This window comes from Chromobacterium sp. ATCC 53434 (assembly GCF_002848345.1).
Taxonomy (GTDB): Bacteria; Pseudomonadota; Gammaproteobacteria; order Burkholderiales; family Chromobacteriaceae; genus Chromobacterium.
The window spans coordinates 2,980,993-3,094,640 of record NZ_CP025429.1; the positions used below are offsets into that span (position 1 = coordinate 2,980,993).

At 65.1% G+C, this 113,648-nt stretch carries 102 protein-coding genes and 2 pseudogenes (2 of these 104 only partly in view); 54 read left to right on the top strand and 50 right to left on the bottom strand.

Annotation, left to right across the window (positions count from 1 at the left end; genetic code table 11):
* Positions 1–215, top strand: partial view of a hypothetical protein gene (locus CXB49_RS13405; RefSeq protein WP_101708871.1) — the 3' portion only. It extends 253 nt beyond the left edge of the window; the window shows 215 of its 468 coding nt (coding positions 254–468); its start codon lies off the left edge, out of view; the stop codon is at positions 213–215.
* Positions 216–278: 63 nt separating this feature from the next.
* Here CXB49_RS13405 and CXB49_RS13410 read toward each other — a convergent pair whose 3' ends face one another.
* The 6 genes from CXB49_RS13410 to CXB49_RS13435 all read right to left on the bottom strand — a co-directional run bounded on the left by CXB49_RS13410 (position 279) and on the right by CXB49_RS13435 (position 6,879).
* A complete protein-coding gene (locus CXB49_RS13410) occupies positions 279–1,820 on the bottom strand; it encodes a SpoVR family protein (RefSeq protein WP_101708872.1) in 1,542 nt (513 codons plus the stop codon).
* Positions 1,817–3,097: a YeaH/YhbH family protein gene (locus CXB49_RS13415; RefSeq protein ID WP_101708873.1), complete on the bottom strand. Its 1,281-nt coding sequence runs from the start codon at positions 3,095–3,097 to the stop codon at positions 1,817–1,819. The genes CXB49_RS13410 and CXB49_RS13415 overlap by 4 nt, the downstream gene beginning before the upstream one ends.
* 141 nt (positions 3,098–3,238) lie before the next feature.
* A complete protein-coding gene (locus CXB49_RS13420; RefSeq protein ID WP_101708874.1) occupies positions 3,239–5,167 on the bottom strand; it encodes a PrkA family serine protein kinase in 1,929 nt (642 codons plus the stop codon).
* A gap of 306 nt (positions 5,168–5,473) precedes the next feature.
* A complete protein-coding gene (locus tag CXB49_RS13425; protein WP_101708875.1) occupies positions 5,474–5,791 on the bottom strand; it encodes a PilZ domain-containing protein in 318 nt (105 codons plus the stop codon).
* A complete protein-coding gene (locus tag CXB49_RS13430) occupies positions 5,778–6,335 on the bottom strand; it encodes an NUDIX domain-containing protein (protein ID WP_101708876.1) in 558 nt (185 codons plus the stop codon). The genes CXB49_RS13425 and CXB49_RS13430 overlap by 14 nt, the downstream gene beginning before the upstream one ends.
* On the bottom strand, positions 6,322–6,879 hold the full coding sequence (locus CXB49_RS13435; RefSeq protein WP_158300848.1) for a DUF2062 domain-containing protein: 558 nt from the start codon (positions 6,877–6,879) through the stop codon (positions 6,322–6,324). Before CXB49_RS13435 ends, CXB49_RS13430 begins: the two co-directional genes overlap by 14 nt.
* 191 nt (positions 6,880–7,070) lie before the next feature.
* Here CXB49_RS13435 and CXB49_RS13440 point away from each other — a divergent pair, with 191 nt between their 5' ends.
* The 3 genes from CXB49_RS13440 (at position 7,071) to CXB49_RS13450 (ending at position 10,257) form a co-directional block, all read left to right on the top strand.
* Entirely contained in the window at positions 7,071–8,855 is a 1,785-nt protein-coding gene (locus tag CXB49_RS13440; RefSeq protein ID WP_101708878.1) for an acyl-CoA dehydrogenase C-terminal domain-containing protein, read from the top strand.
* A 201-nt stretch (positions 8,856–9,056) separates the two neighbouring features.
* Positions 9,057–9,716, top strand: coding sequence for a DUF5610 domain-containing protein (locus tag CXB49_RS13445; RefSeq protein ID WP_101708879.1), 660 nt, complete (start codon positions 9,057–9,059; stop codon positions 9,714–9,716).
* Positions 9,717–9,741: 25 nt separating this feature from the next.
* Entirely contained in the window at positions 9,742–10,257 is a 516-nt protein-coding gene (locus tag CXB49_RS13450; protein ID WP_101708880.1) for a DUF5610 domain-containing protein, read from the top strand.
* Between the two features lie 36 nt (positions 10,258–10,293).
* Here the strand turns inward: CXB49_RS13450 and CXB49_RS13455 are convergent, their stop codons facing one another.
* The 3 genes from CXB49_RS13455 to CXB49_RS13465 form a co-directional block, all read right to left on the bottom strand.
* Positions 10,294–11,451 (bottom strand): iron-containing alcohol dehydrogenase, encoded by a 1,158-nt coding sequence (locus CXB49_RS13455; RefSeq protein WP_101708881.1) that lies wholly within the window; start codon positions 11,449–11,451, stop codon positions 10,294–10,296.
* A gap of 379 nt (positions 11,452–11,830) precedes the next feature.
* Positions 11,831–12,514, bottom strand: a complete 684-nt coding sequence (locus CXB49_RS13460) for a UPF0149 family protein (protein WP_101708882.1) — start codon at positions 12,512–12,514, stop codon at positions 11,831–11,833.
* 91 nt (positions 12,515–12,605) lie between these two features.
* Entirely contained in the window at positions 12,606–14,294 is a 1,689-nt protein-coding gene (locus CXB49_RS13465) for an AMP-binding protein (protein WP_101708883.1), read from the bottom strand.
* 290 nt (positions 14,295–14,584) lie between these two features.
* On the opposite strand from CXB49_RS13465, the gene CXB49_RS13470 reads away from it, so the two are divergent.
* Positions 14,585–14,965: a MerR family DNA-binding transcriptional regulator gene (locus CXB49_RS13470; protein ID WP_101708884.1), complete on the top strand. Its 381-nt coding sequence runs from the start codon at positions 14,585–14,587 to the stop codon at positions 14,963–14,965.
* Between the two features lie 67 nt (positions 14,966–15,032).
* Positions 15,033–15,545, top strand: coding sequence for a GNAT family N-acetyltransferase (locus tag CXB49_RS13475; protein ID WP_101708885.1), 513 nt, complete (start codon positions 15,033–15,035; stop codon positions 15,543–15,545).
* Positions 15,546–15,549: 4 nt separating this feature from the next.
* On the opposite strand, the gene CXB49_RS13480 is transcribed toward CXB49_RS13475, so the two are convergent.
* Positions 15,550–16,437, bottom strand: coding sequence for an EamA family transporter (locus CXB49_RS13480; protein WP_101708886.1), 888 nt, complete (start codon positions 16,435–16,437; stop codon positions 15,550–15,552).
* Positions 16,438–16,549: 112 nt separating this feature from the next.
* On the opposite strand from CXB49_RS13480, the gene CXB49_RS13485 reads away from it, so the two are divergent.
* From CXB49_RS13485 to CXB49_RS13510, 6 genes are all read left to right on the top strand, one after another.
* Positions 16,550–17,065, top strand: a complete 516-nt coding sequence (locus tag CXB49_RS13485; RefSeq protein WP_101708887.1) for a MarR family winged helix-turn-helix transcriptional regulator — start codon at positions 16,550–16,552, stop codon at positions 17,063–17,065.
* Between the two features lie 81 nt (positions 17,066–17,146).
* Positions 17,147–17,761 carry a glutathione S-transferase family protein gene (locus CXB49_RS13490; RefSeq protein WP_101708888.1) on the top strand — a complete coding sequence of 205 codons (615 nt, stop codon included), beginning with the start codon at positions 17,147–17,149 and terminating at the stop codon, positions 17,759–17,761.
* A 2-nt stretch (positions 17,762–17,763) separates the two neighbouring features.
* A complete protein-coding gene (locus CXB49_RS13495) occupies positions 17,764–19,758 on the top strand; it encodes a pyridoxamine 5'-phosphate oxidase family protein (protein WP_101708889.1) in 1,995 nt (664 codons plus the stop codon).
* A 136-nt stretch (positions 19,759–19,894) separates the two neighbouring features.
* On the top strand, positions 19,895–21,547 hold the full coding sequence (locus CXB49_RS13500) for a sensor histidine kinase (RefSeq protein ID WP_233492805.1): 1,653 nt from the start codon (positions 19,895–19,897) through the stop codon (positions 21,545–21,547).
* Positions 21,541–22,272, top strand: coding sequence for a LytTR family DNA-binding domain-containing protein (locus CXB49_RS13505; protein WP_101708890.1), 732 nt, complete (start codon positions 21,541–21,543; stop codon positions 22,270–22,272). The genes CXB49_RS13500 and CXB49_RS13505 overlap by 7 nt, the downstream gene beginning before the upstream one ends.
* A 107-nt stretch (positions 22,273–22,379) precedes the next feature.
* Entirely contained in the window at positions 22,380–23,603 is a 1,224-nt protein-coding gene (locus CXB49_RS13510) for an MFS transporter (protein WP_101708891.1), read from the top strand.
* A gap of 100 nt (positions 23,604–23,703) precedes the next feature.
* Here CXB49_RS13510 and CXB49_RS13515 read toward each other — a convergent pair whose 3' ends face one another.
* Entirely contained in the window at positions 23,704–24,150 is a 447-nt protein-coding gene (locus CXB49_RS13515) for a YaiI/YqxD family protein (protein ID WP_101708892.1), read from the bottom strand.
* 201 nt (positions 24,151–24,351) lie between these two features.
* On the opposite strand from CXB49_RS13515, the gene CXB49_RS13520 reads away from it, so the two are divergent.
* From CXB49_RS13520 to CXB49_RS24455, 15 genes and pseudogenes are all read left to right on the top strand, one after another.
* Positions 24,352–25,524 (top strand): isovaleryl-CoA dehydrogenase, encoded by a 1,173-nt coding sequence (locus tag CXB49_RS13520; RefSeq protein ID WP_199406880.1) that lies wholly within the window; start codon positions 24,352–24,354, stop codon positions 25,522–25,524.
* A 139-nt stretch (positions 25,525–25,663) separates the two neighbouring features.
* Positions 25,664–26,008, top strand: a complete 345-nt coding sequence (locus CXB49_RS13525; RefSeq protein ID WP_101708894.1) for a nuclear transport factor 2 family protein — start codon at positions 25,664–25,666, stop codon at positions 26,006–26,008.
* A 14-nt stretch (positions 26,009–26,022) separates the two neighbouring features.
* Positions 26,023–27,621, top strand: coding sequence for a carboxyl transferase domain-containing protein (locus CXB49_RS13530; protein ID WP_101708895.1), 1,599 nt, complete (start codon positions 26,023–26,025; stop codon positions 27,619–27,621).
* Between the two features lie 10 nt (positions 27,622–27,631).
* Positions 27,632–28,420: an enoyl-CoA hydratase/isomerase family protein gene (locus tag CXB49_RS13535; RefSeq protein ID WP_101710711.1), complete on the top strand. Its 789-nt coding sequence runs from the start codon at positions 27,632–27,634 to the stop codon at positions 28,418–28,420.
* A 369-nt stretch (positions 28,421–28,789) separates the two neighbouring features.
* The gene (locus tag CXB49_RS24290) at positions 28,790–28,921 is read left to right on the top strand and encodes a hypothetical protein (protein WP_255409563.1); all 132 of its coding nucleotides are present in this window, start codon (positions 28,790–28,792) and stop codon (positions 28,919–28,921) included.
* 110 nt (positions 28,922–29,031) lie between these two features.
* Complete coding sequence (locus CXB49_RS13540; protein ID WP_101708896.1) at positions 29,032–30,987, top strand: acetyl/propionyl/methylcrotonyl-CoA carboxylase subunit alpha; 1,956 nt, start codon at positions 29,032–29,034, stop codon at positions 30,985–30,987.
* 34 nt (positions 30,988–31,021) lie between these two features.
* The gene (locus CXB49_RS13545; protein WP_101708897.1) at positions 31,022–31,504 is read left to right on the top strand and encodes a tetratricopeptide repeat protein; all 483 of its coding nucleotides are present in this window, start codon (positions 31,022–31,024) and stop codon (positions 31,502–31,504) included.
* A 10-nt stretch (positions 31,505–31,514) separates the two neighbouring features.
* Positions 31,515–32,024, top strand: a complete 510-nt coding sequence (locus CXB49_RS13550) for a GyrI-like domain-containing protein (protein WP_101708898.1) — start codon at positions 31,515–31,517, stop codon at positions 32,022–32,024.
* Positions 32,025–32,033: 9 nt separating this feature from the next.
* The gene (locus CXB49_RS13555; RefSeq protein ID WP_101708899.1) at positions 32,034–32,927 is read left to right on the top strand and encodes a hydroxymethylglutaryl-CoA lyase; all 894 of its coding nucleotides are present in this window, start codon (positions 32,034–32,036) and stop codon (positions 32,925–32,927) included.
* A gap of 60 nt (positions 32,928–32,987) precedes the next feature.
* The gene (locus CXB49_RS13560) at positions 32,988–34,952 is read left to right on the top strand and encodes an acetoacetate--CoA ligase (RefSeq protein ID WP_101708900.1); all 1,965 of its coding nucleotides are present in this window, start codon (positions 32,988–32,990) and stop codon (positions 34,950–34,952) included.
* 232 nt (positions 34,953–35,184) lie between these two features.
* Entirely contained in the window at positions 35,185–36,039 is an 855-nt protein-coding gene (locus CXB49_RS13565) for an HDOD domain-containing protein (RefSeq protein ID WP_101708901.1), read from the top strand.
* Between the two features lie 64 nt (positions 36,040–36,103).
* Positions 36,104–36,752, top strand: a pseudogene (locus tag CXB49_RS13570) (IS5 family transposase); the annotation flags it as partial.
* A gap of 308 nt (positions 36,753–37,060) precedes the next feature.
* The gene (locus CXB49_RS23575) at positions 37,061–37,936 is read left to right on the top strand and encodes a hypothetical protein (RefSeq protein WP_158300849.1); all 876 of its coding nucleotides are present in this window, start codon (positions 37,061–37,063) and stop codon (positions 37,934–37,936) included.
* Positions 37,937–37,957: 21 nt separating this feature from the next.
* A complete protein-coding gene (locus CXB49_RS13580; RefSeq protein ID WP_158300850.1) occupies positions 37,958–38,305 on the top strand; it encodes a hypothetical protein in 348 nt (115 codons plus the stop codon).
* A 67-nt stretch (positions 38,306–38,372) separates the two neighbouring features.
* Positions 38,373–38,525 (top strand): hypothetical protein, encoded by a 153-nt coding sequence (locus CXB49_RS24455; protein ID WP_369826580.1) that lies wholly within the window; start codon positions 38,373–38,375, stop codon positions 38,523–38,525.
* Here CXB49_RS24455 and CXB49_RS13585 read toward each other — a convergent pair.
* From CXB49_RS13585 to CXB49_RS13610, 7 genes are all read right to left on the bottom strand, one after another.
* The gene (locus tag CXB49_RS13585) at positions 38,522–39,658 is read right to left on the bottom strand and encodes an OmpA family protein (protein ID WP_101708904.1); all 1,137 of its coding nucleotides are present in this window, start codon (positions 39,656–39,658) and stop codon (positions 38,522–38,524) included. The two genes, CXB49_RS24455 and CXB49_RS13585, sit on opposite strands and share 4 nt — an antisense overlap.
* Positions 39,633–40,679, bottom strand: coding sequence for an IS630 family transposase (locus CXB49_RS13590; RefSeq protein WP_101706528.1), 1,047 nt, complete (start codon positions 40,677–40,679; stop codon positions 39,633–39,635). The genes CXB49_RS13585 and CXB49_RS13590 overlap by 26 nt, the downstream gene beginning before the upstream one ends.
* A gap of 28 nt (positions 40,680–40,707) precedes the next feature.
* Entirely contained in the window at positions 40,708–41,559 is an 852-nt protein-coding gene (locus tag CXB49_RS23585) for a hypothetical protein (RefSeq protein ID WP_158300852.1), read from the bottom strand.
* A 433-nt stretch (positions 41,560–41,992) separates the two neighbouring features.
* Entirely contained in the window at positions 41,993–43,036 is a 1,044-nt protein-coding gene (locus tag CXB49_RS13595; protein ID WP_101708905.1) for a sensor domain-containing diguanylate cyclase, read from the bottom strand.
* 154 nt (positions 43,037–43,190) lie between these two features.
* Complete coding sequence (locus tag CXB49_RS13600) at positions 43,191–43,697, bottom strand: acetone carboxylase subunit gamma (protein ID WP_101708906.1); 507 nt, start codon at positions 43,695–43,697, stop codon at positions 43,191–43,193.
* A gap of 31 nt (positions 43,698–43,728) precedes the next feature.
* Positions 43,729–46,053: a hydantoinase B/oxoprolinase family protein gene (locus CXB49_RS13605; protein WP_101708907.1), complete on the bottom strand. Its 2,325-nt coding sequence runs from the start codon at positions 46,051–46,053 to the stop codon at positions 43,729–43,731.
* Positions 46,050–48,209 (bottom strand): hydantoinase/oxoprolinase family protein, encoded by a 2,160-nt coding sequence (locus tag CXB49_RS13610; RefSeq protein ID WP_101708908.1) that lies wholly within the window; start codon positions 48,207–48,209, stop codon positions 46,050–46,052. Before CXB49_RS13610 ends, CXB49_RS13605 begins: the two co-directional genes overlap by 4 nt.
* Before the next feature lie 388 nt (positions 48,210–48,597).
* On the opposite strand from CXB49_RS13610, the gene CXB49_RS13615 reads away from it, so the two are divergent.
* Positions 48,598–50,580 carry a sigma-54-dependent Fis family transcriptional regulator gene (locus tag CXB49_RS13615; RefSeq protein ID WP_199406688.1) on the top strand — a complete coding sequence of 661 codons (1,983 nt, stop codon included), beginning with the start codon at positions 48,598–48,600 and terminating at the stop codon, positions 50,578–50,580.
* A gap of 79 nt (positions 50,581–50,659) precedes the next feature.
* On the opposite strand, the gene CXB49_RS13620 is transcribed toward CXB49_RS13615, so the two are convergent.
* A complete protein-coding gene (locus CXB49_RS13620; protein WP_101708910.1) occupies positions 50,660–51,136 on the bottom strand; it encodes a peptidylprolyl isomerase in 477 nt (158 codons plus the stop codon).
* A gap of 379 nt (positions 51,137–51,515) precedes the next feature.
* Here CXB49_RS13620 and CXB49_RS13625 point away from each other — a divergent pair, with 379 nt between their 5' ends.
* The 3 genes from CXB49_RS13625 (at position 51,516) to CXB49_RS13635 (ending at position 55,383) form a co-directional block, all read left to right on the top strand.
* On the top strand, positions 51,516–52,685 hold the full coding sequence (locus CXB49_RS13625; RefSeq protein ID WP_199406689.1) for an RHS repeat-associated core domain-containing protein: 1,170 nt from the start codon (positions 51,516–51,518) through the stop codon (positions 52,683–52,685).
* 272 nt (positions 52,686–52,957) lie between these two features.
* On the top strand, positions 52,958–54,139 hold the full coding sequence (locus CXB49_RS13630; RefSeq protein WP_101708912.1) for an RHS repeat-associated core domain-containing protein: 1,182 nt from the start codon (positions 52,958–52,960) through the stop codon (positions 54,137–54,139).
* Positions 54,140–54,321: 182 nt separating this feature from the next.
* Entirely contained in the window at positions 54,322–55,383 is a 1,062-nt protein-coding gene (locus CXB49_RS13635; protein WP_199406690.1) for an RHS repeat-associated core domain-containing protein, read from the top strand.
* A gap of 120 nt (positions 55,384–55,503) precedes the next feature.
* Here the strand turns inward: CXB49_RS13635 and CXB49_RS13640 are convergent, their stop codons facing one another.
* Positions 55,504–56,163, bottom strand: coding sequence for a hypothetical protein (locus CXB49_RS13640; protein ID WP_101708914.1), 660 nt, complete (start codon positions 56,161–56,163; stop codon positions 55,504–55,506).
* Between the two features lie 136 nt (positions 56,164–56,299).
* Between CXB49_RS13640 and CXB49_RS13645 the strand changes: the two genes are divergently transcribed.
* Both CXB49_RS13645 and CXB49_RS13650 read left to right on the top strand, forming a co-directional pair.
* The gene (locus tag CXB49_RS13645) at positions 56,300–56,593 is read left to right on the top strand and encodes a transposase (RefSeq protein ID WP_046158739.1); all 294 of its coding nucleotides are present in this window, start codon (positions 56,300–56,302) and stop codon (positions 56,591–56,593) included.
* Entirely contained in the window at positions 56,590–57,459 is an 870-nt protein-coding gene (locus CXB49_RS13650; protein ID WP_101706526.1) for an IS3 family transposase, read from the top strand. Before CXB49_RS13645 ends, CXB49_RS13650 begins: the two co-directional genes overlap by 4 nt.
* A 710-nt stretch (positions 57,460–58,169) precedes the next feature.
* On the opposite strand, the gene CXB49_RS13655 is transcribed toward CXB49_RS13650, so the two are convergent.
* A complete protein-coding gene (locus CXB49_RS13655) occupies positions 58,170–59,366 on the bottom strand; it encodes a hypothetical protein (protein WP_101708915.1) in 1,197 nt (398 codons plus the stop codon).
* Positions 59,367–59,549: 183 nt separating this feature from the next.
* Between CXB49_RS13655 and CXB49_RS13660 the strand changes: the two genes are divergently transcribed.
* Together CXB49_RS13660 and CXB49_RS13670 are read left to right on the top strand one after the other, a co-directional pair.
* A complete protein-coding gene (locus CXB49_RS13660) occupies positions 59,550–60,167 on the top strand; it encodes a tyrosine-type recombinase/integrase (RefSeq protein WP_101708916.1) in 618 nt (205 codons plus the stop codon).
* Between the two features lie 352 nt (positions 60,168–60,519).
* Positions 60,520–62,223, top strand: coding sequence for a hypothetical protein (locus tag CXB49_RS13670; RefSeq protein WP_101708918.1), 1,704 nt, complete (start codon positions 60,520–60,522; stop codon positions 62,221–62,223).
* A gap of 315 nt (positions 62,224–62,538) precedes the next feature.
* Here the strand turns inward: CXB49_RS13670 and CXB49_RS13675 are convergent, their stop codons facing one another.
* The 4 genes from CXB49_RS13675 to CXB49_RS13690 all read right to left on the bottom strand — a co-directional run bounded on the left by CXB49_RS13675 (position 62,539) and on the right by CXB49_RS13690 (position 67,423).
* Entirely contained in the window at positions 62,539–64,197 is a 1,659-nt protein-coding gene (locus tag CXB49_RS13675; protein WP_101708919.1) for a glycosyltransferase family 39 protein, read from the bottom strand.
* A 170-nt stretch (positions 64,198–64,367) separates the two neighbouring features.
* Positions 64,368–64,583: a 50S ribosomal protein L31 gene (gene rpmE, locus CXB49_RS13680; protein WP_101708920.1), complete on the bottom strand. Its 216-nt coding sequence runs from the start codon at positions 64,581–64,583 to the stop codon at positions 64,368–64,370.
* A gap of 105 nt (positions 64,584–64,688) precedes the next feature.
* A complete protein-coding gene (gene cysS / locus CXB49_RS13685) occupies positions 64,689–66,062 on the bottom strand; it encodes a cysteine--tRNA ligase (RefSeq protein ID WP_101710712.1) in 1,374 nt (457 codons plus the stop codon).
* A 143-nt stretch (positions 66,063–66,205) separates the two neighbouring features.
* Entirely contained in the window at positions 66,206–67,423 is a 1,218-nt protein-coding gene (locus CXB49_RS13690) for a 6-phosphofructokinase (protein WP_101708921.1), read from the bottom strand.
* A gap of 256 nt (positions 67,424–67,679) precedes the next feature.
* On the opposite strand from CXB49_RS13690, the gene CXB49_RS13695 reads away from it, so the two are divergent.
* On the top strand, positions 67,680–68,504 hold the full coding sequence (locus CXB49_RS13695; protein WP_101708922.1) for a hypothetical protein: 825 nt from the start codon (positions 67,680–67,682) through the stop codon (positions 68,502–68,504).
* Between the two features lie 74 nt (positions 68,505–68,578).
* Here the strand turns inward: CXB49_RS13695 and ushA are convergent, their stop codons facing one another.
* The 5 genes from ushA to CXB49_RS23590 all read right to left on the bottom strand — a co-directional run bounded on the left by ushA (position 68,579) and on the right by CXB49_RS23590 (position 73,910).
* On the bottom strand, positions 68,579–70,225 hold the full coding sequence (gene ushA, locus CXB49_RS13700) for a bifunctional UDP-sugar hydrolase/5'-nucleotidase UshA (RefSeq protein ID WP_101710713.1): 1,647 nt from the start codon (positions 70,223–70,225) through the stop codon (positions 68,579–68,581).
* 111 nt (positions 70,226–70,336) lie between these two features.
* The gene (locus tag CXB49_RS13705; RefSeq protein ID WP_101708923.1) at positions 70,337–72,019 is read right to left on the bottom strand and encodes a glutamine--tRNA ligase/YqeY domain fusion protein; all 1,683 of its coding nucleotides are present in this window, start codon (positions 72,017–72,019) and stop codon (positions 70,337–70,339) included.
* A 69-nt stretch (positions 72,020–72,088) separates the two neighbouring features.
* Entirely contained in the window at positions 72,089–72,775 is a 687-nt protein-coding gene (locus CXB49_RS13710; protein WP_158300853.1) for a GNAT family N-acetyltransferase, read from the bottom strand.
* Positions 72,776–72,801: 26 nt separating this feature from the next.
* Positions 72,802–73,653: a Kdo hydroxylase family protein gene (locus tag CXB49_RS13715; protein WP_101708925.1), complete on the bottom strand. Its 852-nt coding sequence runs from the start codon at positions 73,651–73,653 to the stop codon at positions 72,802–72,804.
* Between the two features lie 5 nt (positions 73,654–73,658).
* Positions 73,659–73,910 (bottom strand): hypothetical protein, encoded by a 252-nt coding sequence (locus CXB49_RS23590; RefSeq protein ID WP_158300854.1) that lies wholly within the window; start codon positions 73,908–73,910, stop codon positions 73,659–73,661.
* A 32-nt stretch (positions 73,911–73,942) separates the two neighbouring features.
* On the opposite strand from CXB49_RS23590, the gene CXB49_RS13720 reads away from it, so the two are divergent.
* From CXB49_RS13720 to CXB49_RS13735, 4 genes are all read left to right on the top strand, one after another.
* Positions 73,943–76,207 carry a YgiQ family radical SAM protein gene (locus tag CXB49_RS13720; protein ID WP_101708926.1) on the top strand — a complete coding sequence of 755 codons (2,265 nt, stop codon included), beginning with the start codon at positions 73,943–73,945 and terminating at the stop codon, positions 76,205–76,207.
* A gap of 138 nt (positions 76,208–76,345) precedes the next feature.
* A complete protein-coding gene (locus tag CXB49_RS13725; RefSeq protein WP_101708927.1) occupies positions 76,346–77,818 on the top strand; it encodes a YdiU family protein in 1,473 nt (490 codons plus the stop codon).
* A 26-nt stretch (positions 77,819–77,844) separates the two neighbouring features.
* Positions 77,845–78,231, top strand: a complete 387-nt coding sequence (locus tag CXB49_RS13730; protein WP_101708928.1) for a hypothetical protein — start codon at positions 77,845–77,847, stop codon at positions 78,229–78,231.
* A gap of 69 nt (positions 78,232–78,300) precedes the next feature.
* Positions 78,301–78,747, top strand: coding sequence for a GNAT family N-acetyltransferase (locus tag CXB49_RS13735; RefSeq protein ID WP_101708929.1), 447 nt, complete (start codon positions 78,301–78,303; stop codon positions 78,745–78,747).
* 12 nt (positions 78,748–78,759) lie between these two features.
* Here the strand turns inward: CXB49_RS13735 and CXB49_RS13740 are convergent, their stop codons facing one another.
* Entirely contained in the window at positions 78,760–79,275 is a 516-nt protein-coding gene (locus CXB49_RS13740; RefSeq protein ID WP_101708930.1) for a GNAT family N-acetyltransferase, read from the bottom strand.
* A 170-nt stretch (positions 79,276–79,445) separates the two neighbouring features.
* Here CXB49_RS13740 and CXB49_RS13745 point away from each other — a divergent pair, with 170 nt between their 5' ends.
* Complete coding sequence (locus CXB49_RS13745; RefSeq protein WP_101708931.1) at positions 79,446–80,792, top strand: HD-GYP domain-containing protein; 1,347 nt, start codon at positions 79,446–79,448, stop codon at positions 80,790–80,792.
* Positions 80,793–80,805: 13 nt separating this feature from the next.
* Here the strand turns inward: CXB49_RS13745 and CXB49_RS13750 are convergent, their stop codons facing one another.
* The gene (locus tag CXB49_RS13750; RefSeq protein WP_101708932.1) at positions 80,806–82,404 is read right to left on the bottom strand and encodes a hypothetical protein; all 1,599 of its coding nucleotides are present in this window, start codon (positions 82,402–82,404) and stop codon (positions 80,806–80,808) included.
* Between the two features lie 164 nt (positions 82,405–82,568).
* Between CXB49_RS13750 and CXB49_RS13755 the strand changes: the two genes are divergently transcribed.
* Positions 82,569–83,339: an HAD family hydrolase gene (locus CXB49_RS13755; protein ID WP_101708933.1), complete on the top strand. Its 771-nt coding sequence runs from the start codon at positions 82,569–82,571 to the stop codon at positions 83,337–83,339.
* Here CXB49_RS13755 and CXB49_RS13760 read toward each other — a convergent pair.
* Both CXB49_RS13760 and CXB49_RS13765 read right to left on the bottom strand, forming a co-directional pair.
* On the bottom strand, positions 83,336–84,199 hold the full coding sequence (locus CXB49_RS13760) for an EamA family transporter (protein ID WP_158300855.1): 864 nt from the start codon (positions 84,197–84,199) through the stop codon (positions 83,336–83,338). The genes CXB49_RS13755 and CXB49_RS13760 overlap by 4 nt on opposite strands.
* Positions 84,180–85,403, bottom strand: a complete 1,224-nt coding sequence (locus CXB49_RS13765) for a hypothetical protein (protein ID WP_158300856.1) — start codon at positions 85,401–85,403, stop codon at positions 84,180–84,182. Before CXB49_RS13765 ends, CXB49_RS13760 begins: the two co-directional genes overlap by 20 nt.
* Positions 85,404–85,672: 269 nt before the next feature.
* Between CXB49_RS13765 and CXB49_RS13770 the strand changes: the two genes are divergently transcribed.
* From CXB49_RS13770 to CXB49_RS13785, 5 genes are all read left to right on the top strand, one after another.
* Entirely contained in the window at positions 85,673–86,599 is a 927-nt protein-coding gene (locus CXB49_RS13770; protein WP_101708936.1) for a glyoxylate/hydroxypyruvate reductase A, read from the top strand.
* Positions 86,600–86,687: 88 nt separating this feature from the next.
* Positions 86,688–87,203 (top strand): cupin domain-containing protein, encoded by a 516-nt coding sequence (locus CXB49_RS13775; RefSeq protein ID WP_158300857.1) that lies wholly within the window; start codon positions 86,688–86,690, stop codon positions 87,201–87,203.
* Between the two features lie 161 nt (positions 87,204–87,364).
* Positions 87,365–87,901: a molybdopterin-dependent oxidoreductase gene (locus tag CXB49_RS23595; RefSeq protein WP_158300858.1), complete on the top strand. Its 537-nt coding sequence runs from the start codon at positions 87,365–87,367 to the stop codon at positions 87,899–87,901.
* Positions 87,898–89,658 (top strand): HAMP domain-containing sensor histidine kinase, encoded by a 1,761-nt coding sequence (locus CXB49_RS13780; protein ID WP_158300859.1) that lies wholly within the window; start codon positions 87,898–87,900, stop codon positions 89,656–89,658. Before CXB49_RS23595 ends, CXB49_RS13780 begins: the two co-directional genes overlap by 4 nt.
* Before the next feature lie 157 nt (positions 89,659–89,815).
* Positions 89,816–91,897 (top strand): methyl-accepting chemotaxis protein, encoded by a 2,082-nt coding sequence (locus CXB49_RS13785; RefSeq protein WP_101708939.1) that lies wholly within the window; start codon positions 89,816–89,818, stop codon positions 91,895–91,897.
* A 64-nt stretch (positions 91,898–91,961) separates the two neighbouring features.
* On the opposite strand, the gene CXB49_RS13790 is transcribed toward CXB49_RS13785, so the two are convergent.
* Positions 91,962–92,570 carry a LysE family translocator gene (locus CXB49_RS13790; RefSeq protein ID WP_101710714.1) on the bottom strand — a complete coding sequence of 203 codons (609 nt, stop codon included), beginning with the start codon at positions 92,568–92,570 and terminating at the stop codon, positions 91,962–91,964.
* A 125-nt stretch (positions 92,571–92,695) separates the two neighbouring features.
* On the opposite strand from CXB49_RS13790, the gene CXB49_RS13795 reads away from it, so the two are divergent.
* On the top strand, positions 92,696–93,139 hold the full coding sequence (locus CXB49_RS13795) for an Lrp/AsnC family transcriptional regulator (RefSeq protein ID WP_101708940.1): 444 nt from the start codon (positions 92,696–92,698) through the stop codon (positions 93,137–93,139).
* A gap of 6 nt (positions 93,140–93,145) precedes the next feature.
* Here the strand turns inward: CXB49_RS13795 and asnB are convergent, their stop codons facing one another.
* The 14 genes from asnB to flgB form a co-directional block, all read right to left on the bottom strand.
* The gene (gene asnB / locus CXB49_RS13800; RefSeq protein WP_101708941.1) at positions 93,146–94,996 is read right to left on the bottom strand and encodes an asparagine synthase (glutamine-hydrolyzing); all 1,851 of its coding nucleotides are present in this window, start codon (positions 94,994–94,996) and stop codon (positions 93,146–93,148) included.
* 186 nt (positions 94,997–95,182) lie between these two features.
* The gene (locus CXB49_RS13805) at positions 95,183–96,397 is read right to left on the bottom strand and encodes a phospholipase D-like domain-containing protein (protein ID WP_101708942.1); all 1,215 of its coding nucleotides are present in this window, start codon (positions 96,395–96,397) and stop codon (positions 95,183–95,185) included.
* 455 nt (positions 96,398–96,852) lie between these two features.
* Positions 96,853–97,881, bottom strand: coding sequence for a hypothetical protein (locus CXB49_RS13810; protein ID WP_101708943.1), 1,029 nt, complete (start codon positions 97,879–97,881; stop codon positions 96,853–96,855).
* 7 nt (positions 97,882–97,888) lie between these two features.
* Entirely contained in the window at positions 97,889–98,797 is a 909-nt protein-coding gene (gene flgL / locus CXB49_RS13815) for a flagellar hook-associated protein FlgL (protein WP_101708944.1), read from the bottom strand.
* Between the two features lie 12 nt (positions 98,798–98,809).
* Positions 98,810–100,177, bottom strand: a complete 1,368-nt coding sequence (flgK, locus tag CXB49_RS13820; protein ID WP_101708945.1) for a flagellar hook-associated protein FlgK — start codon at positions 100,175–100,177, stop codon at positions 98,810–98,812.
* A 7-nt stretch (positions 100,178–100,184) separates the two neighbouring features.
* Entirely contained in the window at positions 100,185–100,610 is a 426-nt protein-coding gene (locus tag CXB49_RS13825) for a flagellar biosynthesis protein FlgJ (RefSeq protein WP_101708946.1), read from the bottom strand.
* Complete coding sequence (locus tag CXB49_RS13830; RefSeq protein ID WP_101708947.1) at positions 100,610–101,713, bottom strand: flagellar basal body P-ring protein FlgI; 1,104 nt, start codon at positions 101,711–101,713, stop codon at positions 100,610–100,612. The genes CXB49_RS13825 and CXB49_RS13830 overlap by 1 nt, the downstream gene beginning before the upstream one ends.
* Before the next feature lie 7 nt (positions 101,714–101,720).
* The gene (gene flgH, locus CXB49_RS13835; protein ID WP_101708948.1) at positions 101,721–102,371 is read right to left on the bottom strand and encodes a flagellar basal body L-ring protein FlgH; all 651 of its coding nucleotides are present in this window, start codon (positions 102,369–102,371) and stop codon (positions 101,721–101,723) included.
* Positions 102,368–103,156 (bottom strand): flagellar basal-body rod protein FlgG, encoded by a 789-nt coding sequence (gene flgG, locus CXB49_RS13840; protein WP_101708949.1) that lies wholly within the window; start codon positions 103,154–103,156, stop codon positions 102,368–102,370. The genes flgH and flgG overlap by 4 nt, the downstream gene beginning before the upstream one ends.
* A 19-nt stretch (positions 103,157–103,175) precedes the next feature.
* Positions 103,176–103,907, bottom strand: a complete 732-nt coding sequence (locus CXB49_RS13845; protein ID WP_101708950.1) for a flagellar basal body rod protein FlgF — start codon at positions 103,905–103,907, stop codon at positions 103,176–103,178.
* Positions 103,908–103,911: 4 nt separating this feature from the next.
* Positions 103,912–105,093 carry a flagellar hook protein FlgE gene (locus CXB49_RS13850; protein WP_101708951.1) on the bottom strand — a complete coding sequence of 394 codons (1,182 nt, stop codon included), beginning with the start codon at positions 105,091–105,093 and terminating at the stop codon, positions 103,912–103,914.
* Positions 105,094–105,114: 21 nt separating this feature from the next.
* Positions 105,115–105,795 (bottom strand): flagellar hook capping FlgD N-terminal domain-containing protein, encoded by a 681-nt coding sequence (locus CXB49_RS13855; protein WP_101708952.1) that lies wholly within the window; start codon positions 105,793–105,795, stop codon positions 105,115–105,117.
* Positions 105,792–106,196, bottom strand: a complete 405-nt coding sequence (flgC, locus tag CXB49_RS13860) for a flagellar basal body rod protein FlgC (RefSeq protein WP_101708953.1) — start codon at positions 106,194–106,196, stop codon at positions 105,792–105,794. The genes CXB49_RS13855 and flgC overlap by 4 nt, the downstream gene beginning before the upstream one ends.
* 3 nt (positions 106,197–106,199) lie before the next feature.
* Positions 106,200–106,553 (bottom strand): flagellar basal body rod protein FlgB, encoded by a 354-nt coding sequence (gene flgB, locus CXB49_RS13865; RefSeq protein WP_304441825.1) that lies wholly within the window; start codon positions 106,551–106,553, stop codon positions 106,200–106,202.
* Positions 106,554–106,683: 130 nt separating this feature from the next.
* Here flgB and flgA point away from each other — a divergent pair, with 130 nt between their 5' ends.
* From flgA to CXB49_RS13890, 6 genes and pseudogenes are all read left to right on the top strand, one after another.
* Positions 106,684–107,391 carry a flagellar basal body P-ring formation chaperone FlgA gene (flgA, locus tag CXB49_RS13870; protein ID WP_101708955.1) on the top strand — a complete coding sequence of 236 codons (708 nt, stop codon included), beginning with the start codon at positions 106,684–106,686 and terminating at the stop codon, positions 107,389–107,391.
* A 103-nt stretch (positions 107,392–107,494) separates the two neighbouring features.
* Positions 107,495–107,752, top strand: a complete 258-nt coding sequence (locus CXB49_RS13875; RefSeq protein ID WP_158300860.1) for a hypothetical protein — start codon at positions 107,495–107,497, stop codon at positions 107,750–107,752.
* 304 nt (positions 107,753–108,056) lie between these two features.
* On the top strand, positions 108,057–110,645 hold the full coding sequence (locus CXB49_RS13880) for a TonB-dependent siderophore receptor (protein ID WP_233492806.1): 2,589 nt from the start codon (positions 108,057–108,059) through the stop codon (positions 110,643–110,645).
* 192 nt (positions 110,646–110,837) lie between these two features.
* Positions 110,838–111,602 (top strand): annotated as a pseudogene (locus CXB49_RS24460) (PAS domain-containing protein); the annotation flags it as partial.
* 12 nt (positions 111,603–111,614) lie between these two features.
* Positions 111,615–112,163 carry a methyl-accepting chemotaxis protein gene (locus tag CXB49_RS24465; RefSeq protein ID WP_369826581.1) on the top strand — a complete coding sequence of 183 codons (549 nt, stop codon included), beginning with the start codon at positions 111,615–111,617 and terminating at the stop codon, positions 112,161–112,163.
* Positions 112,164–112,494: 331 nt separating this feature from the next.
* Entirely contained in the window at positions 112,495–113,358 is an 864-nt protein-coding gene (locus CXB49_RS13890) for an ABC transporter substrate-binding protein (RefSeq protein WP_158300861.1), read from the top strand.
* A gap of 90 nt (positions 113,359–113,448) precedes the next feature.
* On the opposite strand, the gene CXB49_RS13895 is transcribed toward CXB49_RS13890, so the two are convergent.
* Positions 113,449–113,648 carry the end of a tryptophan--tRNA ligase gene (locus CXB49_RS13895; RefSeq protein ID WP_101708959.1) on the bottom strand. 997 nt of this gene lie beyond the right edge of the window, so 200 of the gene's 1,197 nt are visible here — the last part of the coding sequence; the start codon falls outside the window, past its right edge; its stop codon occupies positions 113,449–113,451.

Sequence of the window (113,648 nt, forward strand, 5' to 3'; positions counted from 1 at the left end):
ATCCGGCGGTGCGCCAGGCCGAGGGCGGCCATGGCGTGCTGGAAGTCGTGTTCGCCAGCGCCCCTCGCAGCCTGAGCGAGCAGTTCCGCCAGGAAATCACGATACGGCTGGAAGCCAACGGCCAGCTGCTGTACTCGCAGGGCTGGGGCATGCCCGACAGCGCCTTCGAGGAACGCTCCCGCTGCACGCTGGCGCCGGTGGCCGGCACCGCCTGAACCGGCGGCGCCGGGGCATAAAAAAACAGGCGTTTCCGCCTGTTTTTCTTCGCCCGTACCGCGCTAGGCCGTTTCCGCGTCGCGCGCCGCCTGCGTCTCGTACAGCTGCTTGACCTCGCCGTCGCCGTCGACGCTCTCCAGCCGGACATCGAAGCCCCACAGCCGGCACACATGCTTCAGCACCTCCTGCGCGCTCTGATCCTCCAGCGGCCGGCGGTTGTGCATCGTGTGGCGCAGCGTCAGGCTGCGATCGCCGCGCATATTGACCGACCAGACCTGGATGTTCGGCTCCTTCGAGCCGAGATTGTATTGTTCGGCCAACTTGGCGCGGATGTCGCGGTAGCCTTCCTCGTCATGGATGCTGGACACTTCCAGCTTGTCGTCGTGGTCGTCGTCGCGAATGGAGAAAAAGCGGAAATCGCGGATCAGCTTCGGCGACAGATATTGGGAAATGAAGCTCTCGTCCTTGAAGTTGCGCATCGCGAACTCCAACGACTCGCGCCAGTCGCCGCCGGCCAGATCCGGGAACCAGGCGCGATCCTCGTCGGTCGGCTCCTGGCAGATGCGCTTGATGTCCTGATACATCGCGAAACCCAGCGCGTACGGATTGATGCCGCTGTACCAGCGCGCCGTCACCGGCGGCTGCGACACCACGTTGGTGTGGCTCTGCAGGAACTCCAGCATGTAGCCGTCGGTGATCAGGCCCTTGTCGTACAGGCGGTTCATGATGGTGTAGTGCCAGAACGTCGCCCAGCCCTCGTTCATCACCTGGGTCTGCCGCTGCGGATAGAAATACTGCGCCACCTTGCGCACGATGCGGACGATCTCGCGCTGCCACGGCTCCAGCAGCGGCGCCGACTTCTCGATGAAGTACAGCAGGTTTTCCTGCGGTTCGGCCGGAAAACGCGGCGCGGCCTTGCCGGAATCGTCCTTGTCCCGCTTCGGAATCGTCCGCCACAGGTCGTTGACCTGCATCTGCAGGTATTGTTCGCGCTCCTCCTGCCGGGCCTGCTCCTTGGCCAGCGACAGCTTCTGCGGCCGCTTGTAACGGTCGACGCCGTAATTCATCAGCGCGTGGCAGGAGTCCAGCAGTTCCTCGACCTCGTCTATGCCGTAGCGCTCCTCGCACTTCATGATGTAGCTCTTGGCGAACACCAGGTAGTCGATGATGGCCGAGGCGTCGGTCCACGAGCGGAACAGGTAATTGCCTTTGAAGAAGCTGTTGTGGCCGTAGGCGGCGTGGGCGATCACCAACGCCTGCATCATCATCGAGTTCTCTTCCATCAGATAGGCGATGCAGGGATTGGAATTGATGACGATCTCGTAGGCCAGCCCCATCTGGCCGCGCTTGTAGCTCTTCTCGGTGGAGACGAAGTGCTTGCCGTAGCTCCAGTGGTGATAGTTGACCGGCATGCCCACCGAGGCGTAGGCGTCCATCATCTGCTCGGCGGTGATGATCTCCAGCTGATTGGGGTAGACGTCGAGCTTGAACTCGTCGACCGCGATGGCGCGGATCGCCCTGTCGTATTCGCCGACCAGATCGAAGGTCCATTCGGACCCGGTGGAAATCGGCGCCGCGGCCTCCTCCTTGCGTGTCCGTTTCATGCCGTCACCCTCCCATTCGCCGGCTGGCGCTTGAACAGTTCGCGGAATACCGGGTAGATGTCGGAAGCCGAGCGTATCTTCTGCATCGCGAACTGCGAACACTGGGCCTTGACCTTCAGGTACTCGTACCACAGGTTCTGCGGCTCGCCCTCGGTGATCTCGATGTAGGCGAAATACTGGCAGTACGGCAGCAGATTGTCCTCGAGGATGCGGCCGCAGTTGGCCGAGTCGCTGTCCCAGTTGTCGCCGTCGGACGCCTGGGCGGCGTAGATGTTCCATTCGCTGCTGGCGTAGCGCTTCTTGATGACGTCGCTCATCAGGTTCAGCGCCGACGACACCACGGTGCCGCCGCTTTCGCGGGAATGGAAGAAGTCCTGCTCGTTGACCTCCACCGCGCTGGTATGGTGGCGGATGAACACCACCTCGATCTTCTCGTAATTGCGCTGCAGGAACATGTACAGCAGGATGAAGAAGCGCTTGGCCATGTCCTTCTTCTGCTCGTCCATCGAGCCGGACACGTCCATGATGCAGAACATCACCGCCTGGCTGGTCGGCTTCGGCTGCTTGACGCGATTGTTGTAGCGCAGGTCGAACGGGTCTATCCACGGAATGCTGGCGATGCGCTCGCGCAGCCCGTGTATGCGCTGCCGCTTCTCGCGGATTTCCAGCGCATTGTCCTCGTCCTCCTCCATCAGCGAGTCGAGTTCCTCCTCGGCGTCGTCCAGCGTCGCCATCGTCGGCGCCGCCATCGCCACCCGGCGCGCCAGCGCGCCGCGCAGCGAGCGCACGATATTGATGTTGGCCGGCGTGCCGTCGTTGGTGTAGCCGGCCCGGACCGTCTTCAATTCCTCGATGCCCATCAGCTGGGTCTTGATCAGATTGGGCAGCGCCAGGTCGTCGAAGAACACATTCATGAATTCCTCGCGCGACAGCTGGAACACGAAATCGTCCTCGCCCTCGCCGTCCTGGCTGGCCTTGCTGCCGCCGCCTCCGCCGCCGCCCTGCGGCCGCGGCATCCGGTCACCTTTGACGAACTCCTCGTTGCCCGGATGGATGTTCTCCCACACCCCGCCCTTGCCGTGATGGAAGGCGGGCTCGGAAATGTCCTTGACCGGTATCGATACCTTTTCCCCGCTTTCGATATCGGTAATGCTCCGTCCCTTGATCGCCTTGGAGACGGCTTCCTTGATTTGCGCCTTGAAACGGCGAAGAAAGCGCTCGCGATTGACCGCCGACTTGTTCTTGCCGTTGAGGCGTCTGTCTATGATGTGGGACATAGCCACCTCTCTGACGCGCCGTCCCGCCCGCCCCGCGAGGGCGACGCCGGATCCTGCGCGCGGTTGTGTCTCCTGTCGCCCGGCCGCGGCGGCCCGGCGCCTCCTGCCGGTCCGGCGACGCCGGACCGGCGCGGCCGGTTATTATGAGGACTTGCGCACCCGCAGATACCATTCGCACAGCAGGCGGACCTGCTTGGCGGTATAGCCCTTCTCCACCATGCGGTTGACGAAGTCCTCGTGCTTCTTGGCATCCTCGGCGCTGGCCTTGGCGTTGAAGGAAATCACCGGCAGCAGCTCCTCGGTGTTGGAGAACATCTTCTTCTCTATCACCGTGCGCAACTTCTCGTAGCTGGTCCAGGTAGGATTCTTGCCGCCGTTGTTGGCGCGGGCCCGCAGCACGAAATTGACGATCTCGTTGCGGAAATCCTTGGGATTGGAAATCCCGGCCGGTTTCTCTATCTTTTCCAATTCGGCGTTAAGCGAGGTGCGGTCGAAGATTTCGCCGGTATCCTGATCGCGGTATTCCTGATCCTGTATCCAGTAATCGGCGAAAGTGACATAACGGTCGAAAATGTTCTGACCATATTCGGAATAACTTTCCAGATAAGCGGTCTGAATTTCCTTGCCGATGAATTCAACGTATTTCGGCGCCAGATATTCCTTCAGGAAAGTCAGGTATTTCTGTTCCGTTTCGGCCGGGAATTGTTCGCGTTCGACCTGCTGCTCGATCACGTACAACAAATGAACCGGATTCGCCGCCACCTCGCTGTGGTCGAAGTTGAACACCTTGGACAGGATCTTGTAGGCGAAGCGCGTCGACAGCCCGCTCATGCCCTCGTCGACGCCGGCGTAGTCGCGGTACTCCTGCAGCGACTTGGCCTTCGGGTCGGTGTCCTTCAGGTTCTCGCCGTCATAGACCTGCATCTTGCTGTACAGGCTGGAATTTTCCGGCTCCTTCAGTCGCGACAGCACCGCGAACTGCCCCATCATCTTCAGCGTGCCCGGCGCGCACGGCGCCTTGCCCAGCGAGGAGTTGCGGATCAACTTGTCGTAGATCTTGATTTCCTCGTTGACGCGCAGGCAATACGGCACCTTGACGATGTAGATCCGGTCGAGGAAGGCCTCGTTGTTCTTGTTGTTGCGGAACTGCTTCCACTCGCTCTCGTTGGAGTGGGCCAGGATGATGCCTTCGAACGGGATCGCGCCGAAGCCCTCGGTGCCCTTGAAGTTGCCTTCCTGGGTGGCCGTCAGCAGCGGGTGCAGCACCTTGATCGGCGCCTTGAACATTTCGACGAATTCGAGCAGGCCCTGGTTGGCCAGGCACAGGCCGCCGGAGTAGCTGTAGGCGTCCGGATCGTCCTGCGCGTACTTCTCCAGTTTGCGGATGTCGACCTTGCCGACCAGCGAGCTGATGTCCTGGTTGTTCTCGTCGCCCGGCTCGGTCTTGGCCACCGCCACCTGGCGCAGCACCGACGGATGGCGCTTGACGACGCGGAACTGGCCGATGTCGCCGTTGAACTCATGCAGCCGCTTCACCGCCCACGGGCTGGGGATGCCTTTCAGGTAGCGGCGCGGTATCCCGTACTGCTCTTCCAGTATCGCGCCGTCTTCGTCGTAGTTGAACAGAGACAGCGGGGACTCGTTGACCGGGCTGCCCTTCAGGCAGTAGAACGGCACCAGTTCCATCAGCTCCTTCAGCTTCTCGGCGATCGACGACTTGCCGCCGCCGACCGGCCCCAGCAGATAGAGGATCTGCTTCTTCTCCTCCAGGCCCTGGGCGGCGTGGCGGAAATAGGCGACCACCTGCTCGATCACCTCCTCGGTGCCGTAGAAGTCGCGGAAAGCCGGATAGACCTTGATGACCTTGTTGGAGAAGATGCGCGACAGGCGCGAGTCATGGCGGGTATCCACCAGTTCCGGCTCGCCGATGGCCGCCAGCATCCGTTCGGCCGCGGTGGCGTAGGCGCCGGCATCCTTCTTGCACAGCTCCAGATACTCCTGGATCGTGTACTCTTCCTCGCGGGTCTTGTCGTATCGCACTGCGTAGTGACTGAAGATATCCGGGTGCATGACTCTCTCCTGGCTGGTAGCAGGGGCTTCGACGCAACGCACGGCGCATTTGCCGCGCCCCTCGCTGAATTAGAGTACTGACTTTGTCTCCGGTTCTTTTTCTGGGTATAGCATAGCAGCGTGAAATGGCCGGATAAAACCCGGCCCAACCGGAATCTGCCAGCACGACAAGCGATGAATCGGAAAAGTTGTTGAATCAACAGGGATTTTTAAATACAGATTTTTGTAACAATTGATGAAGCTTAGTAAATTCTTGTAATTCCGACAAAAATGATTGGAAATGAATTCTGTAAATACAAAGCCTTATCAGCTTTTCCGCAGCACAATGCGAACGCCGATTTCATAAATGAGTCCACGCTGCACTTCGTTGCAGCGCTTGACCTCCACTTCGGCCTCGAACGGCTTGCCCTGGGCGTTGCCGACGCCGGGCACCAGCACGATGACATTGAGCTTTTCGCCGTACTGCGGCACGAAGGCCGAACGCAGCGCCATGCCGTCTACCGACAGGTCGACGCATTCGCCATAGAAGGTCTGTCCACTCAACAGGGACTTGATCCGGGCCTTGCACCCCATGCTGACGCGCCGGCCACGCCGGCGGTCGTAATACGCGTCAAATCGGGACACCTCGCATCCTCCCGCCCAGGTGAGCCGCCAGCCAATGCAGGCCGACTATCGATTTACTGTCGCAGATCTCCCCGGTCAGCGCCATTGTCATCGCCCGCTCCAGCGGCACGGTCAGCACTTCCAGGAATTCCCCGTCGTCCAGCTTTCTCTCATTCAGGATAAGATCCTGTGCCAGATAGTAGCTGATTTTTTCGTTGGAGTAGCCGATGCAGGGATGGGCGGTGCCGAGATAGGTCCAGTTGTCGGAACGGTAGCCGGTTTCCTCGAACAACTCGCGCCGCGCCGTCGCTTCCGGCGCCTCGCCCGAATCGATCTTGCCGGCGGGGATTTCGACGAATTCGCGCCCGGCCGGATAACGGTACTGGCGCTCCAGCACCAGGCCGCCGTCCGCGGTCAGCGCCAGGATCGCGACCGCGCCGGGATGCAGGATGTACTCGCGCTGGGCCTCGCCGCCGTCCGGCAGCGCCACCCTGTCCTTGCGCACTTGCAGAAAACCGCCCTGGTAGACCAGGTCCGACGACAGCTGTTTTTCAAGCAGATCCACACTTTGCCTTTCTGTTGTTCCAGGCGCTGACCACGGCCCAGCGCCACAATAGCCGCGTGGCCAGATAGCCGGCCAGGCCCAGCGTCGCGCCCAGCGCCGGCATGCCGACCAGCAAGGGCCAGCCCAGTCCGATCAACCACTGCAGCGTCTGCGCCAGCCAGGCCGACAGCCCCATGCCGAACAGGCTGGGCGGCGCCGCCATCGCGACCGAGGCGCCGCCGCCGAGCAGCCACTGCCCGTAACGATAAGCCAGGTAGTACAGCGGCAGCACCGTCAGCGGATTGCTGTACAGCGACACCACCATCGCCGCCGGCAGATTGACGCGCAGCAGCAGGGCCAGCACCAGCGCGGTGGCCTTCTGGGTGAAGCCGGGCATCACGCCCGAATACAGGCCGACGGCGACGCCCATCGCCACTTTGCGGCGGTTGAACGACCAGCAGGCCGGCCTGTCCAGCCACGGCGCCAGCCAGCGCATGCCCGGCTGGGCGAACCAGTGCTGTCGCTGCTCGGCGAAACGCCGCATTTTCCTCTTGAACCAGCTCATTCGATGTTTATATGCCATCGCGTTGCCGTTAAGCCACACCGGAACCATCCCGGCGACGCGATTTTAGTTGTCAAAACTTCGGGAATAATTTAAACAAGCGTTTGAATTAACGCCCCACCCGAACAGGGGTCATCATAAAACGTATCGACCTGGCACGCACCAGGCGGCACCAAACCGAACGGAGAAACCGAATGCCTGCCTATCAAGCCCCGCTGCGCGACTTTGATTTCGTTCTCAACGAATTGATCAAGATACAGGACATCATCCCGATGTTGCCGGGTTATGAAGAAGCCACCCCGGACATTTTCCGCGCCTACCTGGAACAGGCGGCGCAATTCTGCGAATCGGAACTGGCGCCGCTGAACCGCCAGGGCGACGAGGAAGGCTGTCAGTACGACAGCGCCACCAAGGCGGTGACCACCCCGACCGGCTTCAAGGAAGCGTACCGGCAATACTGCGAGCTGGGCTTTCCGGCGCTGGACTGCGACCCGGCCTACGGCGGCCAGGGCCTGCCGAAGAGCCTGGCCTTCCCCATCATGGAAATGCAGTGCGCCGCCAATGTCGCCTGGTCGATGTACCCGGGATTGTCGCACGGCGCCTACGCCGCCATCCACGCCCACGGCACCGACGAGCAGAAGGCCGCCTACCTGCCCCGGCTGGTCGACGGCAGCTGGACCGGCACCATGTGCCTGACCGAGCCGCACTGCGGCACCGATCTCGGCCTGCTGAAAGCCCGCGCCGAGCCGAACACCGACGGCAGCTACCGCATCACCGGCACCAAGATCTTCATCTCGGCCGGCGAGCACGATCTGTCGGCCAATATCGTCCATCTGGTGCTGGCCCGCCTGCCGGGCGCGCCGAAGGACGTCAAGGGCATCTCGCTGTTCATCGTGCCCAAGTTCCTCGACGGCGGCGCGCGCAACACCGTGTCCTGCGGCAGCCTGGAACACAAGATGGGCATCAAGGCCAACGCCACCGCCGTCATCAATCTGGACAGCGCCCAGGGCTGGCTGATAGGCGAGCCGAACAAGGGCCTGGCCTGCATGTTCACGATGATGAACGCCGCCCGGCTGGGCTGCGGCATGCAGGGCCTGGGCCTGGGCGAGGCCTCGTTCCAGGGCGCGCTGGGCTATGCCCGCGAGCGGCTGCAGATGCGCTCGCTGAACGGCGCCAAACATCCGGAACAGCCGGCCGACCCCATCATCGTCCATCCGGACGTGCGCCGCATGCTGCTGACGCAGAAGGCCTATACCGAAGCCGGCCGCGCGCTGGCGGCGCTGCTGGCGCTGCAGCTGGACATCGAGGACAAGCACGAGGACGCCGCCGTCCGCGCCGACGCCGCCGATCTGGTGGCGCTGCTGACCCCGGTCGCCAAGGCCTTCCTGACTGACAACGGCTATACCGCCGCCAATCTGGGCATGCAGGTCTTCGGCGGCCACGGCTATATCCGCGAATGGGGCATGGAGCAGCTGGTGCGCGACGCCCGCATCTCGCAGATCTACGAAGGCACCAACGGCATCCAGGCGATAGACTTGCTGGGCCGCAAGGTGCTGCTGGACCAGGGCGCCAAGCTGCGCAAGTTCACCAAGCTGATCCACGCCTTCTGCCAGCAGCACGAGGGCCATGCCCTGCTGGGCGAATTCGTCGCCCCGCTGTCCAAGCTGCTGAAGGAAGTCGGCGAAATCACCATGGGCGTCGGCATGGCCAGCCTGCAGGACAAGGACGAAGCCGGCGCCGCCGCCAGCGACTACCTACGCCTGCTGGGCCACCTGACCTACGCCTGGCTGTGGGCGCGGATGGCGGCGGTGGCCCATGACAGCCTGGGCCGGGGCGAGGACGCGTTCTATCAGGCCAAGATCGCCACCGCGCGCTTCTACTACGCCAAGCTGCTGCCGGAGGCCGAGGCGCTGAAGGCCAGCATCAAGGCCGGCGCCAAGCCGCTGATGGCGCTGGACGACGAGCATTTCGCCTTCTGATCCTGCTAAAGTACGGTTGAACTCGGGCCGCATTCCTGCATGGAATGCGGCCTGTTGCGTTTTACCCAGCAAAACTACCTAGCGTTTGCGATCCGGCCGCAAGTTTTCCGTTCCGCTGCCGAAATCAAGTCATACTGACAGTAGTTCCCTCAACCCGATACAGTGCGCCAGATGGCAGCGACGCACCGACAGGAGTCCGTGATGTCGATTTCCTCCCTGAACAGCAACCAAGCCGGCCAGACGGGACAGACCGGCGCTTCGTCCCAGACTCAAACCGGCGCCTACAACGCCCAGACCGCCCGCAACCAGCTGAACGCCACGCTGGTGGAATCGCTGAGCGTGTCGATCAGCAGCGGCAAGCAGTCGCAATCGCTGCTGTTCCAGGCCTCGATCACCCACATCAATCAGATCCTGAACGCCGACTTCTCGAACCAGGACGGCTCGCAACAGGGCCAGAGCGGCACCTCCGTCCAGATCAGCAGCACCCAGCTGAGCATCACGGTGCAACAGCAGGACAGCCAGAGCGGCAGCGACGACGACACCTCGCCGCAGGCGACCTCGCAACGCATCCTGCAAGGCGCGCTGGGCATGTTCGGCCTGTATCAGCAACAGCATCCCGAGCAAAGCACCTCCGACCAGGCGCAGAACTTCATCAAGCTGATCCGCCAGGGCTTCGAGCAGGGTTATCAGGAAGCGACCGACGTGCTGAAGAAGCTGAACGTGTTCAACGGCGACGTCTCCGACGGCGTGCAGCAGACGCACGACCTGGTCGAGAAAGGCCTGGACGCCTTCCTGCAGCAATACCAGGGCAGCAGCACCCAGCAAGCCGCTTCCGGCGCCGCCCAGGACAGCGGCAGCTAGCAACTGAAACGGCGGAGCACTCGACATGGCCGCCATAGACGACATCATCATCCACGCCATCGGCGCGACGCAGCCTCGTCAGGGGGGCGACGGCGGCCTGCGCGACCTCGGCCATGCCGCCGACCGCGCGGGCCAGCTGCCGTTGCCGGACGACAACGCCGACATCCAGCTGAGCCACGGCCACCAGGCCGCCGAGCTGCTTTACAGCGCGACGATGGACCAGGTGGCCCGGCTGGCCGGCCTGGAACTGGACGCGGCGCTGCTGCAGGAAGGCGCGCTGCCGATGATCAGCCACAGCCAGCACCTGCTGCTGGGCGTCTCCGCGCTGTTCGAACGCTATTGCTCAGCCCATCCGCAAGAGGCGCAGTCCGACGCGCAGCGGGCCTTCGCGCCGCTGGCGCAGGCTGGCCTGGAGCACGGCTATCGCGAAACCTGCCAGGTGCTGCGCCAGCTGAAGGCTTACTCGCCGACCACCGCCGCCCAATTGCTGGGCCTGTTCATGCTGAGCGCACGGCTGCTGCGCGAACGGCTGTCGACTTAGAGCCTCCGACAAATTCACAATGGCGCCGCCTGGCCATCAGTCGTCGCAACAGGCCCGCACGATACGCTCCACCGCCGCGTCGTCCAGCATGCCGCCCTCTCCCAGCCGCAGCGGGCCGTCGCGGCGCAGCTGCGACATCAGCCTGTCCGACGCGCCGGCGCCGACCACGCCCTCGTCGGCCAACCGGACCGGCATGCCCAGGCCGCGGTACAGCGCGGTGATTCGTTCCACCACCTGTCCGGGCGCCAGGCCGGGCGCATCGAACACCCGCTCCCCCATCTGCCCTAGCTTGGCGGCCTTGCGCTCCGCCGTCTCGCGCAGCAGCGCCGGCTGGACGATGGACAGCGTGCGGCCGTGGTCTATGTTGTACAGCGCGGTCAGCCCCCGGCCGATGCGGTGGGTCGCCCAGTCGTGCGGCACGCCCAGCCCCAGCGTGCCGGACAGGGCCTGGTTGGCCGCCCACATCATGTTCTGCCGCCAGTCCAGGCTGCGCCGCTCGTCGAAACGCAAGGCCAGCCGATACAGCGCGCGCAGCACAGCCTCGGCGCTGCCGTCCTGCACCAGGGCGCCCACCGGATAGGTCAGATATTGTTCGCAGGCGTGGACGAAGGCGTCCACCACGCCGTTGGCCAGTTGCCGGTCCGGCAGCGTCGACAGGGTGTCGGGATCGAGGACGGCAAAGCGCGGCTGCAGCAGCGGCGAACGGAAGCTCAGCTTGTCCTCGCTGGACAAGCGGGAGATCACCGAGGTGCCGTTGCCCTCAGAGCCGGTGGCGGCCAGCGTCAGCACGGCGCCGACAGGCAGGGCGGCCACGACCGGCTGCCGGCCGCAGACCAACTCCCAGCCGTCGCCGCCGTGCAAGGCCGCCGCCGCCAGGTATTTGGCGCCGTCTATCACCGAGCCGCCGCCGACCGCCAGGATGAAGTCGCGCCCGGTGCCGCGCAATTGCGCCAGCGCCCGGGACAGCACTTCGACCGACGGATTGGGCTCCACGCCGCCGAACTCGTTCCAGTCGTGTCCGGCCAGCGCGCCGACCAGTTGCTCGTACACGCCGTTGCGCTTGATCGAACCGCCGCCGTACAGCAGCAGGATGCGGGCGCCGGCGGGCAGCAGATCGGCCAGACCACCAAGCGCGCCGGCGCCGAAGCGGATGCGGGTGGCCGGCTGGTAATCGAAACTCAGGACGGGAAACATAGTTTTTCCTGTAAATGGCGGAACGCCCGCCATGCCAAAAACATTCTAAGAGCCTGTTTACGATCTTTTTGCGGCATCGGCGGTTTTCTGCCGGATGCAGGGCGCGGAAAACGGCCCGCCGCAGTGTCGTTCACTGCCAGGGACGTTTGACAAAGCCATGCGCCGGCAGAACACCGCCCCGAAGGGCAGCCCAGCCCGCAGGCCATCTGCCGCGTTGTCAGGCTAGGCCTTGGAATCACCAAGGCCTACGCCCTCCGCCTTGCATCTGGCCTGCGGGCTGGGCTGCGCTGCTCGGAGAAAGATCGTAAACAGGCTCTAACGCCGGGACAAGAAAAAAGCGGACCGGAGTCCGCTTTCGCATCGAGAGGGAGGCCGTCGCTCAGTTGGCGCCGCAGCAGGCCTTGTACTTCTTGCCGCTGCCGCACGGGCACTGGTCGTTGCGGCCCACCTTGTCGCCGTCGCGGCGCACCGTCACCGGCGCCTGCCCCTTGGCGCGCCAGTAGCCGTACACCGCGGCCAGCGCGTCGCCGAGCTCTTCCTTGTAGCCGTCGACCTCTTCGTCGGTGAAGGTCAGCAGGTCTTCGCCGCCTTCCTCGTCCTCGAAGGCGCCGCCCAGCACCAGCATCGGCATCATCAGGCTTTCGAAGCCCTCGTCCTCCTCGGCGACCTCGAACCAGTCGGTATCGACCAGGTCGAGCGCGTACAGGTAGGCGTTGGCCCACGGCCAGTAGTCCGGCGCGCCCTCTTCCTCTTCGCTGTCTTCCTCGGCGTACAGGATCAGGTCCAGCTCGTCGCCGGCGGCCAGCGCGGCGCGGATGCTGTCGAACAGCTTCTGCAGCAGCGCCGCCAGCTCGGCCTCGTCCTCGGCATTCTCGAAGGCCGGCGCGTCGCCCAGCACTTCCGGCAGCCAGAAATCGGCATCCACCTGGTCCGGGCCGCTGGACAGCGCGGCGAAGAAGCCCTGCACTTCGTCCGGACGCATGGTGCTGCCGCTGGCCGACAACGGCGTCAGCAGCGTTTCGAGACGGGTCAGGTCTGCATCGTTGAAAGCGGTCACGGTCATGGTGTCATTCCTCTGGATCAATCAGTCTGGCGGCATTGTAAGCCAAAAGCGCCGCACCGAGCGGGCATTTCACGCGCGGATTTGTCCGCGCTCAGACGGTCTCTTCGCCGGCCAGCCCCAGTTTTTGCAGCATCTTCTGCCGCATCATGTACTTCTGGATCTTGCCGGTGACCGTCATCGGAAAACCGTCGACGAACTCGATGTAACGCGGAATCTTGTAATGCGCGATATTGCCCCGGCAGAAGTCGCGGATCTCGTCGCCGCTGGCGGCCTCGCCGTCGCGCAGCCGGATCCAGGCGCACAACTCCTCGCCGTAGCGCGCGTCCGGCACGCCTATCACCTGCACCTCCAGTATCTTCGGATGGCGGTAGAGGAATTCCTCGATCTCGCGCGGGTAGATGTTTTCGCCGCCGCGGATCACCATGTCCTTGACCCGGCCGACGATGTTGACGGCGCCGTTGTCGCGCATCGTCGCCAGGTCGCCGCTGTGCATCCAGCCGGCCTCGTCGATGGCGGCGGCGCTCATCTCCCGATCGCCCCAGTAGCCCAGCATCACCGAATAGCCGCGCACGCACAGCTCGCCGCTTTGGCCCCGCGGCGCGATGCGGCCGTCGGCGTCGATTATCTTCACCTCCACGTGCGGATGGACGAAGCCGACGCTGCCGACCCTGAGCTCCAGTGGCGTGTCGACGGCGCTTTGCAGGCTGACCGGGCTGGTCTCGGTCATGCCGTAGCAGATGGTCAGCTCGGCCATGTGCATCCGCGCCACCACCTTGCGCATCACCTCCATCGGGCACGGGCTGCCGGCCATGATGCCGGTGCGCAGGCTGGACAGGTCGAAGCCGGCGAAGTCCGGGTGGTCCAGCATGGCGATGAACATCGTCGGCACGCCGTGCAAGGCGGTGCAGCGCTCCTCCGCCACCGCCTCCAGCACCGCCAGCGCGTCGAAGCCCTCGGCCGGGAACACCATCGCCGCGCCGTGGCACAGGCAGCACAGCGAGCCCATCACCATGCCGAAGCAATGGTACAGCGGCACCGGGATGCACAGCCTGTCGTCGGGGCCCAGCCGCATCGCGTCGCCGACGAAGAAAGCATTGTTCAGGATGTTGTGGTGCGACAGCGTCGCGCCCTTCGGATGGCCGGTGGTGCCGGAGGTGAACTGGATATTGACCGGCAGATCGAACTGCAGCGTCTCGCCCAGCGCCTGCAGCGCGGCCAGTTCGCCCGGCTCCACGTCCGCCTCCAGCGCCGAGAACGGCAGCATGCCCGGCGCCGCCGCCTCGCCCATCGCCACCACCCAACGCAGGCCGGGCAGCCTCTCCGCCATCAGCTCGCCCGGGCGGCAGGCGTCCAGCTCCGGCGCCAGCTCGCGGATCATGCCGACGTAGTCGCTGCTCTTGAAGCCCGGCGCCAGCACCAGCGCGCGGCAATCGACCTTGTTCAGCGCGTATTCCAGTTCGGCGCGGCGGTAGGCCGGATTGATGTTGACCAGCACCAGGCCGGCCTTGGCCGCGGCGAACTGCATCAACACCCATTCGACGCGGTTCTGCGACCAGATGCCGACCCGATCGCCGGGATTCAAGCCCAGGCGCAGCAGGCCGCAGGCGACGCGGTCCACCCGGCGCCTCAGTTCGGCATAGCTCCAGCTGACGTCCTGGTGGCGCACCCGCAGCGCCTGCCGCGCGGCGTGGCGCTCACAGGCCTGATCGAAAAAACGTCCTATGGTCAGACCGATCAGCGGCTGGCTGCCGGCGCCGCTGGCATAGCTGGGTTCGGACATCGGACGGCTCCCTAATTATTTGCGACGATATCCAGGTTGACGATTACGTAAACGTAAATCAAGCTTTCATCAGTTGGCGTGGGAAAAACGCTACAATCGCCGCCTGCAAGAGCCTGTTCAAAGTCTTTTTGCGGCAGCGGCCGTTTTCTGCCGGATGCAGGGCGTCCAAAGCGGCCCGCCGCAGCGTCACTCACGGCAAGGGTGGTTTGCCAAAGCCCTGCGCCGACAGAAAACGGCCCCGGAAGCAGCTGTTCACAAAAAGACTTTGAACAGACTCTAAGGAAAACATCATGAATGCTGCCGAATTTTTCACCATCTCCGACCTGGCGCGCGAATTCGACGTCACCTTGCGCACAATACGCTTCTACGAGGAACAGGGCCTGATCGAGCCTGCCCGCGACGGCCGCCAGCGCCTGTTCACGCGGCGCGACCGCGCGCGGCTGAGGCTGATCCTGCGCGGCAAGCGCATCGGCCTGTCGCTGGCCGAAATCCGCGAAATCATCGATCTGTACCAGCGGGCCCACGACGAGGCCAGCCAGTCGCAGATGCTGCTGGACCTGCTGCAGGCCCGTCGCCGCCAGTTGGAGGCGCAGCGCCAGGACATCGACGCCGTGCTGGACGAAATCGGCACGCTGGAGGCGCATTGCCGCAGCGTGATCGCCGCCGCCTGACGGCGACATTATTGCATTGTCATTGCCGGCTTGGCAAAATGGCCCTCCGACCCGCGGAGCCGCCACCATGCCCAGCCCCTACACCACTCCGTTCACCCTGCAGCCGCTGACGGCCGAGCGCGGCGAAGACTTCTGGCGCGTCAGCGACAGCGTCGCGCGCGAGCGCCGCTATCTGTGCTGGCACGAGATTCCGGCCGAGCTGTCGGCCGCCTACGTCCGCAGCCAGCTTGAACAGGAGGCGCCGCACCTGCTGCTGCTGGACGGCGGACAGGTGGTCGGCTGGTGCGACGTCGCGCCGCACCCGCGTCCGGCGCATAGCCACCGCGGCACGCTGGGCATGGGCCTGCTGCCCAGCCATCGCGGCATGGGCCTGGGCGGCTGGCTGCTGGAGAACACGCTGGCGCAGGCCGAACGCCGCGGCTACCACCGCGTCGAGCTGACGGTGCGGGCCGACAACGAGCACGCGATACGGCTGTACCAGCGCCACGGCTTCCAGACCGAGGGCCGCCAGCGCGACGCCGTCCGGATGGACGGCTTCCACGATCTGCTGCTGATGGCCAGGCTGCGCGCCCCCAGCTGAGCGCTCAGGCGCGCCCGCCTCGCGCCGGCGCCGCGCCGCTCCACTGCACGGCCAGCACGCTGGCCAGCACCACCGCCATCCCAAGCAGCGATTGCGCCGACAAGGTCTGGCCCAGCAGCGCCCAGCCCAGGATCACCGCCGTCAGCGGGCTGAGCAGGCCCAGCGACGACACCGCCACCGGCGACAGGCGCGCGATGCCGCGAAACCACAGCAGATAGGCCAGCAGCGCGCCGAACAGCGCCAGATAGCCGTAGCCGGCCAGCTGCGTCCAGCCCAGCCGCGGCAGCGGCGGGTCGATCACCAGCGCCAGCGGCAGCAACATCAGTCCCCCCAGCGCCAGCTGCCAGCCGGTCAGCGCCGTCAGCGGGGCGGACAAGCGCCAGCGCCGGATCAGATACGTGCCGCAGGCCATCGAAACCGCGCCGCCGAAAGCCGCCAGCATGCCCAGGCCGTCCCAGCGCGAGCCCGGCGACAGCAGCAGCGCCCCCATGCCGGCCACGCCGAGCAGGCTGGCCCACAAGGCCATCGCCGCCGGACGGCGGCTGTCCAGCCGCCAGGCCAGCGCCATCACCAACAGCGGCTGGCAGGCGCCCACCACCGCGGCCAGGCCGCCCGGCAGCCGGTAGGCGGCGACGAACAACAGCGCCTGGAAGGCGCCGATATTCAGCGCCGACAGAATCAGCAGCCGGCTCCACTCGGACGCGCGCGGGCGCCATCGACCCATCCACACCAATAGCAGGCCCGCCGGCAGCACCCGCAGCAAGGCGGCGGTGAACGGTCTGTCCGGCGGCAGCAACTGAGTGGTGACGATATAGGTGGAACCCCAGATCACCGGCGTCAGCGCGGTCAGCAACACATCGCGCCAGCGGGCGGTTTCGATTTTTTCAGACATGGGCAATCCTTCCGCTTCAGCTTATAATCAGACTCAACTAGCTTGAATTCAAGATAATATTTATCTCGAATTCAAGGCAAAAAAAATCTTGAAATCAAGATAAGGAGACGGCATGAGCGATGCGATGCCCGGCGACGCGGTGGACCGCATACTCGAGCAATGGGCGCGCGAGCGCCCGGACCTGGACGTCAGTCCGATGGGCGTGATCGGCCGGCTCAGCCGCTGCGCCGCGCTGTTATCGCAGCGGCTGGACGGCGTGTTCGCCGAATACGGCCTCAGCGGCTGGGAATTCGACGTGCTGGCCACGCTGCGCCGCGCCGGCAAGCCCTACCAGCTGGCGCCGACCGACTTGTTCTCGTCGCTGATGGTCACCTCGGGTACGATGACCCACAGGCTGAAGGTGCTGGAGGGCAAGGGCTGGATCGTCCGCGAGGCCTGCAGCCAGGATGCCCGCAGCACGCTGGTGCGGCTCAGCGCCGACGGCCTGGCTCTGGTGGAGCGCGCGCTGGAAGGCCACGTCGCCAACGAACACGCTATCCTGTCGGCGCTGCCGGCCCGCAGCGTGGACGCGCTGGAGAGGCGGCTGGCGGAATTGCTGGCCGCGCTGGAAGCCCCGCCAGCGCGCTGATCGCGTCTCGCGCGGCGCTATTTATGTTTTTGGCATTTCCAGGCAAAGTATCGACGCCGCCATGACTCCAAGGAGAAACGCATGAACCGTCCCGTCCTCAAGCTGTACGACTTCGTTCTGTCCGGCCACAGCCACCGCGCGCGCCTGATGCTGGCGCTGCTGGGCCTGGAATACGAGGCCATCCCGGTCAACCTGGCCGCCGGCGAGCACAAGCAGCCGGACTTCCTCGCGCTCAACCGCTTCGGCCAGATTCCGGTGCTGGTCGACGGCGACGAGGTGATCGCCGACTCCAACGCCATCCTGGTCTACCTGGCGCGCCGCTACGGCCACGGCGACTGGCTGCCGTCCGACCCGGTCCGCGAGGCCAGGGTCCAACGCTGGCTGTCCGTCGCCGCCGGCCCGCTGGCTTTCGGCCCCGCCCAGGCCCGGTTGCACAAATGGCGCGGCGTGCCGCTGGACTACGAATTGGCCGTCGGCCGCGCCAAGGCGCTGTTCCAGGTGATGGAGCAGGAACTGGCCGAGCGCCCCTTCCTGGCCGGCGACGCCGCCACCATCGCCGACGTCGCGCTGTACACCTACACCGCCCACGCGCCGGAAGGCGAGATCCCGCTGGAGCCGTATCCGCATGTCCGCGCCTGGCTGGCCCGCGTCGAGGCGCTGCCCGGCTTCCTGGCGATGCCGGCCGCCAAGCCCTGACAATGTCCGACACCCGCCCCGCCGCCTCGCCCTGGCATCCCGGCGAAATGGAGATGCAGCGCCGCGCCGGCAGCCAGGAAAAGATGGCTGTCGCCGGTCCGCGCGCCATCCGCGACCACATGCCGGAACAACACCGCGACTTCTTCCGCCAGCTGCCCTTCATCGTGATGGCGGCGGTGGACGAGGCCGGCAGGCCGTGGGCGGGCATCGTCGAAGGCCGGCCCGGCTTTGTCGACTCCCCCGATCCGCGCGGCCTTCGCGTCGCCGCCCTGCCCAGCCCGGCCGACCCGCTGCGCGACTGCCTGCGGCCCGGCGCGGCGGTGGGCCTGCTCGGCATCGAGCTGCACAGCCGCCGCCGCAACCGGATGAACGGCGAGCTGACCATGCTCGACGACGGCGGCTTCTCCGTCGCCGTCGCCCAGTCCTTCGGCAACTGTCCCAAATACATCCAGCTGCGCGAGGCCGAGTTCTCCCGCGAACCGGGGCCGCGCATCCTCGGTTCGGTCGAATGGATGAGCGAACTGGACGACGACGCCCGCGCCGCCATCGCCGCCGCCGACACCTGCTTCGTCGCCAGCGCCTGGCCCGGCGACGCCGAGCGGCCCGGCTGGCAGGTCGACGCCTCGCACCGCGGCGGCAAGCCCGGCTTCGTCAAAGTGGACGGCGACACGCTGACCTTCCCGGACTTCGCCGGCAACGGCTATTTCAACACGCTGGGCAATCTGCTGGCCCACCCGCTCGCCGGCCTGCTCTTCGTCGACTTCGCCAGCGGCGACACGCTGCAGCTGGCCGGCCGCGCCCGGCTGTCGGACAGCGACGCGGCCCCGGCCTTCGCCGGCGCCGAACGCTTGTGGACCTTCAGGGTGACCCGCGCGGTGCGCCGCCGCAACGCGCTGGCGCTGCGCTGGACGCTGCGCGAATACTCGCCATCCTCGCTGGCCACCGGCGCCTGGCCCGGACAGGCGCCGGCGCGGCAATGGCTGCCGCTGCGCGTTGGCCGCGTCGAGGACGAAAGCGCTTCGGTCAGGTCCATCTACCTGGCGCCGGCCGACGGCTCGGCGCCGCCGCCGTTCGCGGCCGGCCAGCACCTGAGCCTGAAGGTGGTCGGCGTCGACGGCGCGCGCTTGCGCAACTACACGCTGTCGCAGACCGGCGGCTATCGCATCAGCGTCAAGCGCCAGGGCAAGGCGTCCGACCGGCTGCACCAGCTGGCGCCCGGCGACGTCGTCGAGGCGCTGCCGCCGCGCGGCGACTTCACGCTGGCCCGCGCCGACCGCCCGCTGACGCTGTTGGCCGGCGGCATAGGCATCACGCCGCTGCTGGCGATGCTGCACCAATTAAGCGAGAACCCGGCGGCGATGCCGGCCACGCTGCTGGTCTACGCCACCGCCACCGTCGCCGAACGCGCCTTCGACGCGGAGCTGGAGACGCTGCGGGCCGGCTCCGGCGGCCGCCTGCGCATCGTGACCGCCGCCAGCCGGCCGGAAACCGGCCGCCGCCCCGGCGTCGACTACCAGCACGCGGGTCGCGTCGACATCGAACTATTGCGCCGATCCGGCGCCGACCTCGCCGGCGACTTCTACCTGTGCGGTCCGGCCGGCTTCATGCAGGCGCTGTACGAGCAGCTGACCGCCGCCGGCGTCGACGACGAAAACATCCACGCCGAAGCCTTCGGCCCGGCCGGCCTGAGACGCGCCGGCCATGACGGGCAAACGCTGCCGCCGCCGGCCGAACACGCGGTGCCGGTCCGCTTCTCGACCTCGGCCGTCGACGCCGAATGGCAGCCCGGCCAGAGCCTGCTGGAGTTGGCCGAGTCCTGCGGCCTGAACCCGGACTTCAGCTGCCGGGCCGGCACTTGCGGCAGCTGCCGCGCCGTCCTGCTGTCCGGCCGGACCACCTATCTGCAGCCGCCCGAGTACCCGGTCCGGGACGGCGAGATCCTGCTGTGCTGCGCCTATCCGGCCGAGGGAAGCCCGCCGCTGCAGATACAGGACTAGCGCGGCCATGCCGCCGGTCTTTTCTGCCGCCGCGGGCTGGCCCCACCGCCGCCATGGCTTAAAATAGCGTCAACATTGACGCTTGCTGGCCGCCCCCCGACGGCGCGCCCGCCTTCCTATGACCGAAAACCCCAATATGCTGCTGCTCGCGGTGTTCGAGCGCGCCGCGCTGATGCTGATGGCGCTGTTCTTCCTGACCCGGCTGCGGCCGTTCCAGTCGCTGCTGCGCCAGCAGGCCCACCGCCCGGCCGAGCTGGCCGCCGTGTCGCTGCTGTTCTGCCTGTTTGCCGTGTTCAGCACCTATACCGGCATTCCGGTGGACGGCTCGCTGGTCAACGTCCGCACCATCGCCATCCTGGCCGGCGGCATCCTGTTCGGCCCCTGGGTCGGCATTCCGGCCGGCGTCGTCTCCGGCCTGCACCGCTACCTGATAGACATCCACGGCTACACCTCGCTGCCCTGCCTGATCTCCAGCATCTGCGCCGGCCTGTTGTCGGCCGTGATCCATTTCCGCGCCGGCCGCCGCCGGCTGTGGCTGTACGGCGTCGCCGCCGGCATCGCCTGCGAGAGCCTGACGATGGCGCTGATCCTGTGCCTCACCGAGCCGGCCGTCGGCCAGGCCATCGTCGGCCACATCGCCTACCCGATGATCACCGGCACCGTCTGCATCGGCCTGATCATCAAGCTGGTGCAGGACCTTGACGACGAAAAGGAATTGCTGGCGGCGCGCCAGGCCAAGCTGGCCCTGACCATCGCCAACCGCACCCTGCCCTATTTCCAGAACGTGGACCGCGACGCGCTGATCGAGGTGTGCACGGTGATACGCAACCATATCGGCGCCGACGCGGTGGCCATCACCGACACCCGCGACGTGCAGGCCTACGTCGGCCTGGGCAAGGACTACTACGAGCCGGCCGACCACTCCGCCATCGGCGAAATCACCCGTCGCGCGGTGCTCGAGGACGCGATCATCATCGAGAACGACCTGCGCCAGTACCGGGTGGCCGACTTCCACTCGGTCATCATCATCCCGCTGCGCGAAAACGGCCGCGTCACCGGCACGCTGAAAATCTTCTTCCGCCAGAGCGGCGGCATCACCGGCTCCTTGCGCGAGCTGGCCGTCGGCCTGTCGCAGCTGATCTCCACCCAGATGGAAGCGTCGCGGATCAAGCAGTTGCAGGAGATGACGCGCAGGGCCGAGTTCGCCGCGCTGCAGAGCAAGATCAATCCGCACTTCCTGTTCAACGCGCTGAACGCCATCTCGTCGCTGATCCGCATCCGCCCTGCCGACGCGCGCCAGCTGATCGCCCAGCTGGCCGACTACCTGCGCTACAACCTGGCGCTGGGAGACACCTTGATAGACATCCGCGAGGAGCTGAAACAGGTGCGCGACTACGTGGCGATCGAACAGGCGCGCTTCGGCGACAAGCTGTCCGTCGTCTTCGACGTCGACGAGGTCAGCGTCCGCGTGCCCAGCCTGCTGCTGCAACCGTTGGTGGAGAACGCCATCCTGCACGGCATCCAGCCGCGCAAGGAGCCGGGCGAGGTGCGCATCGCGGTGAAGAAACTGGCCGACCGCATCCGCGTGTCGGTGCGCGACACCGGCTACGGCATTAGCCAGGACGTGATAAACGGCATCGCCGACGGCAAGGTGGAAAGCCGCAGCATAGGCCTGTCCAACGTCAACGAGCGGATCAAGCTGTTGTACGGCGCCGGCCTGACGCTGGCCCGGCTGGAGCCCGGCACCGAAGTCAGTTTCGAGTTGCCGCTGGAGGATGCCGCATGCTGAAGGCGCTGATCGTCGAGGACGAATACCTGGCGCGCGAGGAGCTGGCCTATCTGATCCGCGAGCACAGCTCGATCGAGATCGCCGCCAGCGTCGAGGACGGGCTGGAAGCGTTCAAATTCCTGCAGGAGCGCGATGTCGACGTGGTCTTCCTCGACATCAACATCCCGTCGATAGACGGCCTGCTCTTGGCCAAGAACCTGCACAAGACCGCGCGGCCGCCGCGCATCGTCTTCGTCACCGCCTACAAGGAGTTCGCGGTGGACGCCTTCGAGGTGGAGGCCTTCGACTACATCCTCAAGCCGTACAACGAGGCCCGCATCATCGGCCTGCTGCGCAAGCTGGAGGCGCTGGAGCCGCCGACGGCCCCGGCCGCGCCCGCCGCCGCCGACAACGCGCCCCGCACCGTCAACCTGGCCAAGGGCGACAGCATCATCGTCACGCCCTGCGACGACATCTACTACGTCGAGGCCGACGAAAAGGTCACCCTGGTCTACACCGCGCACGACCGCTACGTGATGGCGATGAGCATCAGCGAGTTCGTGTCGCGGCTGCCGGCCGACAGCTTCTTCCGCTGCCACCGCTCGTTCTGCGTCAACATCCACAAGATCCGCGAAATCGCGCCGTGGCAGAACAGCACCTACATCATCAAGCTGTACGAGCTGAAGGCGGAAATCCCGGTCAGCCGCAGCAATATCAAGGCGTTCAGGCAGCTGATGCACCTCTGATTGCAGTTCATTCCGCGCGGCCTGCATTTCATTCCCGGACCGCGCCGCCTTTATAAGCGCGGGCTTATAGTCATGCCAATAGTCATGATTCTTAAGCGAGCAGCGCCATGAAGGCCCCAAGCAACGCCATCCGCTACCGTACCCTGGCCGGTACCGTCATCACCCAGTTCGCGCTGGGTTCCGTCTACACCTGGAGTCTGTTCAACGCCCAGCTGTCGCACAAGCTCTCCGAGCCGGTCAGCCAGGTGGCCTTCGCCTTCGGCCTGCTCAGCCTCGCGCTGGCGGTGGCGTCGTCGATGGCCGGCAAGCTGCAGGAGCGCTTCGGCGTGCGCAAGGTGGCCGTCGCTTCCGGCCTGATGCTGGGCCTGGGCTTCTACCTGACCTCGCACGCCGATAATCTGATCATGCTTTACCTGTGCGCCGGCCTGTTGGTCGGTTTCGCCGACGGCGCGGGCTATCTGATGTCGCTGTCCAACTGCGTCAAGTGGTTTCCGGAGCGCAAGGGCCTGATCTCCGCCTGCGCGATAGGCGCCTACGGCCTGGGCAGCCTGGGTTTCAAATTCATCAATCTGGCGCTGCTGTCGCGCTTCAGCCTGGAAGCCACTTTCCAGCTGTGGGGCCTGATCGCGATGGCCATGGTGGTGGCCGGCGCCTTGCTGATGACCGACGCCCCGCGGCAGCCGGCCGCGGCGCAGGCCGGCGGCGGCCGCGACTACACGCTGGCCGAGGCGATGCGCCAGCCGCAATACTGGATGCTGGCGCTGATGTTCCTGACCGTCTGCATGAGCGGCCTGTACGTGATAGGCGTGGCCAAGGACATCGGCGAGAGCTTCGTCCACCTGTCGGCCGCCACCGCCGCCAACGCCGTCGCGGTGATCGCCGTCGCCAATCTGTCCGGCCGCCTGACGCTGGGCGTGCTGTCCGACAGAATGCCGCGCATCCGCGTCATCACCATCGCCCAGCTCGCCGCGCTGGCCGGCATGCTGACGCTGTTGTTCGCCCCGCTGAACGCCGGCCTGTTCTTCGCCGCCATCGCCTGCATCGCCTTCAGCTTCGGCGGCACCATCACCGTCTACCCGTCGCTGGTCAGCGATTTCTTCGGCCTGAACAACCTGACCAAGAACTACGGCGTGATCTACCTGGGCTTCGGCATAGGCAGCATCGTCGGCTCCATCGTCGCCTCGCTGTTCGGCGGCTTCCTCGCCACCTTCCACCTGATCCTGGCGCTGCTGATCGTCGCGCTGCTGTTCTCGCTGACGATACGCCGGCCGGGCGCGGCCGAAGCCAAGAAGGAAGACTTCGACGCCGAGCCGCACCTGGGCAAGGCCTGAGCTGCTGCTCCTCCAAATAAGACAAAGCCCCCGGATTCGGGGGCTTTTCGCATGCCAGGGCTTGGCGCCGCGCCGGCACAACGCAGGATCGGGATTTTTGTCAGCGCCGCTTGGCCAGCCAGATGTCCAACTGGCGGGCGAAGGCCTGCCTGTCCGCCTGGCTCAGCGGCGGCGGGCCCTCGGTCTGCACGCCGCTGGCGCGCAGATTGTCCATGAAGTCGCGCATCGTCAGCTGGGCGGCGATGGTTTCCTTGGAGAAGGCGTCGCCGCGCCAGTTCAGCGCCTGCGCGCCCTTGGCCAGCACCTCGGCCGCCAGCGGGATGTCGCCGGTGATCAGCAGATCGTCCGGCGCGATGCGGCGGGCGATCTCGTTGTCGGCCACATCGAAGCCCTTCGGCACCTGCATGGCCCGGATATTGGGCGCCTTCGGCACCGTCAGCAGCTGGTTGGCGACGAACACCAGCTCCGCGCCGGTGCGTTGCGCGGCCCGGCACAGCACCTCCCGTATCACCTTGGGACAGGCGTCGGCGTCTACCCAGATCGTCATCTCGTCTTCTTTCGCTATCTACAGGCCGCCATGATACCCGCCAATGCCGGCGGCCGTATCGACAGGCGCCGGTCGTTCACTGCCGCCAGCGGGCCGCCTCGCCGGTTTCCGCCATGACTTCATATTGACGTTTACGTAAACGTAAGTGATGATACGATCATCAGGCGCCGCCAGCCGCGCCGCACGCCCAACGAGGAGAACATCATGTACAGCAGCCTGCGCTTCGCCTTCGGCGAGACTTACGACCTCCTGCGCGAATCGGTGCGCGACTTCGCCGAACGCGAAATCGCCCCGCGCGCCGCCGCCATCGACCAGGACAATCTGTTTCCGGCCGATCTGTGGCGCAAGTTCGGCGAGCTGGGCCTGTTGGGCATCACCGTTAGCGAGCAGTACGGCGGCGTGGACATGGGCTACCTCGCCCACATGATCGCGATGGAAGAGATCAGCCGCGCCAGCGCCTCGGTGGGCCTGTCCTACGGCGCGCACTCCAATCTCTGCGTCAACCAGATCTACAAGAACGGCAACGACGCCCAGCGCGCCAAGTATCTGCCCAAGCTGATCTCCGGCGAGCACGTAGGCGCCTTGGCAATGTCCGAGCCCAACGCCGGCTCCGACGTGGTCAGCATGAAGCTCAGGGCCGACAAGACCGACGGCGGCTATCTGCTCAACGGCAGCAAGATGTGGATCACCAACGGCGGCGACGCCAGCACGCTGGTGGTCTACGCCAAGACCGACGTCAACGCCGGCCCCAAGGGCATCACCGCCTTCATCGTCGAGAAGGGCTTTGCCGGCTTCTCCCACGGCAGTAAGCTGGACAAGCTGGGCATGCGCGGCTCCAACACCTACCCGATCTTCTTCGACAACTGTTTCGTGCCCGACGAAAACGTGCTGGGCGGCGAAGGCAACGGCGTCAAGGTGCTGATGAGCGGCCTCGACTACGAACGCTCGGTGCTGGCCGCCGGCCCGCTGGGCATCATGCAGGCCAGCCTGGACATCGTCGTGCCCTATCTGAACGACCGCACCCAGTTCGGCCAGCCCATCGGCGACTTCCAGCTGATGCAGGGCAAGCTGGCCGACATGTACGTCAAGCTGTCGGCCAGCCGCGCCTACGTCTACGCCGTCGGCCAGGCGCTGGACCGCGGCGAGACCGGCCGCCAGACCCGCAAGGACGCCGCCGGCGCCATCCTGTACGCCGCCGAGAACGCCACCCAGCTGGCGCTGGACGCGATCCAGTGCCTGGGCGGCAACGGCTACATCAATGAATACGCGACCGGCCGCCTGCTGCGCGACGCCAAGCTGTACGAAATCGGCGCCGGCACCAGCGAGATCCGCCGCTGGCTCATAGGCCGCGAACTAATGGCCGAAACCCGTTGAGCGCGGCGGATAAAGGGGCCGATGCCGCGTTGCGCCGCCTGGCCGTACGATTTGTACTGTCTGCGGCGGCGCGCCTTGCCTCAGCCCCTTTCTCCACCACTCTCCGGCTTATCTCAGCAAAGTTAGAAGAAACCAGAACATGACCGCCGCCGAACGCATCGTCCAGGCTCAGCTAGACGCCTACAACGCCCGCAATCTCGAAGCCTTCGCCGCCTGCTACGCCGAGGACGTCAAGGTCTACCGCCTGCCGGCCATGACGCTGAGCCTGAATGGCCGCGCCGCGCTGGCCGACCACTACGCCAGCAAGCGCTTCAACCTACCCAGGCTGCACGCCGCGCTGCTGCACCGCATCGTCCAGGGCAGCCGCGTCATCGACCACGAGGACGTGACGCTGGACGGCGAAAACCGCCTGCGCGCGGTCGCCATCTACGACGTCAACGCCGATGGATTGATCGCCGCCGTCTGGTTCGTCGACGCCGAATGACAAGGTAAAACAACATGCCCATTCTCGAATCCAAACTGTCGCCGCGCGCCGCGGACTTCGTCGCCAACGCCGACAAGATGCGCGCGCTGGTCGACGATCTGAAACAGAAAGTCGCCAAGGCGGCGCTGGGCGGCGGCGACAAGGCGCGCGACAAGCACACCGCGCGCGGCAAGCTGCTGCCGCGCGATCGCATCGACCTGCTGCTGGACGCAGGTAGCCCCTTCCTGGAGCTGTCCCAGCTGGCCGCCTATGGCATGTATGGCGGCGACGCGCCCGGCGCCGGCATGATAGCCGGCATCGGCCGCATCAGCGGCGTCGACTGCCTGATCATCGCCAACGACGCCACCGTCAAGGGCGGCACCTACTACCCGATGACGGTGAAGAAGCATCTGCGCGCGCAGGAAATCGCCCGCGACAATCGCTTGCCCTGCGTCTACCTGGTGGATTCCGGCGGCGCCTTCCTGCCGCTGCAGGACGAGGTGTTCCCGGACAAGGAACACTTCGGCCGCATCTTCTACAACCAGGCCAATCTGTCGGCCGCCGGCATTCCGCAGATCGCCGTGGTGATGGGCAGCTGCACCGCCGGCGGCGCCTACGTGCCGGCGATGAGCGACGAAACCGTCATCGTCAAGGAACAGGGCACCATTTTCCTCGGCGGCCCGCCTCTGGTGCGCGCGGCCACCGGCGAGGTGGTCAGCGCCGAGGAATTGGGCGGCGGCGATGTACACACAAAAATCTCCGGCGTCGCCGACCACCTGGCGCAGACGGACGCGCACGCGCTGTCCATCGCCCGCCGCATCGTGTCGGACCTGAACTGGAAGAAACAGGGCGAGCTGGACCGCGCCGAGCCCAGACCGCCGCGCTACGCCGCGGAGGAAATCTACGGCGTGATCCCCGCCGATCCGAAAAAGCCGTTCGACGTGCGCGAGATCATCGCCCGACTGGTCGACGATTCCGACTTCGACGAGTTCAAGCAGAACTACGGGACCACGCTGATCACCGGCTTCGCCCGCCTGAACGGCTACCGCGTCGGCATCCTGGCCAACAACGGCATCCTGTTCAGCGAATCGGCGCTGAAGGGCGCCCACTTCGTCGAGCTGTGCTGCCAGCGCGGCATTCCGCTGGTCTTTCTCCAAAATATCACCGGCTTCATGGTGGGCAAGAAGTATGAAAACGGCGGCATCGCCAAGGACGGCGCCAAGCTGGTGACGGCGGTGGCCTGCGCCAAGGTGCCCAAGTTCACCGTGCTGATAGGCGGCAGCTTCGGCGCCGGCAACTACGGCATGTGCGGCCGCGCCTATTCGCCGCGCTTCCTGTGGATGTGGCCGAACAGCCGCATCTCGGTGATGGGCGGCGAGCAGGCCGCCGGCGTGCTGGCCCAGGTGAAGAAGGAACAGCTGGGCGACGCCTTCACGCCTGAGCAGGAAGAGGCGCTGAAAGCCCCGGTGCGCCAGCAGTACGAAGAACAGGGCCACCCGTACTACGCCAGCGCCCGCTTGTGGGACGACGGCGTGATCGACCCGGCCCAGACCCGCGACGTGCTGGCGCTGGCGCTGGAGGCCGCGCTGTCGGCGCCGGTCGAGGCGACCCGCTTCGGCGTGTTCCGGATGTAAGGAGCGGATGATGAGCTACACCACGCTGCAGATCGAACAACAGGGCAAGGTGGCCACCGTCTGGCTGAACCGGCCGGAGCTGCACAATGCGCTGAACGAGGTGCTGATCGCCGAACTGACCGAGGCGATGCGCCAGCTGAACCGCAAGCCGGACGTGCGCGTCATCGTGCTGGCCGGCCGCGGCAAGAGCTTCTGCGCCGGCGCCGACCTGGACTGGATGCGCCGCGCCGCAGGTTACAGCGAGCAGGAAAACCTGGCCGATGCGCAGAAGCTGGCGGCGATGCTGAAGGGCGTCTACCGCAGCGCCAAGCCGGTGATCGCCCGCATCCACGGCGCGGCGATGGCCGGCGGCACCGGCCTGGCGGCCGTCTGCGACATCGCCATCGCCACCGAAGCCGCCAAGTTCGCGCTGACCGAGGTCAGGCTGGGCCTGATCCCGGCCACCATCGGCCCCTATGTCGCCGACGCGATAGGCTGGCGCCAGGCCAGACGCTACTTCCTGTCGGCCGAGCGCATCACCGCCGGCACCGCGCTGAAGCTGGGCCTGATCCACGAGCTGGTCGACGAGGCGCTGCTGGACGCGCGGGTGGCCGAAGTCGCCGAGGAACTGGCCAAGGGCGCGCCCGGCGCCTTGCGCGAGGCCAAGCTGCTGCTGGCAGAGCTGCGCGAGGGCTCGCCGTGGGACGACCAGTTGCTGGAACGCACCGCCGGCCGCATCGCGACGATACGCGCCGGCGACGAGGCCCGCGAGGGCCTGGCATCGTTCTTTGAAAAGCGCGCGCCGAAGTGGCAGGAATGAGATGGACAGGCGGCCCCCTCTCCCCCGGCCCCCGCTCCGCGCCCCACGGTTTGGGCTGCCGCCCAAACCGGCTCGGGCGGCACAACGCATGCATTGCGAATTCCCGCCCTTGCCCCGCGAGGGGAGAGGGGAGTCGTCTGGCTTTGACAATGTTTTGGCAACCGAACAGGGTGGAGAGCGGTCTGGCTTCGGCAATGTTTTGGCAACCGAACACGGCCTACCGAACATGATTTGGAATCAAGGCAAGCCCAACAATGCCGCCACCCAAAGCCCCTCTCCCCTCGTGGGAGAGGGGTTGGGGAGAGGGGGCCGACGCCGCCCCCCATCCGCAACAAGACAACGCCCATTGGCAGACCATGAAAGATTGCCATGTTCAATAAAATCCTGATCGCCAACCGCGGCGACCAGCAGCCGCAAGGCTGCGCAGCTGCGAAGCAAAATCGCCTGCTGGCGCGCAAGCGCCGGGGCGGTTTCGCCGCGGGAGACCACCATGTTCAATAAGATACTGATCGCCAACCGCGGTGACCAGCAGCCGCAAGGCTGCGCAGCTGCGAAGCAAAATCGCCTGCCGGCGCGCAAGCGCCGGGGCGGTTTCGCCGCGGGAGACCACCATGTTCAATAAGATACTGATCGCCAACCGCGGCGAAATCGCCTGCCGCGTCATCAAGACCGCCCGCGCCCTCGGCATCGCCACCGTCGCCGTCTATTCCGACGCCGACGCCGACGCCCGTTTCGTCAAGCTGGCCGACGAGGCCTACCGCCTCGGCCCGGCGCCGGCCGCCGAATCCTATCTGCGCGCCGACCTGATCCTGGCCATCGCCAAGCAGAGCGGCGCAGAGGCGGTGCACCCCGGCTACGGCTTCCTGTCCGAGAACGAGGACTTCGCCGCCGCCTGCGAGGCCGCCGGCGTCGCCTTCATCGGCCCGCCGGCCTCGGCCATCGCCGCGATGGGCAGCAAGTCCGCCGCCAAGGCGCTGATGGAGAAGGCCGGCGTGCCGCTGGTGCCCGGCTACCACGGCGACGAGCAGGACCCGGCGCTATTGCAACAGCAAGCCGACGCCATCGGCTACCCGGTGCTGATCAAGGCCAGCGCCGGCGGCGGCGGCAAGGGCATGCGCATCGTCGAAGCGGCCGGCGACTTCGCCGCCGCCCTCGCCTCCTGCCAGCGCGAGGCGCGCGCCAGCTTCGGCGACGACAAGGTGCTGGTCGAGAAATACCTGACCCGCCCCCGCCATGTGGAAATTCAAGTCTTCGCCGACAAGCTGGGCGGCTGCGTCTACCTGTTCGAGCGCGACTGCTCGGTGCAGCGCCGCCACCAGAAAGTGCTGGAGGAGGCGCCGGCGCCGCACCTGCCGCAAGCCACCCGCGAGGCGATGGGCCAGGCGGCCGTGGCCGCCGCGCGCGCCGTCGGCTATGTCGGCGCCGGCACGGTCGAATTCATCATGGACGTGGACTCCGACAAGTTTTACTTCATGGAGATGAACACCCGGCTGCAGGTCGAACACCCGGTGACCGAGATGATCACCGGCCAGGACCTGGTGGCCTGGCAGCTGGCCGTCGCCGCCGGCGGCGCGCTGCCGCTGGCGCAGGAACAGCTGGCCATCCGCGGCCACGCGATCGAGGCGCGCATCTACGCCGAAGACCCGGACAAGGGCTTTTTGCCGTCCACCGGCACGCTGGTCCATCTGGCGACGCCGGCGGAATCGGCCCATGTGCGCATCGACACCGGCGTCGAGCAGGGCGACGCGATCTCGCCGTTCTACGACCCGATGATCGCCAAGCTGATCGTCTGGGGCGAGACCCGCGAGGCGGCGCTCAGGCAGATGGACGCCGCGCTGGCGCAGTACCGGATTGTCGGCCTGTCCAGCAATGTCGCCTTCCTGCGCCGCATCATCGGCCATCGCAGCTTCGCCGGCGGCCACGTCGACACCGGCCTGATCGCCCGCCACCACGACGAACTGCTGCCCCCGCCCGCCGCGCCGACGGCCAGACAGCTGGCGCTGCTGGCGCTGGCCGAGGCGCTGGCCGGGCAGGCGCCCTACCCGGCCCCGGCCGGCTGGCGGCTGAACGGGCAGCTGACGCGGCGCTTTTCCTTCCAGCGCGACGAGGCCAGTCACGGCGTCGAGCTGTGCCATCAGGACGACGGCTATCTGGTCAGCGTCGGTTCGGCCTGCTTCGCCGCCGACGCCAGCCTGGCCGGAAACCAGCTGGATGCCACGCTCGACGGCGTCAAGATCAAGGCCGTCGTCGTCCGTCACGGCGCGCAGCGCGCGCTGTTCGACGGCGGCGAGCGCCTGGCCGTCGACTTCATCGACCCCTATGCCTACACCGAAGTCGGCGCGCACGGCGAAACCCATCTGAAGGCGCCGATGCCGGGCCGGGTGGTGGCGCTGCTGGCGGAGATCGGCAAGAAAGTGGCCAAGGGCTCGCCGCTGCTGATCCTGGAAGCGATGAAGATGGAGCACACCATCACCGCGCCCGGCGACGGCGTGGTGCAGGATTTCTACTTCGCCGCCGGCGAGCAGGTCAACGATGGTGACGAGCTGGTCGACTTTGCCGCAGAATGACGAAGTCATTCATAACGGCAACAAGGGACTAATCATGCATATCGCTCTGGAAAACATCCAGCAGCTGCGCCAGCGCGGCGAACACGAGACCGCCCGCCTCCAGGCGCTGGAGCTGTTGCGACACCAGCCGCAACACGCCGATCTGCATTACCTGGCCGCCTGCATCCACGACAGCCTGGGCCTGGAGGCGGAAGCCATCCCCCACTACCAGCAGGCGCTGGAATTGGGGCTGAGCGGCGAGACCGCCGCCGAGGCCTGGCTGGGCCTGGGCAGCAGCCACCGGGCGCTGGGCCGTTTCGACGAGGCGGAAGCCGCGCTGCTGGAAGGCCTGCAACTGTTCCCGGAACACCACGCGCTGCGCGCCTTCCTGGCGATGGCGCAGTACAACCAGGGCCGGCACAAGGAAGCGACGCAGGGCCTGCTGGCGCTATTGGCCGACGGCAGCGCCGACCACGGCATCCGCGCCTACCGCCGCGCCATCCATTTTTACGCGGAAGACCTGGACCGCACCTGGTAACGAGACCGATATGGACCCCGTCATCATCAATCACCCCGGCCTGTCCCTGGCCGGCTACGGCATCGCCACCAGCAAGGAGGGCGGCGACAATCTGCGCCGGATTCCGGCCTTCTGGCGCGACTACGCCGAGCGGCTGCGCCAGCCGCTGCTGGACGCGCTGGGCAAGCCGGACGCGCCGGAGTACGGCGTGGTCTGCGACTTCGATCCGGAGACCGGCGCCTTCCGCTATCTGATCGCGATGGAATGCCCGGCCGACGGCTCGCCGCCGCCGGACAGCGAGCGCCGCGACGTCGCGCCGGCCAAATACGCGGTGTTCAGCACGCCGCCGGCGGCCGATCCGGCCCGCTTCCGCCAGGCCATCGCCGAAACCTGGCAGCACATCTACCAGCACTGGCTGCCCGCGTCCGTCCGCTGGGAGCACGCCGCCGGCGAGACCTTCGAGCGCTACGACGAACGCTGCGTCCCCGGCCAAGCCACGCTGCAGATGGACATCTACATCCCCGTCCAGCCCAAGCGCTGAAGGAAAGCCATGCAAAGCGTCAAGATAGTGGAAGTGGGCCCGCGCGACGGGCTGCAGAACGAAAAGCAGTCGCTGGACGCCGCCGTCAAGCTGGAACTGATCCGCCGCCTGGCCGCCAGCGGCCTGAGCACGATAGAGGCCGGCGCCTTCGTCTCGCCCAAATGGGTGCCGCAGATGGCGAACAGCGCGGCGGTGCTGACCGGGCTGGACCTGGCCGGCCCGCTGTCCTACCCGGTGCTGGTGCCCAACGACCAGGGCCTGGACGCGGCGCTGGCCGCCGGCGTGCGCGAAATCGCCGTGTTCGGCGCCGCCAGCGAAAGCTTCAGCCAGAAGAACATCAACGCCAGCATCGCCGAGAGCCTGCAGCGCTTCGACAGCGTGTGCCGGCGCGCGCTGGACGCCGGCATCAGGGTGCGCGGCTACGTGTCCTGCGTCGTCGGCTGCCCGTACGAGGGCCGGATCGCACCGCGGAAGGTGGCCGAAGTGGCCCGGGCGCTGGCCGATCTGGGCTGCTACGAGATCTCGCTGGGCGACACCATAGGCGTCGGCACCCCGGCCGCCGTGCGCGAGATGCTGGACGCGGTGCTGGACGCGCTGCCGGCCGAACGGCTGGCCGGTCACTTCCACGACACCTACGGCATGGCCATCGCCAATATCCGCGCCGCGCTGGACGTGGGGCTGCGGGTGTTCGACGCCTCGGTGGCCGGGCTGGGCGGCTGCCCGTACGCGCGCGGTGCCTCCGGCAACGTCGCCACCGAGGACGTGGCCTATCTGCTGGCCGGCGAGGGCTATCACACCGGCATCGATCTCACTACACTGGTGGATGCCGCCTGGTACATCGCCGACGCGCTGGGCAAAGCCCCCGCCTCCAAGCTGGCGCACGCGCTCGGCCGCCAGGGCTAAACCATACCGGCAGGTCCGCCCCTCCAAGCAAAAACAATGCGGGCCGCCACAGGAGAAACCATGCAAGCAAGCAATACCCCGATCTGGACGCCATCGGCCGGCCGCGTGGCCGGCAGCCATCTGACCGCCTTCGCCCGGCTGGCCGAAACCGCCTGCGACCAGTCGCTGCCGGACTACCGCAGCCTGTGGCAGGCCAGCGTCGACGACCCCGGCCGCTTCTGGTCGCTGGTCTGGGACTACTGCGGCGTCATCGGCGACAAGGGCGCGGTCGCGCTGGAAAACGGCGACGACATGCTGGCCGCCCGCTTCTTCCCGGAGGCCCGGCTCAACTACGCGGAAAACCTGCTGCGCCGCGACGACGACACGCTGGCCGTGGTGTTCCGCGGCGAGGACCGCATCGAGCAGAAGCTGTCCTGGCGCGAATTGAACCAGCTGGTCTCGCGGCTGCAGCAGGCGATGCGCGCCAGCGGCGTCGCCGCCGGCGACCGCGTCGCCGGCTTCATGCCCAATATGCCGGCCACGCTGACGGCGATGCTGGCCGCCGCCAGCCTGGGCGCGGTGTGGACCAGCGGCTCGCCCGACTTCGGCACCGACGGCGCACTGGACCGCTTCGGCCAGACCGAGCCCAAGCTGCTGTTCTGCCCGGACGGCTACTGGTACAACGGCAAGGCGGTGGACATCCGCGCCAAGATGGCGCATCTGGCGGAAAATCTGCCCAGCGTGGCCCGCATCGTCGTCGTGCCCTATCTCAGCATCGACGCCGCCGACTTCGCCGCCGCTGTGCCGCGCGCGCAGTCGCTGGACCACTTCCTCGCCGGTTTCGACGCCCAGCCGCTGGAATTCGTCCGCCTGCCGTTCAACCACCCGCTGTACATCCTGTATTCCAGCGGCACCACCGGCAAGCCCAAGTGCATCGTCCACGGCGCCGGCGGCACGCTGCTGCAGCATCTGAAGGAACACCAGCTGCACGCCGACGTCCACCAGGGCGACCACCTGTTCTACTTCACCACCTGCGGCTGGATGATGTGGAACTGGCTGGTCTCCGGCCTCGCCTCCGGCGCGGCGCTGATGCTGTACGACGGCTCGCCGTTCGCCGACGACGGCCGCGTGCTGTGGGACTACGCCGCCGAGCACGGCTTCACCCATTTCGGCACCTCGGCCAAATACATAGACAGCCTCAGGAAGACCGAGATCGTGCCGGCGCGCGACTGGCAGCTGTCGCGGCTGCGCAGCCTGTTCTCCACCGGCTCGCCGCTGGTGGCGGAAAGCTATGACTGGGTGTACGACAACATCAAGTCCGACCTGAACCTGGCCTCGATCTCCGGCGGCACCGACATCGTCTCCTGCTTCGCGCTGGGCGCGTCCACGCTGCCGGTCTACCGCGGCGAGCTGCAATGCCGCGGCCTGGGCATGGCGGTGGACATCTACGACGAGCAGGGCCGCGCCGTCGTCCAGGAAAAGGGCGAGCTGGTCTGCGTCAAGCCGTTCCCGTCGATGCCGATAGGCTTCTGGAACGACAAGAACGGCGAGAAATACCGCCAGGCCTATTTCGGCCGCTTCGCCAATATCTGGTGCCACGGCGACTACGCCGAACTGACCGCCCACGACGGCGTGATCATCTACGGCCGCTCCGACGCGGTGCTGAACCCCGGCGGCGTGCGCATCGGCACCGCCGAGATCTACCGCCAGGTGGAAGTCTTCCCGGAAATCCTGGAAAGCCTGGCCGTCGGCCAGACCTGGCAGGACGACGAGCGGGTGGTGCTGTTCGTCAAGCTGCGCGACGGCGTTCAGCTTGACGAAGAGCTGGCCGGCAAGATCAAGGCCCAGATCAAGAGCGGCGCCAGCCCGCGCCACGTGCCGGCCCGCATCGTCGCCGTCGCCGACATTCCGAAAACCGTCAGCGGCAAGATCGTCGAGTTGGCGGTGAAGAACGTCATCCACGGCCGTCCGGTCAACAATGTCAGCGCGCTGGCCAATCCAGAAGCGCTGAAACTGTTTGAAAACCTCAGCGAGCTCGGCGAATAAACCGCCATCCACCCGATCAAAAACGAGGACCCCGGTCCTCGTTTTTCTTTTGGCGCCTGTTGGCGACATTTTCCGGCCCAAAACCCTATTCCCCGGATATTTTGCAAGCGCCGAACGCGGCAAGCTGAATTATCATGAATTAATGGGGCAGGATGATTCTGGGTCGCAAATGCGGGCATAATCTTCAGGAGAACAACAACGCGGGGCGCGACGATTTTCGGAGCGGACAGACATGTTGAATCGGCAGCAGCGCAGTTGGGGCGTGGAACAGTGGGCGGCCTATCTGAAAGACCGCGAGATACCCGTTCTGGCGGCGACGCGGGATATTTTCCAGTCGCTGAAATCGCAAGGCCAGGACGCCCCGGAGTTTTCGCCGAGAGAATTGGTGGAAATGGTTCACGACGATCCCTATCTGGCCGTCAAACTGCTGATAGAGGCCGAACGGCACCGCTCCCGCCGCCTGGGCAACGAGACCACCACCCAGCTGGCGACGATATTGCAGATAGGCAGCGACCCATTGTATTCGCTGATCGCCAGAAGCCCGGTCGTCGATGTCGACCATCCTGGCTGGCGGGCGGCGGTTTCCACCGCCGTGATGGCGTCCGGCATTGCGCGCGCCTGGTCGAATTTCCGTTCCGACACCTCGCCGGAAGAAATCTCGCTGGCCACGCTGCTTTCCGAAACCGGGGAATTGCTGCTCTGGCATTTCGCGCCGGAATTGCCGACCGAGGCCATCGCCGAATTCGAAGCCGGCCGCGCCAACCGCACCGGCCTGGCCCAGTTGAACACCGCCGGATTCACCTTCCGCCAATTGACGCTGGTCCTGTCCGACGTCTGGCAATTGCCGCAGATGATCAGCCAGCTGATACGCGGCGTGGACCGGCCGCGCACCCATATCGCCCAGACCGCCATAGACTGCGCCCGCCACCTGACGCAAAACCCGGACAATCCGGCCCTGCCTTCCGACATCGGCCATATCGCCCAGTACATTCCGGGCGTGCCCAAGGAAAAACTGGTCTCGGCGCTGCCGCTGTCCGACGAGCAGAAGGCCTGCCTGCTGGCGGCGCTGCCTCAAGAAGACGAATAAGAGCCGCTAACAAAAATCGACAGAACAAGTTGGCGCCAAGCCTTGCCAGATGGGTATCCCATAGGAGGACCTGCCCCAGGAGCTGGGCTTCAGCAGCGGCATGACCTGCTGGCGGCGACTACGAGATTGGCAGCTCCAAGGTCTCTGGGACCAGCGTCATCTGGCATTGCTCACTCAGCTTCGACAATGCGACCAGATTGATTGGAGTCGTGCCAGCATCGACGGGGCGAGTGTTGCCAGCCCCAGGAGGCCAGCAAACTGGGCCTAACCCCACCGACCGGGGCAAGCTCGGTAGCAAACGGCACATCGTCGTAGATCGCCGTGGCCTGCCATTGGCGCAGTATATTACTGGAGCCAACCGGCATGACTCAATGGTGTTTCAGTCATTGATCGATGCCATCCCGGACATCCCCGACTTACCGGGCCAGCCGCGGAAACGGCCGGACCGGCTACACGCCGATAAGAGCTACAACTACCGCCGTTGTCGCGACCACCTTCGACGACGAGGCATCCAGGCCCAAATTACCCGTCGAGGCGTTGAAAGTAGCGAGAAGCTTGGCCGGCATCGCTGGGTGGTTGAGCGAACGCACGCGTGGCTGGCGGGGTTTGGCAAGTTGCGTATTCACTTTGAACGTCGGCTCGATACGTATTACGCGTTGTTGAAGCTGGCTTGCTCCCTGATTTGCTTATGCTTTATCGAGAAATTTTGTTAGCGGCCCTAAGTGCGGCAAGCAGTTGGCCAGCTGCCGGGCGCGCGGCAATATGGCGAACTACGGCAGTTGCCCTGACATGCAGCGCTATAGCTGATCTTGTGCGGCGCCGGGCATTCTGTGGGGTTTATTGATGGGGAATGCCAGGGGCGGGGCGCAATATTGCGTAATCAGCCACTATTGTTGTGCAGTGCAATGCCATTACGGTAACATGACAATTGAATTAAGAATAAAAATGATTAGCTTGTTAATCGTGATGGAGAAATGTTTTGAGAATATCGGATTTGATATCAGCGTCTACCGGTGATAGCGTGCTGAATAATGGCACGTATAAAAATAACCCGGCGTATAACGATAACTTGCCAGTTCGCCAAGCTCAAATCCCGCAAACCAGTCAGTCAGCGCCCGCGCCCACTCAGGCCAGTGCCACGCCTGCGCCCACGCCCTCGACTACAGTTACACTGAGTCCGGCAGCTATTGCGGCGGCGCTCAGCGGGATCAAGCCCATTGTCGAAACGGCGGGCCATGTCGATCAAACCTATTCGCCGCCAGCGAAGTCGGTTGCGGCACCTGGAATTACCGCATCTGTAGTGGCGGCCGTTGCTGCCAATTCTGCGGCCGTGGCCAATGCGGCAGCAGCGGCTAAATCGGGTACGCATGTTCCGTCAGCAGTCCCAACAGTGGCAACATCATCTGCCTTTGGCTGTGCCGGTGGGGGATTTGCGGGACTCGTGGCTGGTATTTGCAATGACGAAAATGGCAATAAAGTTTTTTATGCCGGTATCGGCTCTCCTGGCCCATCTGGGGCGTTTGGTACGGTTGTTAACGGGACAGCGGCAGATCATCTAAATGGATTTTCTGGCACGTTTATTGGCCCAACTGCAACCGGGGTAGGGTATGCTCCGGGTAATCCTGGTACGATATCGACTGTGTCGGGCGTGCCAGGCTGGAGCATTACATATGGTTCGACGTTGGGGACAAGTAGCCAGCCGGCGACACCGTATGATTTTCATACATCGCCAGTTTCCAATCCGAATGAATGCACACGGTCGGAGTATATAGACCCGCATGGCATCGGCGTGGGGAGTTCCTATAGCAGTGATGCGGGCCAATCATCTCAAATATCGAATGGCGGCACGTCAAACAATGATAGACATGAGTTGGATGCAGAAGCAGTGGTCGCCTAAGCATTTTGGGAGGTGGTGAAAATGACCGAGCCAATGACATTAATGCAAAAAATAACATCGGGACTGATGTTGACGCCTTTTTTATATCTGGGGTATTTGGAATTGCAGCGGCGGGCCAGGATTGCGCAAGAAATGGCAGTCGAGTGGTTGCAGGAAAATCATCCCGGCTGTGTTGTAGCATCGATGAAGGCTTCCATGTTGCTTTGGCCTGTTCGCGTGGTGATGCAGGTTTATACGCCTAAGGATGAAGACTTTGAAATTAAGATAAAAGCCGGCTCTTTCATGGGCGGGATTTTTAATGGCCCGGTCGAGGTTGTTTATATCAGAAAGAAAAATCCTCCATCAGAGCCAAAAGAAACGCTTAAATAAGTAATCGTTTTTCGAGGTCGCCTACGGGCGGCCTTTTTTATGGGGAAAACAATGCCTGCAATATCCGATCGGCTATGAAGGAGAGGAGATGTTCGACACATGGGAACCGCCGGTGACGGACTCACGTTTAGAAAAATGCAGCAAACGGTTGATCAGCTGCCGCATCCGGGGCAACCTGCCGCATCATAGCGGCTGCCCCGGAATGCGTCGCTACAATTAGCGAGAATTATTATTTTTTATGGCCGATTTATCGCATGTTTTTTGAGATGTTTTGTTGCAAAAACATTCTAGTGTGTAGTCCTTTTTAGTAGACTTTAATGAATAACTAAATTGTAGATCTACACGCCGGTTCACTGCATTACATTCTTTGGCCAAGTCTTTATCTTTGATTGCAGAGCAATCTTTGAGTGGTGAGCGTGCCCCCATGGTTTTTATTTCTATATTGGCGTTTTGAATGCCTTTGTATAGGTTCTTGTTGCACAGTATGGATAATGCATGGGTTGCGCGCTCGCGGCCTAGGTCTTCATTGCTAGCATTTTCTATCGGCATTGGATCGGCATGTCCAATGACGGTAATTTTGTTGAGGAATTTTTCCCCAATCCCATCAGTGTTAGTTTCGATGAACGGTCTTATTTGCTTTGCGAGTTGATCTTTAGCAGATGGCTCATCTTCCGGTATCGTTTTATTTGATGGAAATACAAGCGCGTCGCTGATTTCTGTGCAGCGCACATTTTGAGAGGCAATTAAACTTGTTTCATTGCTATCTAGCTCTACTCTAGGGTATTCGTCATAGGTGGCTTTATCTTTTTTAATGCTTCCATTGGGCGCGCTTGAATTCGTTTTGTTTGTATTTCCTTCATCATTAAACCCTAGCAGCTGAACATAGCTTCGGGCGCCAATGCCATGCCACCAGATTTTAAGATCAGTTACAACGGCAGAGCCATCTGAGTTTTTGCAAACACTAAGAGGAATGTCCTGTAGCTTGGCCGCATTTTCTAGACGTTGAAGATTTTTTTTTGAAACCCATAAGGATGCTCTGTCTTGGTATATTCCAATAGGCTTTACAACGGAGTTGTTAAATATGGAGGAGCCTAATTCAGACCACTGCATTAGAGGTAGTGCGAGTAGTATTGCAACGAATACTGCTATGGCAGTTCGGCCGCCAGGGTACTTTACTTCATTTTTCTTCTTTGAGAACTCGCTAGTTATTATTGACTGAAGGAGAGCTAGAATTAAGCCGCTAGCTTGAATGTAGAGTGCGAGAAAGCATGCTTGGTCGCTTGTGGCGCATACTATTAATCCGGCAGTCAAATACCGTACAGAAAGCTCATGCCGCGTAGCGGATTTTTTCATGCCGGAAGTACGACCGGATTCTGGCCGGCTGCTTCTGCAATGAGCGTAAATGGGACAGCACTTTCCCTTGAAGTTGACCGTCTGATCGAACCGGCTCACCTGCGCTCATTCTGGCCTTCAGGTCGCCGTTCAAGTATTCATCCGGGTTCAGTTCCGGTGAGTAGCTGGGCAGGAAGAACAACTCAATCGCCTTCTTGTTCTCTTCCTCCTCCAACCATGCTTGCACCAGCTTGCTGTGATGCACGCGCAAGTTGTCGAGGATCAAGAACACCTTCTTGCCGCCAGCATCACGGATCAGCCGCATCAGAAACTTGATCAGCACCCGGGCCGTCAAGGTCTCCCGGTACAGCATGAAGCGCATCTTGCCTTGGTTGGTAATGGCCGAAATCAAGTTGATGCGCGCTCTTTTCGATTGGGATAACACCAGAACTGGGGTTTGGCCTTTTGGGGCGTAGCCACGCGGAAAGTGCTCAACACTCGACACCGCCGATTCGTCGCCCCAGCTGATTTCAGCCATTTCCGCTTTGGCACGCGCGACGATAGCCGGGTATTCCTCCTTGAGCCATTTCTCGACTGCTGCCGGTCGCTGCTCATAAGCGCGTTTGAGCGGGCGCTGCGGCGTAAAGCCCCAGCGGGCCAAGTACAGACGGACAGTACGGATCGGCAGATCGATCAGAAACATCTGCTTGATTACAGCCTTGACCGCCTGAGCACTCCACAGGGCAAACCTCAGCTTCATCTGGTCTGGCGTGCGATCCACGATGTCCTGCTTGATCCGGGCTTCCTGCGCCTCGGTCAGCCGACGGCCGGTGCCTTCGGCGCGACCGCGCTTCTGTTCTTTGAATCCCTGCGCACCTAGTGCTGCCTCACGCACCACCCAGGCGGAAATGGTGGGGCGGCGCAGCCCGAGTTCTTCGGCAATACTGGCTTGAGACCGGCCTCGCTTGTACATCCGGATAGCGGTACGCCTCAGCTGCTCACGGGCGGCCAGTTCAAGCTTGCGCACATCGATTTTTTCCATGCCGGAAGTATACAATCTGTACGGATTATTACTGCCGGATTAATAACTCTACAAAAAACCATAACGTGTATAGAACGAGCCAAATTAGAGGCTGCGAGTTAAGTTTGTTTTTTTTAAAATACCAAGGGAGTGCTATGCATGTCCACAGAGCTTTAGCCAGTATAAATGGGGCGGACAAAATTAATGATGCAATAAATACATGATCTTTTAGATAGGGAGCATCAAAGACCCAACTCCCATAAATTGGGAGTACCTGAACTGTGATATTGGTTAATAAGAATGGGATGGTGAAAAGAATTAAGTATGAAATAGTGGCTATTACTTCTTCCCAATTTATCTTCTTGCGTTTTGTTTTTGTGATTTTCTTTGGAAAATATTTTGGCTTGGTATGATTGGTTGCTTTTCTGAAGCGGTTTGCTTTTTTGCGCTCTGCTAATTTTTTGGCAAGGTATTTCTGTTTTCCATAATCGACAAGAGGGTGGGCAGTATAGGTGCCCAAGCATGCAATGACAAAGATAATAAAGCTAAAGGCAATTGAGAAGAAGAGCAATAGTACACTATCACCTATAGATAGGCCGGATGGTAAGAACTTTGCCTGAGTGTAGCAGTAAATCAAAAGCAAAATAAATCCGTATGCACTCGCAAAGCCAATAACAAGCTTTGAGTACGAGAATATTTTATCGGCAATGGCCTTGGATGTTTCTTCTAGTATCTTTTTACTTTCATTGTCAGTTTTTTCTTTTTCAGCTCTCTTTTTTTCAGTGTCTTGCTTGTTTAAATCTATCTGACTTTTTAAAAGCAAGTCTTTAAAGTCGGAGTGCTTGGGCGATCTATTGTGAAAAGCTGGCCGGTATCGATTATTTTTATGGTCGGGCATCATGTGTTACATCAAAATTTAATTTATTAGTATTGCAGCGGTGAAGCCGGATATTGATCCCGGTACTAAGAGCAGCTAAAAAAATTCCTGATGCTGCCTTGCCTCAGGCAGGTGTGAAACTGATTTTTGTTAGCCGCTCTTAGAGCCGCTAACAAAACCTCGCAGAGTCCCTGAGCCAAGGCGCGCCGACGCAGGCAATACCAGTCGTACGACAAGGAGGCGCAACGCAGGATCAGGGGTTTTGTTAGCGGGTCTTAAGAGCCTGTTCACGATCTTTTTGCGGCATCGGCCGTTTTCTGCCGGATGTAGGGCGCGGAAAGCGGCTCGCCGCAGTGCGCTCACTGCAAGAGACGTTTGACAAAGCCATGTACCGACAGAAAGCGGCACCGGGACGCTCGTAAAAAAGATCGTGAACAGGCTCTAAGAAACCAGTGGCCTAGCCGCGCCGCTTCCGCGCCAGCTTCACCGCGTACATCTCCCGATCCGCCAGCTTGATCGCCGCCGCGCTTTGCATGCCGAACGGCGCCAGGGCCACCACGCCGACGCTGGCGCCGCCATAGGACAGGATCTGCCCGTCCAGCATGTAATCGCCTATGCTGGCCTGCGCCAGCCGCTGCTGCAGCTCGCGCGCGGCGACGGCCGGCTCGCCGTCGGTGATCAGCTCCCCCGGCATGCCGGCATGGGACCATGCCGGCCCCAGGCCGATGACGACGAATTCGTCGCCGCCGACGCGGCCCAGCATGTCGCCGCCGCGCAGCGCGGTCTGCAGCCGGCCGGACACCGCCTTCAGGAAGTCGTCGCCGGCCTGATGGCCGAAACCGTCGTTGACCTGCTTGAAGCCGTCCAGGTCTATGCCGCCCACCAGGATGCTGCCGCTGCAGCGCTCGGCCTGCGCCAGCATCCGTTCCAGCTCGTCGAACAGCGCGCGGCGGTTGGGCAGGCCGGTCAGCGTGTCGGTCAGCGCGAAGGCGGCCAACTGGGCATTGGCCGACTGCAGGTTCTGCACCAGCGTCTCCCGCTCGATGAAGTTGGCGACGATATTGGCGAACAGCTGCAGCAGGGTCTCGGTTTCCGGCTGCATCGGCAGCTTGCGGGAACTGGCCGCGCACAGCGTGCCCAGCAGGCCGCCCTCGGTGTCTCGCACCGGGGCGCTCAGATAGGTTTTGATGCCCAGCTGGCGCGCCGCCTCGGAATCGCCCCACAGCGTCTCCACCTCGTTGGTCGCCGTCAGCCCCATGTCCAGCGAGCGCTTGCACAGCGTGTCCTCCCAGGGCACGCTCAGGCCTTCGGGAATCTGCATGTCGCCGATATTGCGCGCGTAGCGCACATGCTGCAGACACAAGTCCAGCTCGATGCTGGTCAGATAAGTGGACTCCATGCCGGTGATATTGCCCAGCATTTCCAGCAGCGGCCGGATCAACTGATCGACCGTCCTGGCGGCGCTGAGAGAGAGGGAGAGCTGAGAGAGAACCGCGTCCATGCCTGTTTCCATCCTGATGCCATGATGACTGGGCACTGTAGAGGAACTGCAGCGCCTAGCCTAGTGCCTTGTCGCAAACCGCCGGCGACCAAGCCTGGCGCCGTTCCAAACCGAAACCGCCGCGGGATGCCGCGACCAAAGACGCGGCCCCGGGTCAATCGGCCCGTTCCGGCAGCGGCAGTTTCACCCACTCATTGTAGAAGGCCTCGATATCAGGCTCAAAGTCATGAATCACCGGATACCACGGCGTCGGGGCCTCGACATCGTGCATCGTACCGCAGCGCGGACAGTAATACTCCCGGTAAACTTGCCACTTGGTGTCCGGCGCCATCAGCTTGGGATAGACCTCGGCCATCGCCTCCTCGGAGTCCCTGACATAGACGACGGCGTGCAGCTTCCAGTTCTCGCGGTAGCCGCAAAAAACATTGCCGCAGCCGCACTGGGTCAGCCAGCGCTTGGTTTCGGCCGACTGCACGATGTACAGGTGCGGACCCAGCGGCAGCACGATGCGGTCCTTGAAGCTGACCCGGGCCTGCAGCGCCGCCAGGTACTGCTCGAAACGGCCGCCGTCCTTGGGCATGGCCAGCATGCGGAAGACGGTGTCCCAGTCCAGCGTGCCGTCGACCAGGTGGGCGATCTGTTCGTCTGTATAAGCTGACATATTCCTGCTCCTCGATGACTATCGCTCGACATCATTCTTCGACCTGGACCACGGTGGCGACGTCGGGCAGCTGCGACAGGTCCATCCGGTGGCGGGCGCCGTAGCACGGCACGCCCAGCTCCTCCTCCGGCAGCCGCCAGTCGTCCGGCAACTCCCAAAACGCCTTGAACGCGCGCGCGAACTTTTCCGACAGCGCGAAGCTGGTGGCGAACATGTGCCGCACCTGGACCGAGGCCTGCTTGTCGACGATGCGCTGGCGCTCCTGCCGCATCCATTCGCGCGTCGGCCGCGCGCGTATCAGCCGCTCCATGCGGATCTCGACGCGGCGGATGCGGGTCTCGCCGGGATCGATGGTGAAGACGCCGTCGTCGTCCACGGTGAAGACCACGCCATAGACCCTGCCGGCATACTCCGGCAGCAGATAGCGCTGGTTCAGGTCCGCCTCCACCGCCTTGGGATCGCGGTCCAGCGGGTCGCCGAAGCCGGGGCCGCCGCGCAGGTAGTTCAGATAGAGGTCGTGGTTGGCGTAGCAGTCCTCGGTGGTGATGCACTGCTTGTCGCGCTTGATGCGGGCGTCGGCGTCGAGGTGGCGCTCGTAGTCCGGCGCGCCCGGATCGACGTCGCCGCCCAGCGGCAGAGATTCGCCGGCGGCGATGCGCCGCTCCAGGCCGGTGCCGTGCGCCTCGAAACGGTAGCCGGTGGCCGCCGGGTAGCCGCCCATCATGCCCCAGTCGCTGTTCATGAAGCCGTTGCCCATGAAGAACATCGTCCAGTCCTGGGCGTTCCACACCATGCGCAGCGTCTCGAAGCCGCAGCCGCCGCGGTATTTGCCGTAGCCGCCGGAATTGGCCTTCACATTGCGGCCCAGATACAGCAGCGGCTCCGCCATCTCCCAGATTTCGATGTCGCCCATATCGCCTTCCGGATTCCAGATGGCGGCGGCGTGGTTGAGGCCGTCCTTGATCGCGCAGGCGCCGGTGCCGCAGGACGAGGCCTCGAAGCTGTTGACCGCGTGGATCTCGCCGTCCTGGTTGATGCCGCCGCCCTGCAGCCAGTTTGAGGTGTTGGCGTTGCCGGCGTTGACCTCCTCCAGATAGCCGCGGCTGAAATAGGCCTGGCTCAGGCCGCGCCACAGGCCGGCCCAGCCGGACACCAGGAAATGCCAGGCATAGGCATGGCCGGTGCGGCGGTCGTCCGGATTGCACCAGCTGCCCTTGGGCAGGCGGAATTCGGTGGCGAAGTAGGCGCCGTCGTTGATGCGCTGCGTCGGCACCAGGGTCTGGCACATCATCACCCAGATGCCGGAGGTGAAGGCCACCTGGTGCGCGTTGAAGGTGTGCCAGCCCCAGCGGCTGGCCCCGTCGAAATCCAGCCGCCAGGTGCCGTCCGGCCGTATCGTCATCTCCACCGGCGAGTGCATGATGGAATCCAGCTTGGCGAAGGCGTTGGACACCTGCACATCGTCGTGCCGGTACGGCACGTCGACAAAGGACACCTTGCGGTAGACGCCGGGCAGCGTCATCGCCTTGATCCGGCTTTGCAAGCCGCGGCGGCCCTCCTCTATCACCTCGTAGGCGAACTGCTCATAGGCCTCGACGCCGTCGGCGCGGATCACCTCCTCCACCAGCGCGCGTATCATGTGGCAGCCGGCGATGCGGGTCTTCTCGTCGAGAATCCAGTACTTGGGCGTGCGCACCGAGCGCTGCGACTCGTGCAGCCAGTCGCGCAGCGGCTCGTCGTTGATGCCGGTCTTGCGGCAGGTGATCATGTAGCCGTCGCCGAAACGCTGGGTCTGGCCGGTGGACATGGACCCCGGCGTCACCGCGCCGGTGTCTATCACGTGGGTGACGCCGCCCACCCAGCCTATCAGCCGGCCGTCCCAGAAGATGGGCACGATGGTGGCGATGTCGCAGGGATGGACATTGCCGATGGCGCAGTCGTTGTTGGTGAACATGTCGCCGGGGCGGATGCCGGGATTGGCCTCCCAGTTGTTCTCTATCATGTACTTGATCGCCGCGCCCATCGTGCCGACATGGATGATGATGCCGGTGGACGTCAGCACGCAGTCGCCGACGGCGTTGTACAGCGTGAAGCACAGCTCGCCCTCCTGCTCGACGATGGGGCTGGCGGCGATCTTCTTCGCGGTTTCGCGGGCGTGGACCAGACCGCCGCGCAGCTTGGAGAACAGCTTCTCGTAGCCTATCGGGTCGCCGTCGCGAAAAGGCAGTTCGCTCAGGCCGTTGTAGTGGCCGGTGGACCGGGTGCGGGCGACGATGCCGTCGCGGAAGGCCTTCAGGGTCTGGCCGTTTTTCAGCAGGTCGGCGCAGCCGGCCTCTGTCGTTTTCATCGCGATCATCGCGCGTCTCCCGGTTTGACTTCCCTCAGATGGAACAGGCGGTGCTTGTCCACCGTGGTTTCGAAACCGTCCGGCACCACAAAGGTGGTGGCGTCGGACTCGATGATGGCGGGGCCGACGATGCGGTTGCCCGCCTTCAGGCCCTCCATCCGCCACAGCGAGGCGTCCAGCCATTGCTTGCGGCGATACAGCGGGCGGGCGCCCAGATAGGCCTCCGCCGGCGGGATGGGGCCGGCGTCCGGGTCTTCCGGCAACACCGGCTTCTGCGTGGCCACCATGCCGCGCAGGATGGCGCCGGTGATGGAGAAGCCCAGCTCCGGCGAGCGGGCCGAACTGGCGTACACCCGGCCGTAAGTGTTTTCGAAAGCCTCGACGATCCGGTCCCAGTCGGCGGCGCCCGCGGCGCGGGACACCGGCGAGACGATCTCCAGATCGTTCAGCTGACCCATGTACTGCATCTTGTAGCCGGGGATCAGCATCACGTCCTCGGCCTGGTAGCCGTTGAGCGCGAACTCGTCCATCACCTTGACCGCCAGCTCCGACCAGGCCTGCTGCAGCGTGCGGCAGGCGGCCTCCTTGTCGGCGTCGGCGGCGTGCAGGGCCACGCCGAGGTCCACCGACTTGTCGTAGCGGTACTCGAAATCGGCGCAGGCGCAGCCAAAGGCCGAAAAACCGGCGGCCCAGGCCGGCACCACCACATCCTTGAAACCGACGCCGCCGGTGTAGCCGTAGGCGTGGACCGGTCCGGCGCCACCGTAGGAGAAACAGGTGAAATCGGCCGGGTTGTAGCCCTTGGCGCTGATATTGGCGCGCAAATACTCGGACAGCGTCAGGTCCAGCAGCTCGATGACGCCGGCGGCGGCGTCCTCCACCGACAGGCCCAGCGGATCGGCCAGCTGGGCCTGGATGTGGCGGCGCGCGCGCGCGGCGTCCAGCTTGATCGCACCGCCGAGGAAGTTGTCCGGGTTCAGATAGCCCAGCACCACGTGGCAATCGGACACGGTGACGGTGTCCAGCCCGCTGTCGGCCCAACAGGTGCCGACGCGGTAGCCGGCGCTGTCCGGCCCCAGCCGGATGGACTTGCTGAACGGGTCCAGCCGCGCAAAGCTGCCGGCGCCGGCGCCGACGGAATCCATCGCCACCAGCGGCAGCGACAACACCAGCCGGGCCATGTCCGGATCGGAACGGATGGCGAAATTGCCCTTGGTGATCAGCGCCACGTCGAAGCTGGTGCCGCCTATGTCGGAACAGGCGATATTGTCGTCGCCCAGCGCCTCGCCCAGCATCCTGGAGCCGATCACCCCGCCTATCGGCCCGGACACGATGGTGCGCGCCAGCTCCCTGGCCTTCCAGCTGATGGTGCCGCCATGCGTGGCCATCACCCTCAGGTCGAACCGGGCGCCGTGCGCCTTGAGGCGGTCGCTGACCTTGTTCAGCGTCTGCCGCGACGGCTCCGCGCCGTAGGCCTCCAGGATGGTGGTGTTCATCCGGTGGCTTTCCTTGCGCGACGGGTAGTAGTCCACCGAGGCGAAGACCGGAATCGCCGTCCGCAGCGCGGCCAGCTCCTCATGGACGATGTCGCGCGCGCGCCGCTCGCTGTCGCCGTTCTTGTGCGACTGCAACAGGCAGATCACGATGGCCTGGGCGCCGGCGGCCACCAGCTCGCGCGCGGCCTGTCGCACCTCGTCCTCGCGCAGCGGGATCACCACCCTGCCCTGCACGTCGGTGCGCTCGGTCACGCCGCGGGTGCGGGACACCGGCACCAGCGGCTCGTCGTAACGGTGGGTGTTCAGGTGGATGCGGTCCTCCAGCGCGTAGCCCAGATAGCTTTGCAGCGCGCGGCCCATCGCGTGGATCTGCTCGAAGCCGCGGTTGCAGATCAGGCCGACGGCCAGGCCCTTGCGCATCAGCACGCGGTTCAGCATCGCGGTGCCGGAATAGACGCAGGTGGCCAGCTCCGGGTAGACGTCGTCCACATGCCGCCCCCAGTGGGCCAGCGCATCCTGCGAGGAGTGGTAGATGGCGAGCGATTCGTCATCCGGATGGCTTTGCGCCTTGCCGACGACGAAACGGCCGTCGGCGCGCACGAAAAAGGTGTCGGTCATCGTGCCGCCGGCGTCGATGCCCATCACCTGCACGGTGGATTGCTGTTGCATATGGCCTCCTGATCTCGGTGCGGCGCGTTCCGGCGGCCGCCGGCCGGTGTCGACTTACCACACCGCGCACCGGCGGCCGCCTGACCGGCGCGTCATGCCGGGGACGCGGAAATGCCATTGGCGCAATTGCCGTGCCAGAAAAGAAAGCATTAAATTTAAAGTCTAAAAAGCATTTGATTTCATATGCTTGCGCGCCGATATCGACAAGACGGGCGAGGCCGGCCGCCCGCCGCAAAGCGTCCGGATGCCGGACAGCGTCCGAAAACCGGACAGGGCGGCCCGGACATGCTGCATAGCACAAGATATTGATTTTTAAAGATTCATTGACGGTGCCGATGGCAAGGTTTACGGTTTTCACCGTTGTCGTGTCGCCGATTGGATGGCTGCCATGAGCCCTATGATTCCGCGCGTCGGGGACGAGCATCTGGTTGCCGCGTCCTGGGAGCGCTTCGTCCGCCACGCGACGCCGCCCGCGCTGCCGGTCCGCGACGTGGTCCAGGCATCGTGGCTGCGCTGCCACGCCGAGGCGGTGGACCCGTCTCGCGGCAGCGCGCCCGGCGTGGCGGACCAGGACCAGCTGGCGCAGCTGCGCCACGGCGCCAACGCGCTGTGCGACGCGGCGCAGCCGGTGCTGAAGACGCTGCGGGACGTGCTGTGCGAATCCGGCTCGCTGATCATGCTGACCGACGCCGACGGCGCCATCCTGGACCTGAGCGGCGAAAACCGGGCCCGCCACGCCGGCGAGCGCATCAATCTGGCGCCGGGCGGCTGCTGGGCGGAATCGGCCATCGGCACCAACGCGATAGGCACGGCCATCGCCGCGCGGCAGCCGGTGCAGCTCTATGCCAGCGAGCACTACTGCCTGGACGTCAAATCGTGGACCTGCGCCGCGGCGCCGATACTGGACCCGCTCAGCCGCGCGCTGCTGGGCGTCATCGACGTCTCCGGCACCAAGAAGACTTTCCACGGCCATTCGCTGGGCCTGGTCATCGCCGCCGCCAGGCAGATCGAATCGGCGCTGGCGCTGGCGGTGACGGAACGGCAGGGACGCCTGTTCGCGCGGTCGATGGACGCCTTCACCCGCTACCGCGACGACTGCGTCGCGCTGTTCGACAGCGCCGGCCGCCTGCTGCGGCACAATGGCAAAATAGCCGCCGCGCGGGAGCGGCACGGCATCGCGCTGCCGCTGGAGACCGGCGCCAGGCTGGCCACCTTCGACCTCGCCCTTCCCCCGGAACAGCGCCAGTCGCAGGCGCCGGCCGGAATGCGGCGGGAATGGGTCCAGGCGGTGCGCGCCGGCGGCGTGGAACTGGGGAGCCTCCTGCTGATCCCGCTGCCTTCCCGCCCCGGCCTGCCGCCGGAGAGCCCCGCCCCGCTACCGGCCATCCAAGCGGCCGGCCGGGACGCGTTCGCCGCCATCATCGGCGGCAGCGCCGCGCTGGAAGCCGCCAAGACGCGCGCGCGCCGCCTCGCCCCGCTGGATCTGCCGGTGGTGCTGCTGGGCGAGACCGGCGTCGGCAAGGAACTGTTCGCCCGCGCCATCCACCAGGCCTCCGTCCGCTCCGCCGCGCCCTTCGTCGCGATCAACTGCGGCGCCCTCGCCCGCGAACTGCTGGCCGGCGAGCTGTTTGGCCATGTGGAAGGCGCGTTCACCGGCGCCCGCCGCGGCGGCGCGCCCGGCAAATTCGAGCTGGCCGACCGGGGCACGCTGTTTCTCGACGAAATCGGCGAGATGCCGCTGGACATGCAGCCGCACCTGCTGCGCGTGCTGCAGGACGGCATCGTGGTCCGCCTGGGCGACAGCCGCGAGCGCCGGGTCTCCGTCCGGCTGATCGCCGCCACCCACCACGACTTGCAGGCCGAAGTGAAAAGCGGCCGCTTCCGCGAAGACCTGTACCACAGGCTTTGCGTCACCACCCTCTGCCTGCCGTCGCTGCGCGAACGGCGCGACGACATCCCGGCCATCGTCGCCCACCTGAACGCCCGGCTGGCGCTGAAATACGGCACGCCGGCCAAAACGCTGGACGACGCGGCATGCCGGGCGCTGGAAGGCTACCGCTGGCCCGGCAATGTGCGCGAGCTGCAAAACGTCTACGAGACGATGTTCGCCCTCTGCGACGGCGACCGCATCGACGCCGCGCTGCTACCCGGCGAGATTGCCGGCCCCGCCGACGCCGCGCCCGAACCCGGCGGCCCCGGACGGCTGGACGAAATGGAAAAACAGGCGATACGGGCCGCGATCGCGCGGGCCGACGGCAATCTGTCGCTGGCCGCCCGCACGCTGGGCATCTCGCGCAGCACGCTGTACGTCAAACTGGCCGCGATGCCGGACGGCGCGGCGGCCCAACGGAAAAAGGCCGCGCAGCCCTGAAAATCGCGCGGCGCGGCGGCATCCAGACAAAACAAAGCCCTCCCGGATGGGGAGGGCTTTGTTTATGCAAGACGGGGGATCAGTGCTGATGCCCGTGCTCGCCGTGCACATGCTGGTGGGCGATTTCCTCGGCGGTCGCCTCGCGGACATCGACAACCTTGACGGCGAAGCGCAGGGTCTTGCCGCACAACGGGTGGTTGCCGTCCAGCAAGACGACCGGGCCCTTGATCTTGGTGACGAAGTAGTAGCGCGGCTGGCCATCCGGACCGGTGCGGCGGAGCTGTCCGCCCACCTTCACGCCGGGCGGGAAATCGGCCTTGGGCATCGTGGTGACCAGCGCCTCGTCGCGCGCGCCGAAGGTGTCTTCGGTGGCCAGTTCCAGCGTGGTTTGAAAGCCGGCTTCCTGGCCTTCCAGCGCCGCTTCCAGCTTGGCGAACAGATTGTCGTAATCGCCGTGCAGGTAGGAGACCGGGTTCTTGCCGTCGTCGTAAACCAGACCCTGGCTGTCGGTGACTTTCATGCGCAGGGTGACGGCGGTGTTGGCGGTGATTTTCATGGCGGGCAATGGCTGATAAATTGAAGCCGGAAGGGTCGCAGTTCAGCCGGTGAGTGTCAACTGAATCGACCCTGTCGCAAACGGATCGCCCCCAGCCCGCACAAGAAAAACCGCCCCGAGCATACCGGGACAGCCGCGACGGCTGTGTTCCCGCGCCGGCATTCAAGACCCCTGCCCCGCCGATCAAGCGGCGATCCGGCCCATCCGCTCGGCCGGAACCGCAGCTTGGGCCGAAGAATGAAGCCCAACATCTCCTCGCCACCGCTGCGATCAGCCCGCGACTGCGACCCGCAGGAGTTTTCCTATATCGGGTCCGGCCCAGGGCAAGGCGCAGAGGCCACATGCTGGAATCGGGTCTGCCATGCGCGAAAGAAAAACAATGAACGACAGTATTCTGGGGCTGAATGGGGAGCGTCTCGATCCAGTGAGTGGCGCCACGCATCTGGGCAACGGCTACCGGGCCTACAATCCGGCGCTGATGCGCTTTCACTGCCCGGACGATCTGAGCCCGTTCGGCGCCGGCGGCGCCAATCCATACGCCTACTGCGCCGCGGATCCGGTGAACCGGGCCGATCCGTCCGGCCACCTGAGCTGGCAGGCCTGGAGCGGGATAAGCCTGGGCATCGCCGGCCTGGGGCTGGCGGCGATTACCTATGGGACGTCGATTATCGCCTCCGGCGGAATCATCGCCGCGCTGGAAAGCGCTTCGGCCGTATCGCTGGCGATAGGCGGGATCACCGCGGTGGCGGATGCGACGGCGATAGCGAGTGGCGCGATGGAACAGAGCGATCCGAGGACATCGGCGGCGCTGGGCTGGGTATCGCTGGCGACGGGGATGCTCGCGCTGGGGGCGGGGCTGATTCCGAAACTGGGCCGCCTCGCCAGCCTGGCGAAGGACGGCGCCCGCTTCCTTCGCAAGATCGAGCGGGGCGAGCGAGGCGGATTCGGCATCCCCTTGTCCGGCCGAGGCGCCGGACATTTCGCGCCGAATAACGAACGCTATTTCATGGGCATTTCCGGGGACATGGCGGCGTTCGCCTATGGCGAAATGCTGGAGGACACGCCGGTGTTAAGCGTCTACGGGCATAGCATCATGATGCCGGATGAACGCTACGGCTACCTGCTGTTCAACCCCATCCGCACCAGCGAGCTGCACACGCAGCTGGCGCGCTTTGTCCTGGGTTACTACCGCTATCCCGTCATACGGCTGGACCTCTGCAACTCTTCCCAAATGGCAAGAGACTTATCCGCATTGCTGCCTGGCAGGATAGTCGGAGGATTTAGCGGCGGTCCACGCCTGGGCTTCAATCCGGAGGCGTCTAAAGTCATTTCCGGCGCGCTGACGGTTTTTAGAAACACCGAAGGTGAATTACGGAGCAGATTTCTACGAACGCGGGAATATTTTCTTAAATCGCTGCCATCCAATTATCCGTTCAATATGGACATAGACGATCAGCAGGGGACCTATTTCATCTGGTACCGCGACGGCGTCCCGACAGGCAGAGCGGACATCACCGGCGTGCGCACTGCCGGCCGGCTGGAAGATTAAAATCCGCCTGGATAGTCTGGCGGACCGACCCCGTTGGCGCCCAGGCGTGTGCTTAGGCGGAGTGGAATGAAGCCCAACGTTTGCGATTGCGCCTTCTCTCGGTCCGGTCAACCACGCCGCCCCTGCAGCGCCTTGCCGGCCACGGCATCGCCGTAGACATGCCGACGAACAAGCGGATGCGACGCAGGCGTTTTCCGATATCAAGCCTTGCCCGGAACAAGGCGTGGAGACCGCATGCTGGAATCCCGCCTGTTATGTCAGGAAGAAAAGCCATGAACCACAGCGTTCTGGGGTTTAACGGGGAGCGTCCAGATCCCGTCCATCACGCCGCTCATCTGGGCAATGGCTACCGGGCCTACAGTCCGGCGCTGATGCGCTTTCACTGTCCGGACGATCTGAGTCCGTTCGGCGCCGGCGGGGTCAACCCCTACGCCTATTGCGCCGGGGACCCGGTGAACCGGGCGGACCCGAGTGGACATCTAAGTTGGATGGCCTGGACCGCGATAGGCCTGGGGGTGGCGGGCCTGGCGCTGGCGGCCGTGACCAAGGGGGCGTCGATTATCGTTTCCGGCGGGCTCATTTCCGCGCTACAAAGCGCTTCGGCCGCATCGATAGCGATGAGCACGCTGGCTGTGGTTTCAGACGTGACGGCGATAGCCTGTGGCGCGACGGAAGAGAGCAATCCCCAGGCATCGGCAATTCTGGGGTGGGTGTCATTGGCGACAGGAGCCGCGTCGATTGGGACCGGTCTTGGCAGAGCGGCCGCTATCCACCGATCCGCCGGCATGGCGAAAACATTGCCGGGGGGCTCGGCAAACCTCTGGCGGGCCGGGCGATATACGCTGGATGACGGATATGTCGCACTGGGACAGGATATCCGGAATCTGAAAACCATAGGCTCACATGGTATTGCGATGGAGGATGACACCACCCACTTCGCCTATCTATTCGATGACGACTACAAGGGCGCTGCTCGGCTGAACATCATTGCGCACGGCCGCAATGACGTGAGCCGCTTGTCGGTTCCTCTGCTCGATCACGCAACGGGCCTGTCTGAGGTTTACGGCCCTGAAGCTTTTGCGTGCCAAATCAAGGAAAGAACCGGGATCGCCTATGAGAACTACCGATACGCGCGGCTAATCATTTGCCGCTCGGCGGATCCGATTGGTGGCAGTGTCTTCGCCCAGCATTTTGCGGACTTTACCGGTTTGACAGTCAAAGCCTATTCCGGCCAGGTCAAGATCGCGCGCGATGTTTTGGGCACGATTGCGGCGTCGACGGGCGCTAGCAACTTTTTCAGCGCCGCCGCCCTTGATGCCGGCGCCGTCAATGCGCGCTTCATGCGCCTCAAACCCTGGTTTGGCGGAGACAAGGAGTTTTTCAGACTGCATCCGGAACGGACATCCCGGATATTCACGCCCTCCCAGACGGGATTGCTCGATCTTCCGGTCTAATCGTTTCGAAAGCATTGCCCTTCCTCCCCCCTCCTTGCAACAACTGCGCTCACCGCTCCGCCACAGGAGCCGACAAACAAGCAGAGGCGATCTGCAAGAGTTTTCTGATATCAAGCCTTGCCCAGAACAAGGCGTAGAGGCCGCATGCTGAAATCCCGCCTGTTATGTCAGGAAGAAAAACCATGAACCACAGCGTTCTGGGGTTTAACGGGGAGCGTCTAGACCCCGTCCATCACACCGCTCATCTGGGCAATGGCCACCGGGCCTACAGTCCGGCGCTGATGCGCTTTCACTGCCCGGACGATCTGAGTCCGTTCGGCGCCGGCGGGGTCAACCCCTACGCCTATTGCGCCGGGGACCCCATCAACCATGCGGATCCAACGGGACACCATAGTTTCTGGGGCTGGCTGGGCATAGGCGTGGGAGTCAGCCTGGGGGTTTTACTGACACCGGTATCCGCGGGCTCCTCACTGGCCGCGACCCTGTCCATCGTATCGATTGCAAGCGCGGTGGCCGCTACCGGCCTGGCAATCGCGCAACAGTTTGTAGAAGCGTCCAATCCCAAGCTAGGCGCCGCATTGGGATGGGCGGCACTGGGGGCAGGCATCTTGAGCGGATTGAGCTCCGCAGCGCTTGCCAGGCTCACGCCAGAAGCCAAATCGTTGGCTAGCCTGCTGAAAGGCGTCAGCAACCGCCCGTTTGGCGGGCTAATGATGAGCGGGGATGCTGCGGGCGACTCGGCAGGAACGGCTGCCGGGAGAACAGTGGCAGAGCATGGCAAGCTTGTTTCTCAAAAAAGCAATGTGGCGATCTACGACTTAGGTGAGAAATTCAAAAAAGTTTTCTCATCGCCCGATTGGAGAATAGAAAACGAATATCGGATACATAAACTATATCATGGCGAAGAATCCGCAAAAATGCCAAGCCCAACAACCATCATCACCAAAAGAGTGGCAGGCACTCCTGTACAAAACGGGCAATGGAAATTCACGCCCATAGACCGCGAGAACTTACTAGGCGCGGTAAAAAAAGCACATGCTCTTAAAATTTACCACGGTGATTTACATTTAAACAATATACTATTCGACGAGGGCCGTCGTGAGTTCAACCTAATCGACTTTGGCCATTCCATTCACCCAGCAAATGATGGGTTGCTCAATATGGAGTTTGAGGATTTTCAGGCGTTCATGGAGAATAAATGGGCAAGATTTGAAAGCAGCCCGCCACTCGAAAGAATATCCTGAAGATTGTGCGATAGGTGAGGACATATTGTCGGCCTACCGTGGCAACCGCCTGACCGTCTCCGCCAAGAAAAAGGTCCGCCGTCGCGGGCCTTTCGCCCCCCAGGGCGCATCGCTCATGCCTCACGACCCAAGCGTGAATTTGTAGACATTGCCGGCTTCGACAAAGGCCGCGCTGCACACATTCCCAGCCTCGACATACATACCGCCCTTGATTGCATACTCGGTAAAAGACACGCCCGCAGGCTCATCATTGCCGTCCTGGTAACGGTATTGGACTTTGTCGAAAGCGGGCAAACCCGCCTTCATGCGAACGCCCAGGCAGGAGGCAAACAGGGTTGGCAACTTCCACGCTTGGCGCTGTTTGCTCAGTTGGATGAGATAGACCGATTTGTGGCGTACGGCGGTGCCGGAGGCCGAGGGCGGCGTCCCCTCAATGCAGGCCCAGCCATCGGCAAAATAAGCCTCCGCGCCTCGGCCAAGGTCTTCAGCGTTGATCACCTCGCCGGGAAAGGCTTTTACCGAACGCATCCGCAGGGCCTTCCCATCGATCTTGATCCAACCATCGTGCAGCTCCACGGCATGCGGCCGGCCGGCATCGCGTCCAGTCCAGCCATAAATGACAGCCTCGGAGCCTTCGCTGCCGAACGGCGCCAGTCCATGGCTGCCACCGCGAAACAGCTGGCCAGGCAGCGTGCTGTAGTAGGCCTCGTATCCATCGAAAAGCTTGTCGGCCTGCGCCGCAGAGGGCAGGCAAAGCACAATCCAGGCAAGTCTTTTCATCGCTACGCCCCCTTCTCGACATTGCAAACAGATCGGCACCAAACGTCCAACTGAGAAAGGCCACCCCGTAGTGGTCTGTCCCATTCCCCGTGGACACTAACTTAAGGTGGATAATCCCCACCAAGGAGCAGTGTTCATGACCAAGACCAGACGTACTTTCCCGGAGGCCCTCAAGCGCGAAGCGGTTGAGCAGGTACTTGCCGGCACCCCGTTACGGCATGTTGCCCAAGCCTTCGACATTACCGAGTCGCTGCTGGGCAAGTGGAAGCGTCAGCTCCAAGACGCCGGACCAGATGCCTTCCCTGGCCGAGGCAAACAGACCGGTGAAGCCGCCGAGCTCAAGCGACTGCGGGATGAGCTGGCCCGCGTTACCATGGAGCGCGATGTCCTAAAAAAGGCGCTTGCCATCTTCTCGCAACCCACGAAGTGAAATTCCGCGCGATTCACGCTCTGTCGGGCCGCTACCCGGTAGCCCCGATGTGCCAACTGTTTCGTGTGTCCCGCAGTGGCTACTATGCGTGGCTACACCGCCCACCTTCGGCGCGAGAGATGGCGAACCGACAACTACTGCGCGAAATCCGGCTGGTGCATGCCGAGGTCAACGGTATTTATGGCCATCGGCGTATCCATGCCGAACTTCTTGCACAGGGCTTCGTCTGCGGGCGACATCGCATCGCGGACTTGATGCGGCGAAACGGTATCAGGGTTAGAGCGCGTAAACGTTGGAGACCCGCGAGCGGTGGTCAACACCTTCTACCCGTGGCGCCCAATTTGCTGCAGCGACACTTTGCTGCTGGCGGCGACATCAATCAGCGCTGGGTGTCGGACATGACCTATATCCGAACCGGTGAAGGGTGGCTGTACTTGGCGGTGGTACTCGACCTGTACTCCCGGGCGATAGTGGGCTGGGCCATGCATCATCGAATGCAGCAAGAACTGGTGCATGCTGCCCTGACGATGGCAGTGGCGCGTCGCCAGCCTTCAGGAGAGGTAATTCTGCATTCGGACCGCGGGAGTCAGTACTGTGCCTTTGACTACCAGGCGTTGCTGAAGCGGCATGGGATAGTACCGAGCCACTCCCGCGCCGGGAACTGCTGGGATAATGCAGCGATGGAGAGCTTCTTCCGTTCACTGAAATCGGAACGTGTTTATCTGACCCACTACCGGAGCTACGAGGAGGCGCGTACAGATGTGTTTGATTACATCCGTTTTTACAATCACCAACGACGTCATTCGACCCTGGGGTATCTGACCCCGGTTGAGTTCGAACGCCGCCGCTCAGAGCTTAGCGCTTAACCCTCTGTCCATGGGGAGTGGGACAGACCAGACACCCCCCTTGATCTCTGAAGGCCTGCAAACGCATGCCTGGCAAGAAGGCGTAATAATACCGCCATTACTGGGCGGGTGCAGCTTATGCTTTGAGAGAAGCTCCAAAGTATTTCCCTAGACATGAAATGTCAATTGACTAATTGTCAATAAAGGGAAGGAGAGACATGCTGCGATAACACGGGCTGGCGATAGTCGTCAGAGCGCAAAACGATGCAACTGCCAAGTGGAAAGAATATGTCGTCCTGGATCCAAAACCGGCCTAGAAGTGACAGTCAGTTGCGGCTTCCGATGGAGATTCGGCGAGATTTGGCAGCCCTCCCAAGGCCATCAACAACAAAGATAGCTCTGGCAACAAAGATTCGGTCAACAACACAAGCATGCTGACCAACCCGCGTGCGCTTTGGCTGCTTATCGGCCGAAGCGGTCGGTCATTGAGGGCTGAGTAAAGGTCCGCTTCAGGATATAAATCGGACATCCACCCTTGTTGTTGGGTGGATGTCCGGTTCCGACCCTAAGCGGAAATTGCCCGCCGGCTAGAAGAAGCGGACGTTAGGCGTCCATTGGAACGGCTGGCTAGCGAGGCAATCGGGCCGATGCCGCAGATGACCCGAAAACACCCCCTTGATATTTATTTAAAATCAATGGCTTAAAATGATCTGCATGAGGGTAGTGAACCGCTAGGCTGGCCACTTTGTGTCTTTGAAGTAGCCAAGATCGGACTGAATGCCTTTAACCTTCTCGTCATCAGATGGATCCCAGATAGGCATGTGCAGGTAGAGAATGTCAGACGAGTGTCCGTGCTTGCCGGCCTGCGGTCGATCAATAGCAATGCCTACGATCGTTTTGACGCTCTTGCATCTTCCGCGAACAACGAAGCAACGAAGGAATAGCTCGCGGCTACGATGCTCGCGGTCGGAGGTGTCGCCAGTCGTGAAGACAAACGCGGTATCGTTGTCCGCGACTACGACTCTGGCCGCAACGCGCGCATGGTCAGGACGCAAGAACTCAAGGAGCGAGTCAGCAAGATTCGCGCGGTGCCCACGCGGCTGCAGCGCCATCGCGACGAGTGCCAGCTCGTTCTGCGTTACCTCATTTCGGAACATGTCGAACATTCCGCCGGTGAGGAGGTCGTCGACGTAGCTCTCGATCAGTCGATCCCACGCATACGACGACTCAAGGTCACGATTGCGAGCCAAATAGTCTGTGTGCTTGATCGTCGCGGCCCAGATCCCTTCGGTAATGATGGCGAGAACCGGATGGTTTGTAGCGGGATCGATCAGCCCAAAGTCAGATCCGTTCTGGACATAGAGAGCCAACAGGTCCTCCGCTCCGCCACCAGAAAATACTGGTCGAACACCACGGTCAAAGATGTTCTCTACGGCACTCAGGTAGCGCACGAAGTCGGTAATAGTCGTCAATTCGCTAAATGCCGCCTCCAGACTCAGCTCATCCAAGAGATGGACGAAACCATGACCGAAATCGCCCCACTTCAGAGGTACTTCACCTCGACCTCCGAGAGAGATGGTGACGCGATGAAATTGGCGATCTTCCTTGGGGGGCAACATGACCTCTCGTCCGTCGCCTCTAACGACCCGGTCAGACACTCTAAGCCAACGCTCGGCTCCCCAGATTTGCTTGACCGATTTGTCAATAGCTGCCTTCTGCCATCGTTCCCAACCAATCTTGTCGCCGGTATCTCGATACTCGATCTCCTTGACGGACAAGATGATGATGTGAGGCCCGCATACGACAAGGCAATCGCACAGCTCCTTACCGCCCTTGCCAACGGGATTGGGATGAGTCCATAACCGAAGGAAGCTGCTTGTGCTCAGCCGGTTGACCAAAGCTTCTGATGGAGTGAGGCCTGTGTCCATTCGTTCACCATTCAGCGATTCATTTTATTCGGACATTATGCCATTTTGATGGATGACAGCTTTGCGGCAGCCATGTTGAGCGGCTGCAACTGGCTGATATAACCCATTTGGCATGTTACTACTTGGATAAAAATCCCGAAAACATTGAATAATCAGGCTTCGAGCACAAACTAGGAGTCTGTTATGGAAACGATCCAGAAGCATGAAGCTTGGAACAAGGGCAAGCTCGTCGGGCAGAAACCACCACTGAAGCCCAAAGATATTTGGGCAATCCGTATTCATCTTCAGAATGTCCATGCCGTGCGTGATCTGGCTATGTTCAACTTGGCAATCGACAGCAAGCTGCGAGGCTGTGATCTGGTCAGCTTACGGGTACGAGACATCTGCCATGGAGCGCAGATCCTTTCTCGTGCCATGGTAATCCAGCGGAAAACGCAGCGCCCGGTGCAATTTGAACTAACGGAGCCAACAAGATCGGCGGTTGCGGCCTGGATAGAAAAAGCACATCTGCGGGGCGGGGATCAATACCTCTTCCCGAGCAGAGTCAAATGTTCGCCTCATATCTCCACACGCCAATATGCACGTATCGTGCATCATTGGGCTGCGGCAGCTGGGCTGGACTCCTCAATCTACGGAACCCATTCGATGCGGCGGACCAAAGCCACGCTGATCTATAAACGGACCAAAAACCTTCGAGTGGTCCAGTTGCTGTTGGGCCACACCAAACTGGAAAGTACGGTGCGGTACCTCGGCATTGAGGTAGATGATGCGTTGGAGATTTCCGAGCAAACTGAGATCTGAACCAACGTTAGCGGTCGTGCATACTTTTATGAACGGCTGCTTCCTGATGTCATGCCGTACGCGTACAATCGGCCAAGACCGGTCCTTCATTGTGTCCCAATTCGACTGGTCCGGTGTCTTCGGGCAATGTACAGCCGAATGCACGGCCCATCCGTGTGAAGTTGCCGAGCATGCGCTGACCCACTATCTACCTGACAAGGTAGAGGCGGCCTATCAGCACAGAATCTTGCTGGAAAATGCCGCAAACTTATGGCCGACTGGGGTAAGTGCATTAATGCCGGCACGACCTAAAAGCTCTTGGCCCCACACTTGAAAAGTGCCACTCTAGGCAAAAGGAAATCAGGTTTTACCCATGCGCCCGTTCAAACTGTCAGATCTTCAAGCTCTTTCGGAAAAGCCTGAAAAGGATGATGCCGCCTGGCTCGCAGGGGCTGCAGATGCCATTGGCTACCTGAAAGCGAATACTCAAAATGATGAGATCATCATCTACGCAAGCGGGAACAGCGTCCTGATCCACGGAGCGTTGGCACTGGCAAAAAACGTTACACCGCCAGACGGAGATGCGCTGCAGAACATGCACATGATGATGGATGACTGCTGGAAGATTCAGAAATCATGGGGCGGTGGCCAAGGGCATCGCATGTACCTGGAGCCACCACTGGATGGCAGCAAGTCATTTAAAGGCGGCGAGGCTCTAATTTTCCGCCGCGTCTTCAATGGCGTTGCGGAAAGCCGCTCGTCCATTGAGTTGAGTCAGAAACTTGTGCACAGCCTTGATCTGCACTATTTGCGGGAACGAAATGCTTATTGCCGCCTTGACGCCCGGGGCGACATTGAGGATGTGATCAAGATCATCCAACGCAAGGCGTCACCACCTTTCGAGCATCTGGATGTCGTCACGATCCTAAGAAAGGATCTGGATGCGTATATGGCACTATCCAAAACGTGCCTTGTTTTGAAATTTGACTTCACTCGCGTCAGATGGGGCAGCTTTGCAGGCTGGGGGCATACCAACAGATACAACAAAGATGAAGTGGATCTGTTTTATCACGGTGGCGTTGATGGCGAAGCCAGCTATTGCAACGGTGCAATGATCGTGCGCCCACAGGTGACTGTGCGCGGTCTGGTCAAAGCATGGAAGGATGAAGAAAATCCATCCAAGCGCAAATACGCCACTTTCAAAATCTTTGACCGCAAGAACAACTGCAACGTCGAAACATCGTGCGGCCCGGGCTCTCTATCCAACTACTTTCAGAAATCCGATCTGCCCTGGGAAATTTCACCGGCTTTTTTTAGACCGGAAGTTTTGCACCGCTTCAAGGCCGATCCGGAAAAATACGCCCTAGAAGACAGAAGCATTACTTGCCGGAATGCCTGGTACTTGAAATCTTATGACATCAATGAGGCCGGACAGGTTCATGCATACATTGGCGATCTGGCCCGTCTGCCCTATGAAGAACAGCTCTATTGGCAATCCTTCAACGAATGGCCCAAGGGAACGATTTCAGCACGCGCGTTTCAGACTGACATTGCAGGGGACTGGGATCTGTCCTATGAGCCTTTGGGCGCGCTAAAGCACACGATTTCGGCTATGGAAAAAGATCCCCCGGCTTGGTGGAAGTCGCGAGGCACGGCGCTGAGCGACGCTGTTCGATATCCCGCGACAGATTCGGTCAAGGAATGGGGCGATGAAGTGCTAGCGCTCGATCAGTATCTTGTTGAAGGTTTTTTGCAAAAGCCGCTGAGCGACGTGGCCAAATCCGGAGGCCGCAGCATTGAACCCAAATGGGCGTCGCTGCGCGTGCTTCAGGAAGCGCTTGTGGCCAAGGGCGCAACGGAAGACCACGCCAAGTTATTGGTTCAACCAATGCAGAAACTACATGCCCTGCGCACGGAAGTGCGCGGCCATGCGTCTACAGAGAAAAAGAAAAAAGCAATTTCTGAAGCGCGGACAGACTACGGCAATCTACGGGAGCATTTCACGCACGTCGTGACAGAATGCGAAAGGGCCCTGGCTGAGATCTTAAGGATCTTCGATATCAAACTGGACAGCTAGCCGCTCTGTCGCTTCAGAACGGTCGATGGTACTAATCACTTTGCGCACGAGGTCATTGACGCAAGGCAGCCTTGGACTCGTGTTACTCAACTGCTGCTTTGGGCCGGGAGCTCGCGTTCCCCATTGCAGGTAGCAGACGTTCGGTGCCCGTGGTAAAGAAATGGCGGGTATGTGGCCCTGAGCAGACGCTCAGGGCAGATAGGGTGGAAGACCGCTTGGGCCGATGAGTTGCCACCGCTATCCATCCGATCCAACACTTCACAAAAAAGCCACCCCGGAAAACCGGGGTGGCTTTGACGACTACGCTCCTGCGCCCTACTCCGCCAGCTTCGCCGGCGGCAGCCGCTGCAGCAGCGCGAAGGTCATGTTCTGTTCGCGCGGGCGGTGGCCGGTCCACAGCACCTGCCAGCCCGGCTCGGCCACGCCTTCCTCGCTGTTGCGCACCACCAGCCAGTAGTCGCACGGCGCGGTTTCGCCGGCGGGGAACGGCAACAGTTCGATGCCGGCGTAGTAGCGCCAGCTGATCAGCGCCAGCTTGTTGCGGCTTTCGGTGGCGATGCAGCTGGCCCCGGCCGGCAGCTTACGCTGCATGTTCTCCACCACCGGGCGGTAGCTCTTGGCGGCGTCGAACCACGGCAGCCACAGCGTCAGGCCCAGGCCCCACAGCAGCGTCAGGCCGGCGGCCCAGTTGGTGACCGCCTGGCGGCCGCGCAGATTGCGCCGGCTCAGCGCCCACAGCCACACCAGCGTGGCCACCAGCGCGCCGGACGCCTGCCACCACGACACATGCGGCTGGTAGAACGGGCTGAAATACTGGGCGCGGCCGGCCAGGCCCTGCGGCCAGCCGTAGTTCATCGCCGCCCAGCCCAGCCACACCAACAGGCCGAACAGGCCGAAGGTCATCAGCGCGAACCAGTTGAGGAAGGCGGCGGCGCCGCGGCGCAGATTGTCCAGCTCCACCGCCGCCAGCATGGACAGCGGCAGCAGCAGCGGCATCGCGTCGGTGATGCTGGCGCGGTTGGACAGCGTCAGGAACAGCGCGATCATCACCGAGAACACCAGCGGCAGCTGCAGCTTGGGCGTGTGCAGTTCGCGGTTGCGGTACAGCGTCCACACCGCCAGCGGCCAGGCCGGGAAGGCGAACCACAGCGCGTTCAGGCTGTAGTAGCCGAAGTCGTGGAACAGCCGCACCCGGTGGAAGCCGCTGGTCTGGTCCAGCGCGTAGTTGGCCCACCAGTCGGCGTAGACCGCCGGATAGTCACGGGCCAGCAGCATCGGCCACACCAGTATCGACGGCACGGCCACCAGCAGCGCCAGCAGCAGCGTCAGCGCGTAGTTCTTGCTGCGCCAGCCGCTGAAGGCCGGCAGCATCAGCGCGGCCAGCCAGATCAGCAACAGGTCCATCAGGCTGCCGCCGAGGAAGGTGGCGACGCTGGCGGCGCCCAGCAAGGCGCCGGCCAGGCCCGGCGAGCGCAGCGTCAGCGCCAGCGCGTAGAAGGCGGCGGCGAAGCCGGCGAAGCTGGCCACCGTCGGCGTCAGTTGATGGCCGGCCTCGACCAGGCCTATGCAGCCTATCAGTATCATCACCACGCTGCGGCCGTGGCGGCGGCCTATCAGCTCGCGGCCGGCCATGCCGGCCAGCAGCAGCGACAGCGCCATCAGCATCGGCGTGGCCATGCGCGCGGCGTCGTGCGCCGGCAGCAGCCACGGCGAGAACAGCTTGATGCAGCCGGCGGCCAGCCAGTAGTACAGCGGGGGATTGTCGAGGTAGGGGGCACCCTGCAGCGTGGGCAGCAGCCAGTTGCCGCTGTGCAGCATGCTTTGCGCCACCGCCAGCACGAACGGTTCGTCCGGCTTCCACGGGTCGTGTCCGAGTATGCCGGGCCACAGCCAGATGAAGCACAGCAGCAGCAGCACCCAGGGTTTCTCGGTAGGCTTGGCCAGCTGGCTGGCCTGGGAGGAATAAGTCAGCATCCTGCCACCTTGTCGTTTGGTAAGAACCGGTTCACGATCTCTTGCGAGCGCACAGGTGAAAAAGATCGTGAACAGGTTCTACTGGTTCAACATATGATCCGATGCCGCGATGGAATGAAAAAAGGCAGCCAGCGGCTGCCCTTTTCGGATACCAGAATGCGGCAAGGCGCTTAGCGCTTGAAGAAGCTGCCGAATTTCTGGTTGAACTTGTCCACGCGACCAGCGGTGTCCACGATCTTCTGCTTGCCGGTGTAGAACGGGTGGCAGTTGGAGCACACTTCGATGCCGAAGCTGTCCTTGGACATGGTGGACTTGGTCACGAACTGGCTGCCGCAGGAGCAGGTCACGGACAGGTCTTTGTAAGTCGGGTGAATATCGGTTTTCATCTCTCTACCTTTCATAACGGGTGCAGGGGTTTTGCCTGCACTGCTTGCGAAACACGGTATTATCCGCCGATTATCGCCACTTGACAAGCATGCGAATGGCAGCGCTCAGGCGCGGCGCCAGATGGTGCCGCCGGCGCCGTCTTCCAGCACGATGCCCTTGGCGGTCAGCTCGTCGCGGATGCGGTCGGACTCGGCCCAGTTCTTCGCGGCGCGCGCGTCCTTGCGCGCCTGGATCAGCGCTTCCACCTGCTCGGCCGACAATTCGCCCTCGCCGGCGCCGCCTTGCAGGAAGGCTTCCGGATCGCGAGTCAGGAAGCCCAGCACGCCGGCCAGGTCCTTCAGCAGGCGGCCTTGCTGCGGGTCGCGGCTCTTGTTGACTTCGCCGGCCAGCTCAAACAGCACGGCCATCGCTTCGGGCGTGCCGAAGTCGTCGTCCATCGCCGCCTTGAAGCGGGCGGCGTGCGGCAGCGTCCAGTCTATGCCGGTGGAGGCCGGCAGTTCCAGGCCGCGCAGCGCGGTGTACAGGCGGGTCAGCGCGTGCTTGGCGTCCTGCAGCAGCTCTTCGGAGTAGTTGATCGGGCTGCGGTAGTGGGCGCGCACCATCAGCATGCGCACCGCCTCGCCGTCGAAGTGCTTCAGCACGTCGCGTATGGTGAAGAAGTTGCCCAGGCTCTTGGACATCTTTTCGCCGCCAAACTGCAGGAAGCCGTTGTGCATCCAGTAGTTGACGTAGGTGTGGCCGTGGGCGCCCTCGCTCTGGGCGATTTCGTTCTCGTGGTGCGGGAACTGCAGGTCCTCGCCGCCGCCGTGGATGTCGAAATGCTCGCCCAGATGGTGGCAGCTCATCACGGAGCACTCGATGTGCCAGCCTGGACGACCGGGGCCCCACGGGCTTTCCCACGACGGCTCGCCCGGCTTGGCGGCCTTCCACAGCACGAAGTCCAGCGGGTCGCGCTTGTGCGGGTCCACTTCCACGCGCTCGCCGGCGCGCAGCTTGTCCAGCGTGCGGCCGGACAGCTTGCCGTAGCCTTCGAATTCGCGCACCGCGTAGTAGACGTCGCCGTTGGCGGCCGGATAGGCCTTGCCGTTGGCGATCAGCGTCTCGATCATCGCCACCATGCCGCCCACGTGGTGGGTGGCGCGCGGTTCCAGCGAGGGCGGCACCAGGTACAGCTGCGCCAGGTCTGCGTGCATGTCGGCGATGGTCTGCTCCACCAGCTGTTCCGGCGTGATGCCGCGCTCCAGCGCGCGCTTGATGATCTTGTCTTCGATGTCGGTGATGTTGCGGACATAGGTGACGGCGTAGCCGGAGGCGTCGAGCCAGCGGTAGATGATGTCCCAGGCCGCCAGCATGCGCGCGTGACCGATGTGACAGAGGTCGTAGACGGTCATGCCACAGACGTACATGCTCACTTTGCCGGGTTCGATGGGTTTGAACGCTTCCTTCTGGCGGGTCAGTGTGTTGTACAAGCTCAGCATGATCAAAAAAACCTATGTGACAGTCAAAAGAGGACGATTGTAGCAGAGCACGGATAGGTCCTGTAACAACCGTTTGCATGAAAAAACCGCCGGCGGGCGGCGGTTTGGGCATATCGGCTGTCGGAATCGGCCGGCGGCCCTGCTTACACCCGCGGCCAGGCGATGGGCCGGTAGTCCGGCAGGCCGTCGCGGAACGGCGGGATGCGCTCGCCCTCCATCAGCGGCCGGACGTAGTCGAGGAAGGCCGGCGTGACGCTGAGGCCGTCCGCGCCGATGAATTCCGGCGGCAGCCGCTTCTCCTTGTCGCCCACGGCGGACAGCGGCACTTCGGCCACGTCCCAGCAGTACGGATGGTCGTTGATGCGACGGATGCCGGTCATCAGCCCGGTCTTGCCGGCCAGCAGCCATTCGACGGCGCGCTCGCCCATCACATAGGCCTGGCGCGCGTCGGTGGCGGAACCCAGGTGGCCGCCAGCGCGCTGCAGGTAGTCCACCTGGGCCACGTGGGCGGAGATGCCGCGCTCGCGCAGGATCAGCTGCGCCAGCCAGTGGCCGGCGCCGCCCAGCTGTTCGTGGCCGTAGGTTTCCGATTTCTTGGCCTCGGCGACGAAGCGGCCGTCCTCGCCGGTGATGCCCTCGGCCACGGCGATGGCGCACTGGCCGTAGCGGGCCAGGCTGGCGTCCAGCGCCGCCAGGAAGCGGGCCGGGTCAAACGGCACCTCGGGCAGCAGCAGCAGGTGCGGCGCCTCGCCGGGTGCGCGCGCGGCGGCGGCGCAGGCGGCGGCCAGCCAGCCGGTGTGGCGGCCCATGGTTTCCATGATGAACACCCTGCCCCAGCCCATGCTGGTCATGTCCAGCCCCACCTCGCGCATCGCGCTGGCCAGGAATTTGGCCGAGGAGCCGTAGCCGGGGCTGTTGTCGGTGCCCATCAGGTCGTTGTCTATGGTCTTCGGTATGCCGATCACGCCCAGCGGGTGGCCGGTGTGCTTTTCGAAGTCCACCAGCCGCTCGGCGCAGCCCAGCGAGCCGTTGCCGCCGTTGACCAGCAGGTAGTGGATGTCGTGCCGTGCCAACACTTCGCGCAGCCGCAGCCAGTCGTCCGGCGCCTCGTCGAAGGTGCCTACCATCCGCCGGCTGACGCCGAAGCTGCCGCCGGGCAGGAAGGCCAGCTGGGCGATGGCGCTGTCGGGCACGCCGTCGGTGTCGCACAGGCGGCCGTCCAGCAGGCCGGCCAGCCCATCCAGGGCGGCATACAGGGACAGGCCCAGGCGGCGCGCGGTTTCTATCGCGCCCTGGGCGGAGGCATTCAGTACGGCGGTGGGACCGCCGGATTGCAGATATACGGCTCGAGGTTTGGTCATGGTCGCAGTCTGGGCAAGAGGCGTAACGGAGCCTGGCAACGGCAAACTCCAGCGAACCACCACCATACCACTTGCCGGAAAACCGCCTCAAGGCCGACTGCCGCGACGCGCGCCGCTTTGTTGACCGGAGACAAGGCCGGCACGGCCGCGGGCCGCCGACACAAGGGCCAGTAGGTATTCACAAGCGGCATCGCGAACATCAAGCTGCGCGCGCCTTGCGCGCCGAGATGCCCGCCCCTTCGCACAGGAGACAACCATGTCCAAACACCACACCGCCGCACTGCTCGCCCTGCTGGCCGCCGCCCTCGCCGGCGCGGCCGCCGCCGCCGAAGACAAATGGCCCAGTCCCCGGGACGCCATCGGCCAGCTCTGGTCGGCCCGGATGCCGCTGGGCGCGCGCTGGACGCCGCAGCAGTGCGGCAATTACGCCGCGCTGCCGGCCAACGTCCAGGCCGTGGTCCGCAATACCGGCTCCGGCCTGGTGGTGCCGCAGGTCCAAAAGGACCGGGCGGTGCTGACCAATGGCCTCAGGCAGATGGCCGCCTCATTGCTGCAATACCATCCTGCCACGGTCGCGGCCGGCCAGTTCTATCCACAGGAGGTGGATGGCCCCTTTCCGATGAACGCCGCCTACTGGGCCGAATACGCCCGCTCGCCGCACGGCAACGCGCTGAACCACCTGCCGGCGGTCAACACCGCCGGCCTGGATCTGAACCAATGCCCCGATCTGGCCGGCCTGGGACGGCAGGCGGCGATGAACGCGTTGAACGACGAGGCCAACATCAGCAACAGCCTGCGCTGGCATTGCTACGCCAACCGCTTCAGCACGGTGGGCGGCGAGGCGGTGCCGCTGACCGGCTATGTTGAATTCACCCAGCCCGAATACCCGGCCGACAACCAGTACGCCTACGCCGCCGCCGACGGCCGCGTCGTCTACGACTACGTCAACAATCGCGTCTACTACACGCCGGCGCATTACAAGCAGTGGAAGAGGAACGACTTCGCGCCGGACCAGACCCCTCTCTACGGCTGCACGCCGGCCGGCAGCTGCTGCGACCCGTTCTTTGAAATCGTCCGCTGAGGCCGCGGCCGCAAACGCGACGGGCCGCTCCCAAGCAAGTGGAAGCGGCCCGTCGCCGGCGGCTTGCGCGCACCCTACTCGCGCGTCACCTCGCCGGCCGGCGCGTAGCGCTGGGCCTTCAGCGGCGAGTGGGCCGCCAGGTACTGTTTCAGCACGTCGGCGTCGATCAGGCCGGTGTCGACATAGCCGGGCTGGCCGATCAGCCTCGGATAGCCGTCGCCGCCGGCGGCGACAAAGCTGTTGACCGCCATCCGGTAGGTCTTGTCCGGATCGACGGGCTTGCCGCCGATGGCGGCATCCTGCAACTCGCCGCCTACGATGCGCAGCCGCACGCCGGCAAACTGGGCGAAGGCGCCGGCGCCCGGCGTCATCCGCGCCGCGGCCCGCAGATAGTCCAGCGCCTCGCGGCCGGACAGCTGGACATAGGCCAGCCGGCTGCCAAACGGAAACACCTTCAGCACGTCGCGGTAGCGGATGACGCCGGCCGGCAGCGAATCGCGGATGCCGCCGGAGTTGATCACGGCGAAATCGGCGTGGGCCTTGTCCATCATCGCGGTCGCCACCAGCGCGCCCAGCGCCGTCGGCCGGCTGCGCGCCGCGTCGCGGCCGCCTTCCAGCGCACCGTCCACGTCCGCCACCTTGACCGACAGCGCCGCCTGGCCCTTGTCCTGGTAGGTTTGCAGGAAGCGGCGCAGCTTGTCGTCGTCGGCGATGGCCTCGGTGTACGGCAGCTTGACGAGCTTGCCGTCGGTGGTTTCCACCGTCTTTTTCAGATTGACCGGGATCAGCTGGTATTTGACCAGCTTCAGCGTGCCGTTGCGGAACTCGAAATCGGCGCGGCCGACGTATTTGCCCCACTCATGCGCCTGCACGATCCAGGCGCCGTTCTGCCGATCCGGCGCGCACGGCGCCCCCGGCACGTAGGCGTCGTCGCGGACGTTCTCGGCCTTCATGCACACCGGGTTCTGGCTGTGGCCGCCGACGATCAGGTCCAGGCCCTTGACCGCGCGCGCCATCTCGACGTCGCCGGGCGCGTTGACGCCATGATTGCCGTCGGTGTAATGCCCCATGTGGGTGGCGGCGATGACGATGTCGGCCTTCCGGCGCAACTCCGGCACCAGCGTGGCGGCTTCGGCGATCGGACTCTTGAATTCTATGCCCTTGATCTGCTCCGGATTGACCAGCTTGGCGGTGTCGTCGGTGGTCAGGCCCAGCACCGCCACCTTGACGCCGCCCAGGTTGAACATCGCGTACGGATCGAACAGACGCTTGCCGTCCTGGTAGATGTTGGCGGACAGCATGGGGAAATGTATCCACTGGCGCTGCTGCATCAGCACCGGCAGCGGCTTGTCGAACTCGTGGTTGCCCACCGCCATCGCGTCGTAGCCGATGCGGTCCATGCCGCGGAAGTCCGGCTCGGCGTTCTGCAGGTCGGACTCCGGCACGCCGGTGTTGATGTCGCCGCCGGACAGCAGCAGCGTGTAGCCGCCGTCGGCCTTCACTTCGGCGCGCACCTTGTCCACCACCGTCTTCTGCGCGGCCAGGCCGTATTCGCCGTCGCCGTTCGGCCAGAAGCGGCCGTGATGGTCGTTGGTGTGCAGGATGGTGATCTTGTAGGTCTTGCCGCTGTCGTAGTTGCCCTTGCCCGGCTGCGAGGCGCAGGCGGACAGCAGGCCGGCGGCGGCCAGCGCCAGCACGGCGTGGCGTAGCGAAACGCGCATGGTTTTCTCCTTGCGGGCGGCCTGGCGCTGGCCCGGCCGCGTCAAATCAAACGGTGGCGGATGCAAAAATGGCGAGCGCGCGGGCTCGCCATTCATCGACGGATCAGCCGCTTACTTCCAGCTGTCCTTCAGGCCGACGGTGCGGTTGAACACCGCCTTGTCGCCCTTGCGGTGCTCGTTGCGGTCGGTGACGAAGTAGCCCAGGCGCTCGAACTGGAAGCGCGATTCCGGCTCCGCCTGCAGCACCGAGGCCTCGACAAAGGCCGGCACCAGCTTCAGCGATTCCGGGCTGAGGAACTGGCGGAAGTCGACGTATTCGCCGTCGTCGCCGCGCACCGCGTCCGGGCGCTGTTCGGTGAACAGGCGCTCGTACCAGCGCACGTCGGCCTCAATCGCGTGTTCGGCCGACACCCAGTGAATCACGCCCTTGACCTTGCGGCCTTCCGGGTTCTTGCCCAGCGTGTCATGGTCGATGGAGCACTTCAGCTCGACGATCTCGCCGGCGGCGTCCTTCACCACTTCGTCGCACTTGATCACGTAGGAGTAGCGCAGGCGCACTTCGCCGCCGGCGGTCAGGCGCTGCCATTTCGGCGGCGGCGTTTCAGCGAAATCGTCGCGCTCGATCCAGATCTCGCGGGCGATCGGCACTTCGCGCTCACCGAATTCCGGGTGGTGCGGGTGGAACGGCGCGCTGCGACTGGCGGTGACGGCGGCGTCGTAGTTGGTCAGCGTCACTTTCACCGGATTGACGACGGCCATCACGCGCGGCGAGTCGTTTTCCAGCGTCTCGCGCACGGCGCCTTCCAGGATGGTCATGTCGATGATGTTTTCGCTCTTCGACACGCCGATGCGCTGGGCGAACAGCTTGATGCCAGCCGGGCTGTAGCCGCGGCGGCGCATGCCGGCGATGGTGGGCATGCGCGGGTCGTCCCAGCCGGTGACGGCGCCGTCGTTGACCAGCGCCTGCAGCTTGCGCTTGGAGGTCAGCGCGTACAGCAGTTCCAGCCGCGAGAATTCGATCTGCTGCGGATGGTGGCCGATGCTGATGTTGTCCAGCACCCAGTCGTACAGCGGACGGTGGTCCTCGAACTCCAGCGAGCACAGCGAGTGGGTGATGCCCTCGATGGCGTCGGAGATGCAGTGGGTGTAGTCGTACATCGGGTAGATGCACCACTTGTCGCCGGTACGATGGTGATGGACGCGGCGGATGCGGTAGATGGCCGGATCGCGCAGATTGATGTTGCCGGAGGCCATGTCTATCTTCAGGCGCAGCGTCTTGCTGCCATCGGCGAACTCGCCGGCGCGCATCCGGGTGAACAGGTCCAGGTTCTCTTCCGGGCTGCGGTCGCGGTAGGGGCTGTTCTTGCCCGGCTCGATCAGGTTGCCGCGGTACTGGCGCATTTCCTCGGCGGACAGGTCGTCCACATAGGCCTTGCCGGCCTGGATCAGCTCGACGGCGTAGCCGTACAGGCGCTCGAAATAGTCGGATGCGTAGCGCACCTCGCCGTTCCACTTGAAGCCCAGCCAGGAGATGTCCTGCTTGAACGCCTCGACGAACTCGTCCGATTCCTTCTCCGGATTGGTGTCGTCCATGCGCAGATTGCACTGGCCCTGGTAGTCCTCGGCCAGGCCGAAGTTGATGCAGATGGCCTTGGCGTGGCCGATGTGGGCGAAGCCGTTGGGCTCCGGCGGGAAGCGGGTCACCACCGAGCTGCGGCGGCCCGTGGCCAGATCCTCGTCGATGATGCTGCGAATGAAGTTGTTGACGACCGGCGCGCTGTTTTCCGTGCTCATGTTCTGGCTGTTGGTGAGGATAGCGAATCGGCCATTGTAACCGAAATCGCCGACTTCGGCGCGGCGCGCCTAAGCGCCGCCCGCCTCACGCAAAAAGTCGGCCAGCGCCCGCAGCTGCCCGCCGTCCGGCCGGAAATTGGCGTCGTCCAGATACGCCCGATAAGCGGGCTGCAAGCGGCCCCACTCGCCGTCCAGCATCGAGAACACCATGGTGTCGCGATTGCGCCCCTTGACCACCATGGCCTGGCGCAACGTGCCTTCGAACTGGAAGCCCAGCCGACGCGCCGCGGCGGCCGACGGCAGGTTACGCGAGTCGCAGCGCCATTCGCAGCGGCGAAAACCATGATCGAAGGCGGCATTCAACAGCAAATACAGTCCCTCGCTGGCCAGCCGGCTGCGCCGCAGCGCGGCGGAGAAATTGACGTGGCCGATCTCGATCAGGCCATGGTCCCGCTGGATCTGCCGGTAGCCGAAAAAGCCCAGAGGCCGCTCCGAACCGGCGGCGCACAGCACGTACAAGAGCGTATCGCCGGCCCGCGTCGTTTCCGCCAGCCATGAGCAGAAGGCGCGGGCATCAGCAAACGGGCCATAGGGCAGGTGCTCCCACTGGCCGTCGTCGAACAGCCGGTACAGATCGGGACCGTGCCGCTCGGGATCGAGCGACAGCAGGACGGCGGCGCGGCCGGCAATCGGCTCAGCCGCCGGCACACGGGCCGGCAGCCACTGCGGCACCGGGACGAGAGGCGGGATCGGCATCTTCATGTCCAGGATCAAGCCTCGCCTCAGACCAGCGCCCGCCCGGTCAGCCGCTCCAACTGCCGCAGCGGCGACTTGGCCGGATCGTCCATCTTCTCCAGCGGCAGCCACAGCGTCTGCTCCAGCATGAACTGGCCGGACATCACCGCGTGCGAGGCGTGGTCGGAGAAGCAGATCCAGGCGCCGCCCGGCGCGAACGGCACCGTCTGCTGCGGGCAGCCTTTCTGGTATTCCAGGTCGGCCTTCATCGCGTCGTGCAGGTGCAGCATGATGTGGTCGTAGCCGCTGCGCTTGCGCTTGGTGATCTTCAGCGCCGCCAGCAGCGCGGCCGAACCGGGCCACTGCGCCGGCACCCGCGGCAGCATTTTCCTGGCCATGTCCTCGAACGGCTCGCCGACGCGCCACACGCGCGGCTCGCCGGCCGGATTGATGTTGCAGAACACGCGCAGGATGCGCTCGCCGTAGGTTGGGCGCGACGGGAAGGCGTCGACGTGCAGCCGGCTGTCGTCCTTGCGCCACGAGGTCTTGCGATCCTCCACCCTGACCAGGCGCAGGCTGGTCGGCGCGGCGCGGGTCCGGCCCTGGTATTCCGGCAGCACGCGGGCCAGCAGATCGGCCGCCGAGCGCTGGTAGCGCGAGATCAGCGCGCGCACCGCCTGCTGGGTGTCGTCGCCGCCCAGCACGCCGTGCAGCGCGCCGTTGTCCGGCTCCAGGCTGATGTTCTTGCGCTTGGGATCGGCGATGGCCGGGGTCAGCAGCGCCTGCTCGGCGGCGTCGAGGACAAAGCCGAAATCGGGCACGTGCAGCACGGCGCCCGCCTCCAATTCCTTCACCAGTCCCTGCTCTCCGCCTTTGACGCCGACGATACGCTCACCCATGATTTTTAGCCTTTTCTGAATCTGCCCATGCCCGAAAATATCGCGGCGCGATCGCTTGCGCGCATCCCGCCGCCCAGGCCGCAAGGGTACACCAAAGCCGCGCGCCGGGCATCCGCCCCGCCGGCGCGATGCAGCAGCGCCTTGATTTGCATCAGAAAACCCGCTCGCGCCGCCGCCAGGCAAGCCCCTGCGGAGACAAGGGAGATTGAGGCCAATAAACAATTGTTTATGCTGACTTTTTTCTGGCGATCCGGCATAATAGCCGGCTGCCTGAATTCGACGTGAACGCATGACTACTCCGCAAGCCGCCGCCAAGCCAATCGATTCCTACCGCAAGTACTGGGCCAGCCGTTTCGGCACCGCCCCGTTCCTGCCGATGACCCGCGCCGAAATGGACCAGCTGGGCTGGGACACCTGCGACATCATCCTGGTCACCGGGGATTGCTATATCGACCATCCGAGCTTCGGCATGGCCCTGGTCGGCCGCTTGCTGGAAGCCCAGGGCTTCCGCGTCGGCATCATCGCCCAGCCAGACTGGCACAGCGCGGACGCCTTCCGCGAACTGGGCAAACCGAATCTGTTCTTCGGCGTCACCGCCGGCAATATGGATTCGATGATCAACCGCTACACCGCCGACCGCCGCGCGCGCTCCGATGACGCCTACACGCCGAACGCCGAGCCAAACAAGCGTCCGGACCGCGCCGTCACCGTCTACGCCCAGCGCTGCCGCGAAGCCTATCCCGGCATCGGCGTGATGATAGGCTCGATCGAGGCCAGCTTGCGCCGCATCGCCCACTTCGACTACTGGAGCGACAAGGTGCGCCCGTCGGTGCTGGTCAACTCCAAGGCCGACATCCTGCTGTACGGCAACGCCGAGCGCGCGCTGGTGGAAATCGCCCACCGCGCCTCGCGCGGCGAGAAGCTGTCCGAGATGCGCGACATCCGCGGCACCGCCTTCATCGTGCCGCACGGCTGGCGGCCGGACGACGAATGGCAGGAGATGGACTCCAGCGTGGTGGACATCCCGGGCCGCGTCGATCCGCACCTGAACCCCTACCAGGAAATCCCGGAGCAGGCGGCCGAGGCCACCAAGGACATCGACCCGTCCAAGCCGCAGGTGATCCGCATCGAATCGCGCGAGGAACGCCTGGCCAAGCGCCGCGCCGAGCGCGCCAAGACCGTGATCCGCATCCCGGCCTACGAGGCCGTCGCCCACGATCCGGTGCTGTACGCCCACGCCAGCCGCACGCTGCACCTGGAATCCAACCCCGGCAACGCCCGCGCGCTGGTGCAGACGCACGGCGAGCGCGACGTGTGGCTGACCCCGCCGCCGATCCCGCTCACCACCGAGGAAATGGATCTCGTCTACGGCCTGCCGTACGCGCGCAACCCGCACCCGGCCTACGGCGACGCCCACATCCCGGCCTGGGAGATGATCAAGTACTCGGTCAACATCATGCGCGGCTGCTTCGGCGGCTGCACCTTCTGCTCGATCACCGAGCACGAGGGCCGCATCATCCAGAGCCGTTCGGAAGAGTCCATCCTGCACGAGATCGAGGAGATCCGCGACAAGACGCCGGGCTTCACCGGCCACATCTCCGACCTGGGCGGCCCGACGGCGAACATGTATCGCCTCAGCTGCAAAGACCCGAAGATCGAGTCGTCCTGTAGAAAGCTGTCCTGCGTGTTCCCGGACATCTGCGAGAACCTGAACACCGACCACAGCCATCTGATCCAGCTGTACCGCAAGGCGCGCGCGCTGCCGGGCGTCAAGAAGATCAACATCCAGTCCGGCCTGCGCTACGACCTGGCCGTGCGCTCGCCCGAGTACATCAAGGAATTGGTGCAGCACCATGTCGGCGGCTATCTGAAGATCGCCCCGGAGCACACCGAGGACGGCCCGCTGTCCAAGATGATGAAGCCGGGCATGGGCGCCTACGACAAGTTCAAGGAGCTGTTCGAGCGCTTCAGCCGCCAGGCCGGCAAGGAACAGTACCTGATCCCCTACTTCATCGCCGCCCACCCGGGCACCAGCGACGAGGACATGATGAATCTGGCGCTGTGGCTGAAGAAGAACAACTTCCGCCTGGACCAGGTGCAGACCTTCACGCCGACGCCGATGGCGATGGCCACGACGATGTGGCACACGCGCCGCAATCCGCTGAAGCGCCTGTCGCGCAGCTCGGAAAAGGTGGACGTGGTGCGCGACGGCTACCGCCGCAAGCTGCACAAGGCCTTCCTGCGCTACCACCATCCGGACAACTGGCAGATCATCCACGACGCGCTGATCCAGATGGGCCGCAGCGACCTGATCGGCCACAGCAAGCACTGCCTGATTCCGCCGACGCCGCCGGGCGACAAGGCCGCCGCGGTGCGCCACAAGATGGGCGCGCCGATGAACCGCGGCAAGGCCACCGGCACCCGCCAGGCGCCGCAGGGCCAGCGCGGCAAGCCGGCGGCCGTCGGCGCGCGCGGCCAGGGCGGCCAGGGCGGCAAGGCCCCGGCCGGACGCGGCCCGGCCAAGCCGGGCAACAAGAGCGGCCGCAGCCGCTGAGTCAGCCAAGACGCCGCCTCCCGAGGCGGCGTTTTTTTCGTCGGCATCAAATCATGCCATCAGGCTAGCCCTGGCGCCGGCCAAGGCACACAATACAGCCAGCGACAACCGCAACCGCCAAGAACGAGACCCGTCATCATGCGCATCGCCTTCGACCATAGCTACGCCCGCGAACTGCCCGGCGCCTGGGAAGCCACCCAGGCCGACACGCCGCCGGCGCCGGAACTGCTGTACTGGAACGCCGAACTGGCCGACAAGCTGGGCCTGGACGCCAGCCAGACCGGCGAGGCCGAACTGGCGCGGCTGTTCTCCGGCGCCGAGCTGCCCGCCGGCGCGCAGCCCATCGCCCAGGCCTATGCCGGCCACCAGTTCGGCGGCCTGTCGCCGTCGCTGGGCGACGGCCGCGCGCTGCTGCTGGGCGAGGTGACGGACCGCGACGGCGCCCGCCGCGACATCGCCTTCAAGGGCAGCGGCCCGACGCCGTTCTCGCGCCGCGGCGACGGCAAGGCGGCCGTCGGCCCGATGCTGCGCGAGCTGATCATAGGCGAGGCGATGCAGGCGCTGGGCATCCCGACCACCCGCGCGCTGGCGGTGGTGGCCACCGGCGAGCCGGTCTACCGCGAGCGGCCGCAGCGCGGCGCGGTGCTGACCCGCGTCGCCGCCAGCCATCTGCGCGTCGGCACCTTCCAGTACTTCGCCATCCGCGGCGAGGCCGAGATGCTGCAAAAGCTGGCCGACTACACCATCGCCCGCCACTACCCGGAACTGGCCGGCCGCGACGACCGCCATCTGGCGCTGCTGGAGGCCGTGTCGGAACGCCAGGCGGCGCTGATCGCCCGCTGGATGCACGCCGGCTTCATCCACGGCGTGATGAACACCGACAATATGGCGCTGTCCGGCGAAACGATAGACTACGGCCCCTGCGCCTTCATGGACGCCCACCATCCGGACACCGTGTTCAGCTCCATCGACCACCAGGGCCGCTACGCCTACGGCAACCAACCGGCCATCGCCCAGTGGAATCTGGCCCGCCTCGCCGAAACGCTGCTGCCGCTGATCGCGCCGGACGAGCCGGCCTCGGCTGTGCCGGCCGCCACCGCCGTCATCGAGGGCTTCGCCGAACACTACCACGAGCACTGGCTGGCCCAGGCCCGCGTCAAGCTGGGCCTGAACGACGCCCAGAACGGGGACGAGGCGCTGGCCAAGGACTGGCTGACGCTGCTGGCGGCCCAGGGGGTGGACCACACGCTGGCCTGGCGCCATCTGGCCGACGCCGCCGAAGGCCGGCGCGAGCCGCTGGCCGCGCTGTTCCCGGCGCCGCAGGAGCTGGAGGCGTGGCTGAAGCCATGGCTGGCCAGGCTGGCGCCCCGCACCCGTCGCCCGGCCGACATCGCCGCGGCGATGCGCCGCGCCAGCCCGCTCTACATCCCGCGCAACCACCTGGTGGAAGAGGCGCTGCAGGCCGCCGCCGAACGCGGCGACATGGCGCCGACGCTGGCGCTGCTGGACGCGCTGCGCCGGCCGTTCGACGAGCGCGACGATCTGGCGCGCTACGCGCAGCCGGCGGCGCCGGAAGTGGCCGAGGGATACAGGACGTTTTGCGGGACCTGAACCGTCGCCGCGCAGGAAGGACGCATATGAATTCAGACTACCAGTTCCATCACATGGGCATCCCCACCACGGAGCCCAAGCCCAACGAGCGCTACAGCGCCAAGTACCGGATGTACACCGCCGACGCCGACAGCGGGGATTTCCGCATCCAGTGGCACCGCTTCGAGCCCGGCTGTCCGCTGCATCCGCTGATCCAGACGCTGCCGCATCCGGCGTTCAAGGTGCCCGACCTGGCCCGCGCCATCGAAGGCAGGACGGTGCTGCTGGGACCGTATGAACCGCTGCCGGACTACCGCGTCGCCATCATAGAGGAAGGCGGCGTGCCGATAGAATTCATCGAGACCGCGCTCAGCGACGAGGAAATCTGGGGACGCGCCAAGCAGGGGCCGTCCGAGCTCTATTCCGGCGACTGAAGCGCCCCGCCCTTTCCATCCCGGCCGCGGCGCTTGCGGCCGCCGGACACCAGCATTCGGGGAACAAGCATGCCGTCGTTCACGCTACGCCGAGCCGATAAGGACGACGAGCCGCTGGCCTTTCGGATTTTTTCGACCGCGATGCGCGAATACGTCGAACGGACCTGGGGCTGGGATGAAGTCCGTCAACGCCAGGGCCACCGAGCCGACTTCAGGCCGGACCTGCACAGCATCGTGCTGGTCGACGGCCAGGCCGCCGGCGTGATCAGCGTAGAGGAACACCCCGGCCACCTGCAATTGCTCAAGCTCTATCTATTGCCGGCATTCTGCGGGCAGGGCCTGGGTTCGCGGCTGCTGCTCGCCGTCATCGCGCAGGGCCAGGCCGCCGGCAAGCCCGTCCATTTGCGCGTGCTGCGGGCGAACGGGCCGGCCCAGGCCTTCTACGCCGGGCACGGCTTCCTGGTCGTCGATGAAACGCCGGAGAGGATCTTTATGCGGCATCAGGCAGCCAACTGAGTTCCACCGCCCTCAAGCCGGGTCCAGCCGCTTTTCCATCACATAGTCATCCATCACGAAGCCGTTGCCGATGTCGGCCACCACTTCCTCCCGCACGGAGAAGCCGCGCTTCTCATACACGGCGATGGCGCCGGCGTTGTAGCGGTTGACGGTCAGCATCAGCGTGTCGCAGCCGCCGGCGCGGGCGGCGGCCTCCACTTCGGCCATCATCCGGCCGCCCAGGCCCTGGCCCCGCCGCGCCTCCAATAGATACAGCTGCTCCAGCTTCATCTCGCCGGGCTGCGGGCTCAGCGCATAGCTGCAATAGCCGCACAGCCCGCCGTCCACCCGCAGCAGCCGGAACCAGCGATCCGGCGCGCCCAGATAGCGGCCCAGCTTTTCCGACGTGTAGCGGCCGGCCAGCATGTAGGCGATCTGCTCGCGCGAGATCATGTCGATGAAGTGCCGGTGCCAGATCGCGCCGGCCAGTTCGGCCACGGCGGCGAAGTCGTCCGGGCCCAGGCTGTCGAAACGTATCGTTGCGCTCACGTCGCTCTCCCCTATCGGCCCGCAGGCAAAGGCAGTCCATTTATTGTGGAAACCCCGGGCCGCGACGTCCAGCTGGCCGGACGGAGATTGCAAAAGCACCGCCGTCGGCGCATAAAGACAAGATATTCCACCCAAGTCACGACCATCGTCCTAGCCGTCTCGGAGCGCTAATGGCCGCCACCCTGCAACTGTCGCAGCTGATCAGCGCGCTCAGCTACGCGCTGGACATCACCGAGGGCCAGCCGGAGGGACATTGCGTGCGCAGCTGCTGGATAGGCATGCGCATCGGCCGCGCCATCGGGCTGGAAGCGCAGGCGCTGTGGGATCTTTACTACACCATCCTGCTGAAGGATCTCGGCTGCAGCAGCAACGCCGCCCGCATCAGCGAGCTGTATCTGGCCGACGACCGCCGCTTCAAGCAGGATTTCAAGCTGGTGGGCCCGGGCCTGCCGCAGGTGCTGGGTTTCGTGTTTTCCAGCACCGGCACCCATGCCGGGGGCTGGCGACGGCGCGCCGAGTCCATCCTGAACGTGCTGCGCAACGGCAAGGAAATCGCAGACGAGTTGATCCACACCCGTTGCCACCGCGGCGCCGACATCGCCCGCCAACTGCGCTTCAATGAAAACGTCGCCTGCGGCATCCAGAGCCTGGACGAGCACTGGGACGGTTCGGGCCGGCCGCTGGGCCTCAGCGGCGACGCCATTCCGCTGAACGCCCGCATCGCGCTCCTGGCCCAGGTGGCGGACGTGTTTCACGCCACCCACGACCGGCACGCCGCGCGCGAGCAGGCGCGCCTGCGCGCCGGCTGCTGGTTCGATCCGGCGCTGACGCAGGCCTTTCTGGACGCGGCCGACGACGAGGCTTTCTGGCGGCAGCTGGAGGCCGACGACGTCGAGCAGGCGGTGCTGGCGCTGGAGCCGGCCCAGTGCGCGGTGCCGCTGGACGAGGATTACATGGATCAGATCGCCGAGGGCTTCGGCCTGGTCGTCGACTCCAAGAGCCCGTTCACCGCCGGCCACAGCCAGCGCGTCGGCTACTACACCGACCGCATCGCCATGCGGATGGGCGTCGATCCGGCGCGCCGCCGCTGGCTGCGCCGCGCCGCGCTGTTGCACGACGTCGGCAAGCTGGGCGTCAGCAACACCATACTGGACAAACCCGGCCCGCTGAACGCCCGCGAGTGGGAGGCGGTGAAGCTGCACGCCAGCTACACCGAGGCGATCCTGGGCCGGATCTCGTCATTCGCCGAGCTGGCCTGCGTCGCCGGCGCCCACCACGAGCGGCTGGACGGCCAGGGCTATCCGCGCGGCCTGTCGGCCGAGTCCATCACGATGGAAACCCGCATCATCACCACCGCCGACATTTTCGACGCCATCCACGCCGAACGCCCCTATCATCCGCCGACCCCGGTCTCGCAGACGCTGGAACTGATGCGCCGCAGCCTGGGATGGGCGATAGACCCGGCCTGTTTCGCGGCGCTGGAACATGTGCTGGATGTCGAGAGCGCCGCGGAATGACGCCCGCCCGGCTTCAGGCGAAGTCGTTGATGCGCGCGGGCGCCAGTTGCAGCGCCGGCTGCGCGCCCGGATGGCTGCCGCGCCAGGCCTGGTAGTCCTTCCAGGCCTGGTCCAGCCGCTGGCTGACCCTGGCGTCCCCGTCCACCGGCGTCAACTCCACCCCCATGCGCTGCAAGGTGCGGAAAATCCCGTCCACGTCCTGCCGGCCGCGGAAGCCCGGTTGCGCGTCGTCGCTGTTGCGCGCGCCCTTCTGCTCGACCTGGGCCCAGGCGTTGAAGGCCGCCAGGTCGCCGGCCTGCTGCAAGCCGTTTCCGGCCACCGCGCTGACGCCGTCGTCGTCCTGCAAGGCCTGGTGCAGGCCGGCCAGCCGGTCCAGCACCGCCTGGGCCTGCTTGTCGTTGCGGGTACGCCCGGCGACATTCGCCAGATCGGCCATGCCCAGCGGCGTCCGGTACTGCGGCTTCAGGCCGTGCCGCTGCGCGTCGGCCAGCGACTCCAGATCGCGGCGGTAGTAGTTCATCGGGTCCACCATGCCGCGCTCGGTCAAGGGCAGCAAGGAATCGGCATCGTCCTGCGACAGCGCGCCATTGGCCTGCAGCAGCTTGCCCAATTGCTTCAGCTGGTCCATCGAGGCATTGGCGACATCGACGCCCTTCAGCACTTGCAGCATCGGCAGGCTCATGCCGTACTGCGCCTCCAGCTGGAAACGCTGGTTCAGCGCGTCGGCCTGCCGTCGCGGGCTCGCCGGCGCCTCCGTCCGCGCGGCCGGCGCGGCGCTCGCCTGCGGATCGCCCGGCGGCGTCGCCGGCTTTTCCCGCGGCGCCTGCAAGTCTATCTTCGCCTGCTCGCCGGGATGCTGCGCCTGCCAGGCCTGATAGCTTTTCCAGGCCTGCGCCATGCGGTCCGCGCCGCCGGCCTGGTCCGATTCCGGCGGCAGGCCGACGCCCAGCCGCTGCAGCGTATTCATCACCGCGTCCACCGTGTCCTGATCGAACGACGGCGCCGGCCCGTCCGGCTGCCGCTGGCCTTGCTGCCGCGACCAGTCGTTGAAGCGCTTGACGTCGGCCGCCTGGCTCATGCCGCCATCGGCGGCCGCCTGCACGCTGTCGTCCTCCTGCAGCGCGTCGTGCAGGCCGGCCAGGCGGTTCAGCATCTCCTGCACCCGCGCATTGCCTTGCAGGATGAAATCATAGGACTTCATCGTGACCTCGCCAGCCTTGATCTCGGCCATCGCCTGGTCGCGGCGCTTGGCGAAGATTTCCAGCGCATTGCTGTCGCCGGCGGTTTTCCAGCCCTTGGCCTCGATGTCGCCGCGTATCCCGGCGGAGACATCGCCGTCCATTTCGCCCCGCGCCTGCATCAGGTCGCTGAGCACGGCCAGATCCTTGCCCGACATATTGCGCACATCGTACTGCTTCAGCAGCTGCAGCGTTTGCATGCTCATGCCGTAACGCGACTCGGGAGAGCCCACCTCCCTCCCCTTGTTGTCCAGCAACGGCGCCGCGCCGCTGGGACCGGCCGGCGCGGGCGCCGCCACCCGGACCGTCGCGGCCGCCGGCTGCCATGCCGCTTGCGGCCGGTAGGCGATGGAGAATCCGTCGTTCACGGCCATACTGTGCTCCCTGTATACTATCCACCTGCTCGATATCGGCTCATGTCATGAAATATTTAGTCAAAATATTCCAAAAATGTGATTAACAATCCGGCAAAGCCGCCGCATCAGGCAATCTTGCGCCTCTCCCTTCCGCCCATCACGCTTTCGTCCATACTACGCACATGCACTTCATCTTCGATATCGACGGCACGATCTGCTTCAACGGCCACAGCATCAGCCCGGCCATACAGGACGCGCTGTCCCAGCTGGAAGACCACGGCCATCAGATAGGCTTCGCCTCCGCCCGCCCCTACCGCGACATACTGCACCTGCTGGACGAGCGCTTCCACGACCGCCTGTTCGTCGGCTCCAACGGCGCGATGATCTGGCACCGGGGCGCGCTGGCCGACATCGTTCCGCTGCCGGACGACACGCTGGCGCAGCTGTTCGAGCTGGCCGAACGCCACCGCGCCTCCTGCCTGGTGGATTTGGACTGGCACTACCATTACAGCGGCGACCCGGCGCATCCGTTCATGCAGCTGGTGGACCCGCAGCGCCGCGCCCGCCACGTCGGCCGCGACGAGATCCGCCAGCCGGTCAAGATGCTGGTCACCGAGTGCGCCGACGGCGAGGCGCTGCAGCAGGACCTGGACCGCCGCGCCGACATCAACATCCATCACCATTCCGACCAGCAGATCGTCGACATCACCGCCGCCGGCGTCGACAAGATGAGCGCGCTGTCCCGCCACGGCATCGCCGCCGCGGAGCTGGTCTGCTTCGGCAACGACAGCAATGACTTGTCGATGTTCGCCGCCGCCGGCCACTCGGTGCTGATCGGCGGCCACCCGCAGTTGCTGCCGCACGCGACCGAGCGCATAGAACGCGACGACGGCACCGAACAGACGCTGATCGCGGCGCTGGACCGGCTGGGCCGGCGCTTTGCCGCCGGCTAGCCGTCGCGCAGCGCCCCCAGGCAGGCCGCCGTCGCCAGCGACATCCCGGCCAACTGCAGCGGGGTCGGCGTCTGGCCCAGCAGCCAGGCGCCGGCCAGCACCGCGATGGCCGGCTCCAGGCTCATCAGGACGCTGAAGGAAAAAGCCGGCATCCTCCTCAAGGCCTCGAGCTCCAGCAGATAAGGCAGGGCCGGCATCAGCAGCGACAGCCCGGCCAAGCGCAGCAGCGCCGTCGGTTGCGGCCACGCGCCTCCATCCAGCCAGACCCAGGGGGCCGCCGCCAGCGCGGCCACCGGCAAGGCCAGGGCCACGCCGTCGCCTCCCCCGCCTGTCCGCCCCGCCCGCCTGAGCAAGACGATGTACGCGGCCCAGCACGCGGCCGACAGCGCCGCCCAGGCCAGGCCGGCCGCATCGGCGACCCAGCGCTCCCCGTGGCGGGACAGCGCCAGGATGCCGATCAGCGCCAGCAGCGGCCACCGCCAGCGCCGCCCATCCTCCCGCCAGGCCAGCAGCAGCGGCCCGAGCAGATTGACGGCCACCGTCAAACCCTGCGGCAACGTGCGCAGGGCCGCGAAGAATCCCAGCAACATGCCGGCCATCGCGAGGCCCAGCAGCACCAGCGCCGGCTCCCGCCTCAAGGCCGGCAGCAGCGAAGGCCGCCGCCACAGCAGCAGGATCAGCGCGGCGAAGGCCAGTCGCAAGGCGGTGGCCCGAAACACGCCGATGCTCTGCGCGACCGGCATCGACAGCGACGCGCCGAACTGGACGCAGCACATCGACGACAGCGCCAGCCCGGCCCCGGCAAGCGTCCCGCCGGCGCCGCGCCGCCGGCCGTCGGCGTCAATAGGTGACGAACTCACCGCGCAGCTTCCGCTTCATCCGCCGGTGCGCCTCGGCCCACTCCTCCGACATGCCGTCTCCGCCGCGATGAACCAGGGCCGCGCCGCGCAGCTCCGCCTGCGCCCGGCCGATCACCGCGTCGATGTCGCGGCCGTTCCGCTCGATCAGCCGCAGCAACACCGGCACATGGCGCATGTCGTCGCTGACCAGGCCGATGGCCGCCGCGCGCGCCGCATCGGGCCCGTTGACGCCTATCGACCAAGGCGCGCGGCGCAGCATCGCCGCGTCGTTGGCGCCGTCGCCCATCGTCACCAGCCTGTCCAGGCCGCCGGCGCGGCGCGCCAGACCCAGCGCCAGCGCGGCCTTGGCCCGGTCCCCCACCATGGCGCAGGCCTCGACGATGCGGCCCAGCATGGTGGCGGCGACACGGCCCGCCCGCTCGCCGCGGGAATAGGAAATGCCCAGCTCCTCCCGGTAGAAGCGCTGAAAACGCCGCCGCAACAGCTTTCTGCCGGCATCGGAAAAGTGCCGCCGCCGCATCCCGCCATCCAGCCACAGCTCCGAGTGCCGGTCTATCAGCAGGCAGGCATCGTCCAGATAGGTCCGCACCAGATCGGTTTCGGCCTCCCATCGCCCGTGCCGGCGCAGCATCGCCTCGGCCTCGGCCAGCGGAAACGGAGAGCCCAGCACCCTGCCCGCCTCCAGCCAGCCGCAGGCCAGAACCCGGGCCCGGTACGGCTGCTGCGGCGCGGTGGTGATGCCGGCCAGCTGCCAGCCCATCGCGGCCAGCTGCTCCGCCATGGCAGCCGCGCCGGGCGTCTCCGCCGAGCGCAAGGCCAACTGCTCCAGATAGCGGTAGTCGGCGCCGGCCGCCAGCAGCAAAGGCAGGGCGAAGATGGTATCGCTGCCCTCCTGCGCCAGCGTATAGCCCCCCGCCGGCGGCGGCGACGCCGCTCCGCCGTCGGGCCGCATCAGCGGCCGGGTATCGGCGCGGAAGGCGGCGTAGCCTTCGCCGTACAGTATCTGGCCGTAGGACGGCACGGCGTCCGTCGCGCCGGTCGCCGGTTTCAGGCAGGTCGACAGCGCCTCGGCGATGAAGTCCCCGAGGAACAGCGGCCCCTCGACATCGCTGGCCAGCAACCAGCCTCCGGGCCGGATGCCGGCCCGGCTCAAGCGCTCGCGCAAGTTGCCGCCGGTCGGCAGCCCCGCCATATCGTCTCGCATGATTCCACCTCTCTTCGGCCGCGATGGCCAAAAGCCGCGCGCGATCCTTGATGGCGAACGCCCGCGTCGCCGCCGGGCGCCGCGCACGAAGACGCCCGGCCGCGCGAAACCAGAAATCGCGAAGTGGCTTAGGGTATAGAGACGTTCGCCACCGCTGACAACGGGATGCGGTTTGTCCTTAGCGCCGACGTTAAAGTCTTTCTGCGGGCGTCTAAGCGCGCGCCCCCCGATGTATACTGAAGGCATAAGTCCAAACAGCGACCGCCGCCATGATCCTCGTACACACCCCGAATCCCAAGGAAGTCTCGGCCTATCTCGAACTATTCCGCGCCGCGCTGCCGGAGCGGCACTTCACCAGTCTGGAGCAAGCCGAGCTGGCCGATGTCCGCCATCTGGTCGCCTGGGGTCTGCCGGACGGCCTGTTGGCCCGCCTGCCGCGGCTGGAATCGTTGTTCGCGCTCGGCGCCGGCGTCGACAAGCTGCTGTCCCGTCCCGACCTGCCGCCGGGCCTGCCGGTCTATCGGCTGCTGGACGGCGGCATGGCCGCCCAGATGACCGAATACATCCGCTACGGCGTGCTCGGCTATCAGCGCAATATGGACATCTACCGCCGCCAGCAGGCGGCCGGCCAGTGGCGGATGCTGGCGCCGCGGCTGCCGGCCGACGTCAGCGTCGGCATACTGGGCCTGGGCGAGATAGGCGCGGCCGCTGCCAGGGCGCTGGTCCACGACGGCTACCGCGTCAGCGGCTGGAGCCGCAGCCCCAAGCACCTGCACCACGTGCACAGCCTGCATGGCGAATCCGGCCTGGACAAACTGCTGGAAACCAGCGACGTGGTGGCCTGCGTGCTGCCGTCGACGCCGCAGACCCGTGGCCTCTTGAACGGCGAGAAGCTGTCGCTGATGCGGCCGGGCGCCATGCTGATCAACGCCGGCCGCGGCGATCTTCTCGACCAGGACGCGCTGCTGGCGCTGCTGGGCAACGGCCACATCCGCTGCGCGCAACTGGACGTGTTCGCCGAGGAGCCGCTGCCGGCCAGCCATCCGCTATGGCGCCACCCGGCGGTGGCCGTCACGCCGCACATCGCCGCCATCACGCTGCGGCAGCAGGCGGTGGAACAGATCGCCGCCGGCCTGCGCCGACTGGCCGAAGGCGGCGAGGCCGAGGGCCGCGTCGAGCGCGCCCAGGGATATTGAAACGACGGACCACGACCGCGCGCGACCGGAGTATGCTGTCGACATGGCGGCGCGGACGGCCGCGTCCGCCGATCATCCGGAGAGCGCAATGAACGACAGACCGCCGAATGTGGTCAACGCCGACGCGGTGAAGGAAACCGTCTACCGCGACGGAGAGCACTGGGGCGGCAGCTACAAGCCGCTGACCCCGGTGATGGAACAGCAGAAAGGCCGGCTGGGCATGAATCTGAGCCGCCTGCCGCCGGGGCACTCCGGCTGTCCCTTCCACAGCCACGCGCTGGAGGACGAGATTTTCTACATCCTGTCCGGCCGCGGCGTGTTCCGCTACGGCGACGACATCTGCGAAGTCGGCCCCGGCGACTGCCTGTCCTGTCCGGCCGGCACCGGCATCGCCCATCAGCTGGCCAATCCCTTCGACGAAGAACTGGTCTATCTCGCCGCGGGTCCGAACAATCCCAATGAAGTGTGCCGCTACCCGGACAGCGGCAAGGTGATGGTGCGCAGCCTGCACCAGGTCGGCTATCTGCGCGAGGCCCCGTATATGGATGGCGAATCGGATCCGCCCAGGATCTTCGAGCTGCTGCGGCGGCAGGCCTCGTCCTGAGCCGCGCCGGGCCAAGCCCCCTGACCTTTTGAACAGAGCCGGCCCTCAGCCGGCGCCGCCGGCTTGCCGGCCAAAACATCGCTGACATAATATGGCAGCCAACCCGTCCGGGCCACCAGGCGCCGGACGTCCACCCACACCCAACCGTCCCGACCCGCTCCATGGACTCTCTTCGCCGCCTCTCCGCCGCCGCCGATCGCCGCTGCTGGCGCTGGCTGCCCTTGCTGCTGTTACCGCTGTCGGCCGCGCAGGCGCTGCCGCAAGCCGCCGACCAGCCGGCGACGCTGACAATCAGCGGCCGCATCTCCCGCTTCACCGACGCGGCGCGCAAGGTCTACGTGCTGGACCGGGCCTCGCTGGACCGCCTGCCTCAGCGCGACATCGTCACCGCGACCGACTGGACGCCGCTGGGCACCTTCCGCGGCCCCTTGCTGCGCGACCTGCTGACGCTGGTCGGCGCCCACGGCAGCCAGGTGAAGTTCTACGGCGAGGACGACTACAACATCACGATTCCGCTGTCCGACTTTTCCCGCTACGACGCCATACTGGCCAGCGGCTGGAACGGCCGCTCGCTGCGGCTGGAAGACTACGGTCCGTTCTGGGTGATGTATCCGCTGCCGCGGATGTCGGCCGCCGAAACCGGCGGCACCTTCCCGTCCAAGCTGATCTGGCAGGTCACCAGGATGGAGGTCAGATGAGCTGGTCCGGCCGCCTGGCCCCGCGCAATCTGGGCGCGCCCGAGCGCGCCTTCCTGGCGCTGTCGCTGGTGGCCACGCTGCTGATTTCCTGGACCCTGTACGCGGCGGTGATCAAACGCCCGATTCCGGACAAGGCGTCCGATCTCTATTGGATGGTCGCGCAGACCCAGTTGGCGCTGAACCGGGTGGAGCTGGACGCCTGGCGCTACCGCGCCGGCCAGATTCCGCGCCGGGAGGTGGACAAGAGCTACGCGATAGCGGTCAGCCGTTACCGGATGTATTCGCGGCCGTCGTACGCCAACGCGACGCTGGCGCAAATCGACGGCTTCGCCGCGCTGCGGACCGCGCTGACCGGCTTCTTCGAGGCGCCGCCGCGCGCCTGGAGCCAGCAGGACGCGCAGCAGGCCTCGCGCGACATCGCCGCGCTGCGCCCGCTGCTGGCCGACTTCGGCGTCAAGGCGCGCCAGCGCGAAAACAGCGATGTGGTGCAGCAGATGCGGATGGTGGAAAAGCATCAGACCATGTATCTGCTGGGCCTGATGTGCTGGCTGGCCTTCCTGTGCATCTTCTGGTTCGTGCTGCACCGCTTCGGCGAGGTCAGGCGCCAGGCCACGCAACAGCGGCAGATACTGGAGCGCGAGCAGGCCGCCCGCGCCGCGCTGGTGCAGAGCGAGCTGGCGCGCGACACCTTCCTCGCCACCATCAGCCACGAAATCCGTTCGCCGCTGCAAAGCATACAGACCTGCGTCGAGCTGCTGGAGTACAGCGTGCCGGCGGACTCCCCCGGCTCCGACTATCTGGCGCGGCTGAAGCTCAGCACCGAGCATCTGCTGGAACAGGTGCGCGACATCATGGACATTTCGGCGCTGAAGAACCACCAGCTGGCGCTGGACCCCGGCGCCACCGACGTCAACGCGCTGATCCAGACGATAGAGCTGGCCCACCGCGGCAACGCCGAGGCCAAGGGCCTGACGCTGACGATGGACTGCCCGGAGCTGCCGGTGCTGTGGCTGGACGGCCACCGCCTGCGGCAGATCGTCTGGAACCTGCTGTCCAACGCGATACGCTATACCGACGCCGGCGGCATCACGCTGACGCTGGGCTACCGCGACCGGCTGCTGGCCATCGAGGTCAGCGACACCGGCGTCGGCCTCTCCGACGAGATCAAGGCCCAGCTGTTCCGCCCGTTCGCGCGCGGCAAGACCCGGCGCCCCGGCAGCAGCGGCCTGGGCCTGGCCATCGTCCACGAACTGGTGACGCTGTTCGGCGGCTATATCCAGGTGGAAAGCGAGGAAGGCGTCGGCAGCCGCTTCAGCCTGCGGCTGCCGGCGCAGCAGGCCTCCGCCCACGAGCGGGACGAGGCCGGACAAGCGCCCGGCCGCATCCTGCTGCTGGACGACGACGAGCACATCCGCGAATCGTACCGCGCCTTGCTGGAAGCCAAGGGCTACCGGGTGGAAACGCTGGCGACGGTGCCGGCGGCGATCGCGAAGGTGCACGCCGAGAACTACGATCTGCTGCTGCTGGACCTGCAGCTCGGCAACGCCAGCGGTTACGAGGTGGCCGAGGCGGCCAGCCGCGCCGACGCCAACCGCAAGACGCCGGTGATAGGCATGACGGCGTTCAAGCACGAGTTCAACGATCCGCGCCAGACCCTGCTGGCCGGCAAGCTGGAAAAACCGTTCAGCTTCGACCAGCTGCAACGGCTGCTGGAGCGCAGCCTGCCTGTGGCCGGCCGACGCCACCGCGCGGCCTGAGCGCCGGCTTCAAGCCTTTTTGCGGCGGCGCAAGCCCATCGGCCCGACACGGGCATTGCGGGCAAAATCAAGATAACGGTATATTCTAATCGGATAAGTGGTTTTACCTAGTCCAATTGGCGCCATACCCGAACAACCGCAGCCCGCAGGGATTGTCATGAATCACTCGCAACCGAAATGGGGACGCCTGAGTACCCGCATCATCGTGGTGGCCGCCATCGCCATCACCGTCGCCTTCGCCGTCATGATCGCCCTGATCGCCCGCCTCAACTACAACTCGGCGCGGGACACCGGCTACCAGCTGGCGTCGGAACAGGCGAACAGCTACGCCAAGGACGCCGAGAGCACGCTGTCGCAGGGCTTTTTGCTGCCGCGCCACCTGGCCGACGTGGTCGAGGGCGCGCGCCGCGGCGGTCGGCCCGACCGCAAGCAGACCGACAACATCATCCAGCAGTTGCTGGACCATTCTCCGCAGTCGATAGGACTGTGGATGCTGTGGGAGCCCGACGCCTTCGACGGCGACGACAACGCCTTCCGCCTGGACTGGCCGCGCCACGACCCCACCGGCCGCTATCAGCCCTACATCACCCGCAACGCGCAGGGCAAGGCGCAGATGGACGTGATGATGTCGGCCGACCGCATCAAGGAATTTCCGAAGTACAAGGACCATTTGCAAAGCTACCAGCCCGACTACGAAAAGCCGGGCTGGGGCGATTTCTACTACGTGCCCAAGCAGCGCGGCCGCGACACCATCACCGAACCGTATCCGTACGAGGTGCAGGGACAGAAGGTGCTGGAGAGCTCGCTGGCGGTGGTGATGAAGGACGGCGCCGGCAAGATGCTGGGCGTGTCCGCCACCGACGTCGCGCTGGACCAGTTGCAGAAGCGCTTCGGCCAGATCCAGCCGGGCGGTTCGGGCTTCATCCGCATCGTCTCCGAGGGCGGGCTCTACGTGGTCAGTCCCAAGGCAGAACAGCTGGGCAAGCCGGTGGCCAAGGAGGACGCGCTGTCCGCCCACCTGGCCGACGTCAAGAAAGGCGAGGACTTCGTCTATGAGGACGGCGGCTTCACCCACTTCTTCCACCCCATCCGCATCGGCGAGACCGGGCAGTTCTGGGCGCTGGGCGTCAGCGTGCCCACCGACGCGCTGACCGCCGACGCCCGCCATGAGATGTTCAGCGCCATCGCCATCGGCGTCGTGGCGCTGGCGCTGATCCTGCTGCTGCTGGCGGCGGTGACCCGGGCGCTGACCCGGCCGCTGAACCGGCTGGCCGACACGATGGAGCAGTTGGCCGGCGGCGGCGGCGACCTGACGGTGCGCATCGCCATCGCCAACCGCGACGAGATAGGCCGCACCGCCCACGCCTTCAACCGCTTGCTGGACAGCCTGCGCGACATGTTCGTCAATGTCCGCGACCAGAGCCGTCAGGTATCGGAAGCGGCGGCCCGGCTCAGCCACTCGGCCGACCGGGTCCGCGACGCCTCGGCCCAGCAGTCCGACGCCGCCACCGCCAGCGCCGCCAGCGTGCAGCAGGTTACCGTCGGCGCGCAGCACATCGCCGACACCGCCCAGCAGGCCGGCGCCATCGCCCGCGATACCGGCTCGATGACCGAGCAGAGCGTGGCCAAGGTGGACCGCGTCACCGCCGAAATCCAGCGGATGACCGACAGCATGCACGCGCTGGCCGAGCGGATGAACGGACTGGGCGAGCGCTCCGCCGAGGTGACCACCATCGTCGGGGTGATCAAGGACATCGCCGACCAGACCAATCTGTTGGCGCTGAACGCGGCGATAGAGGCGGCGCGCGCCGGCGAGCTGGGCCGCGGCTTCGCCGTGGTGGCCGACGAGGTGCGCAATCTGGCCGGCCGCACCGCCGAGGCGACGGTGCAGATCACCCGCATCGTAGAGGCGATAGGCAGCGAAACCGACATGGCGGTCCGCGACGTCCGCGACAGCAGCGCCCAGGTCGATCTGAGCGTCGGCATCGCCGCCGAGGCCAACCAGGCGATGCGCGAGGTGCAGGACTACAACCGCCAGCTGGCGACCAGCATCGTCGACATCGCCGCCGCCACCCGCGAGCAGTCCAGCGCCAGCCAGGAGATCGCGCAGAACGTCGAGCGCATCAGCGGCATGGCGCAGGGCAACGACCAGACGGTGCGCGAGGTCAGCGAATCGGTGGGCCGGCTGCGCGAACTGGCCGGCGAGCTGGAGCGGCTGGTCGGCCACTTCAAGCTGTAGGCGTCTTCGGCGTCCTCTCCTCCAGGCCCGGCCCCGCCGGGCCTTTTCTATTGACGCTCCGCCGTCAGCCGCCCGCCGCGCGCAGGGCCAGCGCGGCGGCGAAACCCAGCAGCAGGACGCCGCAGCCGGCATCCAGCCAGCGACGGCCCCGCCCGCCCAGCCGGGACAGCAAGGCGCCGCCGCCGTGGGCCAGCGCCAGCCACCACGACGCGGAACCGCAGAACACCCCGGCGACAATGGCCAGCTGCTGCGCGCCGCTGGCCAGCAGGCCGCCGGACAGGCCGGCCGCCACCGCGGCGAAGGACAGGATGGTCATCGGATTGCTCAGGGTCAGCAACAGCGTGCCGGCATAGGCCTGCCACAAGCCGCTTCCGCCGTCGTCCGGGCGCGCCGGCGCCGCGGCCGGACGACGCAGCGTGGCGACGCCCATCCACGCCAGCAGCAGGCAGCCGGCCCAGCCCAGCGGCCGCGCCAGCTGACCGGCCAGATGCAGGACCGCATTGCCGCCGGCCACGCCCGCCAGGGCGAACAAGCCGTCGGCGCTGGCCGCGCCCAGTCCGGTGGCCAGGCCCAGCCGCGGCCCGCCGCGCAGCGTGCGGCTGATGCACAGCAAGCCTATCGGTCCCACCGGCGCCGCGATCGCCAAGCCTATCAAGGCCGCTTGCCAGAACATGGTTTCTCCTCCGTCGACGATGGCCATAGTGTGCCGCCGCACCGGGCCGATGCCCATGCGTTTTCTTCGGCCAGACGCTATGCTGACCTTCAAAACCAAAACCGAATGGCGAAAGGAGTTTACGAATGGAAGTGGACGCCAAGTCCTGGGCGATTCTGGCCGCGCTGCAGGCCAATGCCCGGCAGTCGCTGACGGAGCTGGCACAGTCCGTCGGGCTGTCGGTGCCGGCGGTGTCGGAACGGGTGCGGCGGCTGGAGGAGGCCGGCGTGATCCACGGCTACCACGCGCGCGTGGCGCCGCTGCGCGCCGGCTACGCGCTGTCGGCGCTGGTCGGCATCACCGTGCCGCAGCCGGACAAGAAGACGCTGCTCGCGCGGCTGGAGGCGATGCCGGAGGTGATGGAATGCCACCACGTCACCGGCGTCGACTCCTATATGTTCCGGCTGCTGGCGCGCGACGTCTCGCACCTGGAACTGCTGGTGGCGCAGCTGAACGATCTGGGCGAGACGCGCACGTCCATCATCCTGTCGACGCCGATCCAGGGGCGGCCGGTTCGGCCGCCCCGCTGAGCCGGTTTACAGATCCAGCGTCACCTGGTGGTGCAGCAGCCATTCGTTGACGCCCAGCGCCATCTCCAGGCCGGCGCGCTCCGGCGAGGTGCTGGTCTTGCCGAAGGGCTTGTCCAGCAGCTTCCAGGCCGCGGCCTTGTCCAGCAGCGGCAGCGCCGGCGACGAGGCGTCGTCCAGCACACGGCCGAGGCCGGCGCGCAGCGCCTGCTCGTAGGCCGGATCCTGGGTGGCCGGATACGGGCTCTTGACGCGCTGGACGATGGAGTCCGGCAGCACGTCGCGGCCGGCGGCGCGCAGCAGGCTCTTCTCGCGGCCGTCGAAGGTCTTCATGCTCCACGGCGCGTTGAACACGTATTCGACCAGCCGGTGGTCGCAGAACGGCACCCGGACCTCCAGCCCCACCGCCATGCTCATCCTGTCCTTGCGGTCCAGCAGGGCCTGGACGAAGCGGGTCAGGTGCATGTGGCTGATCTCGCGCATCCGCCGCTCGGTCGGGCTGTCCGACGCCAGCCTCGGCACATCGGCCAGCGCCTGCTCGTAGCTGTCGCGGCGGAAGCCCGCCATGTCCAGCTCGCCCAGCAGCTCCGGCGCGATCAGCGACTGGCCGTCGAAGAAGGCGCCGCTCTGGCCGGCCAGCCACGGGAAGGTGTCGGCCGCCACCGCGGCGGCGTCGTGGAACCAGCGGTAGCCGCCGAACACCTCGTCGGCCGATTCGCCGGACAGCGCCACCGTCGATTGCGCGCGTATCGCCTCGAACAGCTTGTACAGCGACGGCAGCATGTCGCCCCAGTAGGCCGGCGGCAGATCCTGCGCGCCCAGCACGGCGGCGCGCAGCGCCGGATCGGCCAGCTCGCGGCTTTCCAGCACGATCTCGCGGTGGTCGGTGCCGGCGAAGGCCGCCAGGTCGTGGACGAATGGCGCGTCAGGCGAGCCGCGCAGGTAGTCGGCCTCGAACTCCATGCCGTGCTTGACGAAGTCCACCGAGAACGAGCGCACCGTCCCCTTGCCCTGCCGCCGCATGCTCTTCGCCGCCAGCGCGGTGATCACCGACGAATCCAGGCCGCCGGACAGCAGCGTGCACAGCGGCACGTCGGCGATGATCTGGCGCTCGACGATGTCGTCCAGCAAGTCTCGCACGGTGCGTATCGTCTTCGGCAGGTCGTCGGCGTGCTCGCGCGCCTCCAGCTGCCAGTAGCGGTGCTTGCGCAGGCCGGCGCGGTCGACGGTGATGGTCTGGCCCGGACGCACCTCGCGCATGCCGGCGAAGACCGCCGCCTCCGGCGTCTTCACCAGGTCCAGCATCTCGCGCAGGCCGTCGGCGGATACCCGGCGCTGCGCCTCCGGATGCGCCAGTATCGCCTTCGGTTCGGAGCCGAACAGCACGCCGTCGGCGGTCTGGTAGTAGTACAGCGGCTTGACGCCCATGCGGTCGCGCACCAGCAGCAGCCGCTCGGCGCGCGCGTCCCAGACGGCGAAGGCGTACATGCCGTTGAGCCGGGCCGTCAGCGCCTCGCCCCATTGCAGATAGGCGCGCAGCACCACCTCGGTGTCGCTGCGGGTGCGGAAGGCGTGGCCCAGCCCCTCCAGCTCGCGGCGCAGTTCCTGGAAGTTGTACACCTCGCCGGTGTAGACCAGGCAGGCCAGCGTGCGGCCGTCCTCGTCGGCCAGCATCGGCTGCCGGCCGCCCTCCAGATCGATGATGGACAGGCGGCGGTGGCCCATCGCCGCGCGGCGATCCAGCCACAGGCCTTCGGCGTCCGGTCCGCGCTTCTCCATCGTGCGCGTCATCCGCTCCGCCACTTCACGGTAGCGGGTCAGGTCGCGCTCGAAACTCACCCATCCTGCGATTCCACACATCGTCGGCTCTCCTCTGTTGGATTCGTCCGCCGGCAGCCGTCGCGCCGCCCGCGTCTGCCGGCATTATCGGCGCGCGCGACAATATACAGAACGCATAGTCCTTGTTAGTCGGCGCATCGCGCCGCAACAACTGGTAATAAGAACGGGATGTTGACGTATTCCCGCGGCGGGACCGCCGCGGGACGATCAGCCGGCGTGGGCGCAGCTCTTGTCCGGCGCCTGGTAATGGCCGTCCGGCGCGATGGTCCGGGCCAGCGGCGAGTCCCAGGTCTGCCGGTGCAGCTCGGCGATGCGCCGGGCCATCGACTCGTTGCGCAGCACCACTTCCAGATTGCGCGACTTGTCCAGGTAGCCGCCGCTCCAGTTGCTGGTGCCGACCCAGGCGATCTTGCCGTCTATCGCCATGGTCTTGCTGTGTATCACCCTCGCGAACGGGATGCAGGCGCCGTCGCGCGGAATGGTCACCACCCTGACCGCCATCCCCGGCAAGACCGCCAGGCTTTTCAGGTAATCGACGCCGGGCGCTTCCAGATTCCAGTCGGACACCATCAGCTTGACCTTGACGCCGCGAACCAGCGCCGCGCGTATCGCGTTGTCGAACAGCGGGTAGTAGCTGCGCGGCTTGCCGAAGCTCAAGGGCGCGTAATCCAGCAGCTGGATGCGCACCTCGTCGCGCGCCTCGGCCATCAGCCTGGGCAGCGCGGTCTCGGAATCGCCGACGCCGTCCGGATTGTAGGCGTTGGGACTGGCCAGCAGCACCGCCGGCCGGCTCAGGTCTGCCGGCTGGACGGCATCGCGCAACGGCGCCGGCGGCAGGCCGGCGGCCACCCGGGCCTGCTCGGCCCAGTCCTGCTCGAAGATGGCCTGCATCCGGCCGGCCATCGCCGCGTCGTCTATCTTCAGCCCGGTTTCGTGGATGTGCTGCAGCGAGCGCCAGTCGAAGTTCTGGCTGCCGACATAGCCGGCGCGGCCGTCGACGACGATGAATTTGGCGTGGATGATGCCGTTGCCGGTCAGCTTGCTGTAGTCCAGCTGGCGGTATTCCAGATTGGGGATGCCCTTCAGCCGGTCTATCGTCTGCTGCCGGCTGGCGAACATGCCCTTCTTCTCCATCAGGAAGCGTATCTTGACGCCGCGCCGCCCGGCCGCCTCCAGCCTGGCGATGACCGGTTCCAGCCGGCTGCCCGGCTCGTCGGCGGCGTAGAACTGCTCCAGCACGATCTGGCGCTTGGCGGAGTCGAACAACTGGCTCCAGACGGCGGCCGGATCGCGCAGGTCCGGCGTGTCGAGGCCGGCGCGCTCGGGCGCGGTGTGCACCAGCTCGAAGCCGGGAATGGCGAAATCGGCGCGGGCCAGCGAGGCGGTCATCGTCAGGGCCAGCGGCCACCAGCGTTTCGACATGGCGGCATCCTTTGCAAAAGGCGCGATGATGACAGGTTCATGTTAAGCAAGTATGTAGCCGGCATGAAAAAGGCCGCCCGATGGGCGGCCCGGACAAGGACAAAATCCATCCATGGCCTTGATGCACGTTTTTTAGGCTTGGCTGGCAAGAAACCGCGTATCCGGCGCGCCCGGGTCCCTTCTAGCCTGCCGACGGGTGGCAGGCCCGAGGTCTTAAGCGGCTGCATGTTTGAGCCCCGCGACGTTAGCGCGGGGCGAGTTCAGCCGCGCCTCGGGCCTGACGGGGCCCGGCGGGAAGCCGAAGGCCAGGCTTGAGGGTGGCCTTTAGGGGTGGAGGGGATATTTGGCCAAGCAAATATCCCTTCCCTGCCCGCCGGGCAGCCCCGGCAATGAAAATCATCATCCGCGAAGCGGATGCAAAACCATGGGAAGCCTGAACAGGTTCTAGACCACCTTCAGCGCAGCGACAGCAGGGCCACGACCCGGTAGCGGCTGATGCCCAGCAGCGCCGGCACCAGTTGCTGCAGATGGCCGAAATCGGCGCTCTGGTTCAGCCTGGCGTTGAAATCGCCGACGAAGGCGCTGGCCCAGCTCTGCTCGTCGCTGCGCGACAGCTGGGAGATGGACCGCCTGGCCTCGGCGATGGCGCTGTCTATCGAGGCGCGCGTCTGCTGCAGCCGCGCGATCGAGCGCAGCACGTCCTGCAGCGCCAGCCTGACCTGGGCGTGGTCGTCGACCTGCCAGCGCGCGGCGTCCAGCGCCGGCGCCTCCGCCTCCAGCGCCAGCGGTTGCGGCACGCCGCCGGGGAAGCGCACGCCGCCGCCCCGCACCGTCAGGCCGCCCTGCAGCTGCGCCCAGTCCTTCTCGCCGCTGCTGAAGCCTAGCCTGCCGTGATCGTCCAGCTCGCAGCGCGCGCCGACCGGTCCCAGCGCCTGGTTCAAGCCGCGCAGTATCTGCTCGCGCGTCACGCCGTCGCCGACCCGCAGCGCGGTGGCGACGCCGCCGGCGGTGAAGCTCAGCGTCTCCGCCGGACCGGACGTCAGGCTGTCCAGGTCCAGGCCGCGCGCGGTGAAATTCTGCCTCGCCGGCGCGCCCAGCGTCAGCCGCAGCTGGCTGTCCAGACTGCCGGCGCTGTCGGCGCGGCGGCTCTGCCAGGCCTGTCCCAGCGCGTCGCGCTGCGCGGACAGGGAAGCGCCGTCGAGCCGGCGCTGGGTCAGCTGCCGGCTCAGATTATCCTTGAAGTCCTGCAACTGGCGCAGCATGTCGTCGACGAAGCCCTGCGCGCACTGGGCGGCGCTGAGCTGCTCGTTCAGCTGCGTGCTGTAGCGCCAGCCGGACGGGCCGGCCTGCGACGGCTGCGCGCCGGCCAGCGCGGCGCGGCCACCCGTCTGGGCGAAGGCGGCCGCCGGCGCGACGGCGGCGCCATCCTTGCGCCAGCGCGACTCGCCGCCGGCCGGATTGATGGAGCTGAAGGTGGTCGGCATCGGCCCCTCAGATCACATCGAACAGGGTCAGCTGGCTGACCTTGCCATAGGCCTGCTGACTGGTCTTCAGCGCCATCGTCAGATTATTCATCTCGATATAGGCGGTGCCGTAGTCCAGGCTGCCCAGTTCCAGAATGCTCTTCTGGTTGGCCAGGCTCAGGCTGTCGTGATTGGCGTCCAGCGTCTGCAACACGCTCTGGGCGCCGCCCAGCTCGGAAATGGTGCCGCTGACGCTGGAGAGCGCGCTGTCGACGCCGTCCATCACGCCGCGCACGGCGGCGCCGAGCGCCGGATCCCGGCTGTCCAGCGTCGGGCTTTGCAGCGTCGAGACGATCTTGTCCAGCTGGTTCAGCAGGTCGGCCATCGGTTGCAGCGTGACGTTGGACGGCTGGGTGACGCCCTCGCCTACCGTCACCAGCTGGCGGTCGGTGTTGCCGTTGAAGCGGTAGCGGCTGCCCGGCGGCTGGCTGGGGTCGGCGACGATGGTGGCGTTATTGTTGGCGCTGCCGGAAAACATGTAGCGCCCCTCGCTGTCCTTGGTGTTGGCGGCGAACAATATGCTGTCGCGCAGGCTGGCCAGCGGCGACGCCATCGCCTTCAGGTCCTCGGCCGGCGGCTGGTTGGCGGCCGCCACCAGGATGTCGCGCGCGTCGCGCAGATTGGCGCTGATGCCGTCGAGCAAGGCCTCGTTCTTCGACAGCTGCGACTTCAGCGCGCCGATATTGTCGCGGTACTGCGACAGCGAGGCTTCTTCGCGCTGCAGACGCAGCAGCCGCACGCTGGCGATCGGGTTTTCCGAGGCCGCCAGCATGCTCTTGCCGCTGGACATCTTCTGCAGCAGATCGGCCATGTCGGAACTGCTGTTCTGCATGGCCAGCATCACGACGGACTGGTACTGGTTGCTGGAGATACGCATGCTCGCTCGTCCTTACAGAATGGCCAGGGTGCTCTCGAACAGCTGGTTTGCCACCGAGATCACCTTCATATTGGCCTGGTACATCTTCTGGTATTCGATCAGGTTGACCGCCTCTTCGTCGCGGTTGACGCCGGAGGCGGACTGCCAGTTCTTGTCGGCCTCGGCCCGGATCACGTTGGCGGTGGACAGGCCTGCCTTGTTCTGCTGGCTGGAGATGGCCAGGTGGCCGATCATCTGCGAGTAGGCGTCGCCCAGCGTCACCTGGCCGACGCCGGCCAGGGGGAAGCTTTGCTGCTTGATCGCCAGGATCTGCCGCAGATTGTCGTTGTTGCCGGGCTTGGCCGGATCGGCCGAGAAGCCGAGGTCGGCGGCGGCGATGCCGGTGGTCTGCAACAGGCCGTGGGCGGCGCCGGGATCGTACTGGAACAGCGGCTTGCCCGGCAGGCCGTTCAGGTCGTAGCCCAGGGCCAGCTGCGCGTTGACGCGGTTGGCCAGCTCGCCGGCCAGCGCACGCACCTGGGACTGCACCGGCCGCAGATTATCGGTTTCGAACCGGTTCAGGCCGCCCAGCTGGCCGCCGAGATCGCCTGCCGGCATCACGTATTTTTCGGTGCCGAAGGCCAGCTTCAGCTGCTGGCTGCCGTCGGGCTGGGTCTCGCTGGACAAGGTGGCCGCGCCGTCGCCGATCACCAGCGGCAGGCCGTTCTTCAGCGATACAGACTTGCTGCCGTCCGGCTGCGCCATCACCCGCACCTCGACCAGCGACGACAGCTTGTCGATCTGGCGGTCGCGCTCGTCCTCGAGGCCCGAGGTGTTGACGCCCTGGGCCTTGGCCGAGATCAGCTTGTCGTTCAGCGCCGCCAGGTTGGCGGTGGCGCTGTTGATCTGGGTCAGCGTGGCGCCGCGCTGTTCGGCGATGGCCACCAGCTGCGAGCTCAATACCCCGTCCAGATTGTTGAAGCGCTGCGCCAGCGAGCCGGCCTCGCGCACCACCTGGTCGCGCATGGTGTTGGAATCCAGGCTGGCGGCGTTCAAGGCGGCGAAGAATTTGTCGAAGCCGGACGACAGGCTGCTGCCGTCGTTGCCCATCACCTGCTCCAGCTGGCTGAAATACGGCTGGGCCGCCGTCAGCGCGCCGACATTGGAACCGGCCTGCCACTGCAGCAGATTGCGATAGTCGTCGCTGAAGCGGCGCACGCTGGCGACGCTGACGCCATAGCCGGCGCTCAGCGGATCGCCGGCGCCCGGCGCCTGCGTCGCCAGCACCACGCCCTGGCGCGAGTAGCCGACCGTCTTCTGGTTGGCGATGTTCTGGCTGGCGGTATTGAGCGCGACCTGCGCGGCCTGGGCCCCGGTCAGCGCGTTGTCTATCATGCGCATTTAGCTGTCATCGCTTGGAAAGAGGGAACATCGGCGTGGCGAAGGCCGCCAGCCCCTGGCCGTCGCGGCGGCTCTTCTCCAGACTGGCGACCGCGCCGGCCGCGTCCTTAACGGTAATATTCCCGTCGGCCGGCAGCAGCTGGGTCAGTATCGCGTCGGCGATGCCGAACACATGCCGCCCGGCCAGCTGGTCGGCCAGCGCGCCGTCGGCGATCTCCAGCATGTCGGTGTTGATGGAGTGGGCGAAGATGCTGTCCTCGCCGGCCACCTCGCGCGTGGTCTTGCGCATCTGCTTGAACATCTCGCGCGCGAACTGGGCCTCGAACAGCTCGGCCGCCTTCTGCGCCTGCTTGCGGTATTCCGGATTGGCCGGCGCCACCGCGCCGTCGCCGCCGGCGTCCGGCGCCGGGTTCTGCAAATCGTTGTTCAGCATCAGATCACCACCAGTTCGCCGTCTATCGCGCCGGCCTGATCCAGCGCCTGCAATATCGCCATCACGTCGTCCGGCGTCGCGCCGGTGCGGTTGACCGTGTCTATGATGGCGCGCAGGCTGGCGCCGGCCGGCCACTTGAACATCCGCCCGCGGCCCTGCTCGACCTGGACGTTGGAATCGGGCACCACCTTGGTCTCGCCGTTGCTGAACGGACCGGGCTGGCTGACCTGGGACGATTCGGAAATCACCACGCGCAGGCTGCCGTGCGACACCGCCGCAGGACGCACGGTGACGCCCTCGCTGATCACCACGGTGCCGGTGCGCGAATTGAACACCACGCGCGGAATCTCGGCGCCGACATTGACGTTCAAGCGCTCCAGCCGCGCGACGAAGGCCACGCGCTCGGTCGGGTCCGACGGCGCCCTGACCTCGATGGCGGTGGCGTTGCGGGTGGTGGCGATCTTGCCGTAGCTCTGGTTGATCGCGCGGACGATGTTGGTGGCGGTCTCGAAATTGGGCCGGCGCAGGCTGAGCCGCACCGAATCGCCCTGCTCGAAGTCGCTGGGAATCTCGCGCTCTATGCTGGCGCCGTTCGGGATGCGGCCGGCCGTCGGCGTGTTGACGGTGACGCTGGAGCCGCTCTTGCCCTGGGCCGACAAGCCGCCTATCACCACGCTGCCCTGGGCCAGCGCGTAGATCTCGCCGTTGGCCGCCTTCAGCTGGGTCAGCAGCAGCGTGCCGCCGCGCAGGCTCTTGGCGTCGCCGAGCGAGGACACGGTCACGTCTATGGTCTGGCCGCGGCTGTAGCCGGGCGGCAGGCTGGCGCTGACCATCACCGCCGCGACGTTCTTGACGCGGGTGTCGGTCTTCTCCGGCATCTTCAGGCCGAACTGCTTCAGCATATTGGCGACGGACTGGCCGGAGAACTTCACCTGCGAGTTGTCGCCGGTGCCGTCCAGGCCGACGACGATGCCGTAGCCTATCAGCTGGTTGTCTCGTATGCCTTCGACGTTGACCAGCTGCCGCAGCGGCTGGGCGGCCGCCGCCAGCGAAAAGACCGCCAGGCAGCCGGCGGTCAGGACTTGCAGAAATCTCAATCTCATGGGGGCCCTAAAACGGCATCAGCGGGCTGGCGAAGAACTTCATCAGCCAGCCGGGATTGTTGGCGTCGGCCAGCGCGCCGCTGCCGGAATAGCCGATGCGGGCGTTGGCGATGCGCAGCGACGACACGCGGTTGTCGGTGTCGATGTCCTCTATCCTCACATAGCCGGCCAGCTTCAGCGTCTCCTCGCCCTGGTTCAACGCCAGTTGCTTCTCGCCCTGCACCTGCAACAGGCCGTTGGCCAGCACCTTGTGCACCACCACCGTCAGCGAGCCGGCCAACGCGTTCTGCTGCGTGGAGGTGGACGAGCCGTTGAAGTCGCGGTTGGCGTCTATGCCGACCTGGGCGTTGAAGGTGGTATTGCCGATCAGCGACGGGCCTATCTTGGCGCCGGACTTCTTGCCGAAGCTGGTGCCGGCCTGCTTGCTGGCCTGCGTGGTCTCTTCCAGCACCACGGTCAGCACGTCGCCGGGACGGAAGGCGCGGTTGTCCGAGGTCAGCGACAGCGTGCCACCGGCGGTGAACACGCCGCCGCCGCGCGGCGCCTCGACCTGCTGCCGCATCAGTTCGGGCAGCGGATCCGGCGCCGGCGGCGCCGGTTGGAACTGGGCGCAGCCGGACAGCAGCAGCGCCGGCAGCAGCAGTCGGCCTATGCTCATCGTACCGACTGGCCCAGCTGCTGCAGCATATTGTCGGCGGCCGACAACACCTTGGTGTTCATCTCGTAGGTGCGCTGGGCGGCGATCATGTCCACCATTTCCTCGACCACCTGGACATTGGAGCCTTCCAGGCTGCCCTGCTTCAGCTTGCCCAGCGCGTCGCTGCCGGGATTGCCGGTGGCCGGGTTGCCGCTGGCGGCGGTCTCCTGGAACAGGTTGTCGCCGAGCGCCAGCAGGCCGGTCGGGTTGACGAAGTTGGCCAGCGTGATCTGGCCGACGTCGGTCGGCGCGCCGGAGCCGCCCTCGGTCACCGACACCACGCCGGTCTCGCTGATCGACACCTTGGTGGCGGTGGCCGGAATCTTCACCTCCGGCTCCAGCGGCAGGCCCTGGGCGTTGACCAGCAGGCCGTCTGCGTTCAGCTGCAGCTGACCGGCGCGGGTGTAGCCGGTGTCGCCGTTGCTCATCTTCACCTGCAGAAAGCCCTGGCCGACGATGGCCAGGTCCAGCGACTGGTTGGTCGTGGAGATATTGCCCTCGGTGAACACCTTCTGGCTGCCGACCAGGCGGGTGCCGTTGCCCAGCTGCACGCCGGACGGCGACACATTGTTGTCGTCGACCTTGCTGCCGGGCTGCTTGTCCACCTGGTAGAACAGGTCTTCGAACACCATGCGGTCGCGCTTGAAGCCGGTGGTGTTGACGTTGGCCAGGTTGTTGGCGATGGCGGTCAGGCGCGCGTCCTGCGCCTGTATGCCGGTCTTGCTGATCCACAATGCCGGATTCATCGAATTCTCCTAATCGCGTTCAGCCGCGCACCAGGCGGTTGCCCGCCTCGTTCATGTCGCTGGCGGCGTTGAACAGCTTCATCTGCATTTCGAAATTGCGGTTGAGCGTCATGGTGGCGACCATCTCCTCCACCGCCGACACATTGCTGCGCTCCAGGTGGCCGCTCTGCACTTTGACGCTGTCGTCGGCCGGCAGCGGCCCGCCCTGGCGCGGCACGATCAGGCCATCGGCGCTCTTGCCGATCTCGCGCGGGTCCGGCTTGACCAGCTTCAGCTTGTCCACCGGCTGCATCTCGGTATTGCCCGGATTGAGCACCGACACGGTGCCGTCGGCGGCGACCGCCGCCTTCAGATAGCCTTCCGGCAGCCGGATGGCGCCGCCGTCGCCCAAGACCGGGTGGCCGTTGATGCTCAGCGTGCCGTCGGCGCCCGTCGTCATCGCGCCGGCGCGGGTGTAGGCCTCGCCGCCGTCCGGCGCGGCGATGGCGATGAAGCCGTCGCCCTGCAGCGCGACGTCGAGATCGCGGCCGGTCTCCACCACGGTGCCGCCGCGGACGTCCAGCGCGGTGTCGGCGTTCTTGCTCAGCAGCCGCGCGTCGTAGCCGTAACCGGGCACCGCCTGGCTGATCGCCGTGTCGATGTCGGCGCGGAAGCCGCCGGTCTCGGCGTTGGCCAGGTTGTTGGCGTGGATCTGCTGCGCCTTCAGCATCCGGTCGGCGCCGCTCATCGCGGTGTAGATCAGCGCGTCCATCGCCTTACACCGCCTGCATCAGCGCCTGCATCACCTGGTTCTCGGTCGAGATCACCTTGGTGTTGGCCTGGTAGTTGCGTTGCGCGGTCATCAACGTCACCAGCTCGGAGGTGACGTCGACATTGGACTGTTCCAGCGAGCTGGTGGCCAGCTTGCCGGCCATATTGCTGCCGGCCACCGACAGCAGCGCCGCGCCGGAGCCGGTCGACTCCTGCCAGCTGGTCTGCGAGGCGGCGCTCAGCGCGCCCTCGTTGGCGAAGTTGGCGATGGCCAGCTGAGCGACCACCTGCTTCTGGTCGTTGCTGTAGCTGACGATGACTTCGCCGTTCTCGCCCAGGCTGACGCCGGTGCGCGCGCCCGGCGGGTAGCCGTTGCTGGCGTTGCGGCTGGTGCTCGGCTCGCCGGCGAACTGAGTGGTGCCACTGTAGTCCAGCGCCAGCTTCAGCGGCGAGGCGCCGGCCGGCGTGCCCAGATCCAGCGCCACCGTCGTCGTCGGCGAGGTCAGCTTGCCGTTGGTGTCGAACTTCAGATCGGTGGTGGTGGCCAGCGTCTGACCGTCCAGCACGTAGTGCACGGTGACGGTGCTGTCGGCGCTCTTGCAGAAGTACTGCATCAGGTTGTGCTTGTTGCCCAGCGAATCGAACACCGGCGACATATTGGAGTGGTTGAAGCTCTGGCTGGTGCCCTTGTCGAACGGAATGGTCTGCACCGCCCAGCCGGCCGACATATTGCCGGTGTACTGCAGCGAGTCGCTGGGCTTGGCCGGGATGTTGCCGGTCGGAATCTGGATGTCGCCCAGCGCGCCCTGCCCGCCGGTGTCGGACTTGGCGTAGCCCTGGATACGGCCGCTGTAGCCGTCGACCAGATAGCCGTCCTTGTCGGTGTTGAAGATGCCGACGCGGCTATAGGTCATCGCGCCGGCGACGCTCTTGGACACGAAGAAGCCGCGGCCGTCGATGGCGGCGTCCAGCGCCCGGCCGGTGTTGACCAGGCCGCCGTTGCGGCCGATGTTCTGGCTATTGCCGTTGGCGTTGACGCCCATCACCTGGCTGCCGGCGTAAGCGGAGGCGAAAGTCACCCGGCCGGACTTGAAGCCGTAGGTGGCGGAGTTGGCGATGTTGTCGCTGATGCTGCCCAACTGATTGTTGACGGCGTTGATGCCGGACAGCGCAATTTCGAAACTCATGGGAATCTCCGATACGGGGGCTTATGCGGTGGCGGCGGACTTGGCCAACAGCGCGGACACGGAAGAAGCGGGAAAATCGCCGAGACCGGCCAGCGTCAGCACCGGCTCGCCGCCGTTGACCGGCAGGCGTACGCCGTTGACCTCGGCCTTCATCTCCAACAGGCCGCTCTTGCCCGACGCGGTGGCGAGTTCGAGCTGGTAGTCGCCGGCGTTCAGGCCGTAGTCCGCCAGATTGATCTTGAAATCGCTGGCGCCGGCGGCGCGCTTGCCCAGATCGATGCGGGTGCGCTTGCCGGCGGCGTCGGTCAGGATCAGCGTCGAGGCATCCTCGGCGCCGGACAGCGTCACGCGGCCGGTCAGCGCGGCCTGGCCGTCGCTGCGGATGCGGTCGGTCTGCACCAGCACCGGCTTGCCCACCTGGGCGCCCAGCGCCACGCCCTGCAGCTCGCGCATCATCGCGCCCTGGCTCTGCAGCTGCTTGACCATGTCCTGGCTGCTCTGCACCTGGCTCATCTGCGCCAGCTGGCTGACGAACTGCGACGGGTCGGCCGGGTCCAGCGGGCTCTGGTTGCGTATCTGCGCCAGCAGCAGCGTCATGAACATATCGTTGCCGCTGCCGCCGGCCGCCGGCGCCACGGCCGACGAACCGGACGGCTGGCCGCCAGAGGAAAGCTGGCGCGACTGCGCCTGGTCCACGCTCATGCGTTGTCTCCGAGTTTCAGCAGGTCCTGCTGCATGGTCTTGACCCGCGCCATCACTTCGACGTTGGTCTGAAAGGCGCGGCTGGCGGACAGCATGTCGGTCATCTCCTCCACCGCGTTGACGTTGCTGTAGAAGACGTTGCCGTCGGCGTCGGCCAGCGGATTGCCCGGCTCGTGCGCCTTGCGCACCGGCTCCTGGTTCTGCACCACGTCCAGCACCTGCACGCCCATGCCCTCGCCCTGCAGCTGGGCGCGGAACACCGGCTTGCGGCCGCGGTAGGCGGACTGCTCGGCGCCGGCGGCGGTGTCGGCGTTGGCCAGATTGCTGGCCACGGTGTTCAGGCGCACCGTCTGCGCGTTCATCGCCGATCCGGCGATGCGAGAAATATCGCGGAATGACATCGCTTATTGCCCCGCAATGACTTTGGCCAGCCCGTGCAGCTTCATATTGATGAAGGTGAGGCTGGTCTGGAATTCGGAAACATTCTGGGAAAACTCGGCCTGCTCGACGCCCAGCTCGACGGTGTTGCCGTCTCGCGAAGGGTGGTTGGGCAGCCGGTATTGCAGATCGCCGCCGCCGTCGTCGAACGCCAACGGCGAGTCGGCGGCCGCCGATGACAGCGCCGCCTTGAAATCGATATCTCGCGCCTGATAACCCGGGGTGTTCTCGTTGGCGATATTGGACGCCAGCACCCGGGTTCGCTCCGCCCGCAGCTTCAATGCCTCGGGATGGATGCTCAGGGCCTTGTCCAGATGCATGCCCATTGCCTTGACCCTATCAGTTCACTACCATGCACGGGCTATTTGTTGGGAATAGCCCATTTATTGAAAAGCGATACTAATAAGCGTACCCGACACCGTATAGGCAACAATTACCACGCGATCCCCGATGGCAAAATTCACGATTTTCTCGCTGACCGCGGCGCTGGCCGCCCTGCCGGCCCCGGCCGCCCACGCCGCCCACGCCGCCCCCGCCCAGAGCGCCGACGCCGCGGTGAGCCGCGCCGCCGAGCAGCTGATACGGCAGCGGCTGAACGAAGCCGGGCTGGCCCAGGCCGACATCAAGCTGCAACTGCTGCCGCCGCGCAGCCTGCCGGCCTGCGCCGCGCCGTGGCGGACCGACGCCGCCGACAGTCGGGCCTTCAGCCGCATGCGCTTCGACGTTTCCTGCCCCGCCGACGGCTGGCGCGGCAGCTTCATCGTCCGCGCCGCCGTGACCGCCCAGGCGGCGGTGGCCGCGCGCAATCTGCGCGCCGGCGAAGTGCTGGGGCAGGAGGACATAGCCTGGGAGGCGCGGCCGGTGGCCGAGCCTGCCGATCTGTTCGGCCAGGCCTCGCCGCCGCTGGGCCTGGCGCCTCGCACGACGGTCGCCGCCGGCCAGCCGCTGCGCCGCCGCCAGCTGCAGGCGCCGCTGCTGGTCAAACGCGGCGCCGAGGTGCGCATCGTCGCCCGCCAGGACGGCATCGAGGTCAGCGCCGCCGGCGAGGCGCTGGCCGACGGCCGCCAGGGCGAAACGATACGGGTGCGCAACCTGGCCAGCGGCAAGACGATACGCGGCCGGGTCGGCGCCGACGGCGTGATCGACCCGCTGGACTGAGCGGACGGCCACGTCCTTTGGAACAGGCCGCGACGGACCGCTCGCGGCCCTTTCCGGCCGATGGTGTATACCTCCAGCAGGCATCCCGCCGATGGAGAACGCGATGAGAAAGACGCTGATCGCCGCGCTGGCGCTGCTGCCGGCGCTGGTCCAGGCCGCGCCCGCCGCCTCGGCGCCGCACGGCCATGACCCGGCCCGCTTCAACGAAGTGAAGGCCAGACAACTGCAACTGCTGTCGCAGCACATCCAGATCCTGCAGACCGCCCAGGGCTGCGTGCAGGCGGCGCAAAACCCGCAGGCGCTGAAGAGCTGCCGCGAGGCCCAGCGCCAGCAGATGGAGGCGCTGCGGCCGGAGCACTAGCCGGCGGCCTCCCTCCATCGCCCGCGCCCCGGCCCAAGCCGGGCCGCGGGCGACAACCCGCTTGATCGCAGAACCTCCCGCCGCCACGCAATATCCCGCCGATGGAATTAGCTAAGCGGAAACTTTCATTTCACATATCCGTTTCGCATCGATACATTCTTCACACCGAATTATGTATTTTGTATCCAGAAACAATGCCCACCGCCTCCCTCCTCTTCCGCTGTCGCCGCCCGTCCGGCTGACCGCGCGGTCCGTCCGACGGGCCCACCCGCATTCCGCAAACCGATAAACAAGAAAGTTTTCCATGATGAAACACACCCTGCTGCTGGCCGGGCTGGGCGCCGCTTTGCCTTTTTCCGCCCTCGCCGCCGACACCTCCGCTCCCGACTCCACGCTTGAGCGCGTCACCGTCACCGGCTCCAATCTGCGCGCCAGCTCCAAGGCCAAGACCAATCCGGTTCAGGTGATCAGCGCCGCCGACATCGAGCGCAGCGGCAAGACCAGCCTGCCGGACGTGCTGCGCTCGCTGGCCGTCAACAGCGGCAACAGCTTCAACGAGCAATACACCGGCAGCTTCTCGGCCGGCACCGCCGGCGTCTCGCTGCGCGGCCTGGGCCAGCGCAACACCCTGGTGCTGGTCAACGGCAAACGCGTCGCCAACTACGCCACCGCCCAGGAATTGCAGGAGACCTTCGTCGACCTGAATTCGCTGCCGCTGAAGGCGGTCAAGCGCATCGAAATCCTGAAGGACGGCGCCTCGGCCATCTACGGTTCCGACGCCATCGCCGGCGTCGTCAACATCATCCTCTACCCGTCCTACCAGGGCCTGGAGCTCGGCGCCGACGTCGGCCGCGACACCAGCACCGGCCAGGACGAGCGCCGCGTCAACCTGCTGGCCGGCAAGGGCGACCTGGACCAGGACGGCTACAACGTCTGGTTCTCCTTCGACGCGCAAAAGCGCGACCGCCTGATCCAGAGCGACGTGGACTGGCTGCGCGACAACGACTTCCGCGGCCAGCCCGGCGGCGCGCTGGTGCGCACGCCGACCAACTACTACAACGGCAAGCCGACCGACCGCGCCCCGAACGCCGCGGGGCCGCTGGTCGACACCGACTACTCGACGCTGAACCCGGACAAGAGCGGCCGCGTCTGGGCCTACAATCCGGCGCGCTACACGACACTGATGCCGGGCATTGAGCGCTACCACGCGGCGCTGCACGGCAGCTACCGGCTGAACGCCGGCGCCGAGGCCTACGCCGAGTTCCTGTACGGCGCCAGCCACAGCAGCCAGATCTTCGGCCCGCCGCTGTCGGTGTCCAGCTCGCTGCGCGCCTGGAACGCCGCCAACCAGTCGCTGACGCCGATCAGCAATGTGCTGCCGGCCGGCAATCCGGGCAATCCGTACCCGACGCCGACGCCGGTCACCGCGACGCTGTTCGACGTCGGCGAGCGCGACAAGACCGACAGCTCCTCGTTCCGCCGCCTGCTGGCCGGCGTCAAGGGCAGCGGCGACAAGTGGGACTGGGATGTGTCCGGCCTGTACTCCGACACCCGGCTGCGCGAGTACGCGTACAACTTCGTCAACCGCTACGCCTACCAGAACCTGCTGGCCAGCGGCGGCTACAATGTCGTCGATCCGTCGCAGAACAGCGCCGCCGCGCTGGCCGCGCTGCGCATCGACACGCTGCGGCCGGCCTGGTACCGCACCGCCAGCCTGGACGCCACCGCCAGCACCGAGCTGGCGCAGCTGCCGGCCGGCCCGCTGGGCTTCGCCGCCGGCTACCAGTTGCGGCGCGAGATGATGAACGCCGGCACCTCGCCCGAAGTGGCCAGCGGCACCGAGCTGCGGCCGGCGCTGGACCTGATAAACGGCGCCCGCAACGTGCAGGCCGCCTACGCCGAATTGAACGCGCCGCTGACGTCGGCGCTGAGCCTGAATGCCGCCGCGCGCGCCGACCACTACAGCGATTTCGGCAGCGCCTTCTCGCCGAAACTGGGCCTGCGCTACCAGCCGCTGCAGAGCCTGACGCTGCGCGGCACGCTGTCGCGCGGCTTCCGCGCGCCGTCTCTGCCCGAGATCACCAGCAGCACCGCGGTCAGCTACGGCTCGGTGCAGGACCCGTACGATCCGGTGACGCCGGGCCAGTCGCTGGGCTTCACCCACCTGGTGGTGGCCAATCCGGCGATCAAGCCCGAGCACTCGACCAATGCCAATCTGGGCCTGGTGTTCGCGCCCAGCGCCGACAGCAGCGTCTCCATCGACTACTACCGCATCCGCCAGGACGACGTGATCGGACTGGAGGACGTCGACAGCATCGTGCGCAACCCGGCCGCCTATCCGGGCGCCGTGGTCCGAGACGCCCAGGGCCGGCTGCTGACCATCACCCAGCAGTTCATCAATCTGGGCCGCCGCGAGACCTCGGGCTTCGATCTGGACCTGCGCCACAGCTGGAGGCTGGCCGCCGGCCGGCTGACGCTGGCCGCGCAATGGAGCCGGCTGCTGTCCTTCCGCCAGCCGCAGCAGAAGAACGGACCGCTGGCGGAAGGCGCCGGCAGCAATCTGCTGGGCGCGCTGCCGCGCTGGAAGGGCCAGACCTCGGCCACCTGGGACGCCCGCGACTGGTCGGCCACCGCCACCTGGTTCCACACCGACGGCTATACCCAGGCCTTCAGCAGCGGCGCCGGCGACCAGAGCCGCGTCGACGGCTCCGACACCGTCAACCTCAGCGCCAGCTACCGCGGCATCAAGCGCGTCACGCTGACCGCGGCGGTGCAGAACCTGAGCAACCGCCGTCCGCCGTGGGATTCGCACGCCGGCATCTACTACGACGCCAGCCAGTACGATCCGGGCGGCCGCGCCTTCTCGCTGGGCGTGCAGTACAAGCTAGACTGAGCGTCCCGACTTCCCTCGCGCATGAACGGCGCCCATTTCGATGGGCGCCGTTTTTTTTGCCATCAAGTATCAAAGATCAGTAAATCTACCTATTCTGTATTAATCTGCAGTAGACAGTAGACATAAGACCGCCCGCCAAGGACGGCTTTGACACGCGACTCGCCCTAGTTTTGATTTGAAGGAATTGCAGGCATGGCCTTTTTCAATCGTTCCCTTATCCGCCAGCTCGAAACCGCCCAGCTTGATCTGGAGCGGGCCAACAATCGGCTGGCCGCCATCGAACGTTCGATGGCCGTTATCGAATTTTCCGCCAATGGCGAGGTCATCCAGGCCAATGAAAACTTTTTGAACGCAATGGGGTATCGCGCCGACGAAATCGTCGGTCGTCATCACAGCACTTTTTGCCAGCCCAGCTACGCCAACAGCGCCTCCTATCGGGAATTCTGGCAGAAGCTCGGTCGCGGCGAGTTCCAGTCCGGCCACTTCCAGCGCCTGCGCAAGGACGGCAGCGAAATCTGGCTGGAAGCCAACTACTCGCCGATCGTGGACGTCACGGGCAAGGTGACCGGCGTGATCAAGGTGGCCACCGACATCACGTCCCAGGTGCAGGCCGAACAAGACAGCAAGGCGCTGCGCCAGGCGATAGACCATTCGATGGCGCGGATCGAGTTCGATCTGGACGGCAACATCCTCGACGCCAATGACAACTTCCTGAAAGTGTTCGGCTACCAGCGTGGCGCCGTCATAGGCAAGCACCACCGGATGCTGTGCGAGGCCAGCTACGCCCAGGGTCCGGAATACGGCCAGCTGTGGCAGCAACTGAAGCAGGGCCGCTTCCTGGAAGGGCAGTTCCGCCGCGTCAACCATGACGGCGAGGTGATCTGGCTGCAGGCCACCTACAATCCGGTGCTGGATCCCAGTGGCCGGCCGGTGCGGGTGGTGAAGTTCGCCAGCGACATCAGCGAGCAGATGCTGCGGCTGCGGCAGCAGGCGGACAACGCGCAATCGGCGGTGCACGCATCGGAAAACACCGAGCAGCTGTCGATACAGGGCAGCAGCGTGCTGGAGCAGGCGACCACCGAGATCAACCGCGTCGCCGGCAGCGTCGAGACCTCGTCCGGCATCCTGTCCAAGCTCGGCGACAGCTCCACCCAGATCGGCAGCATCGTCAGCACCATCAGCGACATCGCCGACCAGACCAATCTGCTGGCGCTGAACGCGGCGATCGAGGCGGCGCGCGCCGGCGAGATGGGCCGCGGCTTCGCCGTCGTCGCCGACGAGGTGCGCAAGCTGGCCGAACGCACCAGCCAGTCCACCGGCGAGATTTCCGGCATCGTCAAGAGCATACAGAGCGACTCGCGCTCGGCGATAGACGCGATGCGGCAGATGCAGCAGCTGGCAGGCAACAGCCTGCAGCTGGCCGACCAGGCCCGCGGCGCGATACAGGAAATCCGCAGCGGCGCCCGCGACGTCGTCCAGGTGGTGCGCGAGGTGTCGGAGTTGCTGCAACAAAGCTGAGGCATCGGGTTTGCATCAGAAAAGCGGGCTGCATGATTGCAGCCCGCTTTTTTTGTTGGCCGCAAGCCGTTTGCACGGCTTCCCGCCAGATGAAATGCGCCCGGCGCCTAACAACGCCCCGCCTATCAATATTCGAATAGAAATATGTCAAGCCATTGGCCAAAAAGAGCGTCACGGCTCCCGCTCCGCATCCGAACTCGTCACGCGGGGAATACCATAAGAATTATTTAGCCACTTCCATTATGAACAAGACCATGCTCGCCCTGAAATTGAAAATTCCGACGACTTGATCTTATATTGGGATAGTATTTTTGAGAAAGCAGGGCTCGACATGAAAATATTAAAGATATTGGTATTGATTTTCATGATCATCACCACATCCAGCCAGGCCGCCACGCTGTCCAGAGTTCGGGTTTCAATTGAAGTCGGCATTCTGGAAAACTACAAGAAATGGATAGACACAGCGGGCGGTGACTGTACAAAAATAGAGACTTACAAGTCCATTTACGCCACCAGGGCAGCGGTTGAAATGATCTTGCTCTGCCAGGCGTTGCGCACAGGCGGATATCATGGCCCGATCGAACTGGTTGCCATGCCGAATTACAGCCGGGAGGTGAGAGAGGCCGAGCAAGGCCATGTCGACATGCCGTCGGAGTCCCTGTGGAGCATCGACATCCAGCCGAATGAGTTCTACGTCACGCCCCCGGTGATAAAACAGGGCGATTTTGAAAAAGGGCTATACACGGCCACAGGGAAAAACATTACCGTCAAGCATTTGAGCGATTTGAAAAAATACACGGCCGCCATGTCTTCCCTGTGGGTCGTCGACTGGAAAACCTTGAAGGGAATGGATTTGACGGTCGAGAATGTTTCAACCGAGGACGGAATATTCGACATGGTGACCAGCGGCCGAGCCGACTTCACCATTCTTGAATTCACAACCCTCCCAGGAATGCAGCAATCATTCAGGGGGAAAACCTTATTCCCCGTACCTGGCGTAAAAATATCGCTTGATGGAGAAAGATCATTTGTCGTGTCAAAGCAGTCTCCGCACGGAAAAATGGTTTTCCTCGTCTTCAGCGCCGGCCTGAAAGAGATGGTGAAATCGGGCACGATTCACAGAGCCTGGGTGGAATCTGGATTCTTCAATCAGAACGTCGAATCCTGGATCGACCTTAGACAATGCTGCAAATAAGCGGAGCAGACGCGTGACGGCCCGCCCGATAGAAAAAGGCTGCCGGCGATTTCCGCGAGCAGCCTTCGTCCACACCGGCAACGGACTAGATCAATAGCCCAGCCCCAGCGCGGCGCGCACATCGCCCATCGTCTCGCGCGCCACCTTCTCGGCGCGGGCATTGCCGTCGGCGAGGATTTCGGCGACCAGCTTCGGATTGCTCAGGTATTTCTCGGCGCGCTCGAACATCGGCTGCTGCTCGCGCACGACGGCGTCTATCACCGGCTGCTTGCAGTCCAGACAGCCGATGC

What these genes read in the sequence shown, in the direction of transcription:
- CXB49_RS13410 (WP_101708872.1), bottom strand. Translation starts at nt 1,820, where the DNA reads ATGAAACGGACACGCAAGGAGGAGGCCGCGGCGCCGATTTCCACCGGG.
- CXB49_RS13415 (WP_101708873.1), bottom strand. Translation starts at nt 3,097, where the DNA reads ATGTCCCACATCATAGACAGACGCCTCAACGGCAAGAACAAGTCGGCG.
- CXB49_RS13420 (WP_101708874.1), bottom strand. Translation starts at nt 5,167, where the DNA reads ATGCACCCGGATATCTTCAGTCACTACGCAGTGCGATACGACAAGACC.
- CXB49_RS13435 (WP_158300848.1), bottom strand. Translation starts at nt 6,879, where the DNA reads ATGAGCTGGTTCAAGAGGAAAATGCGGCGTTTCGCCGAGCAGCGACAG.
- CXB49_RS13440 (WP_101708878.1), top strand. Translation starts at nt 7,071, where the DNA reads ATGCCTGCCTATCAAGCCCCGCTGCGCGACTTTGATTTCGTTCTCAAC.
- CXB49_RS13445 (WP_101708879.1), top strand. Translation starts at nt 9,057, where the DNA reads ATGTCGATTTCCTCCCTGAACAGCAACCAAGCCGGCCAGACGGGACAG.
- CXB49_RS13450 (WP_101708880.1), top strand. Translation starts at nt 9,742, where the DNA reads ATGGCCGCCATAGACGACATCATCATCCACGCCATCGGCGCGACGCAG.
- CXB49_RS13455 (WP_101708881.1), bottom strand. Translation starts at nt 11,451, where the DNA reads ATGTTTCCCGTCCTGAGTTTCGATTACCAGCCGGCCACCCGCATCCGC.
- CXB49_RS13460 (WP_101708882.1), bottom strand. Translation starts at nt 12,514, where the DNA reads ATGACCGTGACCGCTTTCAACGATGCAGACCTGACCCGTCTCGAAACG.
- CXB49_RS13465 (WP_101708883.1), bottom strand. Translation starts at nt 14,294, where the DNA reads ATGTCCGAACCCAGCTATGCCAGCGGCGCCGGCAGCCAGCCGCTGATC.
- CXB49_RS13470 (WP_101708884.1), top strand. Translation starts at nt 14,585, where the DNA reads ATGAATGCTGCCGAATTTTTCACCATCTCCGACCTGGCGCGCGAATTC.
- CXB49_RS13475 (WP_101708885.1), top strand. Translation starts at nt 15,033, where the DNA reads ATGCCCAGCCCCTACACCACTCCGTTCACCCTGCAGCCGCTGACGGCC.
- CXB49_RS13480 (WP_101708886.1), bottom strand. Translation starts at nt 16,437, where the DNA reads ATGTCTGAAAAAATCGAAACCGCCCGCTGGCGCGATGTGTTGCTGACC.
- CXB49_RS13485 (WP_101708887.1), top strand. Translation starts at nt 16,550, where the DNA reads ATGAGCGATGCGATGCCCGGCGACGCGGTGGACCGCATACTCGAGCAA.
- CXB49_RS13490 (WP_101708888.1), top strand. Translation starts at nt 17,147, where the DNA reads ATGAACCGTCCCGTCCTCAAGCTGTACGACTTCGTTCTGTCCGGCCAC.
- CXB49_RS13495 (WP_101708889.1), top strand. Translation starts at nt 17,764, where the DNA reads ATGTCCGACACCCGCCCCGCCGCCTCGCCCTGGCATCCCGGCGAAATG.
- CXB49_RS13500 (WP_233492805.1), top strand. Translation starts at nt 19,895, where the DNA reads ATGCTGCTGCTCGCGGTGTTCGAGCGCGCCGCGCTGATGCTGATGGCG.
- CXB49_RS13505 (WP_101708890.1), top strand. Translation starts at nt 21,541, where the DNA reads ATGCTGAAGGCGCTGATCGTCGAGGACGAATACCTGGCGCGCGAGGAG.
- CXB49_RS13510 (WP_101708891.1), top strand. Translation starts at nt 22,380, where the DNA reads ATGAAGGCCCCAAGCAACGCCATCCGCTACCGTACCCTGGCCGGTACC.
- CXB49_RS13515 (WP_101708892.1), bottom strand. Translation starts at nt 24,150, where the DNA reads ATGACGATCTGGGTAGACGCCGACGCCTGTCCCAAGGTGATACGGGAG.
- CXB49_RS13525 (WP_101708894.1), top strand. Translation starts at nt 25,664, where the DNA reads ATGACCGCCGCCGAACGCATCGTCCAGGCTCAGCTAGACGCCTACAAC.
- CXB49_RS13530 (WP_101708895.1), top strand. Translation starts at nt 26,023, where the DNA reads ATGCCCATTCTCGAATCCAAACTGTCGCCGCGCGCCGCGGACTTCGTC.
- CXB49_RS13535 (WP_101710711.1), top strand. Translation starts at nt 27,632, where the DNA reads ATGAGCTACACCACGCTGCAGATCGAACAACAGGGCAAGGTGGCCACC.
- CXB49_RS24290 (WP_255409563.1), top strand. Translation starts at nt 28,790, where the DNA reads ATGTTCAATAAAATCCTGATCGCCAACCGCGGCGACCAGCAGCCGCAA.
- CXB49_RS13540 (WP_101708896.1), top strand. Translation starts at nt 29,032, where the DNA reads ATGTTCAATAAGATACTGATCGCCAACCGCGGCGAAATCGCCTGCCGC.
- CXB49_RS13545 (WP_101708897.1), top strand. Translation starts at nt 31,022, where the DNA reads ATGCATATCGCTCTGGAAAACATCCAGCAGCTGCGCCAGCGCGGCGAA.
- CXB49_RS13550 (WP_101708898.1), top strand. Translation starts at nt 31,515, where the DNA reads ATGGACCCCGTCATCATCAATCACCCCGGCCTGTCCCTGGCCGGCTAC.
- CXB49_RS13555 (WP_101708899.1), top strand. Translation starts at nt 32,034, where the DNA reads ATGCAAAGCGTCAAGATAGTGGAAGTGGGCCCGCGCGACGGGCTGCAG.
- CXB49_RS13560 (WP_101708900.1), top strand. Translation starts at nt 32,988, where the DNA reads ATGCAAGCAAGCAATACCCCGATCTGGACGCCATCGGCCGGCCGCGTG.
- CXB49_RS13565 (WP_101708901.1), top strand. Translation starts at nt 35,185, where the DNA reads ATGTTGAATCGGCAGCAGCGCAGTTGGGGCGTGGAACAGTGGGCGGCC.
- CXB49_RS13580 (WP_158300850.1), top strand. Translation starts at nt 37,958, where the DNA reads ATGACCGAGCCAATGACATTAATGCAAAAAATAACATCGGGACTGATG.
- CXB49_RS13585 (WP_101708904.1), bottom strand. Translation starts at nt 39,658, where the DNA reads ATGAAAAAATCCGCTACGCGGCATGAGCTTTCTGTACGGTATTTGACT.
- CXB49_RS13590 (WP_101706528.1), bottom strand. Translation starts at nt 40,679, where the DNA reads ATGGAAAAAATCGATGTGCGCAAGCTTGAACTGGCCGCCCGTGAGCAG.
- CXB49_RS23585 (WP_158300852.1), bottom strand. Translation starts at nt 41,559, where the DNA reads ATGATGCCCGACCATAAAAATAATCGATACCGGCCAGCTTTTCACAAT.
- CXB49_RS13595 (WP_101708905.1), bottom strand. Translation starts at nt 43,036, where the DNA reads ATGGACGCGGTTCTCTCTCAGCTCTCCCTCTCTCTCAGCGCCGCCAGG.
- CXB49_RS13600 (WP_101708906.1), bottom strand. Translation starts at nt 43,697, where the DNA reads ATGTCAGCTTATACAGACGAACAGATCGCCCACCTGGTCGACGGCACG.
- CXB49_RS13605 (WP_101708907.1), bottom strand. Translation starts at nt 46,053, where the DNA reads ATGATCGCGATGAAAACGACAGAGGCCGGCTGCGCCGACCTGCTGAAA.
- CXB49_RS13610 (WP_101708908.1), bottom strand. Translation starts at nt 48,209, where the DNA reads ATGCAACAGCAATCCACCGTGCAGGTGATGGGCATCGACGCCGGCGGC.
- CXB49_RS13615 (WP_199406688.1), top strand. Translation starts at nt 48,598, where the DNA reads ATGAGCCCTATGATTCCGCGCGTCGGGGACGAGCATCTGGTTGCCGCG.
- CXB49_RS13620 (WP_101708910.1), bottom strand. Translation starts at nt 51,136, where the DNA reads ATGAAAATCACCGCCAACACCGCCGTCACCCTGCGCATGAAAGTCACC.
- CXB49_RS13625 (WP_199406689.1), top strand. Translation starts at nt 51,516, where the DNA reads ATGAACGACAGTATTCTGGGGCTGAATGGGGAGCGTCTCGATCCAGTG.
- CXB49_RS13630 (WP_101708912.1), top strand. Translation starts at nt 52,958, where the DNA reads ATGAACCACAGCGTTCTGGGGTTTAACGGGGAGCGTCCAGATCCCGTC.
- CXB49_RS13635 (WP_199406690.1), top strand. Translation starts at nt 54,322, where the DNA reads ATGAACCACAGCGTTCTGGGGTTTAACGGGGAGCGTCTAGACCCCGTC.
- CXB49_RS13640 (WP_101708914.1), bottom strand. Translation starts at nt 56,163, where the DNA reads ATGAAAAGACTTGCCTGGATTGTGCTTTGCCTGCCCTCTGCGGCGCAG.
- CXB49_RS13645 (WP_046158739.1), top strand. Translation starts at nt 56,300, where the DNA reads ATGACCAAGACCAGACGTACTTTCCCGGAGGCCCTCAAGCGCGAAGCG.
- CXB49_RS13655 (WP_101708915.1), bottom strand. Translation starts at nt 59,366, where the DNA reads ATGGACACAGGCCTCACTCCATCAGAAGCTTTGGTCAACCGGCTGAGC.
- CXB49_RS13660 (WP_101708916.1), top strand. Translation starts at nt 59,550, where the DNA reads ATGGAAACGATCCAGAAGCATGAAGCTTGGAACAAGGGCAAGCTCGTC.
- CXB49_RS13670 (WP_101708918.1), top strand. Translation starts at nt 60,520, where the DNA reads ATGCGCCCGTTCAAACTGTCAGATCTTCAAGCTCTTTCGGAAAAGCCT.
- CXB49_RS13675 (WP_101708919.1), bottom strand. Translation starts at nt 64,197, where the DNA reads ATGCTGACTTATTCCTCCCAGGCCAGCCAGCTGGCCAAGCCTACCGAG.
- rpmE (WP_101708920.1), bottom strand. Translation starts at nt 64,583, where the DNA reads ATGAAAACCGATATTCACCCGACTTACAAAGACCTGTCCGTGACCTGC.
- cysS (WP_101710712.1), bottom strand. Translation starts at nt 66,062, where the DNA reads ATGCTGAGCTTGTACAACACACTGACCCGCCAGAAGGAAGCGTTCAAA.
- CXB49_RS13690 (WP_101708921.1), bottom strand. Translation starts at nt 67,423, where the DNA reads ATGACCAAACCTCGAGCCGTATATCTGCAATCCGGCGGTCCCACCGCC.
- CXB49_RS13695 (WP_101708922.1), top strand. Translation starts at nt 67,680, where the DNA reads ATGTCCAAACACCACACCGCCGCACTGCTCGCCCTGCTGGCCGCCGCC.
- ushA (WP_101710713.1), bottom strand. Translation starts at nt 70,225, where the DNA reads ATGCGCGTTTCGCTACGCCACGCCGTGCTGGCGCTGGCCGCCGCCGGC.
- CXB49_RS13705 (WP_101708923.1), bottom strand. Translation starts at nt 72,019, where the DNA reads ATGAGCACGGAAAACAGCGCGCCGGTCGTCAACAACTTCATTCGCAGC.
- CXB49_RS13710 (WP_158300853.1), bottom strand. Translation starts at nt 72,775, where the DNA reads ATGCCGATCCCGCCTCTCGTCCCGGTGCCGCAGTGGCTGCCGGCCCGT.
- CXB49_RS13715 (WP_101708925.1), bottom strand. Translation starts at nt 73,653, where the DNA reads ATGGGTGAGCGTATCGTCGGCGTCAAAGGCGGAGAGCAGGGACTGGTG.
- CXB49_RS23590 (WP_158300854.1), bottom strand. Translation starts at nt 73,910, where the DNA reads ATGCCGGATCGCCAGAAAAAAGTCAGCATAAACAATTGTTTATTGGCC.
- CXB49_RS13720 (WP_101708926.1), top strand. Translation starts at nt 73,943, where the DNA reads ATGACTACTCCGCAAGCCGCCGCCAAGCCAATCGATTCCTACCGCAAG.
- CXB49_RS13725 (WP_101708927.1), top strand. Translation starts at nt 76,346, where the DNA reads ATGCGCATCGCCTTCGACCATAGCTACGCCCGCGAACTGCCCGGCGCC.
- CXB49_RS13730 (WP_101708928.1), top strand. Translation starts at nt 77,845, where the DNA reads ATGAATTCAGACTACCAGTTCCATCACATGGGCATCCCCACCACGGAG.
- CXB49_RS13735 (WP_101708929.1), top strand. Translation starts at nt 78,301, where the DNA reads ATGCCGTCGTTCACGCTACGCCGAGCCGATAAGGACGACGAGCCGCTG.
- CXB49_RS13745 (WP_101708931.1), top strand. Translation starts at nt 79,446, where the DNA reads ATGGCCGCCACCCTGCAACTGTCGCAGCTGATCAGCGCGCTCAGCTAC.
- CXB49_RS13750 (WP_101708932.1), bottom strand. Translation starts at nt 82,404, where the DNA reads ATGGCCGTGAACGACGGATTCTCCATCGCCTACCGGCCGCAAGCGGCA.
- CXB49_RS13755 (WP_101708933.1), top strand. Translation starts at nt 82,569, where the DNA reads ATGCACTTCATCTTCGATATCGACGGCACGATCTGCTTCAACGGCCAC.
- CXB49_RS13765 (WP_158300856.1), bottom strand. Translation starts at nt 85,403, where the DNA reads ATGCGAGACGATATGGCGGGGCTGCCGACCGGCGGCAACTTGCGCGAG.
- CXB49_RS13770 (WP_101708936.1), top strand. Translation starts at nt 85,673, where the DNA reads ATGATCCTCGTACACACCCCGAATCCCAAGGAAGTCTCGGCCTATCTC.
- CXB49_RS13775 (WP_158300857.1), top strand. Translation starts at nt 86,688, where the DNA reads ATGAACGACAGACCGCCGAATGTGGTCAACGCCGACGCGGTGAAGGAA.
- CXB49_RS23595 (WP_158300858.1), top strand. Translation starts at nt 87,365, where the DNA reads ATGGACTCTCTTCGCCGCCTCTCCGCCGCCGCCGATCGCCGCTGCTGG.
- CXB49_RS13780 (WP_158300859.1), top strand. Translation starts at nt 87,898, where the DNA reads ATGAGCTGGTCCGGCCGCCTGGCCCCGCGCAATCTGGGCGCGCCCGAG.
- CXB49_RS13785 (WP_101708939.1), top strand. Translation starts at nt 89,816, where the DNA reads ATGAATCACTCGCAACCGAAATGGGGACGCCTGAGTACCCGCATCATC.
- CXB49_RS13790 (WP_101710714.1), bottom strand. Translation starts at nt 92,570, where the DNA reads ATGTTCTGGCAAGCGGCCTTGATAGGCTTGGCGATCGCGGCGCCGGTG.
- CXB49_RS13795 (WP_101708940.1), top strand. Translation starts at nt 92,696, where the DNA reads ATGGAAGTGGACGCCAAGTCCTGGGCGATTCTGGCCGCGCTGCAGGCC.
- asnB (WP_101708941.1), bottom strand. Translation starts at nt 94,996, where the DNA reads ATGTGTGGAATCGCAGGATGGGTGAGTTTCGAGCGCGACCTGACCCGC.
- CXB49_RS13805 (WP_101708942.1), bottom strand. Translation starts at nt 96,397, where the DNA reads ATGTCGAAACGCTGGTGGCCGCTGGCCCTGACGATGACCGCCTCGCTG.
- CXB49_RS13810 (WP_101708943.1), bottom strand. Translation starts at nt 97,881, where the DNA reads ATGCCGACCACCTTCAGCTCCATCAATCCGGCCGGCGGCGAGTCGCGC.
- flgL (WP_101708944.1), bottom strand. Translation starts at nt 98,797, where the DNA reads ATGCGTATCTCCAGCAACCAGTACCAGTCCGTCGTGATGCTGGCCATG.
- flgK (WP_101708945.1), bottom strand. Translation starts at nt 100,177, where the DNA reads ATGCGCATGATAGACAACGCGCTGACCGGGGCCCAGGCCGCGCAGGTC.
- CXB49_RS13825 (WP_101708946.1), bottom strand. Translation starts at nt 100,610, where the DNA reads ATGCTGAACAACGATTTGCAGAACCCGGCGCCGGACGCCGGCGGCGAC.
- CXB49_RS13830 (WP_101708947.1), bottom strand. Translation starts at nt 101,713, where the DNA reads ATGAGATTGAGATTTCTGCAAGTCCTGACCGCCGGCTGCCTGGCGGTC.
- flgH (WP_101708948.1), bottom strand. Translation starts at nt 102,371, where the DNA reads ATGAGCATAGGCCGACTGCTGCTGCCGGCGCTGCTGCTGTCCGGCTGC.
- flgG (WP_101708949.1), bottom strand. Translation starts at nt 103,156, where the DNA reads ATGAATCCGGCATTGTGGATCAGCAAGACCGGCATACAGGCGCAGGAC.
- CXB49_RS13845 (WP_101708950.1), bottom strand. Translation starts at nt 103,907, where the DNA reads ATGGACGCGCTGATCTACACCGCGATGAGCGGCGCCGACCGGATGCTG.
- CXB49_RS13850 (WP_101708951.1), bottom strand. Translation starts at nt 105,093, where the DNA reads ATGAGTTTCGAAATTGCGCTGTCCGGCATCAACGCCGTCAACAATCAG.
- CXB49_RS13855 (WP_101708952.1), bottom strand. Translation starts at nt 105,795, where the DNA reads ATGAGCGTGGACCAGGCGCAGTCGCGCCAGCTTTCCTCTGGCGGCCAG.
- flgC (WP_101708953.1), bottom strand. Translation starts at nt 106,196, where the DNA reads ATGTCATTCCGCGATATTTCTCGCATCGCCGGATCGGCGATGAACGCG.
- flgB (WP_304441825.1), bottom strand. Translation starts at nt 106,553, where the DNA reads ATGCATCTGGACAAGGCCCTGAGCATCCATCCCGAGGCATTGAAGCTG.
- flgA (WP_101708955.1), top strand. Translation starts at nt 106,684, where the DNA reads ATGGCAAAATTCACGATTTTCTCGCTGACCGCGGCGCTGGCCGCCCTG.
- CXB49_RS13875 (WP_158300860.1), top strand. Translation starts at nt 107,495, where the DNA reads ATGAGAAAGACGCTGATCGCCGCGCTGGCGCTGCTGCCGGCGCTGGTC.
- CXB49_RS13880 (WP_233492806.1), top strand. Translation starts at nt 108,057, where the DNA reads ATGATGAAACACACCCTGCTGCTGGCCGGGCTGGGCGCCGCTTTGCCT.
- CXB49_RS24465 (WP_369826581.1), top strand. Translation starts at nt 111,615, where the DNA reads ATGCTGCGGCTGCGGCAGCAGGCGGACAACGCGCAATCGGCGGTGCAC.
- CXB49_RS13890 (WP_158300861.1), top strand. Translation starts at nt 112,495, where the DNA reads ATGAAAATATTAAAGATATTGGTATTGATTTTCATGATCATCACCACA.